This is a genomic window from Gammaproteobacteria bacterium, from assembly GCA_014075255.1.
Taxonomy (GTDB): Bacteria; Pseudomonadota; Gammaproteobacteria; order UBA4575; family UBA4575; genus JABDMD01.
The window spans coordinates 1,857,820-1,973,162 of sequence record CP046178.1 but is presented as its reverse complement, the minus strand read 5'-3'; the positions used below and the strand labels follow the sequence as shown (position 1 = coordinate 1,973,162).

The following is a 115,343-nucleotide window of genomic DNA, read 5'->3' as shown; positions in this document are numbered from 1 at the left end:
GGCGAATTTAGTTTAAGAGCATTTTTAAATAACAAAATTGATTTAGCTCAAGCAGAAGCAATTGCGGATTTAATTAACAGCACTACGGAACAAGCTGCTCGTACTGCAACCCGATCTATGCAAGGCGCATTTTCTCAGCGCGTACAAGATGTACTCACGCAATTAACACAGATGCGCATGCATATTGAAGCGGACCTAGACTTTCCAGACGAAGAAATTGATCGACAACAAAACGAACAACTTGTGCCGCAATTGACGAAGTTAAAATACTTTTTGAATGAATTACTGCAACAAGCAAAATTGGGCGAGCGTTTACAAACCGGAGCTACCATTGCAATTGCTGGCAAGCCTAATGCGGGAAAATCGAGCTTGCTAAATGTGTTGGCTCAAAGTGAGGCGGCCATCGTAACTGAGATTCCAGGAACCACACGCGACCCACTTAGCGCGGATATCGAAATTCAAGGCATTGCAGTACGCTTAATTGATACTGCGGGTCTGCGTGAAACGCAAGATATAGTCGAAGCAAAAGGTATTGAACGCACACAACAAGCACTCGCACAAGCCGATATTGTTTTGTGGCTCACTGATGTGAGTAATGAAGATTCTCAATCCGTACCAAGCGACATGGATACTGCAAAGATTTTCTATGTGCACAATAAAGTTGATTTGAGTACAGAGAAAAAATACAACGATAATGAAAATATATATATTTCAGCAAAAACACAGACGGGAATTGATGAATTACTACAACAACTAGGCGAACACTTGATTGGCGACAACAATATTCAAGAACAGGGCGATACCCCTTTTTTAGCAAGAGGTCGACATGTGGTTGCCTTGCAGCAAGCACAAGGGAATATACATTCTGCTCAACAGCGCTTATCCAACAGCCAAGAGCTTGAACTAGCCGCAGAAGATTTACGTTTAGCCCAACAGAATTTAGGGGAAATAACCGGAGAATTCACACCTGATGATTTGCTCGGCAAGATTTTTAGCGAGTTCTGTATAGGGAAATGACCCTAATAGGCAGTCGTGTAATCGTCTCTCATTCAGTACAATAATTAACCATGACAGTTAAACATCAACAATATGACGTAATTGTAATTGGCGGCGGACACGCGGGCACCGAAGCTGCCTTAGCGGCTGCGCGTATGGGTGCGAAAACTTTGTTGATAACACATAACATAGAAACCATAGGCCAAATGAGTTGTAACCCTGCCATTGGCGGCATTGGTAAAAGTCATTTAGTGAAAGAAATAGATGCGATGGGGGGCGCTATGGCTTTAGCGGCCGATCACGGCGGTATTCAGTTTCGTGTGCTTAATTCTCGTAAGGGGCCTGCGGTGCGCGCAACACGTGCGCAAGCCGATCGCGCGCTTTATAAAGCTGCCATTCGCCAGCTAGTTGAGAATCAAGCTAACTTGCAAATATTTCAACAAGCAGTGGATGATTTAATTATTCAACAAGACTGTATTCGTGGTGTTGTTACACAAAGTGACCTGACCTTTTTAGCAAAGTCAGTGGTATTAACCACGGGCACTTTTTTGGGTGGTAAGATCCATATTGGTAATGATAATTATGCTGCCGGGCGCGCCGGTGATCCGCCTGCAACCACCTTAGCCAATCGATTGCGAGAACTTCCTTTACGCGTTGGCCGCTTAAAAACGGGCACGCCTCCACGTATTGATGGACGCAGCATTGACTACACACAACTCGAAGCACAGCCAGGCGATGTCCCAACACCCGTATTTTCATTTATGGGATCGCGTGCGCTACATCCCAAGCAGGTGAACTGTTTTATAACCTACACGAATCCCTCTACCCACGAAATTATCAGCAATGATCTAGAGTTATCGCCAATGTACAACGGCAACATTGATAGCACTGGGCCACGCTACTGTCCTTCTATTGAAGACAAAGTCACGCGATTTGCAGATCGCAATCAACACCAAATTTTTATTGAGCCAGAAGGGTTGCAAACTCACGAAGTGTATCCGAATGGCATTTCAACTAGCTTGCCATTTGAAACACAACAAAAATTTGTGCACTCCATTAAAGGATTTGAAAATGCACATATCACGCGACCGGGCTATGCGATTGAATATGATTATTTTGATCCCAGAGATTTGCAGCCAAGCTTAGAAACCAAGGCTATCGAGGGATTATTTTTTGCAGGGCAAATTAATGGCACTACCGGCTACGAAGAGGCTGCTGCACAAGGCTTGGTGGCAGGTGTCAACGCAGTGCGGCGCGCGCAAGAACAAGACGCTTGGGCACCACGCCGCGACCAAGCGTATATAGGTGTAATGATCGATGACTTGGTCACTAGTGGCACCATTGAACCCTACCGGATGTTTACCAGCCGTGCGGAGTTTCGTTTATTGCTGCGCCAAGATAATGCGGACCTGCGCTTAAGCGAAACCGCACATGAACTTGGTTGCTTGCCTGCAGTACAGTGGCAAGCGTTTAGCGAAAAACGTGAACAGCTTGAAACTCAGCAGCAGCGCTTAAAAAGCAGTTATGTTCAACCGGGCGAAGTGGATGTCGAAACGGAAGAAGAAATTCTGGGTAAAAAACTTAAGCATGAATACAGCATGTATGAATTATTACGCAGACCTGAAGTTAATTTCGAAAATTTAAAAAAACTTAGTACACAAGATTTAAGTGATATCCCTGCTGAAGTGAGTGAGCAACTAGAGATACAAGCAAAATATGCTGGTTACATTGAGCGTCAAAATGTAGAGGTCGAAAAACTTACACAGCAAGAAGAGGTTAAATTACCTCAAGATACAAACTATAGAGCGATAACCGGTTTATCGAATGAGGCTAAACAAAAACTCATGGATATTAAGCCACATACAATTGGTCAAGCTGCGAGAATATCTGGTATCACTCCCTCAACCATTTCATTGCTATTGGTGCACTTAAAGTCTAAGCCTGCGCGTAAAAGTGCATAATAAAAAGCGCTTAAGAAAAGCACCAGAGCAATTTCAAGACTAGCAAACCCTAATCTATTTTCATGAATTCTTCACAACTACTAGCCAGTGGTGTGCAGCAATTAAAACTTCAAGCCAACAAAGAGCAACAAAGCTTGTTAATGCGGTATGTACAGCTATTACAAAAATGAAATCAGACCTATAACCTCACGGCTATAGAAGACACTGATGAAATTATTAGCAAACACATACTTGATAGTTTATCGGTAGCAGAACACCTGAAAGGAAAATATATTATCGATGTGGGCAGCGGCGCTGGATTACCAGGGATACCACTAGCAATAGTTTGCCCTGATAAACAATTTAAGTTGCTAGATAGCAACGTTAAGAAGACGCGGTTCATCCAGCAAGCGACGATTGATCTTGGGCTAAAAAATATACATGTTATGCACACACGCGTTGAAGACTATCAAGCAAGTGGTGGATTCGCAGAAGAAATTAACACCTTAATAAGTAGGGCTTTTACTCATAGCGACAAGCTTTTCGCTTGTTGTGAGCAGCTGCTAGAAAACTTGAGTGATAAGGGGCGAATAATTTTTATGTTGGCTAAACAAAAGCAACTCGAAGTGCTGCCAAATAGATATAATGTGCTCAAAATTCATAGCATTAAAATTCCTCATCTTGGGGCACAACGACATATCGCTATAGTCGAAAAAAATGGCCCAGAATAAATGGACTATTAGAATTAACAGCAAATGACAAAAACCATTTCAGTAACCAATCAAAAAGGCGGAGTAGGCAAGACCACGACCTCGGTAAACTTGGCAGCCTCAATGGCAGCGACCAATCGCCGCGTGTTATTAATTGACCTGGATCCTCAAGGCAATGCCACCATGGGTTCTGGTGTGGATAAACGCACCATCGAAAGGACTGCTGCAGAAGTCATGCTTGATGAAGCCTTGGTAAGCGAATGTATTGTGAAAGGTAGTAAAGGCGGTTATGACTTATTGCCAGGAAATGAGCAGCTAACCGTCGCGGAAGTTAAGTTATTAGATGTAAAAGGCAGAGAATTTAAATTACGCAAAGCATTACAAGAAGTGGTTGATGACTATGACTATATATTTATCGATTGCCCGCCTTCATTAAACATGCTTACTGTGAATGGCTTGGTGGCTGCGAACAGCGTAATAATTCCAACTCAGTGTGAATACTATGCCTTAGAAGGCCTATCCGCGCTCACGCAAACCATTGAACGTATACGCATGTCGGCCAATCCTGAATTAAAAATCGAAGGCCTGTTGCGCACCATGTATGACCCACGCAATAACTTAGCCAATGACGTATCGGCACAATTAACCTCACACTTTGGCGAAAGCGTGTATCGCACCATTATCCCTCGCAATGTCACATTGGCAGAAGCACCCAGTCATGGTTTGCCAGTATTACTCTATGACAAGCGCTCGCGTGGCGCATTGGCCTATTTAGCGTTAGCGGGTGAAATGCTACGTCGCGACGAAAGCCGTACCGCAGGCGACATACCGTCGGCTTTAGCGAGTTAATTTAGCTTGATAAAAGTTTTAGAAATAAGTGATTCAATATGATTAAGAAAAAACGCGGATTAGGATCCTTAGGTGTCGATGTATTACTGAGTGCGGCGAAAACTGAAAATGCAATTAGCAACAGTGATGCCAGTTACACCAGCACAGATAAGTCATTACAGAGTTTACCTATCGACATGATTCATCAAAGTCCGTATCAGCCACGGCAAGTTATGGAACCGGAAGCACTTGAAGCACTCGCGAGTTCCATTCGCCAACAAGGTGTGGTGCAGCCCATTGTTGTTCGCAAGTTGGGTGATGGTTATGAGCTAATTGCTGGCGAACGTCGTTGGCGTGCTTCACAACAAGCAGGTCTGCAAGATATTCCTGCAGTGATTAAAGACGTTAATGATCAAGAAGCTGCCGCTATAGCGATTATTGAAAATCTTCAGCGCGAAGATTTAAATCCTCTAGAAGAAGCTCAGGCATTTGCTAATTTAATCGAAAAATTTGGTCTTACTCATCAAGAGGTAGGCGAAGTGGTGAGTCGCTCGCGCGCTGCAGTGAGCAACAGCCTACGCTTATTGGCACTAGCACAGCCGGTCAAAGATATGCTCAACCAAGGTGACTTGGAGATGGGACATGCGCGTGCTTTATTAGCGCTTGCTGAACAGCAGCAAAGTAAATGCGCACAAACCATTATTCAGCGTCAGCTCTCAGTGCGTGGCGCAGAAGCTATGGTTAAGCAGTTGCTTGAGGGCAAGGGCAAAAAGAAAACCACTGCAGCTAACCATCAAGATCCAGATGTTTCGCGCATGGAAAACAACATAGCAGATCGACTAGGAGCTCGAGTATCCATTCAGCATAGTCAAAATGGTAGTGGACGACTGCAAATTAGATATACCAACCTTGATGAATTTGAGGGAATCGTTGATAAGCTACTAGGCAAATCAAATTAGCTTAAAGTTTGTTCAACTTCAGCGGGTAATACACCCTCGGACCTATTGAGATTTGGCGGGCTAAAATTTATACTTCGCGCCTCTATTGAAGCTGATATCAGCCTCGAATTATGAATGGCTGTTGGATAAAGAACCTTTAAATAATAAAGCTAATAAACTTGGTTCGAAAATTAACAATTCCTACGCAAATACATCGAATATTGGTGTGGCAATGGCTGGTTACATTTTTTATTGCGGCTAGCTTGTTTTTGGTTAATCGTGAATTTGCTCTATCAGCATTTTTAGGTGGTTTTGTTTGTGCAGTGCCCAATATGTATTTTGCACAACAGTTGTATAAACGCAGAATTGCAGTTGCACCTGCCTTGTTGCGATCTGCATTTGTAGCAGAATTTGTAAAAATGGGTTTAGCTGTCGCATTGTTAGCGATAGTTTTAATAAAATATAAGGAAGTTCATCCGATAGCATTATTTGTAACGTACTTCATTACACATTCGTGTATGTGGGCCGTACCTTTAATTTCGCAATTTTCAAGCAAACCAACTCTAAAACAAATACCTTAAATAATGGCCGGCGATACAATTACTTCTTCTGAATATATTCAGCACCACCTGACCAATTGGACCTATGGTCAGCACCCCGACGGTCATTGGGGATTTGCACATAATGCACAAGAAGCTACTGAAATGGGATTTTGGGCGATTCATGTGGATAGCATGATTTGGTCAATATTTTTAGGCGCAGTTTTCATCTATATTTTTCGTCGCGCAGGCAAATCTATGACGGCGGGGGTGCCAAGCGGCTTACAAAATTTTGTTGAATGGGTGGTCGATTTTGTAAATGAAAATGTCCGCGGTTCGTTTAATGCTAAAAACGACATGGTTGCACCGCTAGCGTTAACGATTTTCTTTTGGGTGTTGTTAATGAATTTGATGGATTTAGTTCCCGTGGATTGGATTCCACACTTGGCTGGCATGATTGGCCATTCTGTATTTGGAGTAGATCCACATCATGTGTATTTCAAAGTTGTGCCAACGACCGATCCGAACATCACCTTTGGCATGGCATTGGCTATCTTTGCTTTGATGCTTTACTACAGTGTAAAGATGAAAGGGCTCGGGGGATTTTTAGGCGAGCTTACATTACAGCCATTTGGTAAATGGGGTATGCCTGCAAATTTATTGCTTGAAGGCATCTCGTTAATTTCTAAGCCTGTGTCTTTAGCGCTGCGTTTATTTGGAAATTTATACGCTGGCGAAATGATTTTTATTCTGATCGCGCTGCTGTACAGCGGCGGCATTGTGTGGGGAACTATGGGCGGTTTGCTGCAGCTAGGCTGGGCAATTTTTCATATTTTGATCATCGTTCTACAGGCATTTATATTTATGGTGTTGACCATTGTTTATCTAGATATGGCACATCAAGAACATCATTAATCGTTTAATTAAGTAATTTGTAATAGGAGAAGAAAATGGAACTATCAATAGCAATACTTTATGTAGCTGGCGCGCTTATGCTAGGTATTGGTGCAGCAGGTGCCGCAGTAGGTATCGGCGTTTTAGGCGGTCGATTCTTAGAAGGTGCCGCACGCCAACCGGAACTTATCCCAATGCTAAGAACTCAGTTCTTTATCGTAATGGGTCTGGTGGATGCGTTACCAGTAATCGCAATCGCTATTGGTCTATATGTACTATTTGCAGTAGTTGGCGGCGCAGGCTAAGTATTCGTCAAACAGTAATAGTTTAAATTAAGGTTTAGGTATGAATATTAATCTCACCCTGTTTGGGCAAACGATCGCATTTATTGTGTTTGTTTTCTTTTGCATGAAATTTGTATGGCCACCCATTATGGCAGCGTTAGATGAGCGCAAAAAGAAAATTGCAGATGGATTAGCTGAAGCTGAGCGTGGCATGCAGCAACAAGAAATTGCGGAGCAAAATGCAGCTAAGCAATTATCTGAAGCTAAACAACAAGCCTCCGAAATTCTTGGCCAAGCACAAAAGCGTGCTAATGAAATGGTTGAAGACGCAAAGTCAGTAGCCGTTGATGAAGGCAACCGTATTAAAGAAGCGGCCCATGCTGAAGTTGAAAAAGAAGTGAATCGCGCTAAAGAAACATTGCGCACTCAAGTATCAACCATTGCAGTGGCTGGTGCTGAGCGCATTTTGAAGAAAGAGATCAATGCTAGTTCACACCAAGATATCTTGGATGATCTTGCATCTCAGATTTAATAATCTACGGTAAGGCAACACTAAAAAATTAATGTCTGAACTCACTACAGCTGCAAGACCATATGCTAGAGCCGCATTTGATATCGCTAATACACATGGCGAACAACAACAGTGGACGGATATGTTGTCATTCATAGCTGCAATAGCCTATGACCCGACCATGACGGCGTTGTTAGATAGCCCAGGTTTGTCTCAAGAACAATCGGCAGAAATGTTCATATCGGTTTGTGAAGATAAAATTGATCAACGTGCTAAAAATTTCATCAAATTATTAACTGAAAACGACCGCCTTAAATTGCTGCCAGAAATTGCAGCATTGTACGAACATTATCGTGCAGAAGCGGAAGGAAGTATTGATGCAGAAATAATATCTGCAAGTGAAACGAGCGATGCGCAACTTGCAAAAATTGCTGCAGCACTTAAGACACGACTAGGTAAAGAAGTGCGTATCACTTCTAAGATAGATCCAACATTAATTGGCGGCGCAATTATTCGTGCTGGCGATATGGTAATTGATGGTTCGCTTAGTGGGCGACTTAATAAACTGTCTACTACGTTAACAAATTAAGAATTAAATACATTTATTAGTACTGGGTACACCTGGGTATATTAACGAGGATTTGAAACATGCAACTTAACCCAACAGAAATAAGCGAACTCATTAAAAGCCGCATCGAGAATTTTGATGCTGTTGCTGAGGCGCGCACAGAGGGCACTGTAGTAGGTGTAACCGACGGAATTGTGCGTGTTCATGGTCTGGCCGATGTAATGGCCGGTGAAATGTTGGAGTTTCCAAAAAATACATTCGGTATGGCGCTTAACTTAGAGCGTGATTCAGTTGGTGCGGTAGTACTAGGCGATTACAAACATATCACTGAAGGCGACAAGGTTTCATGTACTGGCCGTATTCTTGAAGTACCGATTGGTACAGAACTATTAGGTCGCGTGGTAAATTCTCTAGGTGAGCCTATCGACGGCAAAGGTCCAATTAAGACCACACTAACGGCTCCAGTAGAAAAAATTGCGCCAGGTGTAATTGAGCGTAAGTCAGTAGACCAACCCGTTCAAACAGGATTGAAATCAATTGATGCCATGGTGCCAATTGGCCGTGGCCAACGTGAGTTAATTATTGGCGATCGCCAAACGGGTAAAACGGCAGTAGCGATTGACGCTATCATCAATCAAAAAGGTACTGGCGTTAAATGTATATATGTTGCGATCGGTCAAAAGAATTCTTCTGTTGCTAACGTAGTACGTAAATTAGAAGAGCACGATGCAATGGGCCACACCATTATCGTTAATGCAGCGGCAGCAGAATCCGCCGCGATGCAATACATTGCACCCTATTCTGGTTGTTCAATGGGTGAATATTTCCGTGACCGTGGTGAAGATGCTTTAATTATTTATGATGATTTAACCAAACAGGCTTGGGCTTATAGACAAGTATCCTTGTTGTTGCGTCGTCCACCAGGTCGCGAAGCGTATCCAGGTGATGTGTTCTATTTACACTCGCGTTTGTTAGAGCGGGCATCACGCGTAAATGCTGAATATGTAGAAGATTTTACAAAAGGCGAAGTAAAAGGTAAGACCGGCTCACTAACTGCATTACCTATTATTGAAACACAAGCGGGCGACGTATCTGCATTCGTACCTACCAACGTAATTTCAATTACCGACGGACAGATTTTCTTAGAAAGTGATTTGTTTAACTCTGGTTTTCGTCCTGCGATTAACGCGGGTCTTTCGGTATCTCGTGTAGGCGGTGCAGCACAAACTAAGATCATTAAAAAGCTTGGTGGTGGTGTACGATTAGCACTGGCTCAATATCGTGAGCTTGCAGCGTTCTCACAGTTTGCATCAGATCTTGATGAGCAAACGAGGAAACAATTAGAGCGTGGCGAGCGGGTAATGGAATTGATGAAGCAAAACCAGTACGCACCATTAAACGTTGCCGAGATGGCTGTGTCGCTATATGCCGTAGACAAAGGTTACATTGATGATGTTGATGTAAATAAAGTGGTTGATTTTGAAAAAGCGATGCATGATTTTATGCATTCACAACATAAAGATTTACTCGACAATATAAATGACACTGGCGATTACAACGATGATATTGAAGCTTCACTAGCGAAAGCGATTGAAGACTTTAAAGCAAAAGGCACTTGGTAGATTTCAGGGTAACTACTGGGTAAGGTTTATCTAAAAGTTTATAACTAATGGCAAACGAAAAAGAAATAAGATCGCAGATTGCGAGTATTAAAAATACTCAAAAAATCACCAAAGCGATGGAAATGGTTGCCGCGAGTAAAATGCGCAAAGCAAAAGACCGCATGAATGCAACGCGACCTTATGCATCAAAAATGCGTAATGTAATTGGCCACCTTGCTAATGCTAACACTGAATACAACCATCCTTTCTTGCTTGATCGAGAAGAAGTTAAGCGCGTTGGTTATATTATTATCTCAAGCGATCGAGGGTTATGTGGTGGTTTAAACGTAAACCTATTTAAAGCTGCACTAAATGATATGCAGCAGTGGCAAGATAAGAATGTTGAAATTGATTTTTGCTTAATCGGCGCTAAAGCCACGCAATTCTTCAAAAAGTTTTCTGCAAATATAGTCTCGCAAGTTTCACAATTAGGAGATGAAGTTCATTTAGAAGAACTAATTGGAACCGTTAAAGCCATGTTAGATGCCTACACCGATGGCAAGATCGATCGTTTGTACTTGGTTGAAAATGAATTTGTTAATTCCATGACACAAGAACCAAAAGTGTCTCCCTTACTGCCACTTGCCGCAGAAGATAATGATGAAATGAAACATCATTGGGACTACATTTATGAGCCTGATGCCAAGACTGTGTTAGATGGTCTACTTACGCGTTACGCAGAATCCATTGTTTATCAAGGCGTTGTTGAAAACGTAGCTTGCGAAATGTCTGCAAGAATGGTGGCGATGAAAAGCGCATCGGATAATGCCGGTGACCTTATCTCTGATTTGGAGCTGGCTTACAACAAAGCGCGACAAGCAGCGATTACACAAGAAATATCAGAAATTTGTGGTGGCGCAGCAGCGGTGTAAACAAACACTCTGTTATCGCAATTGAACACAAGAATTTAAATAGATTAAATAAATTTAGAGCTAAAGAGGATTTATCATGAGTGCAGGTCAAATTGCTCAAATTATTGGTGCCGTCGTAGACGTCGAGTTTGCACGTGACAATGTGCCAAATGTTTATGATGCGTTAATCGTAGATGAACAAAAAATTACGCTAGAAGTACAGCAACAATTAGGTGACGGTATCGTTAGAACCATCGCAATGGGTGCTTCGGATGGTTTACAGCGTGGTCTAAAAGTTTCTAATACTGAAGCGCCGATTACTGTACCCGTAGGACCTAAAACATTAGGCCGTGTTATGAATGTACTCGGTGAACCGATAGATAATGTAGGCGAAATTGGTGCTGAATCAGGTATGCCAATTCACCGCGCGCCACCAACATTCGAAGAACAAGCCGGTGGTAATGAGTTATTAGAAACAGGTATTAAAGTAATCGATTTACTATGCCCATTCGCTAAGGGTGGCAAAATTGGTTTATTTGGTGGCGCAGGTGTAGGCAAGACCGTAACCATGATGGAACTGATTAATAACATCGCAAAGAAACACTCTGGTCTTTCTGTGTTTGCGGGTGTAGGTGAACGTACTCGTGAAGGCAATGATTTCTATTATGAAATGAAAGAAGCCAATGTTCTGGATAAAGTGGCGATGGTGTACGGACAGATGAATGAGCCTCCAGGTAACCGCCTTCGTGTTGCACTAACGGGTTTGACTATGGCAGAACACTTTCGTGATGAAGGTAAAGACATGTTGTTATTCATCGATAACATCTATCGTTACACACTTGCAGGAACAGAAGTATCTGCACTATTAGGACGTATGCCGTCTGCGGTGGGTTATCAGCCAACACTGGCTGAAGAAATGGGCGCGCTACAAGAACGTATTACATCAACTAGTGACGGATCTATTACTTCTATTCAAGCGGTATACGTACCTGCGGATGACTTAACCGATCCATCACCTGCAACCACTTTTGCTCACTTGGACGCAACCGTTGTACTTTCAAGACAAGTAGCCGAGCTAGGCATTTACCCTGCGGTGGATCCTTTAGATTCCACTAGTCGCCAACTCGATCCATTAGTTATTGGTAATGAGCATTACGATACGGCTCGCGCGGTTCAAAACACCTTGCAACGTTATAAAGAACTAAAAGACATTATTGCAATTCTGGGTATGGACGAATTATCTGAAGAAGATAAACAAGTCGTATTTCGTGCACGAAAGATTCAACGTTTCTTATCTCAACCGTTTGCAGTTGCTGAAGTATTTACTGGAACTCCAGGTGCATTAGTTTCTCTACAAGATACCATCTCTAGCTTTAAAGCGATTGTAGATGGTGAGTATGACCACTTGCCTGAGCAAGCTTTTTATATGCAAGGTGGAATTGAAGACGTAATTAAAAAGGCTGAGGAATTAAAGTAAATGGCCGAAAATACCACCATGCATCTTGATGTAGTAAGTGCCGAGAAAGAATTATTCTCTGGCACTATCAGCGCTGTGTTTGCGCCTGCACAAATGGGTGATGTTGGTATTTACCCACGCCATACTCCGTTGGTAACTGGTTTACGCCCAGGTGAATTAAAGATAGAAATTGAGGGCGAAGAAGATCAGTATCTTTATGTATCTGGCGGTATTCTTGAAGTGCAACCCGGTGTAGTTACTGTTCTTTCTGATACGGCTATACGCGCTGAAGATTTAGACGAAGCAAAAGCCCTAGAAGCTAAACAAAATGCTGAAGAAGCGCTTAAAGATCAACAAAGCGATTTTGATGCAGCTAAAGCCCAGGCTGAACTGGTTCGAGCTGCCGAACAACTGCGCATGATTGAAAGAATGCGTAAGATTCGCAAATAATTTACATAGTTAAATTTACATGTAAAACAAGCGTTTATACTCTTTAAAGCAGTCTTCCTAGTGGCTTTGTCAGGCCATTTCCCCATCCGTTCTAAATTAGCTTTTCTTTTATCCCACAGCTTGGCATAAACTGTTGTAAAAGCAGGCGCGCATACACGTATTATTAATGTGTTGCTGATAACCTTCATCGTTTATAAACATAAAAATTAATATGGGTTTAGAAATCATCATCCTGGCTGCGGGGAAAGGTACTCGCATGCAAAGCGAACTACCAAAAGTGCTGCATAAAGTAGCAGGCCAAGCCATGCTGGCCCATGTAATTGAAACTGCACAACAACTATCCCCAGATGCAATCTATGTAGTGATTGGACATGGTGCGGATCAAGTAAAAGAAACATTTCAAAATGACGCAATAACATGGTGTGTGCAAGAACAACAATTAGGTACTGGGCATGCGGTTCAACAAGCTCTACCAAATATAAAAAATGATCAACAAAATGTTTTAATTTTATATGGCGATGTGCCCTTGCTTAAAACAGAAACCTTGAATCAATTAGTTAATGAGTTATCAAATAAACAGTTAGTACTATTATCTGCAGTTCTAGAAGATCCTACTGGTTATGGGCGCATTGTGCGTAATAATTCAAATAACGTTCAAGCGATCGTTGAGCAAAAAGATGCAGACCAAACAACATTAAATATAAAAGAAATTAATTCTGGCATTCTTGCAGCTCAAGCAGGTAACTTAAAAAACTGGCTGGTTAATGTTAGTAATAACAATACGCAGCAAGAGTATTATTTAACAGATTGCATCGCTTTAGCGGTTCAACAAAAGCAAAAAGTAGAAGCTATTATTTGTAATGACGAGAATGAAGTCCTTGGTATAAATAATAAATTGCATCTAGCTCAAGTAGAGCGTCTCTTGCAATTGCGAATTGCTGAACAGCTAATGACTAGTGGCGTAACCCTGATTGACCCAGCTCGCATTGATGTTCGAGGTAAATTACAGACAGGAAAAGATGTTGAGATTGATATCAATAGCGTATTTATCGGCGACAATATTTTAAGCGATGGGGTAAGTATTGGTGCTAATGCAGTGGTCATAAATTCTCGTATTGAAGCAGGCACCACTATTCTTGCAAACTGCCATATTGAGAACGCCAATATAGGTAAAAATTGTGAGTTAGGACCCTTTGCTCGCATTCGCCCAGATACGGTGTTGGCTGAGAATGTGAAAGTGGGTAACTTTGTTGAAATTAAGAAAGCCAATGTCAAAACAGGCAGTAAAATTAACCACTTAAGCTATATCGGTGATAGCGATCTAGGCGAAAACGTTAATATCGGGGCAGGAACGATCACCTGTAATTATGACGGGGCTAACAAACACCGTACTACTATTGGTGATAATGTATTCGTAGGTTCAGATACCCAATTTATAGCACCGGTGACTATAGGCGATGGCGCAACTATCGGAGCAGGCTCAACCATAACTAAAGATTCACCTGAACAAAAACTAACTTTGGCACGCAGCAAGCAAGTATCAATAGATGGTTGGCAGCGTCCCGAAAAGAAACCAAAATAAATTTTTAAACAAATTAGATTAAAAATATATGTGTGGAATTGTTGGAGCTATTGCTAACCGAGATGTATCCCCAGTATTACTAGAGGGCTTGCGTCGTTTAGAGTACCGCGGTTATGACTCTGCAGGTATGGCCGTTCTTACCAATGGATCGATCGATCGTGTTCGGAGAACTGGGAAGGTAAGTGAGCTAAGCGCAGCACTAGATCAGACAGCTTTAATTGGTCAGTTAGGTATTGCGCATACACGCTGGGCTACTCACGGTATTCCTGCAGAAAATAATGCACACCCGCATATCTGTAATGACAGAGTGGCTATTGTGCACAACGGTATTATTGAAAATTTTGAAGAGTTAAGAGCCCAACAAGTTAAGCAGGGGTTTAGTTTTACCTCTGAGACCGATACAGAAGTTATTGCCCACCAAATAGTTCATTACCTAGATCAAGATATTTCACTCTATGAAGCGGTCAGTAAAACTATCAAAGATCTTAAAGGAGCTTATGCACTAGGCGTTATTGATAAAAATGATCCTGATAAATTAATTGCTGCGCGTAATGGCAGCCCATTGGTTTTAGGCATAGGAAAAAAAGGTAATTTTATTGCTTCTGATGTACAAGCCTTGCTCAAAGAAACACAAGAATTTATCTTTTTAGAAAATGGTGATATTGCCGAAATTACTCGTGATGCAATAAAGATTCTTGACCATACGGGTGTATCAGTACAACGAGAATCGAAAGTAAGTAAGTTATCAGCTGATGCGGTAGAAAAAGGTGGTTATCCGCACTACATGCTCAAAGAAATATTTGAGCAACCACAAGCAATTTCAGACACTCTTGAAGGTAGACTAATTAATGGACGTGTTGCGGAACAAATTTTAGGTCCGAAAGCCAAAGAGATTTTAGATCAAACTAAAATTATTCAAATTATTGCATGTGGAACAAGTTACCACTCCGGTTTAATAGCCAAGTTTTGGTTTGAAGAATTAGCAGGGATTCCTTGTTTTATTGATGTGGCGAGTGAATTTCGATACCGCAAACATGTTGTTCAACCGGGCACACTGTTTGTAACCATTTCTCAATCAGGCGAAACAGCAGATACCTTAGCGGCATTACAACAATCTAAAGAAGAAGAATATGCAGGTTCTTTAGTAATTTGTAATGTTCCTGAGAGTTCATTAGTGCGCGAATCTGATCTTGCATTGATGACGCATGCTGGCCCAGAAATTGGTGTTGCCTCTACCAAAGCATTTACTACTCAGCTCATTGCATTACTACTGTTAGTTATTACTACTGGCCGTCGTCATGGTATGCATGATGAAATGGAAAAAATATTAGTTGAACAATTAACTAATTTACCAACGCGCATTAATAAAGTTTTAGAGTTAGACGGTAAAATCAAAAAATTAGCCAAACACTACGGCGACAAACAGAATGCTTTATTCCTAGGGCGCGGTTCACACCATCCAGTAGCTATGGAGGGTGCATTAAAGCTAAAAGAAATATCTTATATTCATGCAGAGGCTTATCCCGCAGGTGAGCTTAAGCATGGCCCAATTGCTTTGGTAGATGACAAGATGCCCATAATTGCAGTAGCGCCAAATGATGAGCTACTTGAAAAATTAAAATCTAATCTTGAAGAAGTACGTGCTAGAGGTGGGGTATTACACGTATTTGCAGATGCCAGCTCGGGCTTTGTATCTGAGCCAGACACTATCGTAATAGAAGTAGATGCACCCGATAATGCGGTAGCACCTATATTGTTTACTATTCCACTTCAACTACTTGCTTATCATGTTGCTATTCTGAAGGGCACTGATGTTGACCAACCAAGAAATCTAGCTAAATCTGTTACAGTAGAATAATTAATACTTGTTCTGTAGTAACTATTTAAACCTCAGTATTAGATCAGTGAGTAATGACATGAAAAATCTTTTATTCATATTTATTAGTTTTGTATTATTTTGCTGTGTGGGACTGATACATGCAGGAGAAGTGCAAGTTGGCCCTAAAGAGGGCAGCAAGTTGGAAGATTTTTCGGGCACTACTATGCATGGAGACTCATTCCAATTTTCAAAATTAGTGGATAAAGGCTCAGTAGTAATAGTTATGCTACGCGGATTTCCAGGCTATCAATGTCCTGTGTGTTCAACGCAAGTTGCAGGATACGTAGCAAAGGCAGACGAGTTTAAAAAACAAAGAAACACACCGGTAGTATTTATATATCCGGGTAAAGTAAGTAATCTGGAAAAGCGTGCTCAAGAGTTTACAGCTCCATTGGAAAAAGAAGTAGATCTACCTAATAACATAATATTTGTTATTGACCATGATTATAAGATTACAAATCACCTTGGGCTTAGATGGGATGCACCAAAAGAAACTGCTTACCCAGCTGCCTTTGTAATTGACCATAGTGGCTACGTTCAATATGCAAAAGTTAGCGATAATCATCAAGATCGTGCTACAGCGGACGAAGTCTTAGAATTTTTGGATATTATCCACTAAATAGCATTATCCCAGTAAATGTAAGGATGTATCATTCTATGTCTTAGTGAATTACTAATAATCATACATACTTAATTTTTTAAGGGAGTAAACATGGAAGCAACTAATCCTTACGAAAGTCCTAAATCAAATCCTGCTACATCTTCAGATCAAACTTATCAACCAAAATTTCTAGCCTTAAATGGAAGAATTGGTAGGCTGAGATATCTAGCTTATGGAATGATTGCTACTGTTTTAACAATTGTAGTTCTAGGCATTTTATCAGCAATTATGATTCCTATGCTTGCTAGTAGCGGCATGTCAGAAGCCATAATGGTTGTGATATTAGTAGTTCTATATTTGCCTTTAATAGTGTTTTCGATCATATTTATGAAACGAAGATTAAATGACTTAGATAAAAGTGGTTGGTGGCAATTACTAGTATACATTCCAATAGTTGGAATTATCTTCGCGCTGTATATTCTTTTCTGGCCCGGCACTAAGGGCTCAAATTCTTATGGTATGCAGCCTTCTAGTAATTCAGGATTACTAATTATTGCGGGCCTCATTTTACCGATAGTGCTTGTAGGAATACTTGCTGCAATTGCAATTCCTGCGTATCAAGATTATGTAGAGCGTGCTCAACAGGTTATTGAATCTCAAAACTAGTATTAAATAATTCCTAAAAAAGCATTGCCCTGGCAGGGAGTTAAGAGGGAGGAGTATCTTCTGAGAAGAGCGCCAGGGCAATGAATATCTATATAGGTGGCCATACTAGGCTTTTCCTGCTATAAGTAAATTTCATTATTTACATGATAGTAATCGCTTTTATATATGATAAATCTGCCCACCGTTAAGCAGCTCCGCTATCTGGTAGCACTAGAAAAACAATTGCATTTCGGCCGTGCAGCAGAAACTTGCTTTGTTACTCAATCTGCATTTAGTGTTGCTATTAAAGATCTCGAAACGCTTCTCAATGTCTCATTAGTAGACCGGACCAATCGAAGTGTAGTGTTTACCTCTGCTGGTAAGTTAGTCGCGCAACAAGCACGCCTCGCGATATTTGATATGGAAGGCATTGTCGATATCGCCAAGTCAGTGCAAGAACCCTTAAGCGGAGTATTGAAAATGGGTGTAATCCCCACCATTGCTCCTTTCTTGCTGCCAAAAATTCTACCTAAGATTCGAAAAAAGTTCTCAAGTCTTGAGCTTTATTTGGTTGAAGAACAAACTAAGAAAATACATGAACTATTATTGCTAGGTGAACTAGACATTTTACTGTTAGCACTTCCCGTTGAATTAAAGAATACGGAAACGATTTCAATATTCAATGACCCTTTTAAGCTTGCCTATAAAAAAGACACTACTCTAATCGACCCAGATAATTTTTCACCAAATAAGCATAACAATGATGCAATTATGTTATTAGCGGATGGACACTGTTTGCGAGATCATGCATTGAGTGCCTGTAGTCTTGGCCGTAAAACGAATATAAGTAAATTTTCTGCAAGTGGTTTATACAGTTTAATTCAAATGGTCGACAGTGATCTTGGCATAACCTTCATACCACAAATGGCAATTGATAGCGGCTTATTAAAAAATACTAAAGTACAAACTAAAGACTTATAAAGACAAATCTTATCGAGAAATAGGCTTGGCTTGGAGAAAGTCTAGTGTTAGGAAACAAGAATTTAAATTACTGGCTGATGTAATTCAGGAAGTTGTCGGTAAGTAACCACTTGTATATTGCCAGGTTTAGAGAGCAAGTAAGCTATTAAGCAAAGTAAACCAACACCTACCCCACACAATACGTAAATATTCTCAACAAACAGTAATGTAAGTGAATAAGACGCTACGATAGATGAGGTTGCAATCCACTTTACTTTTGTTGGAATAACTCGGTGCTCTTGCCATTCCTGTATTGACCGTGCAAAAGGTGATTTGTAATATAGCCAAGCGTGAATTGAGGGTGATGATTTAGCAAACGCCCAGGTTGCTAATAAAACAAAGCATGTAGTAGGTAATAATGGAAGAAATGCTCCTACAATACCTAAGCTAAGCGAGGCTGCACCGATTGTATTGTAGATAATTTTCTTCATGTATATATTTCTAAATATTTCTAAAATATGAACGAGTACAATTAGTAAGTGATGTGCCGGGCTGCGTGTTTAAGCTAATACAACCCGACACAGTTTTAGTTTAGATTACTTTATTTAGCTGGCTTTACGTATTCCCGTAATTGCAGCAATAGAATCTCTCACCATGACTCCGTACTGTGAGTCTGCTTGATCAAAGTGAGGCAACATACGATCTTGTACATCACTTGAGCATTGACTTAATCCACCCGCAATATTGTCAACTAACTGTAGTTGTTGATCACTAGACATTAAGCGAAATAAATCACCCGCTTGAGTGTAATCATCATTGCCCTCATTGCGGTCATAGCGATCTACGTCACCCGAGATGCGTAAAGCTGGTTCAGGTGTTGCTTCTTTCATTTCTTGGCCATCTATTGGACCACCCTTAGTATTTGGATAATAGTTCGCACCCGCTTGATCAATTACATTTGCATCTGATCCAGGCTGTACTACTCCCGCCATCGCACCTGATCGCTGATAGTTTTGTGCACGTGTTGCATGTGGGCAGTTAACGTGAACTTGATTATAGTTTGCGCCTACTCGATAACGCTGTGCATCGGCATAGGCAAACAATCTTGCCTGAAGCATCTTATCTGGTGATGCACCTATACCTGGCACCATGTTGCTAGGTGCAAAAGCAGCCTGTTCTGTTTCAGCAAAATAGTTCTCAACATTACGATTAAGTTCTAAAGTGCCGATCTCAATTAATGGATAATCGCTGTGGCTCCAAACCTTGGTAACATCAAAAGGATTCACCTTATAGGTTTCTGCATCGGCTTCAGGCATGATTTGAACTTTAACTGTCCATTGAGGAAAGTCTCCGTTCTCAATTGCATTTACTAAATCACGTTGAGCATGATCGGGATCTTGTCCTATGGTTTCTCGTGAGGTAGGTTCGGTTAAACACTCAATACCTTGTTTTGTTTTAAAGTGGAATTTCACCCAATAACGCTCGCCGTTCTTGTTCCACATTCCAAAGGTATGTGAACCATAACCATTCATGTGACGGTAATCTGCAGGTACACCACGGTCTGACATTAAGATGGTAATTTGATGCATCGCTTCTGGGTTCAATGACCAGTAATCCCAAACCGCTTCTGGTGATTTAAGATTTGTTTGCGGGTCTCGTTTCTGGGTATGAATGAAATCTGGAAATTTATGTCCATCTCGAATGAAAAACACTGGTGTATTGTTTCCAACAATGTCGTGATTACCTTCCTTAGTATAAAACTTCACTGCAAAGCCACGAGGATCACGCTCAGCATCACCCGAGCCCATTTCACCACCTACTGTTGAGAAACGAAGAAAGACTTCTGTCTGTTTGTCGTTTCCATTTAGAAAGTCAGCAATTGTGTAATTAGAAAGATCTTTTTTTAAGGTAAATGTACCGTATGCACCTGTTCCTTTGGCATGCACAATACGCTCTGGGATTCTTTCACGATTAAAATGTGCAAGTTTTTCCATTAATGCCACATCTTGCATTAAGACTGGACCACGTTCACCTGCGGTTACTGCGTTTTGGTCATCTGCTATAGGGATGCCAGTAGAAGTTGTTAGTTTATTTTGCGCCATCATTAAGCCCCTTATCGTTAAATTAAGATCAGTGCAGGCTCTGCACTGTATGAGTTCTGATGGCAGTAATAATCCACTCCTATTGTTAATTAGTAAATTAGATTGTTTTCATGGTAATAATCGTTTTTATAGATGGTTAATTATATACATATAACACTTATCTGGAATTCAGTACCTTTTAACCCGACTTGCTAATAACAGACTGATTTTAAGTAAATTAATTGAAGCAAGAATGGGCGGTATACAGGGAAAAGTGTGATTGATTACTAGTTATTACTGAGTGGTTATTACTAAACTATATTTGTTTGTTGATAACTGAGGATTAATATAACTTCTGAAAATGGCAAACCTATTGAAAGATAGGGGCGCAAAATCACCGGTCTAAGGAAGCAAGGATTCTATGACAGCGGAATTACCAGATAGTGAACCTCTCTCTCCAACAACTCTCTCATTCTCTACGTCTGAACGCTGTTTACCTTGCTTCCTAATTCCTTTTAACTAGGCGCTTCGCCTAGTCATGAATCTTCGTAATTATTTATGCTATGTAATAGCTATTCCGCTACACCTTTCTTGAATTGCTCCAAATAACAAAGACCGCAATAGCAGCTAAAACTAAATAAATAAAATAAGTTGAGTTTATAATATTTCTCTAAGACAAATATAAGCTAAACCACTGAGGGGTATCGGGTTGGATTCAATAAATAACACATTCAAAATGACCGCTAACGACCCAAAGTGGACATTAGTATGTTTTACTACAACGACGAATGAAGTTCTCGCCATCCACTACGAAGTACACGAATAGCCGAGCGTAAAAATAGAATTAATAGAACGACTGCAATCACCAAATCAGGCCAACCAGATTGAAAGACCCATACTCCAAGTGCCGCAGCAATAACGGCTATACCTTCGTTTACATCATTGCGTGAGCATTCCCATGCAGACGACATGTTCACATCACCATATCGATACGACATTAACAACCAAAGACATATTAAATTAACTCCTAAATTTAAAAATGCAGCAATCCCCATTGATTCAAATGCAGGGGTTGCCGGATGAAATAAGCTCCAAGCAATCTGTATAGCAACGACAAGTGCTGCACCTAGGATCAACACGCCTTTAAACAAAGCTACACGTGCTTTGGCGACCAAGCTTGCACTTATCACCATCAAACTTAGTGCGTAGGTTAATGCATCACCGAAATTATCTAGTGCGCCAGATAACAGAGATGATGAGCCGCTGATGATTGAACCGAAGACCATCATTAGAAACGTTGCTGAATTTAGCACTAGGATAATAATCAGCACTCGACGTTGCTTAGCATGTAATGCCGCAACGTCTATCTGGTTCTGGCAACAACTTTTACTCACAAATGATGTATCCATATTCGGTGGTGGTCTATATTATCTAATAAAATCTATCGAATGACTGCTATTGGTCGAACGTAGGCATAGAATTTATTAAATTCAAACAAAGAACTAATTATGAAAAAACTGCATATCTCCATTTCTACGGATAAGTTAGATGAAAGCATAAAAGACTACAGTGAGCGTTTGGGACAGCAGCCATGCTCGCTTGTAAATAATGAATATGCATTATGGAGAACAGAAGCACTTAATGTTTCAATTCGTCGAGATAAAGATTCTTCACCGGGATTGCTTCGTCATTTAGGGTGGGAAGATGACAGCGCATTGGAATTCAGTAGTGAGATAGACGTGAATGGAATCATATGGGAAAGGTTTAATGCCAAACATCAGGCAGATGAAATTAATGAACTCTGGCCCCAAGCAAATTATCGGATTAAATAAGTAAAGCTCAGAATGACCGCATTAGAGCAATTGCGGTCATTAGTATTGTATGAATAGGCTTTGTTTAATTAAAGCGTTTGGCTGTTCTTGCTAACAATAGAATTGCCGTTAGCCAATAAAAGGCACCGCCACCTCCGCCGCCGCCATCTTCTGATGCAGCAGGGCTGCTAGAGGTTACGGTACGTTCTAATGCTGTTGCGGTAGATGTATTCGATGGTGCATTTCCAATAGCATTCAAGGCAATGACTTGATAGGTATAGGCTGTTCCTACGGTTAGGTTAGTATAGTTATCCGTATAAGAAGTAGTATTGGCTGGTAAATTAGCGATCGTAGCCAATCCCCCACCGTTACTTGCTCTTTGCACCATAAAGTTTTGCTCATTGTTACTATTATCTGTCCAAGCTAATGCGATATCACCTGTGTTTTGCGCGCTTGCACTTAATCCTGAAGCTGCAATAGGCGCAGCGGCAGCTTGGTTTACGGTACGATTGTCAGTGATAAGTTGGTTACCAGTAATAATATCAATTCTTTGTGTGACATTTGAGCTATCAAATGATGAAGTGAATGTGAAAGTCCCTAATCCTGCGGTTTGGATTTTTTCAGTAATAATTTGTTGTGCAGCTGCAGCAATAGAAGCAATAGTGCATTGATATGATTTACCAGCAGCGAGTAATGCACAGGCTTGCCCATTTACTGTAACTTCGCTAAAACTAGCGAATGCAACATTATCGATATCACCATCAATTTGTACGTTGCTCACTGCAACCGTACCGTTATTTGTGACAGAGACTTGACGAATAATTTCTTGTTGTTGCGCAAGATTATTTGCTGGTGCGGCGCCGAATCGAGCGAGAGCGATATCAATTGGCTCTTTGTAGCAATTCCCAAGTGCTATATGTGCATTTATTTCATCTCTTGAGCATTGTGAAAATGCATTTAACCCATTCGCTACAACTGGAGACATAATAAAGGTACTTGCTGGGCACGCAGCATTGTTAGGTGGACCATCATGTTCGGCGCCAAAGTTATGCCCCATTTCGTGCGCTAGGATGACTGAAGCCACCCCTTCCGAAGCCCGATCTTCGTTTACACTTATTGCGATGTTTAAACCATTTTGTGTAACACAGGTTGCACTTAGTGGCGCGATCCCGGCAACACCGTTACCTATTAACGGTACTTGTATATCTCTAGCGGTGATTAAAGCGCCTAACGTGAGTTGATTATTTCCAAATACATTAGCTTGATTAATAATAGACTGATTTAACAAAACCTCTGCATCGGTTACACCCACAAACAGTGGATTGTTATTGTCGAAACTTTGTATAGCCGTGTTGTTAATAGCAATGCCAAGACTGTTGCGATAGATAGCATCAACATTATTTATAATGCGCATCGCACGCTGTATTGAGTCAGCATATTGAGCGGTATGAAACTGATCTAGTGCCAGCACTACATTGACTGCTTGAGTGATACCACCTACAGCAAAGGCAACATTGTTTTGCCCTAATACTCCACCGTTCACCGCATTCGCATTTGGAACGATAGAGGCTAAAGCTGACTTTGTTACTTCATTATATGCATGCGGCATCGCGCACATGTTTGACAGATCAAATTCACCACTTAGGTTCAGTTCGTTGGCTTCCATAGAAACGGAAATATCATTACCAACAACACTTAGCGCTACTCCAGAAAGACCTGCACCTTTAAGTTCATATAATTTATCGTGAATAGACGCAAGACCCTGCCATTCGCCATCGTGATAAGAAGCTGCTACCCAGCTTCCAGGTACTTCAGGTGCGGCACCTTGATAGAGTTCTAAATCGTTATTTTCTTCTGCATTGACATCTATGTTGACTTGAATGCGTTCTGCTAAGCTACTTTTTTCTAGTTCAACTGCGTAATCAATTCCATCTACGGTAATAAATAAGTCATCAAGGTCTGTAGATGCATGCGCAGCGCATGTGATTAAGCTGCATATAAATAGTATGTGTAATCCAACTCGTAATCTCATAAGTAGCCATTTTTATGTTAACCAGTTTTACCTGGGCCTCATATTAGAGGCAATGATTGAAATCTCATCGTCTGCAATATTTTCTTTAAAATCGACACTCAATTCTTTTATGTAGCCATATTCTTCATCGTAAGCAATGATTAAATCCGCTGGATTTTTTTCTAATGCTTGCTCAACAAATAAGAACATGCCTTCAATAGTGTTAAAGTCACCGTAATGCTGCGGATCGACATCATCTCCAGTATCCGCGTAGCGTACGGTCTCAACTTTGTTATCACCAACTTCAAACACCATCATTCGAACTACTTCAGGAACGCAGTAGCAGATTTTCTGCATTTCAATTTCGTAGTTGCTAATTTCATGAGCCATCCATTTCTCTCGGTTACTTTGAACCTCTGAGGAGATATCGTTTGAAGTGGCTTTAGTACTTTCTGGTGTTACCGTTTCAGTGGTTTCATTCTCAGCAGTTTCTGTTGGTGCCTCATCTTTATCTCCACCACATGCGCTAATGCTTAAAATAATGCTGCATGTAATTAAAATAACGGTGTACTTAATTAAACCTTTCAAAAAATACGACTTGGATATTTCATGTAAATTATAGAGTGACATTTTGAGCTCCTTTTAGAAGTAGGCCTATGTCGAAGCAATAAACGGTGGTTTTTTCACGACAAAGTGTGGCATGAATAATTTTGTGGTGTAGTTAATATTATGGTTAAAAGTTTATTTGATTCAGACAGTTAACCACAGTATGCGATAACACATCATTTAGTGCTAGGTAATGGGTATGAATCAGCCCATCAAGCGGACAATATCAGTATAGATGTCAGCGAAAATGCGAGTTTAGGCCAACGAAGGTGCCACCATTTTGTTCACATAAAACACGCATTAAGGTGGCAAAACGTATCCCTGTCCCTTGTTCGCTATCGGGCCGACTAAATTGAATTGGAAAACCCACCGCATGAATGCGCACACGACGGTTACCTTTTTTGTTTTTAGGGTTTAATCTACTTACTTCACGCAATACAGATTGTATAGAAGGTCCGGTAAATTCATCTCCAAATACGTATAAACTGATTTTTTTATTTTTTGAGTAAAAAGTATTGATTGCTGCTGTAATGCCTTCAACCGGACTACTGTTGCTAAATGCTTGCCATTTACTTAAGCGTTTTATAATTGCATTTCTACGAGCAGGAGTGTCAGGAATCCACTTTCCTGTGTATTGAGTAAACATATATTCACCCATATCATTCATTACCTGTATACCTTTTACCTTAGGATAAATATCTAATACTTCTGATAATTTTTGAACAACAGAACCCCAGCCATGGTTGAACATACTTCCTGATGTATCGATTATAAAAATTATATACTCGCTATCGACAGGTATTCCGCCAACCGTATCATCTAGTGTACTAGGAATTCGCTCTTGCTCTTGAAGACGGCGCATCTCTTCACTTAAATCTTGTTTAGCGGACGCCAATTGTTGTTCAATTTTGTTTTGTACCGATGAACTATCTTTTGAAGCTGAAAACTTTCCTAGGATAGAAGATAAGTCACCCTGAAGAAGTGCTATCTTTTCTAGATCTTTAGACACTTGTTGTTTCTTGCTAACTAATTCTCGATTTAATATATGCGCCTCGCCTCTTATAACAAATAATTCCTCTTGCAATTTTGATACAACGCTTTCTAGATTTTCAGTATATTCTTCAAAGATGACCGGTTCAGCTGTTTTCGAGAGTACTAGTAATAATATCAGTGCACCAAAACCACAACATACGCAGTCTAAAAACGACAAACTAAATACTTCTATATTTCTGCGGTGTTTCACTTTAGTAATTAATATTAAATTAGATTACGGCCAATCTTTAGAAGGACTAAAAAATGCACCATTGGTACGTTGTGCTAATTTCCAGTATTCACTAGAGGCTTCTGGATCTCCTTCCATATGAAATAAAATAATATTTACGGGTACACCACCAGGCAATTGCTCTAATGCTTTGCGATAATGCTTTTTGCGTTGTTTCGCACTCACAGTATTGCCAAAACTTGTTGAAGCACCTTTTGTAGGCAACCCATCTGTTAGTAAATAAATATTATCAGGTGGTGGGGATAAATTATTAATGCGCTCAAAAGCAGTATAAAGATTTGTGCCTTTTTCTGGTGCGGTGTTAAATAAATTTTGTACGGCTGTATTTAAATGTTTTCCATTACTACCATCTAACCACTGATTTCCCACAATTTCATAAGTGGGGTTAGCGGTCTCATTAAAGCTATAGAGTTGAAAATTGCTTGAGGTGGGAATACGTGTAGTAATCCAGTCTACGGTATAAAGTACTTGTTGCCATTTCGCTGCACGCACTCTTTCTTTTGGTGGTAGATTACGAAAGCGCAGAACATTGATAATTCTATCGGCCAACATGCTAGCTGAGCTATCTACTAGTATTAGGATTCTTTCGCCGCCCATTTTTAAGCCCGTAAGGTATTGTCGTTGGCCTTGTCCTGCGAACTGTTTTAAACGGTCTCCTTCTAGTTGTTTTTCCGCCCCCCCTTCTAAACGCAGATTTTCTTCTTCTATTGATTTCAAGTCTGCTTTAAGAGCTTCTATATTTTTTAGTTTTGCAAGTGTGTCTTCATCTAATCTTGCCAGCTGAGTCCTGTTTTGTTTAATATTTTCAACTACTTCATGTGCTAGTCCTTGAGTTTGTACTAATTCATCATTTACTGTCTGCAGTGAGTTTTTGAGTTCAACTAAATATTTTTGCGCCTCTAGAACTTCGATATCAAGCTTAGTTGCCTCTCCTGTCACCCGGTAATTAATTTTTTCTCTTCGATCATAGGTATTTGCATTTATTATCATAAAAAATAAAATTACTGCTCCAAATCCGCAAAACATTACATCTAAAAAAGCTAGACTAAAAACGTTGACTGATTTACGTTTCATTATCCAGTACTTTTATAAACAAGCAGCTTATTGCGAAATTTTTAATGGTCAATACATCGTCTATATTCGCTGAAGATTTTATTTCGATTTTATGTTGGTTTAGGGTAACAGACTGATCACCTATAATATGTATTTCAACGCTTAAATTATTAGCGACGATTTTACAAATACTGTTGTGATTTTCTTCTAGCATTATTCTTGGTTCAGCTGTGACATCGCTACTGGCAATGAATATAGTTGTTTGCAGCGAATAAGCATGACCTTTAATTAAGACATGAGTCGGAATACTGGCAAGATTTGATAATTTCCCCGAATTAAAACTCAATTTGGTACTTGAAGAATTAGCACACCACTTTAAGGAGTTCACATAATGAACCTGATCTCTAGATATGATTTCATCGCTACAACGAAATGCGTGCTCAGTAAGACTGGCTTCATCTAGTTGAGCTATTGCACAACCTGGCAGGCTGGATAAAAATTCTTTCAAGCCGAATACTTGCCGGCAAGTTGACGAACAAAATATAGCAATATTGTTGTGGTTGTGAAAAAGCACATTTAAGTGAGCAGCTATTTCATCAAACTGTTTTCTATTCGCTAGTTGAAGAGTTTCATTTTGTATTTGTATAGAAAATATTTTACCACCGGTATTTAATCTGCATTCAATAGAGTTTCTTTCACTTAAGTCAGCTAACCACAGTGGCAATTTGTCAAAAAATTGTTGTTCATCATTTGCAGAATACAATGGGTCAAAGCGTGTTTCTGCTATAAATTTCTTGGCAATATGGTTTGCACTATTTCCAATTAAATTATGTAAACCATAGTTAAGTATATGGCTAGGCTGCTTGAGAGTGAGCCCAGCTTCATCCTGTGTGATCTCTGTTACTGCTAATTGCTTTTGTAACAAATCTAAAAATACTGCTTTGCAATCTTCTACAGGTTGTTGCATTGCAAGAGTTGCATTGCACACAATTCCTGTAACGTTTATAGATAATTTTTTACAAATACCAAGCAACAAGCCTAAATCATGCTTTTCAAGGTTTACTGGCGTGATTAAAATTGCATTTTGATCAGTACGATTTGCTAAATTCCATAGTTGCTCGAGATGACGCAATGCTATTTCAGCATTACTGATAACACGTTTAGTGTCGCTATTTTCCGAAAGTTGGCTCCAAAAAAGTGTGCTACTTTCACGTGGTCGAAGATGTGCTTGTTGTGCGGCCTGTTCGCCTACAAGAATGGTTTTGTCTGCTTCAATTAGTGCACAACTAACACTATTGGCAAGAGTATTTTTGCCATCACTAATTCGCACACCACTGTCATAAAATTCGATAATTACAAGTGGCATGGCAATACACCTTAGGTGACTTGCAAGTGGCGAATTAGATTATTGTTGCAGTAATTTTGTGTATCTAAAATAAAGCGTTCCTGCAGGAGCTGTAATTGGTGCACGATAAACATCAATACTATACTGATGCATAAAGCAATCAATGTTGAGTTAAAAGCAACGCCTAGACTTTCCGTCACCCCAGAGATGTCACCCTCCACTGCTTTATGTGCTTGACCTAAAGCATCGCCAATGCCTCTCACTGTGCCTAAAAAGCCAATCGATGGAATTGCCCAAGTGATATAACGGATAATTGATAGTTCAGAATCCAAACGCTCTGATTCAGACTCGCACACATTGATTGCGGCTGAAGATACATCTTGAATATTTTCAGTTGAGCTAAAACGATGTAAGGCAATTGTTAAAGCTCTTGGCAATAAGTATGTTTGCTCTTCTTCAGGTAGAATTTGAATCTGTCTAGCCAGTTCGCGACTATCCTGAGGTAAAAATTTTATCCCATCTTTAGCATGTAGGATGTCTATGTCTAATAAACTACGTTCACGAAATAAACTAGAACCTTTGAATGCCATTATGAATAAGGACCAAAACATTAATATGAAACAGGCCTCCTGTTCATAGTCACGCACTAAAACAAATATTGATCGTTTTGGAACATAATCAGTATCAACTTTCAGTTGTGTAGCTTGTTGTTCTAGTTCTGCTTCTGCATTGGGGCGAATGATCGCAACATAAGCTGCATGAACCACGATAATGATGACTAATAGACTAAATACCTGATATACGAATTCAAATGGGAAATGTTTTTTCATTGTTTACAACTAAAAATTAAATTTAACTAGTTTAAATATCATTTGGGAAGGCAACTGGTTTATCAGCTGAAACTTCTTCGGATGGGATAAATTCTTCTAAGGTTTTTACTTGCTTACGTTTGCTGACACTCACTTTTGGGTGTTTTGTTTTTTGTTCTTTCGAAGCCACATCTTTTTTTTCATTTTCTTCAGCCGCCATAATCGCAAATGAAAAACATAGCATTATTAATATAACAAATAGATTGCGTATATTCATAATGACTTAGTCTAAGTATTTAGCTATACGAAAGCCAACATCAATACGTTTGCTATTATCTCGATCACGATAACTAAGGCGCGTACTGCTTAAGTCTCCTCGCATCCAAGATGCGCCACGTATCACATGTTTATTGTCTATCGCTTGTCCCAAAACAGGGCCTGTAGGATCAGTAAATACTTCATCACTTAAGCTAGGGTAGAAACTATGATAGTCATGACACCATTCAGCTACATTGCCACCCATGTCATAAATACCGAAATAATTGGCTTTAAAACTACCTACTGGCGATGTCGTAATATAACCATCATTGTAATCAGAGATAACAGGGTCTAATAAATCTACTGCAGATTGGTCTGCGTAATTACCAGTTACCTGAGTAGGTGGGAAGTTAACACCCCATTCATAACGATTCATACTAGTGCTGCTTTGTATGCGAGCTGCCCATTCCCATTCGCTTTCAGTAAGTAGACGGTAACCAGTTGGAAGGGGATTTTTTGCTACCAAGGCGCCATTTTCTTCACGATAAACTTTAGTAAGGCCATCTTTTTCACTTAGCCAATTACAGTACATAGCCGCATCTTCCCACGATATGTTTGTAACGGGTAGATCAGCAGTAGATAAGCTATGGCCTTTATAGGAACCTGAGTTATGGGTATTTTTAAATGCTAAGAATTGTTGATTTGTGATTTCGTATACGCTTACATAAAATGGTCTGACTAACTCAACAGAATGCAATGCTTCATTTGATCGCCGTCCTTGTTCACGGCGTGATGATCCCATAGAAAATTTCCCGCCAAAAATTAACTTCAACTCATGTCCTTCTGAAGTGCGAAAGGTATTAGGTTTGCTTACATTAGCAGTGCTAGTGATGCGAGATAAGCTGATATCATAAATTTGTGGCGCATTAGGTTTTGGCGATATCATTTTTTCATATACTTCATAACCTGACTTTCTAATTTCTAGTCGTTGACTTGCACTAGGTAGAGATAATTTTACATTGCCGTTACCAACAAACTTTCCATTGATGAAAACTTCTGAATCGGTGGGTTCAACGTTTAATATAACTGTACCCAAGATAGCCTCTAGTGTTGCTGTTATATTTTGTTGTTCTCCGGGTTTTAGTGTAACGGTTTGTTGGTTTGATCTAAATCCAGGTTTTGAAAGAGAAATGCTGTGTTCCGTATTAGGATTCAAGCGCACGGTAAAAGGAGTAACCCCTTGCTGTTGCCCCGCTATAGAAACAGTAGCTTTTGTTGGCGTGCTTGTGATAACTAAGTGACTTGGGCTTGTAAATAGTTCTGCAATTGGAAGATCAAACGGTTGACTGGCATCAACAAAAAATCTTTTATATAGGGCATATAGTTCTGATGACGTAAGTCGAGACTATACTGTCCTGAATTGAGTTCTAATGTTTGTGGCGTTAAGCCCCTGCTCTCGCCGTTTAACCAAATTTCTGCGCCAACAGGTATGGAGTCGATTACTACATTTACCCAATCAGGTAGCAACTTGATATTCAATTGTTGTTGAACTTCTTTACCTTCAATTACAAGTTGAGTCGTATAAGGTTGGTAGCGTTTTGCATTCGCTTCTAAAGTATAGGTTCCTGCTTCAAGTTCTAAACCTTCAATAGGAGTATTGCCGTATATTTCACCATTAATTATGACTTCTACTTGCTCAGTATTTGGGCTAGAAATATTTAGATAACCAGGTTTCTTTTCTAAGGTAAATGACAGGGTTTGTGATTGATGTTTACTAACTTCAATCTCAGACTTCAATGCGCGGTAGCCCGATTTTTCAATTTGTAAAGAGTAAGTACCAGGCTGTACTAAATAACGGTCTTGTACTTTGATAGGCCAAATGTTCCCATGTAATGCAACACGGTCTGGCGTCGGTTCAATCTCAATTAATAAACTTTTAGCTGTAAAAATATATCCAAGTACAATTGCTAATAAACCAAATAGTAATAAGCCGATAAAAGAAAACATACGGGTAAAGCGCCTACTGGGTTTTATTTGTGTACCAGGCTCAGATGGAATAATGGGTTCGATAAGTTCGCCATCAGACGCGATCGCTTCGTTTCTTGAAACTAAGTGAGAGTCATCTTCATATAAAGAAATAGAAAGGGTGTTTCCAATAAGCTCACAGTGAAATGTAGTATCTTCTATTTCTAATATATCATCATGTTGTATTTCTTTTTGACCACTAACTACTTCATTATTTAACAGAATTTTAAATTTGGAATTTTCAGTATCTATGTAAGTACGGTTAACAATGATTATTAGAAATGCTGCTTCCTGAGTGACTTTGTAATCTGCTTGCCCACTTTTGATTTCTATATCTGCATTTGGGTGTGAGCCAATGGACAAAGGAAAGTCGACATGGGTATAAAACCTTGGGCCTTTGCGATCACTTATGCAAACTTGCTCTATCACTGTTGTTTATATTTTTAAATTAGTTTGTAAAATCAAATTGGTTCGTCACACTGTACGGATATTATTTTACTAGACATGTCCGAACTTACGGTAAGCACTTTTCTTACATCTCGAAAACCAGCACGGGATCCCACTATGGTGTATTTTCCGGTTTTAAGCTCAATACTACGCTGATTAAATTTTCCATATTTACCAACCTTAAAAATAACAATGTCAGTTTGATTATCAGATTGTAACGTAATCGAAACAGGTTGATCGGCGAGCTTAATCAATTCACTAAGTGTCGCAGCACTTTGTTCAATTTTGCTTCCAGGATTATTGATCGATGAGATTTCTTCTAATAATCGTTTAGCTTTATTAGCTATTTGGTCAGAACCCAGGCGTAATTTATTATTGATGTGCTCATCAAGTCTTGCAAGTATCGTTTCGCGTTGGCGACTTCGTTCTAATCCTTGAAGTGCAGATGGCAAGTTTGATGAAAGCGTAAGCATTTGCTGGTAGCTTTCTATGGCATTGCTCCAATCTTGAATATTTTCAAAATGTTGGGCTTCAGCCGCTAAAGCTGAAAGTCTTTCATTACGTATTGCTTGTTCAATGGCAACGATGCCTTGTTTAGGTTTTTCTGAATTTGGCGCTAGTTTTTGTGCAGTTGTGAACGCGGTACGTGCATCACTATACTGGTGTTTTTTTAGTAATGTATAGCCCTGGTTGATGAGTCGGTTAAATTCATTTTGTGCCAGTCTATTTGAAACTCTATCTAATGCAGTTTTTGCTTCAGGTGAAAGAGGATCTAAATCGGTTGCTTGCTGGTATATAGTTTTGGCATCGACAAATCGATTTGCGGCTTCATATTTTCCACCTTGCACAAGCAAGGCATACAATTCTTTAATAGTTTCAGCACGTCTTAAACCATTTATTGCTTGAGTATTACTTGTATCAATTGATTTCGCTAATTCAAAATGGATAATTGCAGTATCTTTTTCAGCTTGTGTTAAAGCTAGCCCACCTTTTGCTAAATGTTCTGTAAGTGTAGGTTCTACCTGCCTTTCTAAGTCCATCAATATCGCTGCTGCATCTTCATAAGCTGCAATTGATTGTTGGTATGCCTGTTTACGAAAGTGTTCATCACCTCTGGAACCTTGCTCTAGTGCAATTTTAAATTCCTCGTTAGCCCATTTTTTAACGGCTTTATTTTCTAAAAATTTTTGTTTCCCTATAATTTCTAGTAACAGTTCTTCAGCCTGTTGTTTAAAAGCGCTACTCTCTTCAGGAGATAAGGATATAAGTGGTTCTGGCTCTTCTTCAACAGCTTGCGAGGGTTCTTCTAAAGAGAGTGTTTCAACTTGTGTCTGATTTTCCGGCGTAATTTTATTGCGATTTTCAGCAACATACTTAGGCAAGAAAAAGAAAACAATTAATGCGCAAAGTAATAGTGAAACAAAAACAAACCATAGAATAGATTTTTTGCTTAAGCCTGGAGTTGATTCCTTGTTTTTCTCTGCAGACTCTTGCAGAGTTTCAAAATCAATGGCTTCAATTGGAGTTGCATCTTTGTCATGCATTGCGCTTCTATAGCTCTAATAAATGTTGTTTTTAAGCGATTGGCATCCATGAAACAATATCATGCTATGCGAAGGTGGACTTAAGTGTCGCAGTATTATAGCTGTGCGCTATTTGTGTCTACAGCATTGCCATCAAAGGCAAATCCAGTCTCGTTAATATAAATTTCGTGTAGTAGCTCACGCCATTTTTGATATTGCTCTTCTATAGAGCCGGTTAGTTCTACTGTACGCCCTTCAATTTCAACAACCAATGGACTTACTTCTGCTTGTAGAGAGTCACCTAGCTCACGTATGGCTTCATTATGTATTTCAGCTTCCTCACTAATATTTTTAACGGTTTTGTGTACTAATATAGCTGATACAGCACCAGGGATAGCGCCACCATTAAGTATATTTTGTAAGATAAATAACGCACCCATCAATCTTGTCTGGTTGGCACGTCGTTCAACTGCACGTCGTTGTTCAGCTTCAATCAGGTAATATTTGCGCCAGTTTTCATATGGTTCCCACATTTCTCCATAAAAATTAGAATAATGCTCGTTTATGGTGTCTATAAATAAAAATTCTCGATCACGCACTTTACGTACGCGATCTAACATAGGGTCATCATTTGCTGGCAAGCGAGTAATGGTGCTTTGCCCATTAGGTCCAGAAGCAATGTAATTTGCAAAAGGATCTGGTGATAGGCCTGCAGCATAGCGAATCTCAGAGGTGTTACGAATCGCGGTCAGGTCTTCATCGGTTAATTTTTTACGATGTTTTCGCACATCATTTGCAATACGATTATACACATACTGATAAACATCTTTACCTGGCTTTGTAAGGAGATACGATTCGTCATCTGCATAGGTTTTATAGGACTTTTCAAACCACGCTTGTCCTGTGCTATCTATAACATTTATTTTTATCATCATCTCTTCGCCGTTTGACGTTAAGATGATCCCAGTTACTACAATATCTGCAATATACGATTTTTCTGGCAACACACGGATGGCGCCCCAGCCATTTGAGCGTTGCATTGTTTCTTTTAAATGGTAAGCCATATAACGTGATTCGGCTTGTCGTATATCTTCGTGTGCCCCTTCTTCCTTTTTTTGCTTGTCTGTAATTTCACCTTTTTCAAATAGTAAAATTCCTACATCAAGCAAATTGCTCTCTTGTAGCTGTGTTGTTTCAGTCTCAATTTCTTCTGCTTCAGTAACTTTAACGCCCGTAGTAGAGCAGCTACTGCTAACAAGAATTATAAATAAAGTTAATAAGAGTGAATAAATATTATTATTTTTATATATTGTCATGATCGTTTTGTTATTGACTAGAAGCATTCGGTGGAGGTGCGCTAGCGCTGGTTTGTTGTTTTTTGTATTTTCGATATTCTTCCCAAAGTTTTTCACGTAATTCAGGATCTTGTTCTTTCTCTGCTGCTTCACGCAATTGTCTAGCCACTACATCATCGTCCGAGCCACTAGGAATATTTTTTGGTGCAGTGCCTTTATTGCCTTGGCCATTGTTACTATTGTTAGATTCTTTTTTGCCCTCTGTTTCACTACCCTCTGTTGATTGTTGTGAACCTGCATTGGCTATCTGTTCATCTTCAGAACCACCTTGCTCGGTAACCTCGCTGTCCTCGCCGCTTTCTTCAAATTCATCTTCTGCATCAATACCATTTTCTGCTGCTTCTAACGCTTCACGTTCTTTGGCACGAGTTTGTTTTTGTTCTTCTGCCTTTTCAAGCTCTCCATGCAGTTGTTTATCGTATTCGCTTAATTCTTTATCAAGCTGTTTATCTAACATAGCTACTTTTTCTTCGTCAGTTTGTGCTTCTCCAGCTTGGGGCTCCTCAGATTCTTTCTTAGCTGCATCTTGTTCAGAGGCTTCGCCGTTTTTGTCAGCTTGCTTCTGTTCGCTGGATGAATCTTTCTCTTTACTAGCAGATTCTGATTTGGATTCTTCTTCTGAAGAAGAGGCACTGGATTCAGATTCTGAACTTGGTGTCGGGATAGATGGCTTACTATTCGACGATGAAGTGCTACTGCATGCACCTACAAAAGTGCAAAGCACAAATACCAATAATAGATAAGTTGCTGTCTTCATATCGACACGCGCATTACGCTAAGCCCCTGAATAATCATGGAAATTTCCTAAAAACACAGCAATTACTATACTGTACACAGGTCACTAAGGCTAAAAGGATTATAACTCTATGACACGAATCGACTTTGTTTAGTTCCAGCGGTACTTACAACACTAGATAAGCTTAACAAAAGCTTAAAACCTCATATTTAGTAGCGCTTTTTTATGTTTTTAATTCCACTCATTACTGCTTGGTTTGTAAAGACATGTAAACAAGTGCGTGCCTATTTAGGAGCTAAATAAGATGTGCATTTTTATCTTCAGGATTGTGACGTAGTTTTACACGTTACATGTGAAATATTCGAACTAAGCTTGAGCAAGAGAGTCTTACTAACATAAGGAAGTCCCCAAGCCATGGATGGCACCCTTACTCTTATATTTGCGGTTACAAATTCTTCAGCCCATAAATAATACTGAATAGCATTCTTATTGGTTTCTACTAAAGTAACTGATATATGGAGCGAAGGCGTGTTTGATTTATTGCTAGATGGAGATGTTGCTGTACGCCTGAGTATTTTTATAGCCGTATTTGCCGTGTTTGGAGTGTGGGAACTAATTGCGCCTCGTCGCAAAGTAACCAGTCCGAAAAGTGTGCGTTGGCTGAATCATTTATCGATTAGTGCAATCAATGTTCTCGTTACAAGGTTACTTATCCCAAGTACATTGATAGCCGTCGCTTTTGGCGCTGAATGGAATAGCATTGGGTTACTAAATGTAATTGAGCTACCAGTAGTTGTGTCGATTATCATCGCGCTATTACTGCTCGATCTTGCTATCTATATCCAACATATATTATTTCATAAAGTGCATTTATTATGGCGTTTACATCGAATGCACCATGCTGATTTAGATTTTGATGTGACTACGGGCATCCGTTTTCACCCAGTGGAAATTGTTTTTTCCCTGGGAATAAAAATGTTTGTTGTGTTGGCTATTGGCGCACCATTTATTGCAGTTTTTATTTTTGAAGTGCTACTTAATGCCACTTCGTTGTTTAATCATGCAAATATTCGTATTCCAAAAAATATTGATAAAGTATTACGGGTTTTTATCGTAACACCCGATATGCATCGTGTGCACCATTCCATTATTCGTGAGGAAACGGATAGCAACTTTGGTTTTAATGTACCGTGGTGGGATTACATTTTTAAAACTTACTGTGCGCAGCCTAAGGCCGGACATATCGGAATGACGATAGGCATTGATAGCTTTCGTAAGCAGCGCGAGCTTTGGTTAGATCGCTTGCTGTTGCAACCATTCAGAAAAACAGATTAAGCTTGTTGCTCTGCATGACGGACTATTTTGTTAGTTAACAGCATGATTAAAATAGCTGCTCCTGCATAGGCATACAAACCAATATGCTTTTCAACGCTTCCTATTGCGCCCAATTTAATTACTACTACTAATATTGCTACTACAAAAACATCTAACATCGACCATTTGCCGAATCGGTGCATTAGCTCTAGCACTTTTTTCGTGCTTCCACTGACCAATGATTTACTCAATACAAGTTTGGTTAACAAGAATAGTTTAAAGATTGGCATAATAATGCTAAATAAAGCAATTACAGCAAATAAAAAAACCTGGCCTTGCTTAAGTAGGTTCCAACAAGCTGTTAAAATCGAAAATGTATTTTGAATTAATATGAATTTTTTAAAGGTAATAATCGGTGCAACTAAGCCAATAGCAAGTAACAGTCCTGCAACTGCAAGCAATAGTAATAAAACAGTTTTGTTTGCAGTAAGTTGCACGTTTAAAATAAGCCAATATGGTATTAAAGTGGCTATTAAAACATGAAATTGATACAAGAACTTAATGCAGATCACAGTCAACGCGTGGTGATCGAAACGGCTAAAATGGACTGGGAAACATCAGAAGCGGGTGGCGTACTACGAAAACGTTTAGAAAGAGTTGATGCAAAGCCTGAGCCAGTCACCACAATTGTGCGTTACCAAGCTGATAGCGCCTTTCCAGCACATCAGCATATTAAAGGCGAAGAAATATTAGTATTAGAAGGTACTTTTTCTGATAATCGTGGTAACTATGAGGCGGGGAGCTATCTACGCAATCCTGCGGGCACCAAACATTCGCCCTTCAGCAAAGCCGGTTGCACCATCTTTGTAAAATTACAGCAATTTCAAGAGAGTGATTCCAAGCCGTTGCAAATCCAAACTAAGCAACAAACATGGCTGCCCGGATTAGTGCCGGGTTTAAATGTTATGCCATTGCATGAACACATTCATGAGCACGTTGCATTAGTAAAGTGGGAAGCGAATACAATTTTTCGGTCGCATCGCCATATAGGCGGCGAAGAAATATTTGTTTTAGAGGGTACGTTTGAAGATGAATTTGGATATTATCCAAAAGGAACCTGGTTGAGGAATCCACCGGATAGTTTTCATACCCCTTTTACTAAACAGGGTTGTGTGATCTATGTGAAGACCGGACACTTAGGGGACGGATATCGTAATACTTAAGTGGAAACTACACTTTAAAACAAATGCGGTATTTCATATAATTGTAAAGCTAAATTACGTACTGTAGTGACTGAATGTGAACGGATCGTGGCGTCAAAATATTGACTATGTTAGCGTAGCTGCAATACCTTATCTAAATCTACACAACTACATAAATTTATCTTTGGTTGAAGGAAAGTAGAGTATGAGTGAAGAGTTAGAAAAATTGGATGGTGAAGATAGTGCCATTCTGAATAAACGTGGCTGGTTTTTAGTGACGTATTTTCAAACAAGAGAGGGTGATACTAACTCTAATGCTTATGACTTAGCTGTAGAAAAAGCTAATTCTATTGATCGTCAAACTGGAATTCGAACACGAAAGAAAGGTAATCACACCTTATTTGAGATTTGGGAGAAGTGGTAGTTGTATTCTAGTTTCGATGTACGCGAATAATTACATCCACGTCTTCGATTTTTAGATCACTAGGAAGTTCTGGAAGTTTTGAGATTTCTACACTTTCGTTCGCTACGTCTTCTAGTTCGCCAGTATCAGAATAATATAAGTGATGATGTTTACTTAGGTTGGAATCATAGAACACTTTTGAGGGGTCTACGATCACTTCACGAATTAACCCATGTTGAGCAAATACACCAAGCGTGTTGTATACAGTGGCTTTAGAAACTTCATCGTCATCTTGGTTAACAGCGACTAATACTTGCTCTGCAGACAAATGTTGTTTGCAAGAAAATAAAACCTCGCCTATTTTTATACGTTGATGAGTTGGTGTAATGCCTGAATCACGCAACATAGCGACTACATCAGAACGCGACTTTGGGAATTTCTTGAGGCCTTGCATGCTTAGAATTATAGACATAATTTAGACAAAGTCTATTTACAGTTCTAACACCTTGTATATGTAAGTGAATATGTAATTATCCACTAAGAATATGTTGCTATATGTGACGTATTAAGCGAATTGGATATTAGCGCTGTCATGATCCTGGCAGAGGCAATGCTCATAATAATTCCATGGCGATAATGCCCGCTGTTTATATATAAGCCGCTAATCTGAGGGTGCTTACATATATATGGTACATCGCGCTGTGTACCAGGACGAAGTCCGGACCATTGTTTTATCGGTTTAATTTTTGCAATCGATGGTACTAATTCATGCGCAATGTTTTGCAAAGTTAGGCGCGCAGCCTGTGTAATTGTATTTTCAAATCCCACATGCTCTACGGTGCTGCCACATAATATATGGCCATCTTGTCTGGGGATCAAATATGACTTATCTTTCAGTATAATATGAGAAAGAATTTTATTAGGTAATTTGTACAACAACATTTGTCCTCGTACTGGTGCAATATCAATATCACTGTTTTCTTGAAATAAATTCTTTGTCCACGCCCCACCGCATACAATTACTTTTTCAGCATAAAGATTTCCATTTTGTGTGGCTGTTCCCGTAACTTTATTAGTTTCGATTAGAAGTTCATTAACCGTAGTGTTCTCAAAAACATCAATTTTATTATTTTGTAAGGATTGCTGAAGTGCATCAATAAGTTTGGACGGCCGGATTTGTGCAATATTTGGCAAATAAAGTGCTTCTTTAAAAATGGGTGAAATATTTACCTCATGCTCCAGTAATGATTGCCGAGCAAGAATTTCTACTACCTCATTGTTTTGCCTGGCCCATTCTTGTGCAGCTTGCTTTTCATCAACATCTAGTACCAACATTCCCGATTGAATGAACTCTGAGTTAATATTGGTTTCTTGTTTTAAATCTTCTACAAGCGAAAAAAAGTTTTGCCTACCTTCATCTATTAAATATTGTGCTGCTGCACTTTGTTTCCAGGGGTTAAGAGCTGATAATATTCCACCCGCAGCCAATGTTGCTTCGCCCCCTAGATTGCTTTTCTCAATTATCGCAACTCTATAGCCTTCACTGTGCAAGTGGCGGGCCGTTAGCATACCTATTATGCCACCACCTACGATGAGTACATCAAAGACATTAACTAGTTTATTTGGCACTTAATTTAGTGTACTGATTATTTGAAGTCTATATAAAAGTAAGCTCGACACATATACTGGCTATCTTAACAAGAGATCTAAGTAAGATATTTGGCTATGCAGATTATTATTAACGGCGAATCAAAGACAGTTGGTGAGAAGCTGACAGCTCAGCAGTTATTGCAACAATTGGGTATCGCTGAGCACAAGCTGGCGTTAGAGATTAATCAGGTGATTGTGCCAAGGAGCACTTTGTCTCAGCATGTCATTCAGCCAGGTGACGCAGTAGAAATCATCCATGCAATTGGTGGAGGCTAGCTTGTGTCATGTGTGGTGGGCACTTTCGTGCTTATTTAGACTAGGGATACATTGAAGCACGCTTAAAAATAAATACATTGCGGCCCAACATTCGCAACATTCTTCGATAATTCTACCGATATGTGTATGGTTAAGATCAGATCTGTCACATAGTTGAGATATTACTAAAACGATAAACCAGAAAAACAGTGCTAGAACCCAGGGCTCTAGCTTACGGAACTTCCTCCATAGACTGCGAATATATTTAACTAATAAAAATACTATGCATACAACTAGTAATGAAAATACCAACACTGCAAATATTTTTTGCCAAATGGGAACTTCTGGCATTAAATAAAATTTCGGCCGCGTAACATGCTCTAGGGTAAATAAACGATGTACATCTGCTTCGCGCAAAAAGTATATTAATAAGATATAAGCTGAAGTAGTAGCGGTAAGTTTTGAAATATCTAATTCAGTATTAAAAATGAGGATTAGAAGTGACAGAAACGCACATGTCACAAAGGTCAGTGTTATGATAGAAATATACCCAGCATCCGCTATCGCAGCGCCGCTAATGGCTTCAGGTAGTAAATATGCATGTACGATTATGAAGATTGGCAGTAACGCCAGTATCAAAATATTAATGAAGTTTGAAGACCAGCATTTATTCATTGGCTGTATGGTAATAACGCGTAAATACGATGATTTTGAATGTAACATAGAAGCATCATCATGACAGTAAATCCCGCTATCCCTTCTGTATCAAATATTTGTAAAGATTTTCTAAACCTTGCAGAAATTAATTATGAGTCACGTCTGTTAGTAGGTACGGGCAAGTATAAAGATCTGCAAGAAACACGCGCAGCTATCGTAGCCAGTGGTGCGCAAATTGTTACTGTTGCCATTCGTAGAACAAATATTGGCCAAGATAAAGATACGCCTAATTTACTTGAAGTGATTCCACCAAGTGAATTTACCATCCTTCCCAACACTGCAGGGTGTTACACAGCTAAAGATGCGGTACGTACTTGCCGGCTGGCGCGTGAATTACTAGATGGACATTCACTAGTGAAGCTTGAAGTGCTAGGCGATGAAAAAACGTTATACCCAAATGTTATTGACACTATAGAAGCTGCAAAGGTACTTATTGCAGAAGATTTTCAAGTTATGGTGTACACCAATGATGACCCTATTATTGCAAAGCAGCTTGAAGAGTTGGGTTGTGTGGCGGTAATGCCGCTTGCAGCGCCGATAGGTTCGGGCTTGGGTGTGCGCAACCCACATAATATTATTACTATCGTTGAAAATGCTTCGGTACCTATCATTGTTGATGCAGGTGTGGGTACGGCATCGGATGCGGCCATTGCAATGGAATTGGGTTGTGATGGTGTGTTGATGAATACTGCAATTGCCGAAGCAAAAAAACCTGTATTAATGGCTTCAGCGATGAATAAAGGCGTTGCCGCAGGCCGCGAAGCGTTTCTTGCAGGACGAATGCCGCGACGTCGTTATGCGTCAGCCTCTTCACCTATCGATGGTAGCTTTTTCTAGCGGTATATTTGGCCATCCATTAGGAACCTTTATGTCGGTAAAATTTCTTGCAGCAATCTTCTTCATTTATCCGTAGTTTTGTCCGTCGTGAAGGGCGTTTTACCAAAGCGCAGCGTGAGGCATGGCAACAACATTGGCCACACTATGGAATAGAGATTGGACAAGAAAAATTAAATTTTGATGCCTTATTTGTAAAGAAACAGCCCGTAGTACTCGATATTGGGTTTGGTAATGGAGAGTCTTTAGTTACGCTTGCAGAACAGCATCCTAAATTAAACTTTTTAGGCGTCGAAGTATATCGACCAGGTATTGGTAGTTTATTAAGAAATGCATTTAATTCAAAACTAGAAAATATTCGTGTTATCGATGCTGATGTAGTTGAGATACTGCAAAATAATATTACTGCAAACAGTTTTGCAGCAGTTTTTATTTGGTTTGCGGATCCGTGGCCAAAGAAACGTCACCATAAGCGTCGTTTAATTCAAGTGCCTTTTTTAAAGTTACTTGCTGAAAAAATTTCTTATGAGGGTGAGCTAAATATCGCTACAGATTGGCAGCCCTATGCCGAACATATTCAAGAAACAATAAAGCTAAGCGGTTTGTTTGCAGCGATGCCCACATCTACTTTGATACAGCAACGCCCACAAACAAAGTTCGAGCGGCGCGGTGAAAAGCTGGGTCACCAAGTATCAGACCTAGTTTATATTAAGAAAACTGGCTAGTTTTAGAAGGATCTAGTTTTATTGGTGTTAAACGTTGCGCCGGGCATTCGTGATCTTTTGCAAGTGGACAAACATCTTGCTCACAATTGCTAATGTTTTGCCAAGCAAATTCAATTGCGCTTTCATCATGCCGGTAAAAATGATCGGACCAATCAGGCCCTGCAAAACCGGTGCGCACAAACACATCCATTACTTGTCGTTTAGTGCGTGCGAAAACAAATTCTATGTGTAAAGCAGCTAGACGCAGCGAAAGTTGGTGTAACATATCCTCACCAGTTGCATCAATTTCTGTAATCGCCTCAGCGTCTACAATAATAAATTTCAAATCAGGTTTGGCAGCAACGCGTTCTAAAACTTTTTCTTCAAAATACATCGCACTGGCAAAGAAAAGAGGCCCTTCAAAGCGCATAAGGGTTATATTTGGACAGGTTTTTAATATATTGGAGCCGGCATCTCGTAGCTCTCCGTCGGCTGCTCTCGATAGAATAGTGATATGGGGATGCATGGTGCGATACATGAACAAACCTAGTGAAAGCACAACGCCTACAAAAATACTTTGTTCTAAGTGAGGGGCTAATATTAGTGTTAATGCAAACGTAAGTACGGCTATGAATCCATCGTGCGTATGTACTCGAAACGCGTATTTAATTTGTTTGATTCGAATAAGGTTGATAACAGCTGAAATAATAACCGCCGCTAGAGTTGCTTGTGGAAGGTGATAAAGGTATTGGCTGAAATATAACAATACTAAGGATGCTGCAACTAACACACCGGTAAATACTGCAGCAAAGCCTGTTTTCGCTCCAGCGGCTATATTCACTGCAGAGCGAGAGAATGATCCAGCAACGGGATATGCGCCAGATAACCCTGAAGCAATATTACCTAAGCCTTGCCCTACTAATCCTTGGTTTGCATCAATACGTTGTCTAGTTTGTACTGCAATTGCTTTGGCAATAGAGATCGCTTCCATATAACCGATAACTGCTATTACGATACCTTTTGATACTAAATCCAAAGCTACTGACATATCAAAATTTGGTATACCAAGGCTTGGTAACCCGGCTGGTACGACACCCACTACTTTACCGCCAAGCGTTTCAAATCCTATTACCCAAGAAACTATGCTTGTGATAACTACAGCAGTAAGAACCCCAGGGACTTTGGGAGCATATTTTTTTAAAGTAAAAATGATTACTAGTGCTGCAATACCCATCGCTAGAGTTGGAAAGTGAGTATGTTTACTCGCTTCTACAAGAACATTCCAGATAGTTTCATAAAAATGATTGCCAGATTCAGCGGTAACACCAAAAAGTTTTGCTAACTGTGAAGTACCAATGATGATAGCGGCAGCATTGGTGAAACCGATGACTACGGAATGAGATAAAAATTCAACTAATACTCCTAGGCGCAGCAAGCCCAGCGATATTTGAAATATGCCCACAATGAAGGCGAGCACAGCAGCATAAACTAAATAGCCTTCAGGGTTTGCAGTGGCTAAAGGCTCCAATGCTGCTGCAGTCATGAGTGAAACCACAGCTACAGGGCCAGTTTGAAGTTGTCGAGAAGAACCAAAAAGAGCAGAAATGATTACCGGTAAAAAAGAGGCATAAAGACCATAATATGCGGGAAGATTAGCTAACTGTGCGTAGGCCATGGATTGCGGGATTAATACCAGCGCAACCGTTAAGCCAGCAAGACAATCTTTTACTATGGTTTGGGGATTTTTTAATTCGCCAAGCCAATTCAAATAGGGAATAAATCGACTGATGAATTCACGTGTGTATTGTCGTGCTGTGATCAACTGATACTCCTATTCACGCTATTTACTCTTTCGAAATAGCGGCGGATATTCTATAAATATTAGTTTTATTGGCAAATAGTCAGATTCTATACTGGAGATACCGCAGAGAATTTTATGCAGTTATCTAACTATTCTGATATGCGCTATTAAGCCATAAATGTAATCGTAGCTAATATATAGAGTTATAGATATTTTTGCTTTGAGCTAGTACACAGATTTCGTTTTGCTTCAGGAAACCGGTAGAGTGAACCACTATTCGTCGCGAACTATCTCCCCTGCTAGGGTTAAAGCAGTTGGCATAGTAAGACACAGCTATCAGTTGAGGATGAGTATATGTCGATCGAACATCCCATCATTGCAGTAACCGGCTCCTCAGGCGCTGGTACTTCTACTGTTCGCGAAGCTTTCGAATATATTTTCTCCAATATTGGCGTAAGACCTGCTGTTATCGAAGGCGACAGCTTCCATAAATTTACCCGTGCAGAAATGCATGAGCGCATCAAAGTACCAGATTTATTCGGTCGCCGCATGACACACTTTTCTCCAGAAGGTAATTATATCGATCGACTAGAAAGACTGTTTCGCGAGTATTCAGAGACAGGTGTAGGCGAGAGGCGTATTTATTTGCACACTGAAGAAGAAGCAGCGCCTTATCCGGGACTGGGTAGAGGCGAGTTTACGAAATGGCAGGCAATACCTGTTGGCAGTGATCTATTATTTTACGAAGGCTTGCATGGTGGATACGTTACAGAAGACATAAACGTTGCACAGCACGTTGACTTGCTTATCGGTGTCGCACCCAATGTAAATTTGGAATGGATACAAAAAATTCATCGCGATAGTGCAGAAAGAGGTTATTCACACAGAGACATCGTTAATACTATCGTGCGACGAATGCCAGATTATGCGACTTTTATTGCTCCCCAGTTCTCTCGTTCTGATGTTAATTTTCAGCGAGTTCCAATAGTAGACACTTCTAATCCATTTGATTATCAAGAAATACCAAATTCGCATGAGAGTGTAGTGATTGTGCACATGCGTAGACCAGAAAAATTTACCTTAAGCATTGATGAATTACGTGGGAAAATTGAAAATTCTTTTAACATCAAATCGAATCAACTCGTAATGCCGGCAGATAAATTGGCGTTTGCGATGGAAATTTTACTTACACCGGCTATAAAAATGCTGGTAGATAAATATTCATTACTTAAATCTCAAGCAAGTTGAATTATTATAATGATTAATAAGTTAACGCCATGAATGCGCCATTTCTACTTGGTGTAGCAACTGGGCCTGAGCCTCGCAAATTGGTTAACGATTGCTTACAACAGCTAGGCAATGTGCGTGGTATGTATCAGCTTGGTTTTGTCTATGCAAATGACACATTAGGAGATGATTTAGAGAATATTATTGGCCGATTAAAACAAGAAACCGGTATACAAAACTGGTTGGGCACTCTTGGAATGGGAGTGTGTAGTACAGGAACTGAATATTATGACGCACCTACATTGGTAGTCATGCTAACCGATATTGACGCGAAAAAATTTTCAATAATTGGTAGTAATGATGCAGATGAAGAAAAACTTCTTGAAGAAGTCTCTAGTTACTGCAAAGAAGAGTTGCCGCATGTGGGTATTATCCATGGCGACCCCAGCAACCCTGCTACACCGAACATTATAGACAAAATTTCTGAAATGGTCCCTTCTGCATATTTAGTGGGAGGATTAACTTCATCTAATTTTGAAAACTACCAAGTTGCAAATGAAATTATTCAAGGTAGCGTGTCAGGTATATTTTTCTCGCCCGAAATCAAAACTGTAATTGGCCATACCCAAGGATGTACGCCGTTAGACAAGCAGCATGTAATTACCAGAGCGGAACGTAATTTACTAATTGAGCTGGATGGCCGCCCTGCTCTGGATGTTTTGCGTGAAGATGTAGGCGAGGTGTTGGCGAAAGATTTAAATAAAATTGCGGGTTATATTTTTGCGGGGATGCCGATCGAGTTTTCTGATACGGGCGATTATCTGGTACGAAATATTATTGGTTTTGATGAAGAAGAAAAAGTAATTGCAGTGGGCGACTATTTATATGAGGGCAGCAAATTTATGTTCTGCCGACGTGATGGTAATAGCGCAAGTGAAGATATGTTAAGAATGTTGGCCACGATGAAATCACGTCTACAGGGAATCCCGCGCGGTGGTTTGTATTATACTTGTCTTGGTCGTGGTCGTTATCAATTTGGAGATAACTCAGAAGAACTAATAATGATTCAAGACGAGCTGGGTGAATTTCCGTTAGTTGGATTTTTCGCAAATGGCGAAATTTTCCATAATCGCTTGTATGGCTATACGGGCGTGCTCGTATTGTTTAGCTAATATATATTTAACCTATGCAATTTAATGAACTAGGCAAAACAGGTATCCGTGTTAGTAAGATTTGTTTAGGCACTATGACTTATGGCGAACAAAATACGGAGATTGAAGCGCATGAGCAAATGGATTACGCGGTCACGCAGGGAGTAAATTTTTTTGATACTGCAGAAATGTATCCGGTGCCGCCGTTGGAACATACGCAAGGTAAAACCGAAGAATATATAGGCACATGGCTCAAAAAAACTGGAAAGCGTAAAGAAATTATTCTTGCCACGAAAGTTGCTGGGCCTGGGATGATGCCGTATTTGCGCGGTGGCGTGCAATTAATACCTGAACAAATTAATGCTGCATTAGACGCAAGTCTACAACGTCTGCAAACAGACTATATCGATCTGTATCAAATACATTGGCCGGCAAGAAATACTAACTATTTTGGCCCTTTGGGCTATGAATTCAATGGTGAAGAAACAGAGATAACAACTACTAACGTTATGGAAGATGCGTATGCATGTTTAATTAAAGCAGTTGAACAAGGTAAAGTGCGTCATCTAGGTATCAGCAATGAAACGCCATGGGGTGCAATGCAGTATCAATTGCTAGCAAAAAAAAACGGTTGGCCTGCAATGGTAAGTATTCAAAATCCATATAGCCTGTTGAATCGTACTTACGAAATTGGTTTGGCAGAAGTTTCCCATCGTGAACACATGGGCTTATTAGCGTATTCGCCTTTAGGTTTTGGTATGCTTAGTGGAAAATACATGCATAGTTCGCCTACTAATGCTCGTCTGACCTTATTTGATCGTTTTACTCGCTATAGTAATCATCAAGGTATAAGTGCGACTGCAGCTTACGTAAACATAGCTGGCGAGTATGGGTATACTGCTGCACAAATGGCATTGGCTTTCGTAAACACACGTCCTTTTGTTACTGCAAATATCATTGGAGCTACAAGTATGCAGCAACTCAAAGAAAACATTGACAGTATTGATGTAAAGCTACCGGTTGAAGTCGTAGAAAAAATTGAATGCGTTCATCTGAAAAACCCTAACCCCTGCCCATGAATACAAATAGCATTAATGTTGGCGTTTGGTTAGTTGCAATATTCTGTGCATTGGAAGGATTATTTACAATCTATTATGGTTTTATAACCATCTACGCATACAGTGGGTTTACATCAATTTTTATTGGTGTGGCTACAATTTTGATTGCAGTAGGTTTAATAAAAAAACATCATATTGCAAGGGTCGGCGCCTATGTCGTTTTTGTAATTTCAGGCCTCACCATTGCATTAATATTATATGTTGGACTTAGACCAAACGAAGATGGGGAAGTTAATGGTTTTGGTTTGCTAGAGTATTTGTGTGTGATTTACATTTTCTTAGCATTTATTGCAGTTATCTTTTTATCGCTACCATCAGCCAGAAAATATTTTTCTTTAAGTAACAACTAACTGACATAGGTATCGTTATTCGATTTCCATTGCGTCGCGCTGCGCGCTAATCCATTCGTACACTTCTTGATTGATTTGCTCGGCTGTTTTCCCTTGAGTAATTATTTCCTGACCAATAATCATATTTATCGTACCGGATTTTTTGGTGAGTTGTTTGCGCGCCCAAAAAGTGCCTGAGTTATGCGCAACAGGAATGATTGGTGCCCCTGATTTTTCCGCTAACATTGCGCCGCCAATTTTAAATTTACGTTTGGTACCAGGTGGGGTGCGCGTGCCTTCGGGGAAAATAAGTATCCAGCGGCCTTTTCTTATTTTTTTTACACCCTGCTCAACTAGTTGATCGACCGCTCTTCTTCCAGCACTTCTGTTTAAAGCAATGGGTTGGGTGAGCGCTAAGCCCCAGCCGAAAATGGGCACAAAAAACAGCTCCCTTTTAACCACCCAAGTTAATGGCGGGAAGATAGGCCCTATTGCCATGGTTTCCCAAGTAGATTGATGATTAGACATGACTATACAGGGATGATCAGGAATGTTTTCTTTACCGATTACCTGAAAATTTAATCCACAAGTAATTCGTAGCCACCATAAGTTGCTAGCGCTCCAATAAGTAATGAATCGATATCGCACTCTATAAGGCAGAACAACTGTGAGCAGGGATGTAAAGCCAAAAAAGAAAGTAAGCACCGCCATGCCTACTAAGAACAGCCACGATCGTAAAGTTTGCAACATCAGTCAGTAAACAATCTTCTGAAAATATTTATACGGAAAGTAAGGTATCGACTGCTTGAGCAAGATCATCGTAAATAGGAATGTTACGAGGCAACTGCTCGCTTTGCGCGGTTACCGAACCATTACCTGTGCGTACCAATATAGGTTGTGAGCCATGAGTGATAGCTGCCTGGACATCACGTAAAGAGTCCCCTATAAAAGGAGCTTTCTCCAGTGAAAGATGCGCGCGTTTTTCAATTTCAACCAACATGCCAGTTTTAGGTTTTCGACATTCACTTTCAAGATCTGGGCAGATAAAAATTCCATCGAGGTGGCCACCATGTTGTGCGAGCTCTGCTAGCATTTTTTGATGAATCTGGTTGAGCGCATTGTAATTAAATAACTCACGTGCAATACCAGATTGATTGGATGCTATAAATACTTTTATTTTTGCATGATTGAGTTTTGCGATGGCTTTCAGGCTGCCCTCAATTGCAATCCATTCCTCGGGCGTTTTTACAAACTCATCTGACTCTTCGTTTATTACTCCATCACGATCTAGAACAACAGCTTTTAATTCACTCATGAGGGTGACTCCTAAACTAATTATGACTGCAACCTGGAAAAATCTGCAACATGCATAAATAATGAATCGATTCTTGATAATAAAGCTATACGATTTGCTTTTAATTTCTCATCTTTATCCATAACCATTACGTCATCAAAAAAACTATCTACCGGTTGCCGCAATTCAGCTAATTTACTTAATGCTTGCTCATATTTGTTTTCTTTAAATAGTTTTTCAACATCATTGGATAAATTTTCTAAGGCACTATGCAAGATGTTTTCGGCATTTTCCTTGAATAAACTCGAATCTACTTGACCTATATTTTCACGATCAATCTTTTTCAGAATATTACGAATACGTTTATTGGCAGCTGCGAGACTCTCTGCGTTGGGCAGCTTGCGGAAACTTACTAGCGCATCAATCTTCGCAGCTACATCGCTAGGATGCGTGGGGTGGTTGGCTAACACAGAATCGATTACATCTACTGGAATATCACGATCAGAAAAATAGGCGCGATAGCGTTCATTTATATACTCATTTACTTCCTCAACAGCTTTATCAGCTTGTAACGCTGACGGGAAAAAAGACGCTGCTTTTTCTAAGCATTTACTAAGATTAATATTCAAAGGTGTTTCAATTATGATACGCAGTACAGCAAGAGCCGCTCGACGTAATCCATAAGGGTCTTTTAGCCCAGTAGGTTTTTTGCCAATCGCAAAAATGCCAATGAGTGTATCAATACGATCTGCTAAGCCAAGTGTTATTCCTACTGGCGATATAGGTAGTGTGCCACCAGAGTGCTTAGGCAGGTATTGCTCTTCAATTGCTACGCATACTTGTTCAGATTCATTATTAATAAAGGCTAAATTTCGCCCAATGATTCCTTGCAACTTCGGGAACTCAGCAACAGTTTCACTGACTAAATCGCACTTGCTTAGTTCTACTGCACGTTCGCAATCCTTTTTAGTAGCATTAGTATCATTTGATAAATAAACTGCTAGTTGGCTGACGCGCTCAATTTTATCTTTTAGTGTTCCTAGTTGTTTTTCATAAATAACATTTTCTAGCTTTACTAAATTTTCTTCTATATTTATATTTTTATCTCGCTGCCAGAAAAACATCGCATCTTCAAAGCGTGGCACAATAACTTTTTCATTGCCGCGTTTAACGGTAGCTGGGTCTTTGCTATCTATATTGCTGACAATAATAAATTGTGGCAATAACTCGCCATGTTCATCGAGCAATGGTATGTATTTCTGATTATCCTGCATCGTGCTGATAAGTAGCTCTTTATGCACTTCTAAAAATTGCGCATTAAATTCTCCTAATAGAGCACATGGCCACTCCACTAAGCCCGTGATTTCATCTAGTAATGCTTGTGTGTAAGAAGCCGTACCACCAACTTGCTTCGCAAGTTTCTCAACTTGTTGCAAGATGGTTTCTTGACGTTCTTTGAAGTCTGCAAGCACGTGACCTTTGATTTGCAGCAGTTCTTTATAAGCGGAGGGATGCTTTACTGTAATTTCTTTTGCGGTGTGGAAACGATGTCCATGTGTCACATTTCCAGCTTTTACTCCAAACAAGGTGGTATTAATGGTTTCTGAACCTAGTATTACCAATAACCAACGAATGGGGCGAATAAATTCTGAGTCAGAATTATTCCAGCGCATACGTTTAGGAACACTTATTTTCTTTATAGATGATTCAATTATCTGGGGTATCAACTCACTAGTGTTTTGACCCATACGTTTTTCACTGAAAGTGAGTCTGGGGTTGTCAGGGTCGTCATCCACTTCTAATTGTGTCGCATCAACTCCACAGGACTTTGCAAAACCAATGGCTGCTTGAGTAGGTTTTCCTTCTTTGTCAAAGGCAACCAACGCTTTTGGGCCTTTGCGTTCAATGACTTGATCTTTTTGTTTTATATCTAAGTCACATACTACGATCGCTAGACGGCGAGGCGTGCAATATATTTCATGACTTGAATAGGAAAGCTCAGCATCGCCAATCTGTTTGCAGATTAATTCGCCAAATTCATTAGACATATTTAATAGTAATCTAGCAGGTAAGTCTTCTGTTCCTATTTCAATTAATAAATCTTTTTTATTGTTCATTTTTGTTACTCGCCGCAGGCCATTACTTTTCTAATGGGAAACCTAGTTCTTCACGGCTTTCTAAATAGCAGTTAGCAACATTCTGAGCGAGTTTTCGTATTCGTAATATATATTGCTGACGTTCAGTAACCGAGATGACTTGGCGTGCGTCTAATAAATTAAATGCATGTGAGCACTTCAATACATGGTCATATGCAGCAACTGATATTTTTTTTTCAACTAAGTGTAAGCATTCATTTTCGCTTGCATCGAATGCTTTAAACAATGCTTCGGTATTTGCATGCTCAAAATTATAAGTAGATTGCTCAACTTCGTTTTGGTGATAAATATCTCGGTAGTAGATTTTATCGTCATTATGTTGAGACCAAACTAGATCATAAACGCTGTCAACATTTTGCAAATACATAGCGATGCGTTCTAAGCCGTATGTAATTTCACCGGTAACGGGTTTGCAGTCTAAGCCACCAATCTGTTGAAAATAGGTGAACTGTGAAATTTCCATGCCATCGAGCCAAACTTCCCAGCCTAAGCCCCAAGCGCCTAAAGTAGGTGACTCCCAATTATCTTCAACAAATCGAATATCATGAATGAGAGGGTCAACGTTCAGTGAAGTGAGCGACTCTATGTATAAGTCTTGAATATTGTCTGGAGAAGGTTTTAGCACTACTTGAAATTGAAAATAACGCTGCAAGCGATTGGGGTTATCTCCATAACGTCCATCTGTTGGCCGACGGCACGGTTGTGGATAGCAAGCTCTCCATGCTTCAGGTCCAATAGCCCGCAAGAAAGTACTCGGGTGAAATGTGCCTGCGCCCATTTCCACATCATAGGATTGCTCAATCACACAGCCTTGTGCAGCCCAAAACTGCTCGAGTCGTTGGATAAGTTGTTGAAAGCTTATAATTTTTGGATCGGACATAGTTATAGTGCTATACGCAGCGAGAGTATAACGATGCACTGCGTTAGCTACCAGTTTTGGAATACAGTAAATAACTAAATCTATGCAAAAATAGCTCAGAAATAAAAAAGGCAAGCTATGTGCTTGCCTTTAATATTAATGCTGCAAAATGACATCCTTGTCTCGCAGCCCTCTTCCCTAAGTCGATTTAGATAACACCCTTCCGATGATGAGCTATCTAGTTTGCATCCATGCAAGCTGTAACTGTCCTTAGTTACAAGCTGGTTCCTAATTAAATTGTAGAGGCGACAATCCTTGTCTGAGGTGTTCCCTACGGTGCGAGTTGCTAGGCTCGTCGCACCACTCTACATTTCATTACACACATTTCCGTATGTGTTGATAAAGCATCCTTGCTTTAAAATGAATCCTTTCAGTATTTAACCGCGCTTCTTACTGCCACAAAATTTATCCTTAACTGTGTGACGATAAGCCCAAGCTAACGCGGACATACTTGCGGCGATCCACACGATATATACGGTTGTGAATACATCAGTTGTTACGCCCATAATGACCTCCATGCCATGTTTAACTATGCTCGTCCTGAGCAATAAAAATGTTACTGATATCTATAGAGCAAGGCTTATGCCAGAAACGTGTCCACATTAAGCAATATTAGTAACCTATTGAAAGGCTGTTGTTTACAAGATAAATAGCAGGAATATGTTGCGTAATTCAGCCATCCGATGGACAAAATTTGTCTACATAATGTGGCTCATGGTGACCAATCTGGGCAGATGCTAAGGAAGCTCACTCAGAGCAAATGTCATTACATTTTATAATGATATTTTGAGAATATAGATTGATCACAGCCTGATTAATGTAACTATCGAAAGTATTACTTTGTTATTAATCTGGATCACTTGAGGAAAGAATTAAATACACGGTGCTTGTCAAAGCTATGGCACCATCTTAGTGCGTAGAGGCACTGTTGTGGGGCATACATATACATTTGTCGCTCTATATCTTGGTAAAAAGCTGCGTATAATGCTGCGATTGCGTAAGTACTAGCCTCAATAGAGTGCAGTGGCACAAATTGTGCTTTAGTACTTCTAGAATATGAATGTGCCTAGCAACTAGTCACAACCATACATAAGAATAACACCGTAATAATAACACTATAAAATATATAAGAGTCGAAGCTAAGGAGTACCTAATGTCCGCGAGTGATGTGATCAAACAATTAAGTGACGAAGATATTCAATTCGTTGATTTCCGATTTACGGATACTAAAGGCAAGGAGCAACATGTTTCAGTACCTGCTTCCACTGTAGAAGAAAGTGTTTTTGAGTCTGGCAAAATGTTTGATGGCTCATCCATTGCCGGTTGGAAGGGTATTAATGAATCTGACATGATTTTAATGCCGGATGCTAGCACTGCAGTGGTTGATCCTTTCTTTAGCGATTCCACCATGATTCTTCGCTGCGATATTCTTGAGCCTGCAACGATGGAAGGCTATGGGCGTGATCCACGTTCGGTGGGCAAGCGTGCAGAGGCATATTTAAACTCTACAGGTATCGCAGATACTGCTTACTTCGGACCTGAACCTGAATTTTTTGTCTTTGACGATATTAAATGGGGCAATGAAATGTCAGGAGCATTTTACAAAGTCGACTCTGACGAATCTGCATGGAACTCTGGGAAAAACTTTGAAGATGGCAACATAGGCCACCGTCCTGGTGTTAAAGGTGGCTACTTCCCGGTTCCTCCTGTCGATTCTTTGCAAGATCTTCGCTCAGCCATGTGCCAAGTGCTAGAAGAAATGGGTGTTCCTGTAGAAGTTCATCACCATGAAGTGGGTACTGCAGGGCAATGTGAAATTGGTACACGATTCAGCACGTTAACAGAACGTGCAGATTGGAACCAGATTATGAAATATGTAGTGCACAATGTTGCACATAACTACGGTAAAACTGCGACATTTATGCCTAAGCCTATTGTTGGAGATAATGGTAGTGGTATGCATGTACACATGTCTTTAGTTAAAGAAGGCAATAACTTATTCCAAGGCGACCTTTACGGTAATCTTTCGCAAACAGCTTTGTATTACATCGGTGGCATCATTAAACATGCGCGAGCAATTAATGCATTCTCTAATGCGAGTACTAATAGTTACAAACGACTAGTACCAGGATTTGAAGCACCCGTGATGTTGGCCTACTCAGCACGTAATCGTTCTGCATCTATTCGTATCCCGTATGAATCAAATCCTAAAGGTAGAAGAATAGAAGTACGTTTTGGCGATCCTACTGGCAATCCATATCTTACATTTGCAGCGATGATGATGGCTGGTTTGGATGGAATACAAAATCAGATCGATCCAGGTCCTGCTAACGATAAAGATTTATACGATCTACCTCCTGAAGAAGAAGCGAACATTCCAACTGTTTGTTCTTCATTAGACCAAGCATTGGAAGCATTAGACAATGATCGTGACTTCCTTAAAGCTGGCGGAGTATTCTCTGATGACTGTATCGACGGTTACATTGCATTGAAAATGGAAGAAGTTACCGCACTACGCATGTCAACTCACCCAATTGAGTTTGATATGTATTACAGCTGTTAAACTACTGATTTAGTACTTTAGTTAAAAACGCCCCTCCATTAGGGGCGTTTTTTTTGCAACTGAGACGCTTTTCCTGGGTCTTATAAATATCTAAGAGTACTATTCTAGTAGATCAAATAAGGAACCGATTGGATGCGTATTAGCCTTACCATTTTCATTGTTATGTTAATCACGACCTGCTTACACAATGTGCAAGCGGAGATTTATACCTGTAAAGATGCAAAAGGCAATACTGTGTATACAGATTCCCCAAGTGCATGCGCTAATGCTGAAGAAGTAAAAGTCGATGCATTACCTACGTTAATTCCAACAAAGTCGCTAGTGACTTCTAATAGCAATCGTGCTGTTAAAGAAGACGATAAAAATGCTTATTCCGAGCTTGTTATTACATCTCCAAGTAATGATGCTACGTTTAGAGATAACCAAGGCAACCTTACGATTAACTTTCGTGTGAACCCTGCCTTACAAACACGTAAAGGCCATAAGTTTGTGGTTACCGTTGGTGGCGCAGAGGTATACACTGGAACCAGTACCATTACCGCACTAAATAATGTTGATCGTGGGACGCATGTCATCACAGTAAAAGTAGTAGATGCAGATGGTAGTGCTAAGATCACTGCAACCCCAGTGAGCGTTACCTTACAGCGGTATTCTGCTTTACAAAATACTGAAAATTCATCGAACGATGGAAGTGATGATCCTGGCATTACTCGGAATGGTAATTTACCTAGCAACACAAAATTTAATAGACAAGCTACTCCCCCGCCGCCTCCGCCAGCACCGGCACCACCATCTCCAGGCATAAACAACTAATAGTCAATCGAATCTACTGCGAACCATCTACCGCCACCAAGCAGTGGTGTTAACTCCTCACGCAGATCAGTAAATAACGCACCTTAGCTTCAAATTGGTGCATATTGCACAATTTTGATTCTACAAATGCACTATAATAGTGCACTAATTGGTATAGAATCGTCTTAAGTTATTGATACAGCATACAGATTCAGCGCAAATCAGTTGGATCGATTATTGCAATTACTTAGTTAAGAGCAAGCTATGTCAAATGCCTACAAACATTTTTGGTGAAAACTGAATAATTATGCAATCAATGGCAGATATAAATCATCATAAGAACATATTAGACAACCTTGCATTGGCTGTGTTTTTGGTTGATGAAAAGCTATTCATAAAATATCTAAATCCTGCTGCTGAAGAAATTGTAGGTACGGGCGTGCGACATGCATTGAATCGATCTCTAACCGATTTTATTCAAGATACGGATGGTGAACTCATAAAGCGAATTCAAGACTCTATTCAAAGTGTCCATCCCATTACCCAGCGTGAAGTGTGTATGAAGTGTTTAGGTGGAAGTGAATTAATCATCGATTGTTCTACTACCCCCATGATTAGTAAAAAAAAAGGTTCAGTATGTTTGCTTGAAATTTCTAAAGTCGATCGCATGGTCAGAATAAGTCGTGAAGAACATATATTGTCAGAAACACAAGCCACACAAAGTATGTTGCGAGGTTTAGCGCATGAAATAAAAAATCCATTAGGCGGTTTGCGCGGTGCAGCACAATTATTAGCAGGAGAACTTACTGAGACTTCATTGCACGAATATACAGACGTTATTATCAGTGAAGCAGATCGTTTAAGAAAATTAGTAGATCGTATGTTTGGCCCGAACATTATGCCTGCAAAAAAATTAGTCAACGTGCACCACGTATTAGAACATATTCGCCATTTGGCCCTTGCGGAAACTCCCACTGGAGTTGAATTTAAGATTGATTATGACCCAAGTATTCCGGAGATTATTGCCGACCGTGATTTACTGGTGCAAGCCGTTCTAAATATTGTCCGCAATGCAGTGCGTGCTGCAGATAGATATACGAATGAAGTAAAACCTGAAATAACTCAAAAAACTCGCATATTGAGACAATATACTTTAGGCGATGTTATGCATCGTTTGGTTGTCGAGATCAGCGTGACTGATAATGGTCCGGGAATAAAAGAAGAACTTAAATCACAAATTTTTTTCCCCATGGTGTCTGGAAGCGCAGACGACAAAGGTCTTGGCTTATCAATATCTCAAAATTTAATTAATTTGCACGGTGGATTAATTGAATTTGATTCTATGCCGGGGCATACACAGTTTCGTGTATTGCTACCATTAAGTGCTGAAGACCAGCTTAGCTTAAAAAAATAAATGCAAGGTTAGCAAGAAAAATAATGAAAACATCAAAAGTTTGGGTGATAGACGATGATCAGGCTATACGCTGGGTATTAGAACGGGCATTTCAAAAAGCACAGATCCCTGTGATGACTTTTGAATCAGCCATTACTGCAATTCACGAACTTGAAAGTGATACCCCTAGTGCCATTCTTGCCGATGTGCGCATGCCGGGTATGGATGGCTTTGAGTTTTTAGAGCAAATAAAGTCTGTCCATCCAGATTTGCCGATCATAATTATGACTGCACACTCTGATTTACAAAGTGCGGTGGGAGCATATCAAAAAGGTGCGTTTGAATACTTGCCTAAACCATTTGATGTGGATGATGCAGTAGAGCTAACTAAAAGAGCATGCATGGCTGCAAACGAAGAAATAGTCACTCATAAGCAAGAAGAATCGGTTGATGAATTGCCAGAGATCATTGGTGAATCACCTGCTATGCAAGAAGTGTTTCGCGTGATTGGCAGATTATCCAATTCAAATGTAACGGTATTAATTAATGGTGCATCTGGAACGGGTAAAGAGCTTGTCTCACATGCATTGCATGAAAATAGTCCCCGTGCACAAAGCCCATTTATTGCACTAAATATGGCTGCAATACCACGCGAGTTATTAGAGTCTGAATTATTTGGCCATGAAAAGGGGTCATTTACGGGTGCGCATTCCCAACGTAAAGGACGTTTTGAACAAGCGAATGGAGGAACATTATTTTTAGATGAAATTGGCGACATGCCCGCTGACTTGCAGACCCGTTTATTGCGTGTGTTATCAGATGGAAATTTTTATCGGGTTGGCGGACATCAACCCATAAAAGCCGATGTGCGAATTATTGCAGCAACGCATCAAAACCTCGAGGCAAGAGTGCTTAATGGCGACTTTCGTGAAGATTTATTTCATCGCCTAAATGTTATTCGTGTCGTGTTACCTACTTTGCGAGAGCGTAAAGAAGATATACCTGCATTATTACAACACTTTATGAAAGCATCTGCTAAAGAGTTAGAAACCAATGTTAAAAACGTATCAGATGAGGTGATTGAATACTTGAGTGCTTTAACTTGGCCAGGGAACATTAGGCAGTTAGAAAACGTTTGTAGATGGTTAACAGTTATGGCATCAAGTAATGAAATTCGAATGCAAGACTTACCTGCCGAAATGCTTAAAGATGAAATGTCGGTTACAGATATTGCAAGTTGGCAAGCATTACTAAGAGAGTGGGCAGATCAAGAATTATCAAAAGGAAATGAATCCATACTCGATCGTGCAATGCCTGAATTTGAGTCCATTATGATAAAAGCTGCAATGCGTAAAACCAATGGTAAAAGACAAGAGGCCGCAAAACTATTGGGTTGGGGTAGGAATACGTTAACTAGGAAGATCCAAGAGCTGGATTTGTTTCAATCATAAGAACATTTAAGATATATCTCTCATATTATTCTACTTCTTTTTTTCAGTTATATGAAAATTTTGTTTCTCTAAATATTCATATAAAAAATCACTAAATATATTAATACGCGTAGATCGTTGTAAGTCTGGGTGAATCAATATCCAAAGCTGCTCATTGAAATTTGGCGTCACTTTAAATAATTTTACTAGTTTGTGGTTTTTAAAATTAGATGGCAAAATTATCACGCCTATTCCTTGTGAGCATAGTGCAGAAATCGTTAATAAGTCACTAGCTTTGCACACGTAGTTATCAATTGGGCACATTTCATTAAAATATTTATATGCAGGCACACTAAGAAATTGTCCATTTGTTCCGATAAGTTTATGGTTTCCTAAATCTTTCATAGATTGAGGCTTCCCATATTTATTTAAGTATTGTTGGCTTGCATAGAGATCCCAACTGATATTGCAAACTTTACGGCCAATTAAAGATTGGGGTGGATTCTGGATGACACGTAATGCTATATCAGCATCTCGTCTAGATAGATCTTGTAGCTCATCACTTACTATTACATCTATTTTTATACCGGGATGCTCCTTGCGGAATAGTGAAATACAGGGCGCTAAATAATCTGATGCGAGTGACGAAGAGGGAGCAGTTATAAGTATTCTTCCTGATAACCGGTAGTCTTCGCCGTCAGCAGTACGTTCAAAACTGTGAATAGAGATTTCTGCATTTAATGCATATTCTAAAACAGATGAGCCAGTTTCGGTTAAAGAATATCCATCTTGAACCCTATCAAAAAGATGTGTTCCAAGTTTTTTTTCTAGAGTGTTTATACGACGATAAACAGTGGAGTGATTAACTGAAAGTTTGTTAGCTGCATCATTAAGAGTGCCGCATTCTGCGACAGCTATAAAAAAGGGTATATCATTCCAATCTATCATGTTTGCATATATGCAAAATAAGTTTATATATTTTACAATTAATTTGCATCCATGCAAGGTCTGTATTATTTAGAATAAAGATATGACATCTGTAATTATCGATTCAGCACAGAAATATTTTTAAAATTGAGTTTTAAACATAGGATTAATTTCTGTATGTACGTGTGCATCATTTGTAATTATTCTGTGAATTAGAATAGAACCACAAATGGTTTGATGAGCCAATTACCAATGGGACGCTTGCAGTCGTGGAAACGCTTTTTTATTAAATAGTCACGCGTTTCGTGTGTAGTGCTAAAGAAACGAAGAATTTGTGATTCTTTTAATAAACTCTCATTTTCAGGTAGTAGTAATGCGCCAGTTTCATCTTCTCTCATAATTCCATTTACAATAGGAGAGCATTCGCCATTTTGATCAACTAATGCGAATTTGTGTTTAAATTTTTCGTTAATGGTTAAATTTCTATGCATTTTGCAAACGAAAACCTTCGTTTTTCACATGAACTATAACCAGGAGAATTCTTATTAAGGAGAAAATCTGTAAAAAATAATATTTAATAAAATTAAATAATTTCTTACAATCAAAACTGAGTTTGGATATAAAATTTAATACCGTCTTAAGGATAATGATAGAGGTAGCGCTAGTTTATACAGAATTAAAAGCATCTAAATATTAATAAAGAAGAGGTTTAATCTCTTGTATTTAGAGTTTGTATTTCGTAATGTACAAGAATGTATCAATTATTAATTAATTCAAATATATTTTTATTTAAACAATATTAGATGTAAAATAAAGTCTATTTTGCATTGCTGCATATAGGTTTTGCAATTACGCATAAAAAATTCTGAAGAAATTTAAGGGACAATAAATGAAGGATGCGCCAATTCCAATAACCGAATTAAATCGTATAAGAGCGTTACATTCACTAAATTTACTCGATACAAGTCCTGAAAGTATATATGACAGGGCTACACTTATTGCTAAGCAAGCAATGAAAGTACCTATGGCGTGCGTTTGTTTCGTAGATACAAATCGAGTTTGGTTTAAATCTGCTCAAGGGGTAGAAATTCCTGAAATAGACCGAGATATTTCCATTTGCGGCCACGCGATAAACCAGACTGTTACCGATGATCATGCTTCACGATTATTTGAGATTGCCGATACTAAAACTGATTCCCGCTTTACAGATAATCCACTAGTAATAAATGCGCCAATGGTAAGGTATTACATGGGCTATGTTTTACAGTCTATCGAAAAAGAAAATCTTGGTACGCTCTGTATCATGGATACAAGCCCACGCACTGCGAATGAAAATGATAAAAACCTTCTAGTTGAGCTGGGTAAAATGGTTGATGAACGCCTAAAAGAAGTTCAATTAGCAAATAGTCTAGATTTTGATGATGTAGCCGTTGCATCTAGCGTTGTTTATAGAGTTTTTGAAGAGATGGAAGCTCTGTTAAGAAAGAAAGGTATAAGTTTAGCCGAATGGAGAATATTGGATAAAGTAGCTCAATCGAATTTTGCTACCCCTACAAAAATTAGCAAACAACTAAATATCGCAGCTTCACAAATATCAAAAGCACTGGAGCTCCTTGAGGCAAAAGGATTTATTACACGCATACGTAGTGTAGATAATGGTGACCGAAGACTCGTAAAGCTAGAATGTAATCAGGAGGGCCGAGAACTTTGGTCTTATGGGAAACGTTTAGGTAATCAAGTGGTGGGTAAACTAGGAGTACATTGAGTATAATCTCTGTGGCTCATTCTAATATATAAGATTTAGAATTTACTCTAAGTAAATTGTCGTTGTCTAAAAATCAGAAATTAATTCGAGTGAACTTGCAAGCATCCGATTATTTCATTTACATGTTGATGGTTGTTTTGTTCCAGATATTCAATAATGCCTTTGTTAATTTTAGTACAACATAAAGGGTCGTAGAAAAGACCTGTACCTACACCTACCGTTGTAGCACCTGCTAATAAAAACTCGATAGCATCCGTTGCATTTACTACCCCACCTTGACCAATGATGGGAATATTGTGAGGTTTGCATACTCGATGCACCTCATGCACTTTTAATAATGCAATCGGTTTAATGGCAGGTCCAGATAAGCCGCCTTGGTTGTTGTGAATGATGGGCTGCTTCTTGTGAATATCAATCGCCATACCCATCACGGTGTTGATAACTGCAAAGGCATCACTTCCCGCCTCAATGCAAAGTTTGGCATTGAGCTGTATATTTGTTTGGTTAGGCGATAGCTTGGTGATAATTGGTTTTTTGGTTACTGATCTACAAGCAGCAACTACGCGTGCAGACATATCTGGGTCATTACCAAAGGCGACACCGCCCTCTTTTACGTTTGGGCATGAAATATTTATTTCAATGGCATCAATCGGTGAGTCATCAAATTTTTGTGTGACTTCAATATATTCTTCAATGGTTGAGCCAGATACATTGGCAATGAAGCGTGTTTCGGAAAAATCGAGTTTAGGTAATATGTCGTTAACGACATAATCCACCCCAGGGTTTTGTAAGCCAATGGCGTTGAGCATACCTTCAGGAGTTTCGGTAATGCGGTGTGGTGCATTGCCAAAACGCTGCTCACCTGTAGTGCCCTTTAAACAGACTGCACCTACATCGGTGTTGGAGAATCCTTCAATACGTGTATATTCTTCACCAAATCCCACACATCCAGACAGTAAAACTAAAGGTGAGTTTAGCTTTAATCCGCAAAACTCCAGATATAATTTTTTATTAGTCATTTATAAATGTTTAACGTCGTTCTCTTTGAGCCTGAAATTCCACCGAACACGGGGAATATTATACGGTTATGCGCCAATATGGGCTGTGATCTGCATTTAATTCATCCTTTAGGCTTCCAGCTTGATGAAAAAAAGCTGCGTCGAGCAGGATTGGATTACCATGAATTTGCCAGCGTAACGGAGCATCAAAGTTACCAAACCATGTTGGATGCGCTTAAACCGAAGCGGATTTTCGCATGTTCTACTAAAGGGTGCACAAACTATGATGTCCCAAGCTTTCAAGCCAGCGATACATTTATTTTTGGGCCGGAAACACGAGGTTTGCCCGATCAGGTGCTAGACCAATATGAGCCAAGTAACGTGTTGCGTATACCCATGCATGTATCATCTCGCAGTATTAATTTAGCAAACTCTGTAGGAATTATTCTTTACGAGGCTTGGCGCCAAAATAACTTTGAATAATGACTTTAAAACAATAAGGCCTAGCTAGATTCCTGCTTCATCTCGCGACCCAGTAACTGTGCAATGGCTGTTTTAAGATCTACTTTTTCACTTAAAACATTCCACACTTGATTACAAATTGGCATTTCTACATTATTATCTTTGGCAACTTCATATACAACTTGTGCAGCATGAAAACCTTCTACTGCCTGCCCTAGATCGTCCATATATTGCTTAGCGGTTTTCCCTTGTGCTAACGCGATGCCTAATCTGCGATTACGAGATTGATTGTCAGTACAGGTCAGCACTAAGTCTCCCATCCCAGCCAAACCCATAAGCGTTTGTGGTTTTGCTTTTAATGCAACGCCTAAACGCATCATCTCTGCCATCCCTCGGGTTACTAAAGCCGCACGTGCATTCGCGCCAAATCCTAGGCCATCAACAATGCCAGATGCAATTGCCAGCACATTCTTTACTGTGCCACCTAGTTCTACGCCGATAACATCGTCACTTGCATAGACTCGGAAGTTATCGCTATGAAAATATGCCGCTAACTCTTTTGCATATTCAATATCACTCGAAGCTAGAGAAACCGCTGTAGGTAAACTGCTTGCTACTTCTTTAGCAAATGACGGGCCAGATAACACGGCTGATTGAATTTTATTTCCTAATACATCTTCTACTACTTGATGCATCATCATTTTGGATTTTTTTTCAAAACCTTTGCTTGCCCATACGAACTTATTGGCAAACTTACTGGTTTCTGCCAGTGGCTTTAATTTCTCACAGGTTTCGCGCATAGCATAACTAGGGACAACAGATAGAATAAAATCGCTGTCTTGAATAGCATTAGCGAGCGATGCTTCAGCAGATAAGGTATCAGGAAAAGTTTTCTCGGCAAGATAGCGTTTGTTTTCTTGATCACTCTGTAAGGCTTTAACATGCTCTGCGTCATGGCCCCAAAGTTTTACTGCATGACCATTGTTAGCTAACTGAATGGCTAGCGCAGTTCCCCAGGATCCTGCACCTAATACTGCAGCGGTAGTCATATATTAATGCTTGATCTGTTCAGGGTTGTCTTTTTGTTCTTTAACTGCAGATAAATGCTGTTGGTACAGCGCATCAAAGTTAACTGGGTTTAATAACAATTGTGGGAAGCCGCCTTTGGCGACCAATTCGGCAACGGCTTCACGCGCGAATGGGAAAAGTATATTAGGGCAATAACTACCTAATAATTGTTTATGCTGATCTTCAGGAAAGTTTTCTAAAAAAAATATTCCTGCTTGCTTAATTTCAACTAGAAATGCCGTAGTCTCTTCGTGAATAGCGGTTACTGTCACGGTGATGACGACCTCAAATATATTTTCGTCTATTTTGTCATTCTCAGTTTGAATATGGACATCCGTTTTAGGATTCCATTTTTCAGTAAAGATCTTAGGTGAATTTGGTGTCTCGAAGGAAAGGTCTTTTACGTATAATTTTTGGATTTCAAATTTTTGAGCAGGTTTATCAGCCATTTTCTTATGTGTTTAATTTCTTTAATGACTAATTATGACTGAATTACTTAAGGCTTTCCCTAAAATATTCTTTTGGATAATTCTTTTGGTATTCCTTGCTCTAACCTTTCGCATTTAGCATGTCATCAAGCTTGCCTTCGCTATTTAACTCAGCCATATCATCGAAACCACCAATATGTGTATCGCCAATAAATATTTGAGGAACCGTTTGACGCTTAGTGAGTTCTACCATTTCCTCAGCCTTGGCTGAATCTTCATGGATGTTAATTTCGTTATACCCAACACCTTTGCTATCCAGCATTTTTTTTGCCGCATTGCAGTATGCACAACGGTGGCCAGTATAAATGGTAACTTCAGGAGCACTCATATTTTTTACTCATTTTTTAGTAATGGGGAGCTGGTCATTCACCCAGGCGGTAATACCGCCCTTTAAACCGAATACATTGGTATAGCTATTTTTTAATAATAATTTACAGGCTTGTGCTGAGCGATTGCCCATTTTACAAAAAACCAAAATAGGTTGGTCTTTATTGTTTGCAAGGTTATCTAATTTTTCAGGCAGTACACTGAGAGCGACATGCTTAGCATCTATAATACTACCCTGGCCTAGCTCATTAGCTTCTCGTACATCCAATACCAAGGCATCTTCTTTATTGATCAATCTTACCGCCTCAGAAGGCGGTACTTCTTTGAAGCCTTTTGTGGCGCGCTTTAGTTCGCTCATAATAATTAAAGCAACTACTGCAGCAAGCGCTATAAATAGCATGGTATGCCGCCCGGCGAATTCAATATATTCTTGCATATAGAAGTAACTTAGAAATCATGTAAAGAAAAAACGAGATAGAACTAATGCGCTGAGCAGAATACTTGTTGCATCATATTAATTAAACTGAGTGTGCGTTCATCACCAACACGATAAAATACACGATTAGCATCTTTGCGAGAGGCTAAAATACCTTTATCACGTAGAATGGCGAGATGCTGAGAGATATTACTTTGAGAGGTGCCGACATTATAGACAATATCTTGTACGCTGACTTCTCGGTCACCCAACACACAAAGAATTTTTAAACGTAAAGGATGCGACATGGCTTTTAGAGATCGTGACGCCTGTTCTATGTCTTCTTCTCTAGAGATGAGTTCTTCTGCGCCTATGCTCATAATGGATCCTATTTGTTGTAGGTTTGCGTTTCCATGCAAACGTATCTTTTTATAGTATAGGCTAATATTATAAATGTCTAATACATTAATAAACTATATAAATCAATAAGTTAAAACTACTTATGACTAGTTTAGTGGGTGTAATTTTATCTATATATGTTGCAAACACGAGCTTTCCAAATGATTAGAGCAATATCCTTCGTGCTGATTTTCTTAGTGTGTATGGCTTCGATGGGAGCTGCATTTGCAGAACTTACTAAACAAGAGACAGAAAAAAAGCTCGTCAAGGTTCAGGAGAAAATTCGCAATTCACAACAAAAACTAGAACAGAAACGTGGCGAACTTGGTGGGTTAGAAAAACAGCTGCGTGAATCTGAGCAAAATATCGGAAAGTTAAACCAGCAACTTACGGTAACCGAAACAAACCTTAAACAGAGTCAAGAAAAAATAGCAAAGTTGCAAGCAGAGGAAAAACAATTGCAAAAGCAATTGTCCAAACATCACAACATCTTATATGCGCAGATTCGTTCAGAGTATCAATACGGTGGCCAACAAAAACTTAAATTGTTATTGAATCAACAGAATCCTGAAAAGCTGGGGCGCAATCTTATTTATTACGACTATCTGCATCGCGCGCGTCTGAGTGAAATTGATAAAGCTACAAAGGTATTGCAGTCTGTTAACGAAGTTCAGGCCAAGATTCTACAAGTAGAAGAAGTTGCTAAACAAGCCAAGCTGAGTTTATTGAATGAGAAACAATCGCTGGAACAGGCGCAAAAACAGCGTAAAACAGCAATTAGTTCGTTAAATAGTAATGTTTCATCAGAAAAGGGAAAGCTCGAAAATCTAGAAAGTAATGAAAAACAACTTAAAGGATTAATTGAAAGTCTTCGTTCCGCTCTGGCGGATATTCCGGTTTTTGAAAAAGGTAAAAACTTTAGTAAATCACAAGGTAAGTTGTACTGGCCAGCAGTGGGCAAACCCAGTAATAAATTTGGACAGAAACGTAATTCAGCACGTAGCAAATTATATTGGCAGGGTGTATTTATCCCAAGCACAGAAGGCAATAATGTGCGCAGTATTTATCATGGTAGAGTTGCTTTTGCAGAATGGATGCGCGGGCTAGGGTTGCTCATTATTGTGGATCATGGCGATGGTTATATGAGTCTTTATGGCCACAATCAGAGTTTATTTAAGCAAGTTGGTGAATGGGTTGAAGCAGGAGAAAAAGTGGCTGCCGTAGGTAATAGCGGTGGGAACAATAAGCCAGGCCTTTATTTCGAAATTCGTAAGCAGGGAAGCCCAATCAATCCGGCAAAATGGTGTGTCAAATCAGCTGCATCCAGAAGTCCAGCATCGGGTTGAGCGTATTTTTCTCGAATTCAATCAGGCATTGACTGGCATATTTATGGCCGATGGTCGGGGAGTACAATCTTATAAACCCCTATATAATGTATATATGAGTAGATGCGACTTATTTAAGTACTTATTTATAGAGTAATTTCGTGAACGTTTGATCACACTTAGCAATCTAATATGTTGCGAATCTATTTTTTCCTTTCATAATGGACAGTATCCACGTGACAAAAGAACATTCTAGGAGAGCGGTAATGAAATTTAAGCACCCCCTAAACATCGGAATTATCTGGGGAGTGGTAATCGGGCTTACTTTAGCGATGGCGCACAATGTGTGGGCCGATAAAGAAATGGCCTCGGCTTTACCGCTAGAAGACTTGCGTACTTTTACAGATGTCTACGCGCGTATTAAACAGGATTACGTAACCGACGTTGATGATAGCGATTTATTAAAAAATGCAATTCGCGGTATGTTAGCTGGCTTGGATCCGCATTCATCCTACTTGGATGAAGAACAATTTCGTGAACTTCAAATTGGAACCTCTGGAGAATTTGGTGGGCTTGGTATTGAAGTAGGAATGGAAAATGGTTTTGTAAAAGTTATTGCACCTATTGACGATACTCCTGCTGATCGCGCAGGGGTTAAAGCCGGTGATCTAATAATTAAATTAGATGATAAATCTGTAAAAGGTTTGACTCTAGAAGAAGCCGTTAAACTAATGCGCGGCAAAAAGGGCTCGGATATCGTACTTACTATTGTACGTGAAGGTGAAGACGCACCATTAGACCTAACCTTAACGCGAGATGTAATTCGCGTACGTAGCGTCAGAAACCGTGTACTTGAGCCAGGTTATGGTTATGTGCGTATATCCAATTTTCAATCTAAAACCACACGAGGGTTGTTAGATGCACTAGCGAGTTTGAAAAAGAAAAATGAAGGCAATTTAAAAGGTTTGGTTTTAGATTTACGCAATAATCCTGGTGGTGTATTAACCGGTGCGGTTGGTGTTTCAGATGTTTTTCTTAAAGATAATCAATTGATTGTTTACACAGAAGGGCGTGTTGAAGATTCAGAATTAAAATATTCAGCAAGTACAGGTGATTCGTTAAAGGGAGCGCCTTTAGTTGTGTTGATAAATCAGGGTTCGGCTTCGGCATCAGAAATTGTTGCGGGCGCTATGCAAGACCATGAACGTGCAACTATTTTAGGAACCACTTCATTTGGCAAGGGTTCGGTGCAAACAATTTTGCCATTGAATGACAGCACGGCGTTGAAGCTAACTACTGCCAGGTACTACACACCTTTAGGCAGATCGATTCAGAGCGAAGGAATTGTTCCAGATATTTTGTTAAAAATAGAAGGTGCCTCTGATGAAGAAAACTCTGCACTCAGTATTATTTCTGAGTCTGATTTAGAAGGCCATTTGGAAAATGAACACCAAGAGGCTAATAAAAAAGCAAGAGAACCAAAATCGGTAGTGACAATCCCCAAGCAAACCAAGGATGATGCGACGGACTATGCTTTAGAAGAAGCACTAAAAGTTTTAAGAACCATGTCGGGCACACAACAAGCAAATCTCTAACGCTTACGTGCTCAAGACTAATATTAAGAAACTAACAATTGTTTTTATGGGGCTGCTTAGTTTGGCCCCATTGCATGGCTTTGCAGCTGAACCTGCGGTTATTGCTATTATCATTGATGATATCGGGCATAATATTGAAGCAGGCAAACGAGTTATCAATTCTAGCCTACCCGTTACGTGTTCTATTCTTCCAGCTAGACCTCACTCGATTAAATTAGCGCGCTTAGCACATCAAAACGGTAAAGAAGTCATGTTGCATTTGCCAATGCAAGCCTCTAAGTCAGAAAAACTTGGTCATGGGGGCTTAGGTCGGACATGTCTAAGCAAGAATTCACTCGCATAGTAGATATTAGTATTGATGCTGTACCGCATGCACAAGGTATAAATAACCACATGGGAAGCTTGCTAACTAGTAATTCTAGTCATATGGAATGGTTGATGCAGGCCATTGCGAATCGCGACGAACATCTATTTTTTGTTGATAGTAAAACAACAGCTAAAACCGTTGCTGGAGATGCGGCACTGAGCTATCACATCCCGAGTGTGCGGCGCGATGTATTTTTAGATTCTGTTGCAAACGATAAAGATTTCGTTAAGCAGCAAATACAGCAGCTCATTAAAATTGCAAAACAACAAGGTTACGCTCTAGCAATTGGACATCCTCATCAAACGACCTTGTCGGTACTTGAGCAGGAGCTTTCTAAACTAAGTGCACAAGAGGTAGAATTAGTTACAGTAAGCGGACTTATTAACACCGCGATTTCTAAAAAATTAGCTAATAAAGCGACAACACCATGGCAAAAGTACTCGTCCCTCTCGCCCAAGGCTGTGAAGAACTAGAAGCCGTCACCATTATAGATCTGTTACGTCGTGCAGATGTGCAGGTAACCACGGCCAGCTTAGATGGAAAACCTATTGTTGCTTCGCGCGGCACAAAACTTCTTGCAGATACTATGCTAGATCAAGTTATCGATGAGGAATTCGATATGGTAGTGCTACCGGGTGGTTTGCCGGGCGCAGATAACTTAAATAAAGATGAACGCATTCATAAAATTTTAAAAAATGCTGTTGATAAAGATCACTACATTGCTGCAATTTGCGCAGCCCCAATTGTTTTAGCTAGTGCAGGCTTGTTGAATAATAGAAAAGCTACTGCATATCCAGGTGTATTAGAAGCACTAGAAAATGATGCTATTGAAATTACAGCCTCAGCAGTACAAATAGATGGTAAGATTTTAACTTCTCGTGGACCTGGCACTGCAATGGATTTTACGCTGGAAATTATCACTTGTTTGTTAGGCGATGAAAAACGCAATCAAGTTGAACTTGCATTACAGCGAGTCGCGTAAAAATCTTCAGTAATTACCATTAAAGCCATATTTTGACAGTCGGTATAATTGCTTGGATATGAGGCACCTGACAGTTTAAATAGCGTGAAGCCGGTCACTAATTAGTCACATAGCCCTCAGTAAAATATCTATGCATTAGCCTACAGGGAAGCAGGCTTTCTAAACCCACGGTCTCAAAACCGTGGGTTTTTTTAATTGTTAGAACAAAATCTAGGCACTCCCGCCTAAAGCCTTATGCCTCATAAGGATAAAAACTCTCCGCACAGCAATGACATAGAAGCTGGTGAAATTCTTTCCTGCTGGAACAAGAATTTACCTATAGAACCTAATACAATAGATATACTCTAAGTGGTAAGCACTGGATGTGCTTAATTACATTAGTAAATATATATAGATCGCGAAATATCGCGGCGGGTAAGTCAGGAAGGAACGAGCGTTGGCACTCTATCCAACGTCACTGAGATATTTAACATGGAATAAGCCTGCTTGGAGAGTTGGCTTGTATCTTCTCGTCGTGTGTTCGCAACTTTGAAAAAAGATGCAAAAACACGAATCTGCTTTTACATTAATTGAACTCATGATCACGATAACCGTGGCGGCTGTTGTATTGACGCTGGGCGTGCCTGGCTTTGGGCGTGTCATCGAACGCAATCAACTCAGTGCATATACCAATCAGTTAGTCTCATCTCTGCATTTTGCTAGAAGTGAAGCAGTACGTAGAAATCAATCAATAAAAGTTTGTCATAGCGACAATTCTACTGATTGTAATGGATCAGGATATGAAAATAGTTGGATCATATTTATAGACGACGATGGTGATGATGTTGTTGATGCAGGAGAAGAACTGATACGTGTAAATGAAAATTTACCATCTAACTATACATTTAATGTTAATGGTGGGATGGACTCATTTAGTTTTAATGCAAAAGGCAGGTCTGATAATCAAGGTACTTTTGTGCTTTGTAAAAACAGTGATTTAACAAAAGCACGCGCCATTATTATTGGGCCTGGGGGGCGCACAAGACTGGCGCCATTAAATTCTAGTGGGGTGCCTGAACAAAGTCTCGGCACCCCGGTAGCGAGTTGTTAAATTTTATGAATAAAAAAGCTCAGGGGTTTACGTTAATGGAAGTGTTAGTTGCACTTGCAGTACTATCTATTGGCTTGCTTGGTATGGCGGGCATGCAATTGTTCAGTATGAAAAGTAGCCATAACGCTTATCTCCAATCACAAGCCAGTTATTTTGCATATGATTTGATAGATAAAATGCGTGCTAATCCTATCGGATTTGGTAATGGTAATTACGATAGCGCTTATACAAGTATTCCCGGTAGTCCTCCAAATTGCCAGTCTACAACTGCGACGTGTTCGCCTACACAGCTTGCTTCATTTGAACTTGCTCAATGGAAGTGTGCACTAGGGAATTATGAAAACGATTCGTCCTGTACCGGTACGTTGGACATGACATCGGTGCTTCCAAACGGCGATGGTAAAATTGAGAGAAACGGTGACGATGTAACGGTTACAGTTCAATGGCAGGCAGGCGCAAACCCTGAAGAAATTATGATTATGGCTGAGTTATGAAAATTAAGTGTAATGAAAAAGGATTTTCTATTGTTGAGCTAATGGTTGCACTATTGCTTGGTTTGTTTTTAGTAAGTGGTGTTACGGGGATGTACATAAGCAGTAAGCAGACATATCGCATGACAGATAACTTGTCACGTTTACAAGAAAGCTTACGTTTTAGTCTTGATTTTATGTCTCATGACATTCGTATGGCTAGTTATTTGCCATGTCGCACTACAACAAATAATACAAATGCAGTTGTAGGCGGAGCTGCAACTTGGTTTCTTGATTATTTTGCGCGCGGTATTCATGGCTATGAAGGTGGTGTAGATGTAATACCAGTGGCATCAGCTGTTGCTGATACAGATGCAATTGTTATTCTAAAAGCATCTACATATACCTCGAGTTTAATATTCCATAATACCGCTGGAAATACGTTTGAGCTTAATAGTAGTTTTTCGGATCAAGATTTTGAAAGAGGAAGAATTGGCGTTGTCTGTGACCCAAGACAGGCTTCCATTTTTCAAATATCGGATGCTGATTATGGTTTAAATACCGTCAGCTACGGTGACAACACTAATATTGTCCCTGGGAATACTACAACAACCATCGGCACTTACGGAGAAGATGCTCTAATTGCATCATATAAGCCTGAAATTTATTACATAAGAGCTAGTACACAAAACCCTAGTGTAAATTCTTTATGGCGCAGTAACTTAATAGCATTCGGTCCTCCTACAGGTACAAATACAGCCCAGATGAATGCTGAGGAATTACTAGAAGGTGTTGAATCTATGCAAATTCTTTATGGCGTAGATATAACTGCGCCAAATGACCAAGTTGTTGATCGTTATGTAACAGCAAATAATGTTGCTGATTGGCAAAGTGTTATAGCGGTGCGTTTGGGGTTGTTGATGGTAACGGGTGAAGATGTCACCGCGCAGTTGGACACGAATTCTTATAATGTTGCGGGCACGATAATTTCTGATGCCACCCCAATTTCTCATCCTGCTGATCGCAAGTTACGTTACGTAGCTAATACTACAATCAACCTTCGCAATCGAGTGCAATAACACAATGCATATAAATATCATGTTTCAACAATCTGGTGCTGTGCTGTTTGTGGGTTTAATAATGTTACTCGTTATGTCGCTTATCGCGGTAACAAGCATGCAAGGTTCAACTTTAGAGCTGCGAATGGCAGGTAACACTCGAGATAGTTTGGTTGCATTGCAAACTGCTGAAGCTGCTTTAAAGGCGGGAGAAGGCTTATTGGATGCAGGTGGGCTTAGTCTCGTAAACTTTGATAACAATGGTATTGATGCACTGTATGACAATACTGATGACGAACTTTGGAAAAGCATAAGCTGGCAAGATGTTAATTCTAGGAGGTATATGGCGTTCAATCCAAGTAATGTAACTACAGAGCCTAGATTTATTATTCAACATATTTCTGAAACACAAGTTGCACCGAAATTATTAGTTGAAGGATATGGTCAAGGTCAAGCAGGCCAAACAATTCAGTTATTTCGGGTGACGGCTCGGGGGACTGGTGGAAGTGATAATACAGAAGTATTTTTGCAATCTCTGTACGGTGTTGACTGGTAACAAATAAGACATATGTTTCAATCTCTAAATACAAAGTTTTTATTTGCTAAACAGCTTGTACTGTTCGCAAGCTTATTAAGCGTAAGCACTGTAAATGCCGCGTCATTAAATATCTCAGATGTTCCGTTAGAGCTTTCACCTTCATTACCGCCAAATGTTTTGATCCTTATGGATGACTCTGGGAGTATGGATTGGGAAGTGCTAACACAACAAGAAAATAGCGGCGCGCTTTGTTCACCCATGGTTTCGGGTGTTTGTGATTTTGTAAACATTATCCATCGTGTACCGGAAGGTGGAATTCCAGCGTCATGTGAACCATATGTAAATCCACCAGAACCTGTTCCAACTCAGGATTTTGTAAGTGGCTATTTGTACGGTGTCCGGTTTCCTGGAGACCCGGTGCCACTAGATGCTGCATTTGGCAGTGCAATAGAAAATTGTTATGTCGCAGCAGATGATGATTTTCGATTTAGAAGTTCTACTTTTAACCCACTTTATTTTGACCGCAGTAAAACCTACCGACCATGGGCGGGTTATCCGAATGCAGATATTACCAACGCACCTAACGATCCGTACTTTGATGATCCAAATACTTCTGCCGATAATATTGATTTAACAACCGATCTTCCGGGATTAGATATTTCCGGTAATCGTTTGACCGGGCTTGGGTTTAAATACTATGACTGGAATGATACTAATAGTAATGGAATATTTGAACTTGGTGAGCAAGTTGAGTTTTTAATCAGCGCAGCTGATGCTGCAACACAACAAAAGTTTGCCAACTGGTTCACCTATTATAGAAAGCGTGAATATGTAGCAAAAGCGATAGCGAGTCATACCGTCACCGGTCGTAACTCAGCATACTTTGATTACGCAACAGTAAACCAAAATACAACAAGCGAACTACGCATTGATCGAACCGACACAACTTATTTTGATGATCTCGATGCAAATCAAACAGCACTGTTAGATGCAATAACACAATCGATTAGTTCTACAAATCGAACACCTTTGCGAACGGGACTGGATAAGGTAGGTAAATATTTTCAGTGTGCGGCTGACGATATATTCAATAGCGCGGGTAGCACCAGTGCAGGAAATTCTAACTGCCCACTCCTGGCTGCTCCAAGCGGTGAGTGTCAGCAAAATTCAACGTTCGTTTTTACCGATGGTTTTAACAACGAAGCTGGTGTAGTTGGAAATGAAGATACTGGATCAAGCAGTGACTTTGACGGTTTCGCGTTTGAAGATATACATACCAACACATTGGCTGATGTTGCGATGCTCTATTATGAAAGTGACTTAAGTAGTTTGACTGATAGCGTGCCTGTCACCAGTGTTGACTTCAGTCGTGATCCAAACCCAAGAGCATTGGCACCTGGAGATTTATTACACCAACATATGAATACTCATACTGTTGGAATTTTTAATAATCAAAATTCAGCAGTTGATGTTTCTTTTCCACCAGATCCTAGTATTTCAAATCCAAGTTTCTGGCTAGATCCTGATGCAAGCTTTGAAGGCCAAATGCAAGATTTAGTACATGCCTCTTACAATGGACGTGGAAATTTTGTTTCTGTTTTAGACAGCGGTGATTTTTCTACAGTAATAAACGAAGTAGAGTCTTCTTTTTCACGCGCTGCATCAAATTTTGGTTCCACTACTGCAGTAGCATTTAATTCATCCAGCATAACTCAAGACACATTAGTATTCAGAACGTTTTCAAACCTTGCAACCAATGCTGGCGAATTAGTTGCGCAGCGTGTAAATCCAAATGGCACCTTTAACGTAAATAGTGGTGGCGATCCAGTTTTTGAATGGAGTGCAGCTGAAGAGCTTGATGCGATTACTCCCAACTCAAGAAATATTTTGACCTATGAGCCCACTGTGCAACAAGGACGTACTTTTGAAATTACAACACCTACAACTACGGGTCTTTCTAGTCCCCAACAAATGGATCTTGCAATGCCGAGTCCAACTACACCTCCCGCAACATTTGTAGAAGATCGAGTGGAATATTTACGCGGTGACAGATCCAATGAAGGTACAGATTTCATGGCTGGTGAAATGCGTATACGTGAGGATACAACTGTTAATGGTATAAGAACGGGTGCCGTGCTCGGAGATATCGTTCATTCATCGCCAGTTTTTGTTGGCGAACCGCCATTTGCTAATCGTTTTGGCGGGGCTTTTCCGAGTGCAGTTGGTGAAACCTATTTTGAGTTTCGTGTAGCGAACCAGACACGTGATCAGTTAGTTTATGTTGGTGCTAATGACGGCATGCTTCATGCATTTCAAGTATCCGATGGCGTAGAAAAATTTGCATACGTTCCAAATGTTTTGCTGAATAGTATTGGCGAATATACCAACCCAATGTACGACCATCTATTTTATGTAGACGCAACACCTAGTGTGAATGATGTATATATAGATCCACGCGACAGTTCAGCAACTACACCTTCGTGGCGAACTGTTTTAGTTAATGGTTTAGGTGCAGGCGGGCAAGGTTACTTTGCCTTGGATATAACTGAGCCAGGAAATATTGATACAGATTCTGTAATGTGGGAGTTCTCCGATAGCGATGACGCTGATTTAGGTTTCTCTTACAGCGTACCCATCATTGCAATGAGTAATGCACCTAGTACCGGTAATAAACAGTGGGTAGCCATTTTTGGAAATGGTTATAACAATACAGAGGTGGATGGTCCATTTTTTAGCACAACAGGCAACGCTGTAATTTACATTGCATTTTTAGAAGAAGGTTATAACGGTTGGAGCATCGGAAGTGATGTTATAAAACTCGATACGGGTAATGGTGATCCTTTAACTCCAAATGGAATTGGTGGGATTACGGGTATTGACACAGATGGGAATGGAACGGTTGATAGATTGTATGCAGGCGATCTACTAGGCAACGTATACATCATCGATATGAGTAGTACGAATGACTCAAGTTGGAGTATACGCTCGAATCTATTATTCACAGCAACATATGAGTCAGGTACACCCGCTATTTCTACACCTCAGCCGATTACAACAAAACCTACTGTTATAGAGAACCCAGAAGGTGGATATATTGTATTAGTTGGAACAGGAAGCTACTTCACTTCAGATGATGCACTTAATACAGAAATTCAATCGATTTATGGATTATGGGATGACCCTAGTGATCTATCTACTATAAGCAAGTATTCGCCATCAGATTTAGTTGAACAGGAGTTCACTACACAAGTCGATAATAATGGTTTCGTTGTTCGTACAGTTTCTTTAAACCCCGTTACTTATATTCCTGGGTCTTCACCGCGTGGTTGGTTTATCGATTTTGATATTCCACCACCAGGTAGCAGTAACGGTGTACAGTTTCCGGGAGAACGCCCGGTACGAAATTTACAACTCCGTAATAATCAATTATTTTTTAGTACTGTCATTCCACAGGATGGTATGAGTTGTTCCGCAACATCTGGTGGATTTGGTCTAAGTGTTGATCCATTTACAGGTAGTGTGGGAACGGATGTAATTTTCGATATCAACATAGATGGATTATTCGATGAAAAAGATAATCTTAATGGTTTCAGAGGTCCAGCTAATGTTGTTGTTGGCACACAATTTGAAAGTTCGCCTGGCGATTCCACATTTATTGGTGATTATAGAGTTACACAGTTGTCGAACACCAATATTGATCAAATTCTGGTAAACCCAGATCTCAACAGTGGCGGCTCAATAGGTTCGTTACTGGGTAGGCATTCGTGGAAAGAGATTAGTAAGTAATTCAAATTGCCTATTGGCTTAAACCTGTATACAAAATTGTTTAAAAAAAATACTGGTATTACCATGATCGAATTGATGATCGTAATGATTGTGGTATCTATACTTATTGCGGTTTCTTATCCTGGTTATCAAAACCAAATGAGACAGAATCGAAGATCTGACGGGCAGAAACTTCTTCTAGAAATCATGCATGAGCAACAAAATTTTTACTCTAAAAACAGTACTTATACTACAAATCTTGTGGCTGGCGGTATTTTAGGGCTTAGTTATCCGGATCCAAATGGAGATGGAAGTGTTCTATCAGATAAGGAATTTTATTTAGTAACAGCAACGGTATGTGATGTGCCCACACCGATTGCTGACTGTGTTTTACTAGCTGCCGCACCGCAACGTGGACAAGCAAGTGATGGTGATCTTACTTACAATTCACGTAACGTAAAAACTCCTGCAACACATTGGTAATGTGCACAGTCTAAAAAATTCTGCGTTTTTTACACTCGATCGGAATTTAAACTCCGCTCATTTATCGGCAATTTAGACCGCTTTTCAGTAACCCATGTCAGAGTAATAGATGTAGCCAGATAGTAATTTTGCACGGCATTATTTTTAAAACGATACACAATAATTTTACAAGCAATTTGTAATTAATTTCTTATAATTACCATTCATCGGCGAAAGATGTTGCGCTATTTTATGCACAATAAACCTCGTTCACGTTTTTAAATCAAGCACTTCCGCTCATCAGAGAATCCAAGCGAGTTACAACGCACTCGCGAAAAATACTTGAATATCAATGTAGAGTAATTTGCATTGTTGGATGAGTGAGGGTCTACCTCTCTCTACAGAGGATTAAATTTTAGATAAATGAAAAATTTCGCACAACGTGGCTTCACAATTCTTGAATTGATGATTACCGTTCTAATGCTGGGTGTTATGTTGACACTTGCAGTGCCATCATTTAGTGCAGTATTCAAACAAAATCGACTTGCTGCGCAGACAAACTCTCTATTGTCTTCATTAAATTATGCAAGAGGACAAACAATAAATCAGAATCAAATTGTAATTGTTCAGCCAATTACAGCTGGTACAGATTGGTCAGCTGGTTGGAAGGTTAGAGTTAATGGTGTCGACATTCAATTTTTTGAAGGCGTTGAGAATGCATCGTTAATTAGTACTGCTGCAACTATAACTTACCAATCTGATGGAACCTTAACAACAGGAGCTAACGTTACTCTAACTCTAACTCTAACTCCTAATGATTGCCCAACAGGAAGTAGTGACGTACGAGTTATTACTATTACACTTTCTGGTCAATCTAGCTCAACTACTGCTGTTTGCACATGAGTTTATTTGATATGAAAATTTTAAAATTTCAATCCAAGAGACAGCAGTCATGTGGATTTTCACTGCTTGAAGTGCTGATTGCTGTGTTTATTTTATCTATAGGGTTGCTTGGATTAGCGGCGTTGCATGCAACATCCTTAAAAGCGAATCACGGTGCATATCATAAATCTCAAGCGACATTTCTTGCGTATGACATGGTGGATCGGTTGCGAGCAAATAGGCCTCAAGCGATTAATGGTTCGTATAACCAACTTATAACTGAAGGCGATAAAACTGGAACAACATTGGCAGATGCAGATGTAAACAGTTGGTTGGTAAATACTTTAGCCTTGTTACCCAGTGGTGATGGATCTATAAACTGTACTGCTGCTGGCGCATGCACGGTTGTCGTGCAATGGAATATTACACGTGAAGGCGGCCAAGCTAGTGGCGGCAGCGCAACACTGCAAACTTTCACATTTAGGACAGATGTATAACTCATGTATCAAAATAAAAAACAAATTGGATTTTCATTGGTTGAATTATTAGTTGCACTAGTGCTTGGCTTGGTAGTGTCAGCGGCTGCAATCCAAATATTCGCAAGCAATAAAGGTACCTATCGACTTGAAAATGCTCTATCACGACTGCAAGAAAATGGTCGGTTTGTGGTGGATCAGATGATAAACGATTTACGTATGGCGGGTTATAACGGATGTTTAAGTCGCGGTGCAGGTGTGCCTGTTAACGATATCACGCCGGGCGCAATAGCAACGTCAAATGCTTTTGTCCTATTCCCATACGCAATTGATGGAACAGACAGCATTCGCGGTTTTAATTACGGCACTAGCGATTGGGTTCCCTCTTTAGACGCAAGTTTGAATTTAAGCGGTGTAGTTGCTAACACAGATGTAATTAATATTCAGCGCGCTTCAAGTTGCGGTGCACAGTTAACCTCTGCTCCTACATCCACTGGCGATACTGCTATTGATGTTGTAGATCCAAATGGTTGTGATTTTACAGCAAACGAAGTTGTGATGATTACCGATTGTAGTGTGGCTGATGTATTCCAAATTGGCAGTCTTACTACAGGTACAGATACTGTAGCTTTAAATCGTGCAGGCGGCACATTAAGCGCAATTTACTCACAAGCATCACAAGTTTTTCGTTGGCAGTCGACTGCGTACTTTGTTGGTACCGATGCGAATGGTCAACCAGCATTGTTTCGATCTTCCTGGACGCCTGATGGTGATAACGATATTCAGGCAGATGACTTCACAACGCTTGCATTGGCAAGTGGAATAGAAGATATGCAACTTTTATACGGTATTGATACCGGCATGGACGAGTACGCGGATGCTTATGTAACCGCAAATAACGTTACAAATTGGGATGCAGTAAGAAGTATAAGGATTGGTTTATTACTCAGAAGTGATAACAATATAACTCAAGAACCACGTTCAATACAATTTAATGGGGCAACAGTAAATCCTGTTGCAACTGGCGATAGACGTTTACGCACAGTGTATACCACCACAGTGTCTTTACGAAATAACACACCCTAATTTTATTGATAGCGAATTACTATGATGAAGAACTTAACCAAACAAAATCATACACAAACAGGCTCAGCCATAATTGTGGTTTTAATGTTATTAACCGTTGCGACACTCATTGCAATTAATGCAGTTAGTTCCACAGTTTTAGAAGAAAAGATGGCAGGTAATATTAGAAATAAACACATGTCATTCCAAGGCGCTGAAGCCGGACTGCGTGTTGCAGAAATTGCAGCATCGGGACTATCAGATGTAACTCTATTTGATGGCTCTAATGGTTTGTATCCTGGCTCAAACCCTGGTGATGTAAAAAATGTTGCAGGTGCACTAGTAGATTTTCCAGCTTGGGAAAATTTATTAGATAGTGATTGGGTAGATGCCACCGACATAGGGTTATCAGATGTTCCTCAATACATTATTGAGGACTTTAGTGAGTCTCCTAGAGATAGAGATTGTCAATACGAAAGACCTAGACCAGCAGGCTGTATGTTGCCTGTATATAGGATTACAGCAAGATCTGCCGGGTTAAATGCTAATTCGGTATCTGTTATTCAATCAACCTACAAACGTTTATAAATTATTTGGACAGTAGTGATGCAAAGGAAATGCAATATGAACAGCTTATTATCAAGCACTAACTCATCAAAAGAAAGTTTCAATTTGATGCGAGAAATATTTATGAAATCAAAAAGTTTCATATTAATTTTTATAATTACCATGCTGTTTGCAAGTGGCACAGCGTACTCAGCAATTGATTTAACGGATGACCCTCTGTTTCTTAAAACAGGTGCTGGTGCAAACGTATTGTTAAATATGTCTGTGGAAACACCTATGGGCGGCGGCGCATACAATGATGCTCCAGGATCTATACCGGGTTGTACAGGTAGAAAAAGTGCGACAGGCCAAAGTAATATTGGAACATGCTATTTCCCAACCTTTGAATACATTGGCTATTTTGATGCCAATAAATGTTATTCCTATGGCAGCAATCGATATACACCTACAGATAACACAAGTTCTGATCATTCCTGTGACGGTGGCCAAACAGGTAGATGGAGCGGAAACTTTTTAAACTGGGCAGCGATGACTGCCATTGATACCTACATGCTTACGATGACTGGTGGCAGACGGGTTGTTGATACTGCATCTCAAACTGTAATCGAACGTTCACTGTCTTTTGTTGCGGGGTATGCTTTCCATACCAAGGCAATTGGTATTGATGTTAATAATAGCATTAGCGCGGTCGCACTAGCTACGGTTACACCTTATAACGATGATTGGGGTCGAATTGTTCAAAATCAAAACTCAACACAATTTACGTTAACACGCAAAGGCGGCAGCAGTAACTCATTTAACGTTGCAGTAGAGGTATGTAAAGAAAATTCCTCACTAACCAATAATGGGTTAGAAGAATTTTGTGTGGCACGTACGGATGGTACGAATAATTATTACAAGCCAGAAGGTTTAATTCAAAACAATGATAAAAAATTACGTTTTGGTGTGATGGCGTATACCACTGACAATTCGCATACACGTCAAGGTGGCGTACTGCGCAGCAACATGAAGTCTGTGGGCCCAGAATTGGGCACTGGTGAAACCAATACCAAAAAAGAATATAGCGATGATGGTTTAATGATTATAGATCCCGATGGAAGTTCTCCTAGCGTGGGTGTGGACACAGCACCATATGGTTTTAATAGTGGCGTAATTAATTATGTAAATAACTTTGCTGTAGTTGCCGGGCAATATAAAAGTTATGACCCGGTAAGTGAATTGTTTTATGAGGCGGTTCGGTATTTTAAGAATATAGGGCCAACACCAGAAACTTATTCAGGCTTATCTACAAGTAATAATGGTGGGTTTGAAATTTTAACATCGTCAGATTGGGAAGACCCGATTCAATATGAATGCCAAAAGAACTTTATGGTAGCAATGAATGATGCATTTCCATGGAATGATAAATCTCTACCAGGCACACATTTTAAAAATAGCCCCACAACGGATGCACTAGGTCGTTCTATTTCATTTACACGTGATTCTGGTGAGCCTACAGGATCTTCTGATTTTGAAACTGATTTTGTAACGAAATGGACTGATCATATTGGTTCTTTGGAAGACGCTGAAAGTGGTGGAGAGTTAACAACAAAATTAGGTACAAATGAGTTAGGTAAGATGATTGCACCTAGTACAGGAGCTAACTTAACGCCAACCAGTGGTGATGGTAGAGGTAATAGTTATTATCTAGCAGGTATAGGTTATTACGCAAACACAAAAGATTTACGTACAGAATCCAATATGCCTGGGGGACAAACCGTTTCTACATTCATGATTGATTCTCAAGAATATAATAACAATCCATTAATAGGGAACGTGAACCAGCTTTGGTTAGCAGGAAAATATGGTGGTTTCGTTGATGCAAACAATGATGATATTCCACAAGCTTCAGAGTGGGATGCGGATGGCGATGGTGTTCCAGATAATTATGTGTTGGCAACAGAACCATCAAAGATGGTGGATAAACTGCAAGATTCATTTGATGCCATTACTAAAATTGCAGAAGCATCTGGTTCTGCTGTGGCCATTAACAGCACGGTACTCAATACTAACTCAAGGATTTACCAAGCTACTTTTGCTAGTACAGATTGGAGTGGCAATCTAAATGCACTTTCTTTAAATTTAGATGGTTCTGTAAACACCCAAGTATGGGATGCTAATTCTGAGCCCCCTGCTCATGCCGCACGAAAAATATTTACTACTGTAGATGTGAGCGGCACCCCAACTGCTAAGACATTTACTGACGCCAATGTAACTTTAGGCGGTTCGGGCAGTTCAACCACTACGGTAGTGGTACCAGTAACAGGTGCTACTGCAAGTGCAATAAGTGAATGTAATTATGAAACTACAGGGCCAGCATCTAAGGTGGTTGACGGTGATACCAATGGTAACTTTACAGTCGCTCCAGGCTCAGTTAACCATACTTGCGGATTAACAGCTAATGATTGGGTGGATGTTGATTTGCAATCAGTTAAAGATGTCAGCCATATCAATATTTATAACCGTTCTGATTCAACGCATGAAAAACGCTTGAGTAATACGATTCTCATGGTTGCCGATACACCTTTTTCTGGTAATGATCTAGCAACTGCATTGTCGAACGCTGATCATGTAAGCCAGCTTACTGGTGAGCCTATTCGCATTAATGCAGGTTCAAGCGTTGATTTTACAGATGCTCAAGGTAGAGAATGGGAAGCAGATACTGCATATCTTCAAAGTGGTAGCGCCAATACGAATAGCGCTAGCATAACGAATACAAATAGTGGACCGCTATTAGGTGATACGAGTGATGAATCACTATATAAAACAGATATCGATAGAAATGGTGAAGTTAGATTTAATATTCCTATACCAGATACGACAGTTGCTTATTATGTAATATTGCACTTCTCTGATAGTTCAGGTGGGACTGATCTAGTTCTAGATGTTGAGTTTGATAACAATCAAATAGCTTTAGATGATTATGATATCGGAGCAGTTGGCCAAGACACAGCTCAGACAGTAGTGCTTAGATATGGAGATGACGAAACAGTAGAAGGCATATTAGATCTTGATTTTAGAGAGGAATCAGGGGGCGATCCACTAATTAATGCAATTGAAATCATCCCAGAAATCTCTTCAAATCTTATTACTCAGAATGTGGGTATTCCTGGACGTTATATACGTTTACAAAAACCAGGAGCTACTTTTAACAACACGCCATTTATACATATTGCAGAAGTTGAAGCGCATGAGACTGCAACCGTTACGATTGGTGGAGCTTCGAATGCTGAAATTGTTAACTACATTCGTGGCGATCAATCTAGAGAAGAAAGTCAGTCTGCAACTGGTATATTTAGAGATCGAACTTACTTAATTGGAGATTTGGTTAACTCAACTCCTGTAACTTCTAGTACAGAAAACTTTTTCTACGAAGATTTGCCAGGCAGTGAAGGTAGTAGCTATGCGAGTTATTTGGCGAGCAAAATTACAAAATTCAAAGGTGGGAATAACGAGTTTTTCAATATTGTCTACGTAGGTTCTAATGATGGCATGTTGCATGCATTTCAAGATACTTATGACACATCTCCTTCTAGCGCTGGTAAAGAAATTTTTGCTTATATACCAAGCCATATACACGGTAAATTGGAGAACTTAACCAAGCCAAATTACAACCATGAGTACTTTGTAAATGCAACGGTGGGTATTGCAGATGCATATCTAGGCAGTGCATGGAAAACGATGCTGATGGGTGCATTTGGTGCAGGAGCAAAAGGACTGTATGCACTAGACATTACTGACCCTACAAGTTTTGGTACATCTGATGTTATGTGGGAATTTAAAACCGATACTGATGTTTCCAACGGTAGTGATGAGGTCGGTTATGTGCTTACTACACCTCAAGTTGTGAGAATGAAAAATGGCAAATGGGGGGTAGTGTTTGGTAACGGTTATAACAGTACCAGTCAACAAGCACGATTATTTATTTTAGATGCCGACGATGGATCTATTATCAAGGTTATTAATACAGGTGCAGGTAGTTTTGCGAATCCTAATGGACTATCTGAACCAACTTTAGTAGATGTAGATTTAGATGGCATAGTGGATAGAGCATATGCGGGAGATTTACTCGGTAATATGTGGAAGTTTGATCTATCAGACACTAACGCTTCCAATTGGGATGTTGCATATCAGTCATCTGGCACTCCAGTTCCTTTGTTTTCAGCAACGGATGCAAATGGTGTTGAGCAACCCATTACAAGTAGACCTTCTATAGCATACAACCCTGATGGAGGTTTTAATGTAATTTTTGGTACGGGAAAATATCTTGAGATTGGTGATAATGTTATCCCAACTAGTCCTGCACAAAATAGTGTTTATAGCGTTAATGATATCGGTGCTGCAATTACTACTGGTCGAAGCGCTCTCGTACAGCAAGAAATTCTATCAGAGCAAGATGAGTATGATGACAACGGTACTCCATCTGACCCAAGTGATGATGTATTGACTAATCGTGTGCGAGTTACTTCAGGCTATACTATTAATTACGCGAGTAAGCGAGGCTGGTTTATGGACCTATTGGCGCCGGATGGACCGGACGCTGGATCAGATCCAGATGCTTTTGGCGAAAGAATAATTGCAAGATCATTAACTCGATTTGGAAGAGCAATATTTACAACTTATACACCTTCAGCCAGTCCATGCGATGGGGGTGGAGTATCACTGTTAATGGATCTCGATGCACTTAGCGGTGCGAGACTTGGAGAATCTGTATTTGATGTTAACGGTGATGGTTTCATTGATGCCAATGACTTGGTGATCTACAACTCAACAGGCACAGTTGCTTCAGGTATATTTATAAAAGGAACGCTTGGGCCACCTGCAATTATTTCTGCATCCAGTGGTACGTCTGAATACAGAATTATTTCTGGAATTGATGGCTCAATTCAAAATGTTCAAACTAGTGTTGATCCAAGGGCGATTGGGCGACAATCTTGGCGACAGTTACAATAGGTATTTTAGATATGAATAGTAATAGAAAAAGTTCTGGTATAACGTTGATTGAATTGATGATTGTGATAGCTATCATTGGCATACTCGCTTCGATAGGCTATCCTTCTTACCAAGCTCACATAACTAAGACAAATCGAGCAGTGTCTACTGCGGACTTATTGGAGTTATCACAATTTATGGAGCGGTTATTTTCTGAGACAGGTGTATATAATCCTGCTCCTGCAGTTGCGCTACCCATTACACAATCGCCCAATGATGGTTCTACTGCAAAATATACTATAGCGGCAACTACAAGAACCGCAACAACATACACATTACGAGCAACGCCTACTGCGAGTCAAGATGATGCAACATGCGGGTCTCTTACTATTGATCAAACAGGTGTAAAATGCACTATTGTGGGCGGTACAACTAAGTGTTCGGATACTGCAGCGCAAAGTGCTGATGTAGCAGCGTGTTGGTGATTCATTTTGTATGAGAGCAATATCTCATTCCATCTGTCTTGTATACATTGCCTTTGGTATCGAGTGATCGTGCCCATTGAGATTGTCAATTTATAGTTAGATAGTAACCCTATATTATGATTAGTATGAAAACACGTGGATTTACCCTAATTGAGTTAATGATTACAGTCGCTGTGGTAGCAGTCATCGCATCTATTGCCTACCCAAGTTATCAAGAGCAAATTAGAAAAACTCGTCGTTCGGATGCAAAGGCTGCACTAATGGATGCTGCAGCAATAATGGAACGTCACTACACGCAGTTTGGTCAATATGGCGGAGGCGCAGTTGTTCCTGCGACAAGTCCGGAGCAGTTTTATACAATTGCGGTTACCGGTACGATAGTAGGTGCTCAAGTATTTACAATTACTGCAACTCGAGCCGGTCAACAGACTAATGATAAATGCGGTAATTTTACAATTGATCAAACACAAGCTAAAGCCGTAGCGAGTGGCAGCTTGACTGCTGCAGAGTGTGGATGGGATTAATTTAAGCTTTCTCTAAATATTTTCGGTAGTGGAAACACTACATTTTCTGTTTTGCCTAGATCCTCAGTAACTATTGCTTTTTCTTTTTCTTTTAAGTGTTGGATTACACGTTGCACTAATACTTCTGGTGCGGATGCGCCGGCTGTAACCCCAATTCTTGTTTTATTCTCTAGCCATGAATCTTGGATATATTCAGGACCATCTATTAGATGAGCTTGAATTCCGTTTTTGTCTGCAATTTCTCGCAAGCGGTTTGAGTTGGAGCTGGCTTTAGAGCCTATTACTAATAAAAGATCGCAAGATGCTACCAATTTTTTTACTGCATCTTGCCTGTTTTGTGTGGCGTAGCAGATATCATCTTTTTTGGGGCCAATGATACTTGGAAATCGGTTTCTTAAAGCATCAATAACATCGCTAGTGTCGTCGACAGACAAAGTGGTTTGTGTAACAAACGCCGTTTTGTTGGTGTTGCCAACGCTTAGGTTTGCAACATCATCAGCATTTTCAACTAAGTGTATCTGTCCACCATATGAGTCATCGTACTGCCCCATGGTGCCTTCTACTTCTGGATGACCTTTGTGTCCTATTAAAATAGTGTCTAGTCCATCTTTGCTATAGCGCACAACTTCTAAATGAACTTTGGTAACAAGAGGGCAAGTCGCATCAAATACTTTTACATCACGATTTTTAGCTTCATTTTGAACGGCTTTAGACACACCGTGTGCACTAAAAATTACCGTAGAGCCATCTGGCACTTCGTGTAGCTCATCTACAAAGATCGCACCTTTTTCTTTTAGATTGTTTACTACAAATTTGTTATGTACAACCTCATGACGAACATAGATTGGTGCTCCAAACATTTTAAGGGCACGTTCTACAATTTCAATCGCACGATCTACTCCGGCACAAAAACCGCGTGGATTGGCTAGCAATACATCCATTATTCTGTTTCTTCCTTGGAAAATACGGCTTGAATAATCATAAGTGCTGCACCTAGAAAAATCGCTGAATCCGCAAGATTAAATGTGGGCCAATGGCAAGTTATTTGATTAATAGAAAAGAAGAAGGGTAGGCATCCATCACCGGAAGGATAAAACCAGTCAATGAAATCTATTACATGCCCATAAATACTGCGATCAATTACATTGCCAATTGCACCGCCTAGTATCAATGCTAAACTCGTAGCTAGTAATTTTTCTTTATTGTTAAGTTTTTTAAGCCAAAGAAAAATAAAAATACTAACACCTACTGCTAATACCGTAAAAAACCAACGCTGCCAACCACCTGCGTTGCTTAAGAAACTAAACGCAGCACCTTTATTGAAAGTTAAGGTGAAATTAAAGAATGGCAAAAAAGCTTGTGGATCATGAGGCGTTAAAAAATGTACAGCAGCTTGTTTGCTGACTTGATCCAGTATTACGACTAATGCAGTTAACCAAAGCCACTTAAGCATATTTACGAGCCTCTCCAGTGCCATCTGGTAAATTACTAATACATCGGGAACATAGTTCTGAGTGTTGACTGTCTGCGCCTACATCTTCTCGATGATGCCAACAGCGCACACATTTTTGATGCTTAGATTTTTTTACTTCTGCATAATATTCTGCGCCATCCGCATTAGTGAATTTATGAGCAGTGCTAGGCGCAGCTCCATCCTCTAAATCGGCATATGAAGTTATAAATACGAATCGTAATTCATCGTTTGTGACTTTCTTTATATATTCTGGTGCATTCCAAATTTTTACTTCGGCATCTAAGGAAGAACCAATCTCTTTATTGTTTCTTAATTCTTCTAATTCCTTGCTGATTTTTTCCTTAGTTTCAAGAATTCCATCCCACTTTGTATCTGTAATCTCTCCAAACGATTCAAACTGTTCTAAGCCGTACCATTCTTGTATAAACACTGATTGAGTACGATCACCGGGGAGATGTTGCCAAGCTTCATGTGCAGTAAAACTCAATATTGGTGTAATCCAGCGGATTAAAGCTTCCGCAATATGAAACATAGCGGTTTGCGCTGATTTTCTTGCATGACTGTTTGACCTGGTTGTGTACTGCCGGTCTTTAATAATATCCAAGTAACTACTGCCCAACTCTAAAATACAAAAGTTATGTAGTAAATGGTAAATAGAGTGAAATTGGTATTTCTCATAATGTTGCTTGATTTGTTTTTGCACCGAATTTGTTTTGCAGACAATCCAATGATCTAGCGACACCATTTCTTCAGCAGTAACTTCGTCAGTATCGGGGTTAAAACCATCAAGGTTAGATAATAAGTAGCGCAAAGTATTGCGTATGCGTCGGTAGGCATCCGAAGCTCTGGTTAAAATTTCATCCGAAACATTTTGTTCGTTACCATAATCTGTTGATGAGATCCAAAGTCGAAGAACATCGGCACCTAAGGAGTTACAAATTTTTTGCGGTGCGATGACATTGCCTATGGATTTAGACATTTTTTTGCCTTCCGCGTCCATCGTAAATCCATGGGTGACAACTTGCTTGTAAGGCGCAACTCCATTCATGGCTACAGATGTTATTAATGAAGATTGAAACCAGCCACGGTGTTGATCGGAACCTTCAAGGTATAGGTTTGCACGTTCATTGTTGTTGAAGTCTATATCTAATCGTTTACGCACTACTGCAAAATGCGAGACTCCTGCTTCAAACCAAACATCAAGAGTATCAGTAACCTTTTTATATTGATTGGCTTCATCACCTAAGACTTCATTTATATCTAGCTCATACCAAGCATCCATTCCATCTTGTTCAATTTTCTGTGCAATCTGTTCAATCAACTCTGCTGTATTCGGGTGTGGTTGCTCAGTATTTTTGTCGATGAAAAAGGTAATTGGAACGCCCCAGGTTCTTTGCCTGGAAATACACCAATCCGGGCGGCTGGCCAACATGCCTTCAATTCGAGTTTTACCCCAATCAGGAATCCATTCAACGCCCCCAACTTGTTGATTTACTTCAGTCAGCAAGTTGTTAGCATTCATACTGATAAACCACTGTGGGGTAGCACGATATATAAGAGGAGTCTTAGTGCGCCAGCAGTGCGGGAAGCTATGCTGGAATTTAGTTTGATAAATTAAGCTGTTATTAGTAATTAAGGTTTCAATTACTTTTTCATCCACTTTATATACATGCTCACCAGCAAATAATTCAGTTTCTTCTTTAAACACGCCATGGTCATCAACTAGGTTCAATGTACCGATGGAGTACTTCTTGCCGACATTGAAATCGTCTACGCCATGATCGGGTGCAGTATGTACAGCACCGGTTCCTGTTTCGGTGGTTACGTGGTCACCGAGGATGATCGGAACCGTCTTATTATAGAAAGGATGTTGAAGTTGTAAATTTTCTAAATCTTTGCCTTTGCATTTACCTACTATTTTATAGTCGTCGATTTCATATTTTTTTAAACACGTTTCATGAAGTGCGTCTGCAAATAACAAACGTTGTTGAGTATTATTGTGTTCGCATTCAACCAAAACGTAGTCTAATTCAGGATGTAGCGATACTGCTTGGTTTGAAGGTAGTGTCCAGGGTGTAGTGGTCCAGATAACTATAGATACAGGTCCTTCACTAGAGATGTTTTGACACTTATTTAAAAATTCATTTTCATCTACAACTTTAAATTGCACATCAATTGCAAAAGATGTTTTGTCTTGATATTCAACTTCGGCTTCTGCTAATGCAGATCCACCGACAACACTCCAGTACACCGGTTTAAAACCACGAATGATATGGCCTTTGGAGAAAATTCTGCCTATAGTGCGTACGATGTCTGCTTCAAAACCAAAATCCATAGTGCGATAGGGTTCATTCCATTCGCCAAAGATGCCTAAGCGTTTAAAATCAACTCGTTGTTTGTCTATTTGTTTTCCAGCATATAAGCGACATGCATCACGAAATTCTTTATGGGTTTTTTTAGTCCCCGCCTTACCAATTTTTTTTTCTACTTGATGTTCAATGGGTAGACCATGACAGTCCCAACCAGGAACATATGGAACATCAAAGCCAGATAAAGTTTTGCTTTTGATAATGATGTCTTTAAGAATTTTATTAACCGCGTGACCGATATGAATGTCGCCATTTGCATAGGGTGGGCCATCATGAAGAATAAAACGTTTCGCACCTTTGCGAGCATTACGTATTTGCTGATAAACATCTTGCTTCTCCCATGCCTTAAGTATCTCTGGCTCACGCTGAGCAAGATTGCCTTTCATAGGGAAGGAAGTTTTAGGTAGATTTAGAGTGTCTTTATAATTGTTAATTTTCTGAGTCATTGTTTTATTGTTATAGCGCTCTAGGTGGTGGTACTAAAATAATTTTGTGCAGACTTAGAGTCTTGTTCAATTTGATTTTTCAAATCTTCAAATGATTCAAACTTTTTTTCGTCTCGAAGTTTTTTACAAAAAGTTACTAGAAGAAACTTTCCATATATCTCTTGTGAGAAATTGAATATATGTACTTCTAATTGTGTACGAGTGCCCCCCACTGTGGGTCGATGGCCAATGTTTGCAACACCGCAATATTCAGAACCATCCTCCATGGATACATTTACTGCAAACACACCGCTAACTGCACAATTTCTGCGTTTAATAGGGATATTTGCTGTGGGGAAGCCAATGGTACGACCTTTTTCATCGCCATGTATTACATGTCCTGACATGGAGTATTTACGACCGAGCAATTTTTCTGCTTTATCTAATTCTCCTGTTTTTAAGAAGCCACGAATTAAGCTGCTGCTTACGCGTTTGCCATCATTAATAAAGCTGGCAGTATCTTCTACTTGGTAGTCGAGTGTATTTGCAAAATTTTTCAGTAATTCAAAGTCGCCTTTCCGATCCTTGCCAAAGCGGAAGTTATCGCCAACAGCAAGATACTTTATATGCAATGTATCTACTAATATTTTATTTATGAATGTTTCAGCTGGCATGCTGGCCAATTCGTGATTAAAATTTAAACAGACAAACTGATCGATTCCAAACTTATCAATTAGTGAAAATTTTTCTCTAAAATTAGTCAAACGAGCAGGTGAGTTTTGACCCAGAAAGAATTCATTTGCTGAAGGTTCAAATGCAATAACCATGGAAGGCAATTTTAATGCTTCGCCTTGTTGGATAATTTTATTGATCACCACTTGATGGCCAAGATGCACACCATCAAAATTACCAATTGTAGCAACGACTCCAGATGAGTCACTTTTGTGGCTATGTATAGTGCGTATGAGTTGCATAGGATTGGGATTCGTAAAGTAAACTTATTGCAGTACAAAATCTTTTTTTCGAACGCCCAGTACTGCCAGCGCGCCAATATACAGCACTACCCCCAGCAGCATAAAGCCTAAAAGTGCAGTAATACGATTAAAGCTATCCCATTCCAACCATTGTGACGTAAGTGGTAATACTTGTGTCAGTGCTAGTGTCATCAGGATTGATGCGATGATGATCTGAGTTAAGTATTTTGACCATCCGGCTTGCATCGATATAGATGCTGATTTTTTCAACATGATGTATAGCAGTATGGCATTTAAGTAAGCCGATATAGAAGTTGCTAAAGCAAGCGCAGCATGCGGGCCTGGTAATTTGTATTTTGTCCATAACCATAAAAAAACTAGATTTAAGCTAATGCTGCAAAGCATTGCGATCACGCCAATCTTGACGGGTGTCTTAGTGTCTTGGCGCGAATAAAATCCTGGCGCTAACACTTTTATTAATATGAATGCAGGCAAACCCAGCGCATAGGTCATCAAGCTAAGTGAGGCCATGTTGGTATCGAATACAGTGAACTCACGATATTGGATCAGTGATATTAAAATGGGTTTGGCAAATAAAATTAAGCCTATTGCACTAGGTAGTGCAATAAAGATTGAGAGCTTTAAAGCCCATTCAAGTGTTTGATTGAAACCTGAGGTGGATTGATTAACGTATTGTTTTGATAGTCTCGGCAGAATGATAGTAGCGGTAGCGACACCAAATATTGCCAACGGCAGTTCGACAAAACGATCAGATATATATAACCAGCTAATGCTACCTACTGCTAAGAAAGAGGCGATTAGCGTATTAATTAACAGGTTAATTTGTACGATTGATGAGCCAAAAATTGCCGGCAGCATAAGACGGCCAATTTTTTTAACTCCGTCAGATGCACCATGCAAAGAAAATTTTGGTAATAAACCCAGGCGGCTTAAAAAAGGGATTTGAAATAATAGCTGAGCTACCCCAGCGATAAATACACCCCAAGCCAGAGCAACCACGGGTTGTTCAAACTGTGGCGCCAACCACAGGGTTGCTGCAATGAGTGAAAGATTTAAAAATGTTGGTGTGAAGGCGGGAACCGCAAACTGGTTAAAAGTATTTAGAATTCCAGCGGATAGGGCGGTTAGCGAAATAAACAATATATAAGGGAAGGTTATACGCAACATTTGCCCCGTGAGCTCAAATTGCTGTGGGTCATTAGTAAAACCTGGAGCAAATACATATATTAGTAGCGGTGCGATGAGTACGCCGACGATCGTTATCAGCAACAAAATTAAGCCCAACACTCCTGATGCATGATTGACCAAGTTCTTCATCTCTTGTTCTGTATGCTTCTCTTTATACTCGGATAACACCGGCACAAAGGCTTGAGAGAAAGCTCCCTCAGCGAAGAGTCGACGTAGGAAGTTGGGGATGCGAAAGGCTACAAAAAAGGCATCCGTGCTACCTGTGGCGCCCAAAAAGATGAATATCACCGCATCTCGGATGTAGCCGAAGATCCTGGAGATAAAGGTCATAGCGCTGATGACAGCCGTAGACTTGAATAGGGCGCGGTGTTCAGCCATTTGTGGATAATTATAAGGTGTTTATGGGGTTAGTTGGCAGAAATGAACGGGCTTGAGGTTGACATTTTTTTATCTTACTACCATAGTACGCGACCCGAACAGAAGAACTATAGCCCAGAATTTAAGCAATATATTTGAGCTATAAATAACAAGTAATAGGATCAATTTTGGCTAATATACAATCAGCAAAAAAACGTGCTCGCCAAGCGATTAAAAACCGCTTACATAATGCTGGACAGCGTTCTCACTTACGCACCAAGATCAAAGCGGTAGTCAAATTGATTGATTCAGGTGATAAGAGTGCTGCAGCTGAAGCCTATAAAAATGCTGTGCCAGTGATTGATGCATCCGTTAGCAAAAAGCTGATTCATGCCAACAAAGCGGCACGTCATAAGAGTCGTCTGAACGCTCGAATCAAATCTATGTAGCAAGCCGCTGTAGAAACTTTTTCTCTTTACAGCACGACAAGATTATCCCGGTGGATCAACTCAGGTTCTTCAACATAACCTAGCGTAGATTCAATTTCAGTACTCGCTTTACCCTTCAGCTGGCTCGCTTCCTTTGCATTGTAATTTACGAGTCCACGCGCTATTTCTTTACCTTTGCTATTAAAGCAGCTAACGACTTCGCCTCTTTCAAAGCTACCTTTTACGTTTTGAACGCCAATGGATAATAAACTTTTCCCATCTTTGCAAATTACTTGGCAGGCGCCATCATCTAATATGAGTTCGCCATTTGTATAAAGTTGGTTAGCAATCCATTGTTTACGAGCAACTAGAGGTTCGTTATCTGGGTATAGCAATGTTCCGTGTTGTTTACCATCAGCAATTTCTAATAAAACATTACTGACTTTTCCTGGTGCAATCACTGTCGCTGCACCTGCACGGGCAGCAAGCCGAGCTGCAGATACCTTGGTTAGCATGCCTCCGCGCCCTAGTGCTCCAGCACTTGGACCGGCTACTTTATCTAGCAATGTATTATTTGCAGAAATTTCATCAATGAGCTTATTTTCTAAATTGTCTTGGGGGGGTGTCTCAAACACTCCTTGTTGATCGGTCAATATAATTAATGCATCGGCTTCAACAAGGTTACTCACTAATGCTGCTAGGGTATCGTTATCACCAAATTTTATTTCATCGGTTGCAACCGTATCATTTTCATTTACTACAGGAATCACTTTTAATGACAATAATTTTCGTAACGTTGTGCGTGCATTTAGATAACGTTTTCGATCCTGCAAGTCTTCATGGGTAAGTAATACTTGTGCACTATGTAATTCGTGTTTCTGTAAACATGATTCATAGGCTTGAATTAAACCCATTTGGCCTACTGCGGCGGCGGCTTGTAATTCATACACTGCATGCGGCCTTTTATCCCAAGCTAGGCGATTCATGCCCTCAGCTATGGCACCAGAAGAAACCAGGATAACTTCCTTGCCTGAGTTAACTAAGCTGGCAAGTTGTGAAGCAAGATTGGCAATAGCCCCCATGTTTAAGCCGCGGCCATTATTGGTTACCGAAGAACTTCCGACCTTAACTACCCAGCGTTGACCCTGGCTAACTTTATGTCGGTAATTATCAATTTTCTTGCTCATTTAGGGCTCACTGTCTGGCTCATTTAAATAGCGATAAATGTTATTGCATAATTCTTCAGTTCCGGATTTATTGATAGAGGATACTGAAAACACAGGGCCTTCCCAGTTTAATTCGTTTATGCATTTATCAATAGTGGCTTTACAAACGTCTTCAGGAAGCAGATCAGTTTTAGTAAAAACTAACCATCGATCTTTGCTGCCTAGTTCATTGCCGTGTTCATCGCTGTATTTTTTTATTTCATTCAATATAGAGAAATAATCTTTGCTTACATCTTTTTCATATTCAGCGGGTGCTAATTCGATCATATGCAATAGTAATCTTGTACGTGCTAAGTGTTTAAGAAATTGTATACCTAAACCTGCGCCTTCTGCAGCGCCTTCAATTAAGCCTGGAATGTCTGCAATTACAAAACTCTTGTGCGGCGCGATATACACCACGCCTAAACTCGGATACAAAGTGGTAAAATGGTATTCTGCCACCTTAGGCGTAGCCGAAGATAAAGTTCGTATTAAAGAAGACTTCCCAACACTCGGCAACCCTAGCAAACCAACGTCGGCAAGTAGCTTAAGCTCCATGTGTAAGTCACGCACATCTCCTTGTTCGCCTGGAGTGGTTTTGCGCGGCGCACGATTGGTAGAAGTTTTAAACCGCGCATTACCTAAGCCATGCAGGCCACCCTTGGCAACTAATAATTGCTGATCATGTTTGGTTAGATCGCCAATAATTTCTTTGGTTTGCGCGTCTTTTACAATCGTCCCTAATGGAATTTTAATAAATTTATCTTCGCCTTTTTTCCCAGTGCGATCTTTGCCCAAACCATCTTGGCCGCGTTGTGCTTTAAAAGAACGTGAATTACGAAAATCCGCTAGCGTATTTTGATTCTCATCGGCTACTAAATAGATGCTTCCACCATCTCCACCGTCACCACCATCTGGGCCACCCAGTGGAATATATTTCTCGCGCCGGAAGCTAAGGCCACCATTACCACCATTGCCGGCTTGGACGTGGATTATTGTTTCATCTACAAATTTCATGGTCTTGAAAGCCCTGATTTATTTTATGCTTTGTTAAATATATTTTCCAAAATACTCATTTGCTAACAAGCAAACTCCGCTTTTGAAAAATATATTTGCCTCGCCTAAATCACTCATAGTAAATAAATTCTGTGTTAATAAATCAGGGCTTTCAATTATTTTCTTTAAAGCAAAAAAAAGCCCCGACGCTGCGGGGCTTTGCAAACTTATAAAAATAAGTATTTAGTGCACCGCTTCTATGCGTACATATTTTCTGTTCTTCGGGCCTTTAGTTTCAAATACTACACGACCACTTTCTTTAGCAAACAATGTATGATCTTTACCGCAACCCACGTTTACGCCTGGGTGAAATTGAGTGCCACGTTGACGAACGATAATATTGCCTGCTAACACTTCTTCACCACCAAAGCGTTTTATACCGAGTCGTTTAGACTCTGAATCGCGACCGTTACGAGTACTACCACCTGCTTTTTTATGTGCCATTGTTAAATCCTACTTGCTAAATTCTATTTTGAGATACCGGTAATCTTTACTTCTGTAAAAGACTGACGATGACCCATGCGTTTCATATGGTGTTTGCGACGTTTAAATTTAATCACTTCAATTTTCTTAGCACGCGCTTGGTCTTGTACCTCGCCCATTACTTTTCCGCCATCTACATAGGGTGCGCCAATTGTTACATCTTCACCATCGGCAAGCAAAAGCACTTGATTAAACTCCACTTTCTCGCCAGGATCACCAGCAAGTTTTTCGACCTTGATTTGGTCGCCTTCCTGGACACGATATTGTTTGCCGCCTGTGGCGATAATTGCGTACACCTTAGAGTTCTCCGTTATGAGGGGTCTGAAAAGAGGCGCAATTTTAGCGATACGGTCCTGGTGGGTCAATCAAATATGCCCTGAATTGGCATGTATAGTTATGATATACCTAAAAAAACAGCCTAAGTAGCTATTCTAGGCACATATAGAAGAGTAAGAACCTAACCAATATGGATTTTAAAAGTGTACAAAGCCTCGTTGCAGAGGATATGGAGGGTGTAAACAAAGCTATTCGCCAGTACCTGCATTCTGATGTTGCGCTGATTAGCCAAATGGCTAATTACATTATAAATAGTGGTGGAAAACGTCTAAGACCTATTCTGGCAATTTTATGCGCCCGGGCCTGTGGCTATTCAGGAGAAAAGCATTGCCTGGTGGCCGCTATAATCGAATTTATACATACCGCAACCCTGTTGCATGATGACGTGGTAGATGAATCCAGCCTACGTCGCGGGCATGAAACTGCGAATGCTATTTGGGGGAATGAATCCAGTGTGTTGGTGGGCGACTTCGTATTTTCTCGTTCGTTTGAAATGATGGTGGATGTGGGTGAAATGCGCGTTATGGAAATTTTAGCGCGGGCATCGAATACGATTGCAGAAGGTGAAGTAATGCAGTTATTAAACTGCAATGACCCCGACACCACTGAAGAGCGTTACATGACGGTCATCCAATCAAAAACCGCAAAGCTATTTGAAGCGGCATGCCAGCTGGGTGCAATCTTGGCGGGCCAAAGCAACGAGATTGAACAAGCTTGTGCTGCGTATGGCACCCATATTGGCACTGCATTTCAACTCAAAGATGATCTACTAGATTATCAAGCTTCGCCTGATGAGATGGGAAAAAACATTGGCGATGACTTAGCTGAAGGTAAGCCCACGCTGCCATTAATTTATGCTTTAAAAAATAGTTATGGTTCTAACGCAAAGATGATTCGAGCTGCGATCATCAATGGTGGTAAGCATCACATGCAAGACATCATGCAGGTTATAGAATCAACCAATGCCATTGCATACACTGAAGAGTGCGCGAACCAACAAGCACAAATGGCTAGGCAGCAAATCGAAATGTTACCGAACAACCCATATCGAGATGCGTTAGTTGAGTTAACAAATTTTGCTATTGCGCGCAATGCGTAAATAAATTGATGAATAACAGAATTTAAATAAGGTTTATTTGAGAAGGCATTATTAGAATTGTATTCAAATTTTCTTGAGTAAATGCTCAATGAAATAAATGGGAAAAGAGAAATTTAAATTAATTAATAAATACAGTTAGCTACAGTATAAGCTAAAGGTTAATTTTAATCCCACAATAATTCAGTTATTGAAACATTGCATGAAATATACAAAAATGTGGATATATAGATTCCATGAATTTAAAAAGGGACAGACATATGAAAATCAGGGGCTCAAAATTCATCTTTAGTTTTTTTACTGCAGGTACCTTGTTGCTATGTAGTTTAAATACATCAGTATTTGCGGTAGAGATTGTTGTAGAAAATCCACTTAATCCGTCATTTGACTCGGTATTATTTTACCGTGATCGGGTTGCACCAGGCTTAGGCAGTAATGGTGGTGATTTCTTAGTATGGGATCTGTTTGTGAGTCCAAACCCAGGCGGGTCACTAGATGGTGTGCCGTTCGGAGGCGGTGTTGGTGGGGATCAAACACAAATACAATTTCAAGGACTAATTGATATAAATGAAACTGTATTTGGGCCAAATGGCCCTTTCCCGCAAAACACTTTTTTTTCGCCTTTACCGCCTTTTAATACTGTTAATGATGGGGTAATTCCTTACATTGGCTCCCCAGTATTTCCAAACGAATATGCGATTAATGCAGCTTACAATACACAATTGTTAGGGACTTGGAATGCTACGATTACTAATGATAATCCAGCGATCACGAATTCACCCTTAGATATTGTTTTTCCCAGCTTGGGAAGAGACGGAATTCCTGAACCCATAGAAGTACCCTTTGTGCAATCTGTGGCTCTCTCAGGTTCAGGGTCACAACCCACATTAGATTTTCAGCTGCCAGCAGGTATTGATTTTATTGAGATCGATATCATCGACCGCACTGACCCTGATGCAGGGTTTGGTTTTGTGTCTACTGATTTTTTACCGCCTACCGCGACAAGTTATACAGTTCCTGATTCGGCACAGTTAGTAGATGGTAGAGGCTACACAATAAGGCTGGTACTAAATGATACCGATCCAACTACTGGGCAACTCACAAGTCGATCAATCTCATATTTTGATTTCAATTTATTAGGTGATACTGATCCTCCGAATGTGGTGCTTCCTACTGTTGTAACGAGTGGTGCAGGCACGCCTATCTATACATTTAATACACAAGTTGTTGCTGGCCAAACTGTTTTTATTGATCCAGAAGTAGCCGTAGGCTATGACTATGAGGTGGGCGCAGGTGACCCTCTATTTGCCTCTGTGCTATTGCCATCGATAGGAGATGATCTTTTTGATTTGTTCCTATTTGATGAGATGGAAAATCCATTTGATACCGGGCTTGATCTCATGTCAGGTGTAGTATTTGATTTTTTAGCCGGACTATCAGGGTTTGCCTCAATGCTAGGTTTTGATCCAAGTAATGGTATTGATAAGTTTAGTGTAAGAGGTATTGAGGAGTCTGCTGGTGCAGATCCTAATGATGTGACTGCATTTATTACTGGGCTTACTTTTGCAGACAGTGGTACCTTCACTGGAACACAGACGCCAATAGTAGTAGAAGTGGTAGACGTACCTGAACCTTCTACTTACATGCTACTTGGACTGGGTATGATAGGTCTACTTGGTTTTTCGCGTAAGAAACAGAACTCTCGTACTTCTTAAACCTAGTCTTACCATTATTTAAAAGCCGGCCGATAAGCCGGCTTTTTTATGCGTGGAATATTTAGATAAGCTTAAACTAAAAATGATATAGATTTGTTAGAACTACGCTAACGTTAAGTTAGATGCTCACGTACATGCATCGAGTCACGTAATGAAAGGAAAAGAAAAGGGTAACAGTCTGTTACCCTTTTTTAGAACTATAGTGCGATTACCCTAAATGCTGTAATACTGCATCCATACTGTCTTTTGCATCACCAAATAGCATGTCAGTGTTGTCCTTTAAGAATAAAGGATTGTCTACACCGGCGTATCCTGAGGCCATACTTCTCTTAAGCACGATACATGAACTGGCTTTCCAAACTTCTAGTACAGGCATACCTGCAATCGGGCTGTTCGGATCAGTCTGTGCACTTGGATTCACAATGTCGTTCGCACCGATGACTAATGAAACATCCGTATCAGGGAAGTCATCATTAAGCTCATCCATTTCAAGCACAATATCATAAGGCACCTTGGCTTCCGCAAGTAATACGTTCATGTGTCCGGGTAAGCGGCCCGCAACCGGGTGAATACCAAAGCGGACATTCTTACCTTTCGCTCGTAGCTTTTTAGTAATTTCACTTACCGTGGTTTGTGCTTGCGCAACCGCCATTCCATAGCCTGGAACGATAATTACATTACTCGCATCTTTTAGGAGTCCGGCAACTTCTTCAGCGGTAGTAGAAGTTACTTCACCATCTTCTTCACCTACTGTTGCTGCTGCGCCGCCTCCGGTGCCAAAGCCACCCAAAATCACACTGATGAAACTACGATTCATCGCACGGCACATAATGTAACTCAAGATGGCACCACTAGAACCAACCAATGCACCGACTACAATCAGTGCGGTGTTACCTAACATGAAACCAGTCGCTGCAGCGGCCCAGCCGGAATAACTATTCAGCATAGAAACTACAACTGGCATATCTGCACCACCAATCGCCATCACAAGATGAATACCAATGATGCCAGCAATGATCGACATAATGATTAACGGAGTTAATCCTGCATCATGCGAGCCAGATTGTAAGAACATGTAACCAAAGTAAATGCATGCGATTAACATTCCTAGATTAAGCCAATGTCGCATTGGAAGTGTTAGAGGTTTACCGCCAATGATGCCCTTGAGTTTTCCAAAGGCGATGATCGAGCCGGTAAACGTAATCGCACCGATAAAGATACCCAAATACACTTCGACTTCATGAATGACTTTTTCAGTACCTTCCAAATGCATGGTTGGATCCATATAACTGGAATAGCCCACCAACACAGCAGCGAGACCGACTAAGCTGTGAAAGCCTGCTACCAGTTCTGGCATGGAGGTCATTTCGACTTTCATAGCAACGATGGCGCCTATGATTCCGCCTAAGATCATCGCTGGAAATAGGATTTCAAAATTTCCTACTCTGCCACTGAGAATTGTTGCTATAACGGCAATGGTCATGCCGATGATGCCAAACAGGTTGCCGCGACGTGCTGTTTCCTGATTGCTCAAGCCGTTCAAGCTGAGAATAAAGAGAGCACCAGCAGCTAAATACGCTGCCCCTAACATTTGTGGATTCATTGTCATTTTTATTCTCCCTTAATCGTCTTTGCGGAACATTTGTAACATCCGCTGTGTGACAGCAAAGCCGCCACCAATATTTATGGATGCTATGAAGACTGAAAATGCAGCCAGTCCAACAATCAATCCAACACTACTGCCGATCTGCAACAAGGCACCCACTATAATTACGCTACTAATTGCGTTGGTTACACTCATGAGTGGGGTATGCAGTGCAGGGCTTACATTCCACACTACCCAGTAACCAATAAAGCATGACAGTACAAATACTGTGAAATGTTGCATGAATTCTGCCGGTGCGGAGTTTCCGATCCACCATAACAATCCTGCGGCTAAGATAAGCGCGATAGGAGCACCCATGCCGCTCGACTTTTTTTCTTCCTGTATAACCGGTGCAGCCGCTGCTGATTTTGCAGGTGCAGCTGATACCGCAAGTGGTGGTGGCCAGGTGATTTCACCTTCTTTAATAACAGTCGTACCACGGATTACATCGTCTTCCATGTTTACATTAATGTTGCCGTCTTTCTCTGGTGTAAGGTCTGTAAGCATGTGGCACAAGTTTGAACCATATAACTGACTGGATTGAGTCGGTAGACGACTTGGTAAATCCATGTAACCTATCAGCGTTACACCGTGTTTAACCGCAACTTCTCCAGGAACCGTTAGTTCGCAGTTACCGCCTTGTTCTGCAGCCAGGTCAACAATGACGCTGCCTTCTTTCATCATTTCAACCATGTCGGCCAAAATGAGTTTCGGTGCAGGTTTGCCTGGTATAAGTGCGGTAGTAATAATGATGTCGACTTCTTTAGCTTGCTCTCGGAACAACGCCATTTCTGCATCAATAAATTCTTTGCTCATGGTTTTGGCGTAACCACCTGCGGTGCCGCCTTCTTCGTCTTGTTCAAATTCTAGTTCTAAGAACTGTGCACCCATACTTTCCACTTGTTCCTTAACTTCTGGGCGAGTGTCAAAAGCACGAACGATTGCGCCAAGACTGTTGGCTGTACCTACTGCAGCAAGTCCTGCAACACCGGCACCAATGACCATCACTTTTGCAGGTGGAACTTTACCTGCAGCGGTGATTTGACCTGTGAAGAAGCGTCCAAAATGGTTAGCGGCTTCTACGACTGCACGATAGCCAGCAATATTGGCCATCGAAGAGAGGGCATCAAATTTTTGCGCACGAGATATGCGTGGCACGGAATCCATTGCCAAGATGGTGGCTTTACGGCTTTTAAGTTTTTCTAATAAGTCTTCATTTTGTGCAGGCCAGATAAAGCTTATTAAGTTGCTGCCTTCATCTAATAAATCGGCCTCGTGCATTCCCAAAGCATTGTTTTGCTCCGGTGCACGCACTTTTAAGATAATGTCTGATTCAGACCAAAGTTGTTTGGTATCCGAAATAACTTCGACACCGGCATCTTTATAAGCCTGGTCTGTAAAATTTGCACTGGCACCGGCACCTGCTTCAATTGCGCACTCATAACCAAGTTTTTGTAGGCGCGCAGCCGTATCGGGTGTCATGGCAACGCGACATTCATTCTCATGAATTTCGTTTGGTACACCAATCTTCATAGCGGATAGTTCCTCTGTAGACATGCTTAATTAACTACTCAATCATTCATCTTTATGATCTTTGCAACAAATAGATTCCAAGCCAAAATACGCATGGCAGATTCACTTGGGGTTATTTGAAAGCGTTGAGAAAGATTGCAGTTACTTAATTAAGGTTTTTTAATTATGCTTTTTTATTATAGAGGTCATAATATATAACTAAGATGCTATTGGCTATTAGAAGCTCTTTCCCCTATGAGAAAATAAGTTATCCAATAAGGGTTGAAGAGAGAAAATTTGGTTATTTTCTGAGCATTTTCCTCTTTGATTTCTTTAACTGTTGCTTCTCTATTTCTGCCACGCGTTTTTCCCAGCGCGCCAAGGCTTTGGCGTAATAGTCATGCACACACGGGTCACAGCCACGTTCGCAGCACTCATAAGGCTCAGGAGACGTAGGCTTAGGAGGTAGCTTGAGAGTATTATCTTTTGGCTTGTTATTGCTGTAGCTCATCACTCTATATTGAATCACCAAAGGTAAAAATATAAAACCATTAGTTTATTTATGGTATTTGCTCGTAATAAGACTCGTTAGACCAAAATGCTGCCATTAGTCGATACATGGTTAAAATTAAAAGTATGAATAAACGAATAACATGTAAATTAGTGCGGCCAAGGGTTTATTTTTTTGGCAAAATACCTACTCACAACATCTAGTTAGCTTCGACATTTAAAAGCTTGATTAAATAAGGCTATAACCGCATGTATTTAGAATTCTTTGGAATTTCTGATAAGCCATTTCAAATCACCCCTGATACGCGTTTTTTATATTTAACGCCACGTCATCGTGATGGTCTTGCGCATCTTTTATATGGTGCAGATGAGGCGGGCGGTTTCATATTGCTCACTGGTGAAGTGGGTACCGGCAAAACCATGTTATGTCGAAGTGTGTTGGAGCAAATGCCGGATCATGTGAATGTCGCGTTAATCTTAAATCCTCGCCAAAGTTCAAAAGAATTAATCGCTTCAATCTGTGACGAATTAAATATTCCTTACCGTAGATCAACTACCAGTCTTAAATACTTAGTTGATCGATTAAACTTATATTTATTAAAACAGCATGCACAAGGAAAACGCACGGTATTAGTTGTTGATGAAGCGCAGAACTTACGTGCTGAGGTGTTAGAACAAATTCGTTTGTTAACGAATCTTGAAGTGGCGACACAAAAACTTTTACAAATTATTTTAATTGGCCAGCCAGAATTACAAGCTATTTTAGCACGGCCTGAGTTGCGTCAACTTACACAAAGAATCACGGCGCGTTTTCATTTAACACCTTTGTCAAAAGAAGAAACGGCTGCGTATATTCGTCATCGATTACAAATTGTCGGTTTTAAAGGCGAGCTATTTTCCAAAGGGGCAGTTCAGATTGTGCATCAGCTTTCTGATGGTGTGCCACGCCTAGTCAATAATATTTGCGAACGCTCAATGATGGGCGCTTATGGTGAAAACGTTCATCGCATTGATAAAAATCTGGTTCGCAAAGCTGCTGGTGAAGTATTGCAACCTACCGAGCGTTTTCAACCGATGCAGTGGGTAGCTGGCGGCGCGATTGCTGCAGGCACCGCGGCGTTACTATTATCGATTTGGGGTCTGTTACCCAGTGCATCGCAAGAAAGTTATGCTAATGCAGGGCCGGCTACCACAAATGTCGAGACTTTAGCTTCGCAAGCGACCATTGAAGACAAGTCAGTCACCCAAAAAAATGAAGAAGTGGGTGCGCCTGCAATAAACATATCTAGTACTAATAATACTGAGACTGTAGCTTCACAACAGCGACCCCTTGCTGAAGAGCTGAGCAGTGTTAAGCAAGGCAATAAGGGTTTTTTAAATCTAATTAATGATTCGAGTTTACGCACGGGCAACAATAAGGCATTTACTACCTTATTTAGCTACTGGGGCCTTACGTACCCAGAACTAAATGGTGAAACGGCATGTGAACGCGCAACTGCTGCTGAATTGCGCTGCATCTTTGGTAAAGCGGGCTGGGATGAAATTCGCCGACATAACCGACCCGCAGTATTAGAAATTATCAATTCCGCCGGGGAAAGAAAACAAATTGTTGTACTGGCTTTACGAGGTAATCAGGTGAGCTTAAACATTGGCGGTAAAGTCGTTACGACCGCTACAAAATCGGTTGATCCATTCTGGTATGGCAACTATTTATTACTGTGGAGATCGCCACCAGCCGGATCTAATGTTTTAAAAGAAGGTGTTATTGGTAAAGATGTGGGGTGGTTGCGTGATCAACTGGATCGTATTGAAGGCAAGGCCGTTTCTACTGGCATAAAGAAAAAACTTTCCTTTGATCCAACACTAAAGTGGCGAGTAATGGAATTTCAACGCATACGTGGTCTGAATGTAGATGGTGTTGCGGGTCGCGAAACCATGATGGAAATTAATTCTGCGGTCAATGATCGATCCACGCCTTTGTTGTGGCGTCAATCAAGTTAAACGAAATAGGTAGTAGATACTCATGTCGATGATACTTGACGCCTTGACGCGCGCTGAACACGAACGCCAGCTTGAAAAACAACCGGATTTAAAGTTTGTTACACCCGTAAAGCCGCAGAAAAATAATCCGAATAAAATATGGTTATGGGTTGGGCTAGTCGCGCTCGCGAATGCCTTAATTTTATTTTTTGTAATTCGTGCTTTGTCCGGTGATGCAGAAAATGAAATGGAGGTAGCTGCAGTTAATTCGGAAATTCAACAACCTATTGTTGTAGAAACGCCTGCAATGTCACCGCAAACTTCTCAACGTATTCCGTCAGCTAAAATAGAAGTGCAGCAAAAAGAAACAAAACCTTTGGTACAAGAACCTGTTCAATTGGCGGGCGCCGAAAATTCTGTGCAACAACAGCATAGTCAAAATGACGAGCCTTCCGATGCGAGGCCGTTAGCGATGGAAGCAAATAGTGCGCAGACTCCTGCTGTAGATAGACCTTTAATTTACGAATCAAAACAACCCAATACCAAGCCCAAAGCAGCTATTGAAAATTCGTCGGTTAATGTAGCCAATGCACCGGCAGCCGCTAAAGGGAATGTTTCTTTTTCATCTACCGAGTTAAGTTCGGATGATGCGCTTCCAGTTATTAATAAGCCCAAATTACTTATTGATCAAGGACAAGAACAAAGTATAAGCAATGTGGTGAAAGTTAGAGATCTTCCTGAAAGTGCTCGTAGCAACTTGAATCAGTATGAAGTAAATGTGCATGTTTTTGACGATGATCCTATACGCAGATTTGTGTTAATTAACATGGATAAATATAAAGAAGGCGATCGTATTGCTAATAATGGGCCCTTAGTAGAAGAAATTACGCCCGCTGGCGTGGTTGTCGATTACGGCAATGGCCGCGCATTACTCCCCCCTAAATAAGTAAATTAAAGCTTAAATAATTGTTACCTTGTAAAATCATTTGCTACGCTAGATGCGTATATGGAAGTCCCTTCTCCAATCTCAAATCCAGGTGAATTATCATCAGATCCTTCTTCAGTAATCGCTGCAGTTGATCTTGGCTCAAACAGCTTTCATATGGTGGTTGCGCAAGACCAGCATGGGCAACTTAAAGTTATTGATCGTATCCGAGAAATGGTGCGGCTGGGCGCAGGCTTAAATTCTTCTGGAAAATTATCTAAAGAATCTAAAGAAAGAGCTATTGAGTGTTTGCAACGATTTGGTCAACGCTTACAAGAGATGCACGCAGATTCTGTTCGAGTGGTTGGAACCAATACGCTCCGGGTCGCTAAAAAAAGTGCTGAATTTATACAGCGTGCGGAAGAGGCGTTAGGGCATCCAATTCAAATTATTTCCGGTGTTGAAGAAGCGCGTTTAATTTATCAAGGAACTATTCATTCGTTAACTGGGCCAGAAGGCAAATGGCTTGTAGTAGATATTGGTGGCGGTAGTACGGAGGTAATTATTGGTATGCAAGGCAATCCACTGTTAATGGAAAGTGTGGAAATGGGTTGTGTAATGCTGAGCGAAAAATATTTTTCCAATGGTGAATTAGATAAGAAGAGGTTTAAAAAGGCTTTGGTAGAAGCAAAGCTACAATTACAGCCCATCGTTTCAACAGTAAAAGAACTTGGTTGGAAACATGTAGTGGGCACTGCCGGGACAATACGCACCATATCTGAGCTAATGCGCGAGTTTGAACTCAGTGAGCGCGGCATAACTTATAAAGGGATTAATGCACTGATTGTAAAACTACAAGAAGCTGAGCATATAGATAAAGTAAATTTTGAATCTTTATCAAAAGAACGCAAACCGGTATTCGCTGGTGGTCTTGTGGCATTGAAAGCAATTTTTGAAGCGTTAGATATTAAACAAATGGTGATATCTGATGGCGGCTTGCGAGAAGGATTGCTATTTGATCTGGCTGGAAGAATTCATCATCAAGATACACGTGATCGCACAGTTTATTCTTTGATGCGTCGTTATCATGTAGATTTTAAGCATGCAGCGAATATTAAAACCACTGCACTACACTTGCTGGATAAAATTTCAAAAGTATGGAAAATAAATAATGATATTGCCTACCAGTTTTTAATTTGGGCGGCTGATTTGCATGAGATTGGTTTAGATATTGCACATTCTAAATATCATCGCCATGGTGCATATTTATTAGACAATAGTGATCTAATGGGTTTTTCCTGGAATGAACAACGTCTACTTGCCTGCTTGGTTAGAAGTCATCGACGTAAAATTGATATTGAGTCAATCGAACAATTACCAGCGCGTTGGCAGGAGCTAGCAATGTTTATGATTGTAATTTTGCGGGTTGCAGTACTAATCAATCGTGATCGTGTACCTAAGAAGTTACCAGATATGAAGATTGAGGGTAATGATGGGAGTCTGATAATTCAGTTTGATAAAAAATGGCTAGAAGCACACCCTCTTACAGAGGCTGAATTAGAGCAGGAGCAAGGTTATTTGAAAATCTTAAAAGTTAAGGTGAGTATCTAAAAGCTATTAATATTTAACTTTTGCGTGCTCATTCAGTAAAGTTTGTTGTGCGCTAACGGCACTTTGCCCAAAGGATATGGGTGCGGAGTAGTTTCCATCAGCCTGTAATATCCAAGCCTGTCGATTATCTTTAAGATATGTTTTTAGCTCATTAATAATTCGTTTCCGAAGTATCATATCCTTAATTGGCCAACAGACTTCGACACGCCGGAAAAAATTACGATCCATCCAATCCGCACTGGAGCAAAACACTTTAGGGTCGCCATCATTATGGAAATAACTGACACGAGTGTGTTCCAGAAAACGCCCAACAATTGAACGCACTTCGATATTTTCAGAGATTCCGGGTAAGCCAGGACGCAAACAACAAATGCCGCGCACAATAAGTTGTATCTTAACGCCTTCTGCTGATGCTCTATATAAGGCCTCAATTATTTGTGGTTCTACTAAGGCATTCACTTTTGCAATGATGCGGGCTTTGCGGCCCTTACGAGCAAATTCGATTTCTTTCTCAATCAGTTCGATCAGTGTCTTATATAAAGTAAAAGGCGCCTGTAATATATTTTTCAGTACAGGGATTTTTGTAAAGCTTGTAAGCGCCAAGAACAGTTCATGTGCATCGGAAGTGAGCTCTGCATCCGAGGTAAACATTCCATAATCTGTGTATAGGCGTGCGGTTTTTTCATGGTAGTTACCGGTGCCAAAATGAGCATAACGACGCAAACTATCGCCTTCTCGCCGTACTACTAGGATCATCTTGCCGTGAGTTTTCTTACCTACAATTCCATAAACCACATGTGCACCGGCTTTTTGTAAACGGTTCGCTAGAGAAATGTTTTCTGCTTCATCAAAACGTGCCATTAGCTCAATCACTACGGTAACTTCTTTACCTGTTTTGGCAGCTCCCACTAAACAGTCAACAATCGGAGACTTTGCACCCGTTCGATATAGCGTTTGTTTAATGGCTAAAACTTTTGGGTCTTTAGCAGCTTGGCGGACAAAATCAATTACCGGTGCAAAGGACTGATATGGATGATGCAGTAAGATGTCATCTTGCCGAATCAGGCTAAAAATATCTGCACCATGACTTAAACGATCCGGTATACCAGCACTAAAAGGCGGGTACTTTAAATCAGCACGATCAACCAAATCATAGGTCTGACTGAGGCGGTTTAAGTTTACAGGGCCATTAACTCGATATAGGTCTACGGCAGAAAGTCCGAATTGCTGCAATAAATATGAGACTAATTCTTCGGGGCAATTATTTGCAACTTCTAAACGTACTGAGTCACCGTAACGACGTGAAGCCAGCTCGCCTTCAAGTGCACGCATTAAATCATCAATTTCTTCATCATCTAAAAATAGATCGCTATTACGTGTAACTCTAAATTGATAGCAACCTAAAACTTCCAGGCCTTCAAATAACTCATCTACAAAAGCATGCATTACGGATGATAGGAATACATAACTATCACCTGGTTGCTTGTTTAATTCTTCGGGCAAATGAATTAAACGTGTTAATGAGCGTGGCGCTTGAACCACCGCAAATTCGCCTTCACGGCCAAACGCATCTGCACCATCTAATTGAACAATAAAGTTAAGCGATTTATTTATGATACGAGGGAAAGGATGCGCGGGGTCTAAACCAAGCGGGCTTAATACAGGTTCTACTTCGTCATGAAAATACTGGCGCAACCACGCACTTTGCTCATCTGTTCATTGCTCACGTGCGATGAAGTGAATATTTTGTGCTTCTAATTCAGGTTGAATTTCTTCGTTAAATACACGGTACTGTTCAGTAACAAGAGCAGTGGCATCATTAAGAATGCGATTAAGTAATTCTCTTGGCCCAACTTGATCAGCTGTAATATGTGCAATATCAAGTTCTATATGTTGTTTTACACCGCCAACTCGAATTTCAAAAAATTCATCTAAGTTAGTACAAGAAATACATAGAAATTTTAATCTTTCTAAAAGAGGTGTGGATGAATCTCGAGCTTGTTCAAGCACGCGCGCATTGAACTTAAGCAAGCTTAATTCACGGTTAATGTAGTTTTCAGCTAGGCTGAAATTATGCTCATCCATTTTAAATATATCTGCGATGTAGGCACAAATATTATATTTGAAATAGAAGACTTAAGTATTGCACTTAGTCAGGTGATAGTGGTTATTTATAATGTTTATGAAGAATAAAATCGTTCGAAAATCACTAAGCACCATATTGTTGCGAATAGAACTAGGCTTAGAAATACTGCAGCTGAAGCGATGTCTTTAGATTGTTTTGATAGGGCATGATGTTCCTCACTAATTCTATCGATGGCTGCCTCTATTGCTGAATTTAGTAATTCCACGATTAGTACAATAAAGATAGACAGTATTAATAATCCTATTTGACTGGTACTTTGAGCAAGCCAAAAAGCTATCGGAATTAGCACAATAGCCATGAGAGATTCTTGCCGGAATGCAGCTTCATTTTTCCACGCAGAAGAAAGTCCAGCCATGGAATAAAAAAACGCATTATAGATACGTTTGAATCCAGTATTTTGTTTAGATGCCATTTTTAGTGTTTAACAATTGTGTAATGTTATTGTAATAAAATAGTATCAATACATGAAAGTATCACAAGATTATATATTCAAAACAAAGAAGATATGAAGAAAATGAAACGATTAAATTACGCATTTCTACTTATGTTGCTATTTGCTCAGTGTGGTTATGCGGATGAGAAAAAAACGATCTATAATTTTGATTATGGAGTTTTCCCGCATGGTGCTAAAAATTATGAAGAAGGGGATAAAACTGTATCCAGTACTGGCGATTTAGAAAATACAACTGTCATAAAAGCTAAGCTGGGCACAAAATTTGGTGTGCGTTATTGGTTATCACGTGCGGGGTTTGTTGGTGAGCCGACTTTGCATTTGATTTATCACCTTCCAACAATGATTGATCCTAGTACTGGCGAGCACGTTGATAAAATTGAAATATTGCAAGAACAGTCAAAATTAGACTATCAACATACCATGGCGTTTGAGTTTGAAAATCAATACGAACTCGTGCCGGGCGAATATCGTTTTTACATTTTTTTTAAAAATCAAAAGTTATTGGAAAAAGTATTTGAAGTTGAACTTTTGTAATCAATGCTTTAATGGATATCAAGAAGCTGCTCATTGAGTATAAAGAAGAGTGCGGCATTTTTAGTGGCAATCTAGAGAGTAGTCAAAACACATATTGCGTACGAAATGAAATGACATCTCCATCATCTTCGCCCAAAGACTCAAGTGTTGGGTTTCCGAGTCCACTACCACTACCGCCAAACTGAAAGTTGTCAGCATTAGTCATTAAGTAGTTAAGTGAAAAGCGTACATTGGTGTTTGGATACCAGTTAACACCAAGCGTAAGAATGTCATACTCCGCATCACCGTTTGGATTGTTGTCTATATCTACTTCACCATCTTCATATTTAGCAACTAACTCCCAGGCGCCAAGATTGTTTTTTGGTTTAATCTTGTCAAATTTGTTAGTGCTAGATTTATAACCACGAGATTCGCCAGTAAGCGTATAGGTTGCAGCTACATAAAAACCATCCACATCTACATCCGACCCTGCAGCTGAACTGGATTCACCATCAAAATCCGCCATTAGATATTCGCTTTGCAATGACAGCGGACCATTGGCATATGCAGCTTCTATTCCAAATTGATCTGCATGTTCAACAACTACATCGTTACCGGCGGTAGCACGATCACCAATTACATGCACTGCAAGACGACTACGAAAATCCATAGTGCTACCCGCATTGCCGAAATCTCTTACTGCATAGGATGCACCTAAGTGAGCGAAGTGTGGCTTGTTTTCTTGACTGCCAAACACAAAGCGGTTGGCTATGCGTGCTGCAATACTGAATGAATCACTCGAATCATCATCTTCTTCGCCTTCATCAATTAAATGTACCTGTCCTGAAAAGTTACTCCAACTACCTTGCGCAGCAAATGCGAAATCTGGTTTACCGCTTAAAAAATTACCTACTTCATAAATTGCAGAACGCTCAATAGTAGAAATGTATTTATCACTTATGAGTTCTTCGAGCCCAAAAGGTACTTTTAGTCGACCAATAATTAAATCGATATTATTTAAGCCGGCATATTTCACCCAAGCTTCGTCAACGCTTGCTTCTTCAGCATCATCGTCGATATCAACTGTAAGTTTATAGCCCCAATTCTCACCCTTTGTGCCTTTTGCAGTAAGACGGGTTCTACGCCACTCGGATTCATTTGCGGAGTCGCCAATATCAGCAGGGTCTGTAGTGCCGGCGTTATATAGGCCATCATAGTTATCAAAATCGTATTGAATTACCCCTCCAAATTGGAAGCTGTTGCCATTATCGGATTTAATTTTGATGCCACCACCAGTAGTACTGACTGCGATCTCTTCTTTCGAAGTGACTGCACCTGCAAAAGCGGTAGAGCTTATGCTGGCAATTGCGATTGCGCACGTTGCGCCAATCAAAATCTGTTTAAGTCTCACGAAGAGCCTCCCTGTTTAAATAATTTGTTTGAATTCAAGGTATGGATTTTGCGCAAAGACTATGAAATCTATATGAATTAAATGTTACATTTTTGTTACATATAATTAAGATTTGTCGAGAGTGGAAGTTAAATGAAGCAGTAAGTCGTTGATCTATGAGTGCTTAATAGTTCTGTAACAAATATAGAAAATAATGCGGGATCTTTTCATTGCAGGTTACAATCATGCAGAATCAATCTGTTGCAGAAACACGTCAATTTTTAGATCAGCCTTAGGACCAAATAAGAGCTCAAAGTATGAGCAGCAAAAGAATTCTATTAGTTGAAGATGAACACTCCATCCGTGAGATGGTGTCTTTTTCCTTGGGGCAAGAAGGTTATGTGATTGATGAGGCGGAGGATGGGCGTTCGGCTGAAATGAAAATTGCCGATAATCTACCTGATTTAATTCTCCTGGATTGGATGTTACCTGATACATCAGGCTTGGAATTACTTCGCCGCTGGAAACGCAAGGATGCTTTGCAGGAAACTCCTATCATCATGCTGACTGCCCGTGTGGAAGAGCGAGATAAAATTGATGGATTAGATTCTGGTGCGGACGACTATATTACTAAGCCATTTTCAGTAAAAGAACTCACTGCGCGTATTCGTGCGGTAATGAGGAGAGGTTCAGGTAGTTTAGAGAGCGAGGTAAATGTTGGCCCAATTAAGCTGGATGTAGATGCACATCGTGCCTATGTGAATGAAGAGTCTATTAATATGGGCCCAACAGAATTCCGCCTGCTTGAGTTTTTTATGACTCATGTGGACCGGGTTTATTCACGCAGTCAGTTGTTAGATTATGTCTGGGGTCGTAACATGTATGTAGAAGAGCGTACGGTAGATGTACATATTGTGCGTTTAAGAAAATTACTTAAACCTCTTAACTGTGATCAAATGATTCAAACTGTTCGCGGTTATGGTTATCGATTCTCTGCAAAAACGTAATGTCATTTAATGCATGGTTATCTGAATTAAATCGAATTTTACTCGTATTTATTCCATGCGTTCTAATCGGTTTAGTAACAGGCCATCTACAATTCTTTTTTATTCTCGGCTTAATTATCTATGGTTTATGGACGGCTAGACAATTAGTCACACTTAAACAATGGCTGGATGGCGGCGCGTTGGTTGACGAAGCGCCTGAATATTTAGGTATTGCCGATCAGCACATTTCGAGTATCGTTGATTTGCAGAAAGATTACCAAGCAAATAAATCAAAGTTAGAAGATTTAATTACGCATTACAAAGAGATGATCTCTGCGCTACCCGATGCTGTCGTGATTATGGCATCAAGTGGGGAAATAAAATCTGCCAATCAAGCGGCACACGATTTATTACAGATTGATCCATCGCGGGATATTAATACTAGGATTACGCAACTGGTGCGCAGACCTGCTTTTACAGATTATTTCTCGGCAGGAAATTTTCAACAGCCGTTAGAAATTCGAGGCTCATCAGACCATGAGCCAGAGCTAAGTTTACGAATCATTCCTTTTGGGGAAAGTAAATTGGTATTGATTGCACAAGACATGTCGCAATCTGCACGAATTTATGAAATGCGCCGTAGTTTTATTTCCAATGCTTCTCATGAATTGCGTACTCCGCTAACGGTTATTCTAGGCTATTTAGAATCACTCTCAATGAATCAAGAGTTGCCTGATGAATGTAATGCAGCAATCAATTCTGCAGAAATTCAAGCAAAGCGCATGAAACAGTTGGTTGAAGACTTGCTGACATTGTCTCGTCTGGAGTCTACTACATCAGTTGTAAAAGACTCTGAAGTCATCCCAGTTGCCTCACTCATTGTTGATATTGTAGAAGAAAGTAAACTTTCTACTTGGTTTACCAATCACGAAATCTCAACACAACTTGAAACGAATGCAATGCTTAAAGGGGATCTGCAAGAAATTCACAGTGTGATTTCTAACTTAATTAATAATGCCGTGAAGCACACCGATGCCGGTTCAATGATAAAAGTTGTTTGGAAGAAGGATGATAACGATGGGTTGCAATTTATCGTTGAAGATAATGGCCAAGGCATTGCGCCTGAACATCTAGAGAGATTAACTGAGAGATTCTATCGAGTGGATGCTGGGCGTTCGCGTGAAAAAGGGGGAACTGGTTTGGGCCTTTCTATTGTGAAGCATATATTGGGACGTCATGAAGGAACGCTAGAGATTGACAGCAAAATTGGCTTAGGTTCGGCATTTATTTGTAGCTTTCCTACTCATCGAGTAGCAAAAAACGAAAGTAATATCTAATAAATCAAACACTTACGGTTTCACAAAACTGTAATATTTGTACCATATGCTTGTAATACATAGATAGTAACTTTGAGTATGAAATTCAAAATATCCCATAACTGAGGAGTTATTTAATGTACGAATTAGTTAAGAAGCTTTATGTAGTTACAGCTTTCTTATTGCTTAGTTCAGTAGTGACCGTTTCAGCGAATTCAAGCGTTGATGCTGAGCTTGGTGAATACGCTGCCACTAGCGGTGTATCCGGAAATTTGTCTAGTGTAGGCTCAGACACACTCGCTAACTTAATGACGTTATGGGCAGAAGAGTACAAGCGTTTTTATCCAAACGTTAATATCCAAATTCAAGCCGCAGGTTCGTCTACAGCACCTCCAGCATTAACGGAAGGGACTGCTAATCTAGGGCCTATGAGCCGCAAGATGAAAGACAAGGAACTTGCATCTTTTGAAAAGAAGTTTGGCTATAAACCTACTGCAATTCCAGTGGCGATTGATGCATTAGCCGTCTACGTTCACAAAGATAACCCAATTCAAGGTATGTCTATTGCACAAGTAGATGCCATTTTCTCAAACACTCGTAAGTGTGGTGGAGATGACGACCTTTCTGCTTGGGGCGACCTTGGTTTGCAAGGAAATTGGGTAAAACGTGACATTCAATTGTTTGGTCGCAATTCAGTATCAGGAACATATGGCTATTTTAAGAAAAAAGGGCTTTGCAAAGGTGACTTTAAGTCCACAGTAAACGAACAGCCAGGTTCAGCTTCGGTTGTACAGTCTGTTTCCTCTTCGTTAAATGGAATTGGTTTCTCGGGTATCGGTTATAAAACTTCTGGCGTTAAGGCTGTGCCGT

108 protein-coding genes, 3 pseudogenes and 1 riboswitch (2 of these 112 only partly in view) are annotated in these 115,343 nt (G+C 40.1%); of the genes and pseudogenes, 65 read left to right on the top strand and 46 right to left on the bottom strand.

Features of this window, described 5'->3' with window-relative positions; all coding sequences use genetic code 11:
- The 19 genes and pseudogenes from mnmE to GKR92_09960 all read left to right on the top strand — a co-directional run.
- On the top strand, positions 1-1,017 hold the 3' portion of the coding sequence (gene mnmE / locus GKR92_10050) for a tRNA uridine-5-carboxymethylaminomethyl(34) synthesis GTPase MnmE (GenBank protein QMU62776.1). Its footprint begins 321 nt before the window's first position; the window shows 1,017 of its 1,338 coding nt (coding positions 322-1,338); the start codon falls outside the window, past its left edge; the stop codon is at positions 1,015-1,017.
- 50 nt (positions 1,018-1,067) lie between these two features.
- Positions 1,068-2,957: a tRNA uridine-5-carboxymethylaminomethyl(34) synthesis enzyme MnmG gene (mnmG, locus tag GKR92_10045; protein QMU62015.1), complete on the top strand. Its 1,890-nt coding sequence runs from the start codon at positions 1,068-1,070 to the stop codon at positions 2,955-2,957.
- 62 nt (positions 2,958-3,019) lie between these two features.
- A pseudogene (gene rsmG / locus GKR92_10040) lies at positions 3,020-3,667 on the top strand (16S rRNA (guanine(527)-N(7))-methyltransferase RsmG).
- Positions 3,668-3,691: 24 nt separating this feature from the next.
- Positions 3,692-4,495, top strand: a complete 804-nt coding sequence (locus GKR92_10035) for an AAA family ATPase (GenBank protein QMU62014.1) — start codon at positions 3,692-3,694, stop codon at positions 4,493-4,495.
- Positions 4,496-4,533: 38 nt separating this feature from the next.
- Positions 4,534-5,433: a ParB/RepB/Spo0J family partition protein gene (locus tag GKR92_10030; GenBank protein QMU62013.1), complete on the top strand. Its 900-nt coding sequence runs from the start codon at positions 4,534-4,536 to the stop codon at positions 5,431-5,433.
- A 140-nt stretch (positions 5,434-5,573) separates the two neighbouring features.
- Positions 5,574-5,993, top strand: a complete 420-nt coding sequence (locus GKR92_10025) for a hypothetical protein (GenBank protein ID QMU62012.1) — start codon at positions 5,574-5,576, stop codon at positions 5,991-5,993.
- 3 nt (positions 5,994-5,996) lie between these two features.
- Positions 5,997-6,866, top strand: coding sequence for a F0F1 ATP synthase subunit A (gene atpB / locus GKR92_10020; protein ID QMU62011.1), 870 nt, complete (start codon positions 5,997-5,999; stop codon positions 6,864-6,866).
- Positions 6,867-6,901: 35 nt separating this feature from the next.
- Positions 6,902-7,150: a F0F1 ATP synthase subunit C gene (atpE, locus tag GKR92_10015; protein ID QMU62010.1), complete on the top strand. Its 249-nt coding sequence runs from the start codon at positions 6,902-6,904 to the stop codon at positions 7,148-7,150.
- A gap of 40 nt (positions 7,151-7,190) precedes the next feature.
- The gene (locus tag GKR92_10010; GenBank protein QMU62009.1) at positions 7,191-7,661 is read left to right on the top strand and encodes a F0F1 ATP synthase subunit B; all 471 of its coding nucleotides are present in this window, start codon (positions 7,191-7,193) and stop codon (positions 7,659-7,661) included.
- A 31-nt stretch (positions 7,662-7,692) separates the two neighbouring features.
- Complete coding sequence (locus tag GKR92_10005; protein QMU62008.1) at positions 7,693-8,229, top strand: F0F1 ATP synthase subunit delta; 537 nt, start codon at positions 7,693-7,695, stop codon at positions 8,227-8,229.
- 59 nt (positions 8,230-8,288) lie between these two features.
- Complete coding sequence (locus tag GKR92_10000) at positions 8,289-9,830, top strand: F0F1 ATP synthase subunit alpha (protein ID QMU62007.1); 1,542 nt, start codon at positions 8,289-8,291, stop codon at positions 9,828-9,830.
- Between the two features lie 47 nt (positions 9,831-9,877).
- Entirely contained in the window at positions 9,878-10,741 is an 864-nt protein-coding gene (atpG, locus tag GKR92_09995; protein ID QMU62006.1) for a F0F1 ATP synthase subunit gamma, read from the top strand.
- Positions 10,742-10,817: 76 nt separating this feature from the next.
- The gene (atpD, locus tag GKR92_09990) at positions 10,818-12,197 is read left to right on the top strand and encodes a F0F1 ATP synthase subunit beta (protein ID QMU62005.1); all 1,380 of its coding nucleotides are present in this window, start codon (positions 10,818-10,820) and stop codon (positions 12,195-12,197) included.
- Positions 12,198-12,626 carry a F0F1 ATP synthase subunit epsilon gene (locus tag GKR92_09985; GenBank protein ID QMU62004.1) on the top strand — a complete coding sequence of 143 codons (429 nt, stop codon included), beginning with the start codon at positions 12,198-12,200 and terminating at the stop codon, positions 12,624-12,626.
- Between the two features lie 211 nt (positions 12,627-12,837).
- Positions 12,838-14,208 carry a UDP-N-acetylglucosamine diphosphorylase/glucosamine-1-phosphate N-acetyltransferase gene (glmU, locus tag GKR92_09980; protein QMU62003.1) on the top strand — a complete coding sequence of 457 codons (1,371 nt, stop codon included), beginning with the start codon at positions 12,838-12,840 and terminating at the stop codon, positions 14,206-14,208.
- A 28-nt stretch (positions 14,209-14,236) separates the two neighbouring features.
- Positions 14,237-16,066, top strand: a complete 1,830-nt coding sequence (glmS, locus tag GKR92_09975) for a glutamine--fructose-6-phosphate transaminase (isomerizing) (protein QMU62002.1) — start codon at positions 14,237-14,239, stop codon at positions 16,064-16,066.
- Between the two features lie 58 nt (positions 16,067-16,124).
- Complete coding sequence (locus tag GKR92_09970) at positions 16,125-16,706, top strand: redoxin family protein (protein QMU62001.1); 582 nt, start codon at positions 16,125-16,127, stop codon at positions 16,704-16,706.
- A 93-nt stretch (positions 16,707-16,799) separates the two neighbouring features.
- Positions 16,800-17,354, top strand: coding sequence for a DUF805 domain-containing protein (locus tag GKR92_09965; protein ID QMU62000.1), 555 nt, complete (start codon positions 16,800-16,802; stop codon positions 17,352-17,354).
- A 168-nt stretch (positions 17,355-17,522) separates the two neighbouring features.
- Positions 17,523-18,420: pseudogene (locus GKR92_09960) on the top strand (LysR family transcriptional regulator).
- Here the strand turns inward: GKR92_09960 and GKR92_09955 are convergent.
- The 3 genes from GKR92_09955 to GKR92_09945 all read right to left on the bottom strand — a co-directional run bounded on the left by GKR92_09955 (position 18,377) and on the right by GKR92_09945 (position 21,783).
- Entirely contained in the window at positions 18,377-18,784 is a 408-nt protein-coding gene (locus GKR92_09955; GenBank protein ID QMU61999.1) for a DUF454 family protein, read from the bottom strand. The pseudogene GKR92_09960 and the gene GKR92_09955 overlap by 44 nt on opposite strands.
- Before the next feature lie 114 nt (positions 18,785-18,898).
- The gene (locus tag GKR92_09950; GenBank protein ID QMU61998.1) at positions 18,899-20,398 is read right to left on the bottom strand and encodes a catalase; all 1,500 of its coding nucleotides are present in this window, start codon (positions 20,396-20,398) and stop codon (positions 18,899-18,901) included.
- Positions 20,399-20,727: 329 nt separating this feature from the next.
- Positions 20,728-20,815: riboswitch (cyclic di-GMP riboswitch) on the top strand.
- A gap of 335 nt (positions 20,816-21,150) precedes the next feature.
- Positions 21,151-21,783, bottom strand: a complete 633-nt coding sequence (locus tag GKR92_09945; protein ID QMU61997.1) for a cation transporter — start codon at positions 21,781-21,783, stop codon at positions 21,151-21,153.
- Between the two features lie 99 nt (positions 21,784-21,882).
- Here GKR92_09945 and GKR92_09940 point away from each other — a divergent pair, with 99 nt between their 5' ends.
- On the top strand, positions 21,883-22,206 hold the full coding sequence (locus GKR92_09940; protein ID QMU61996.1) for a hypothetical protein: 324 nt from the start codon (positions 21,883-21,885) through the stop codon (positions 22,204-22,206).
- A gap of 64 nt (positions 22,207-22,270) precedes the next feature.
- Here the strand turns inward: GKR92_09940 and GKR92_09935 are convergent, their stop codons facing one another.
- The 12 genes from GKR92_09935 to GKR92_09880 form a co-directional block, all read right to left on the bottom strand.
- Positions 22,271-24,217 carry a hypothetical protein gene (locus tag GKR92_09935; protein ID QMU61995.1) on the bottom strand — a complete coding sequence of 649 codons (1,947 nt, stop codon included), beginning with the start codon at positions 24,215-24,217 and terminating at the stop codon, positions 22,271-22,273.
- Positions 24,218-24,244: 27 nt separating this feature from the next.
- Positions 24,245-24,826: a hypothetical protein gene (locus tag GKR92_09930; protein ID QMU61994.1), complete on the bottom strand. Its 582-nt coding sequence runs from the start codon at positions 24,824-24,826 to the stop codon at positions 24,245-24,247.
- A 214-nt stretch (positions 24,827-25,040) separates the two neighbouring features.
- Positions 25,041-26,045 (bottom strand): VWA domain-containing protein, encoded by a 1,005-nt coding sequence (locus GKR92_09925; protein QMU61993.1) that lies wholly within the window; start codon positions 26,043-26,045, stop codon positions 25,041-25,043.
- A 24-nt stretch (positions 26,046-26,069) separates the two neighbouring features.
- Positions 26,070-27,158 (bottom strand): VWA domain-containing protein, encoded by a 1,089-nt coding sequence (locus GKR92_09920; GenBank protein QMU61992.1) that lies wholly within the window; start codon positions 27,156-27,158, stop codon positions 26,070-26,072.
- Entirely contained in the window at positions 27,148-28,503 is a 1,356-nt protein-coding gene (locus GKR92_09915) for a hypothetical protein (GenBank protein ID QMU61991.1), read from the bottom strand. Before GKR92_09915 ends, GKR92_09920 begins: the two co-directional genes overlap by 11 nt.
- 11 nt (positions 28,504-28,514) lie before the next feature.
- Positions 28,515-29,312, bottom strand: a complete 798-nt coding sequence (locus GKR92_09910; GenBank protein QMU61990.1) for a MotA/TolQ/ExbB proton channel family protein — start codon at positions 29,310-29,312, stop codon at positions 28,515-28,517.
- Between the two features lie 31 nt (positions 29,313-29,343).
- Complete coding sequence (locus tag GKR92_09905; protein QMU61989.1) at positions 29,344-29,511, bottom strand: hypothetical protein; 168 nt, start codon at positions 29,509-29,511, stop codon at positions 29,344-29,346.
- Positions 29,512-29,574: 63 nt separating this feature from the next.
- Complete coding sequence (locus GKR92_09900) at positions 29,575-30,771, bottom strand: SUMF1/EgtB/PvdO family nonheme iron enzyme (protein QMU61988.1); 1,197 nt, start codon at positions 30,769-30,771, stop codon at positions 29,575-29,577.
- Between the two features lie 71 nt (positions 30,772-30,842).
- Positions 30,843-32,003 carry a PEGA domain-containing protein gene (locus tag GKR92_09895; GenBank protein QMU61987.1) on the bottom strand — a complete coding sequence of 387 codons (1,161 nt, stop codon included), beginning with the start codon at positions 32,001-32,003 and terminating at the stop codon, positions 30,843-30,845.
- Between the two features lie 32 nt (positions 32,004-32,035).
- The gene (locus tag GKR92_09890) at positions 32,036-33,565 is read right to left on the bottom strand and encodes a hypothetical protein (protein QMU61986.1); all 1,530 of its coding nucleotides are present in this window, start codon (positions 33,563-33,565) and stop codon (positions 32,036-32,038) included.
- A 95-nt stretch (positions 33,566-33,660) separates the two neighbouring features.
- On the bottom strand, positions 33,661-34,860 hold the full coding sequence (locus tag GKR92_09885) for a hypothetical protein (GenBank protein QMU61985.1): 1,200 nt from the start codon (positions 34,858-34,860) through the stop codon (positions 33,661-33,663).
- A gap of 10 nt (positions 34,861-34,870) precedes the next feature.
- Positions 34,871-35,656: a hypothetical protein gene (locus GKR92_09880; protein ID QMU61984.1), complete on the bottom strand. Its 786-nt coding sequence runs from the start codon at positions 35,654-35,656 to the stop codon at positions 34,871-34,873.
- Between the two features lie 507 nt (positions 35,657-36,163).
- Between GKR92_09880 and GKR92_09875 the strand changes: the two genes are divergently transcribed.
- Positions 36,164-36,970 carry a sterol desaturase family protein gene (locus GKR92_09875; GenBank protein ID QMU62775.1) on the top strand — a complete coding sequence of 269 codons (807 nt, stop codon included), beginning with the start codon at positions 36,164-36,166 and terminating at the stop codon, positions 36,968-36,970.
- On the opposite strand, the gene GKR92_09870 is transcribed toward GKR92_09875, so the two are convergent.
- A complete protein-coding gene (locus tag GKR92_09870; GenBank protein QMU61983.1) occupies positions 36,967-37,527 on the bottom strand; it encodes a paraquat-inducible protein A in 561 nt (186 codons plus the stop codon). The genes GKR92_09875 and GKR92_09870 overlap by 4 nt on opposite strands.
- Here GKR92_09870 and GKR92_09865 point away from each other — a divergent pair.
- Positions 37,489-38,172: a cupin gene (locus GKR92_09865; GenBank protein QMU61982.1), complete on the top strand. Its 684-nt coding sequence runs from the start codon at positions 37,489-37,491 to the stop codon at positions 38,170-38,172. The genes GKR92_09870 and GKR92_09865 overlap by 39 nt on opposite strands.
- Before the next feature lie 184 nt (positions 38,173-38,356).
- Positions 38,357-38,575, top strand: coding sequence for a hypothetical protein (locus GKR92_09860; protein QMU61981.1), 219 nt, complete (start codon positions 38,357-38,359; stop codon positions 38,573-38,575).
- Positions 38,576-38,582: 7 nt separating this feature from the next.
- On the opposite strand, the gene GKR92_09855 is transcribed toward GKR92_09860, so the two are convergent.
- Positions 38,583-38,960 (bottom strand): transcriptional repressor, encoded by a 378-nt coding sequence (locus GKR92_09855; GenBank protein ID QMU62774.1) that lies wholly within the window; start codon positions 38,958-38,960, stop codon positions 38,583-38,585.
- A 131-nt stretch (positions 38,961-39,091) separates the two neighbouring features.
- Positions 39,092-40,183 (bottom strand): glycine oxidase ThiO, encoded by a 1,092-nt coding sequence (gene thiO / locus GKR92_09850; protein QMU61980.1) that lies wholly within the window; start codon positions 40,181-40,183, stop codon positions 39,092-39,094.
- 96 nt (positions 40,184-40,279) lie between these two features.
- On the opposite strand from thiO, the gene thiS reads away from it, so the two are divergent.
- From thiS to trmB, 4 genes are all read left to right on the top strand, one after another.
- Complete coding sequence (gene thiS / locus GKR92_09845) at positions 40,280-40,480, top strand: sulfur carrier protein ThiS (GenBank protein QMU62773.1); 201 nt, start codon at positions 40,280-40,282, stop codon at positions 40,478-40,480.
- A 514-nt stretch (positions 40,481-40,994) separates the two neighbouring features.
- Positions 40,995-41,198 carry a hypothetical protein gene (locus GKR92_09840; GenBank protein ID QMU61979.1) on the top strand — a complete coding sequence of 68 codons (204 nt, stop codon included), beginning with the start codon at positions 40,995-40,997 and terminating at the stop codon, positions 41,196-41,198.
- On the top strand, positions 41,195-42,013 hold the full coding sequence (locus GKR92_09835; GenBank protein ID QMU61978.1) for a thiazole synthase: 819 nt from the start codon (positions 41,195-41,197) through the stop codon (positions 42,011-42,013). The genes GKR92_09840 and GKR92_09835 overlap by 4 nt, the downstream gene beginning before the upstream one ends.
- A gap of 47 nt (positions 42,014-42,060) precedes the next feature.
- Positions 42,061-42,735, top strand: a complete 675-nt coding sequence (gene trmB / locus GKR92_09830) for a tRNA (guanosine(46)-N7)-methyltransferase TrmB (protein ID QMU61977.1) — start codon at positions 42,061-42,063, stop codon at positions 42,733-42,735.
- Here the strand turns inward: trmB and sulP are convergent.
- Entirely contained in the window at positions 42,719-44,503 is a 1,785-nt protein-coding gene (gene sulP / locus GKR92_09825; GenBank protein QMU62772.1) for a sulfate permease, read from the bottom strand. The two genes, trmB and sulP, sit on opposite strands and share 17 nt — an antisense overlap.
- A gap of 366 nt (positions 44,504-44,869) precedes the next feature.
- Here sulP and GKR92_09820 point away from each other — a divergent pair, with 366 nt between their 5' ends.
- From GKR92_09820 to GKR92_09805, 4 genes are read left to right on the top strand one after another with little or no spacing between them, the layout of a single operon-like run.
- Complete coding sequence (locus GKR92_09820) at positions 44,870-45,763, top strand: phosphoribulokinase (GenBank protein ID QMU61976.1); 894 nt, start codon at positions 44,870-44,872, stop codon at positions 45,761-45,763.
- Between the two features lie 29 nt (positions 45,764-45,792).
- Positions 45,793-46,914 (top strand): histidine kinase, encoded by a 1,122-nt coding sequence (locus GKR92_09815; GenBank protein ID QMU61975.1) that lies wholly within the window; start codon positions 45,793-45,795, stop codon positions 46,912-46,914.
- Positions 46,915-46,928: 14 nt separating this feature from the next.
- On the top strand, positions 46,929-47,972 hold the full coding sequence (locus GKR92_09810; GenBank protein QMU61974.1) for an NADP(H)-dependent aldo-keto reductase: 1,044 nt from the start codon (positions 46,929-46,931) through the stop codon (positions 47,970-47,972).
- Positions 47,969-48,361: a hypothetical protein gene (locus tag GKR92_09805; GenBank protein QMU61973.1), complete on the top strand. Its 393-nt coding sequence runs from the start codon at positions 47,969-47,971 to the stop codon at positions 48,359-48,361. Before GKR92_09810 ends, GKR92_09805 begins: the two co-directional genes overlap by 4 nt.
- Before the next feature lie 15 nt (positions 48,362-48,376).
- Here GKR92_09805 and GKR92_09800 read toward each other — a convergent pair whose 3' ends face one another.
- Genes GKR92_09800 through glyQ form a run of 4 tightly spaced genes read right to left on the bottom strand, consistent with a single transcriptional unit; the run spans position 48,377 to position 52,670 of the window.
- Entirely contained in the window at positions 48,377-49,087 is a 711-nt protein-coding gene (locus tag GKR92_09800; protein ID QMU62771.1) for a 1-acyl-sn-glycerol-3-phosphate acyltransferase, read from the bottom strand.
- Between the two features lie 31 nt (positions 49,088-49,118).
- Entirely contained in the window at positions 49,119-49,655 is a 537-nt protein-coding gene (gmhB, locus tag GKR92_09795; protein QMU61972.1) for a D-glycero-beta-D-manno-heptose 1,7-bisphosphate 7-phosphatase, read from the bottom strand.
- Between the two features lie 20 nt (positions 49,656-49,675).
- Entirely contained in the window at positions 49,676-51,751 is a 2,076-nt protein-coding gene (locus GKR92_09790) for a glycine--tRNA ligase subunit beta (protein ID QMU61971.1), read from the bottom strand.
- A 22-nt stretch (positions 51,752-51,773) separates the two neighbouring features.
- Positions 51,774-52,670 carry a glycine--tRNA ligase subunit alpha gene (gene glyQ, locus GKR92_09785; GenBank protein QMU61970.1) on the bottom strand — a complete coding sequence of 299 codons (897 nt, stop codon included), beginning with the start codon at positions 52,668-52,670 and terminating at the stop codon, positions 51,774-51,776.
- A gap of 1,192 nt (positions 52,671-53,862) precedes the next feature.
- Here glyQ and GKR92_09780 point away from each other — a divergent pair.
- From GKR92_09780 to ntrC, 4 genes are all read left to right on the top strand, one after another.
- Complete coding sequence (locus tag GKR92_09780; protein QMU61969.1) at positions 53,863-55,272, top strand: glutamate--ammonia ligase; 1,410 nt, start codon at positions 53,863-53,865, stop codon at positions 55,270-55,272.
- A gap of 132 nt (positions 55,273-55,404) precedes the next feature.
- Positions 55,405-56,085 (top strand): DUF4124 domain-containing protein, encoded by a 681-nt coding sequence (locus GKR92_09775; protein ID QMU61968.1) that lies wholly within the window; start codon positions 55,405-55,407, stop codon positions 56,083-56,085.
- Between the two features lie 295 nt (positions 56,086-56,380).
- Positions 56,381-57,478 (top strand): PAS domain-containing protein, encoded by a 1,098-nt coding sequence (locus tag GKR92_09770; protein ID QMU62770.1) that lies wholly within the window; start codon positions 56,381-56,383, stop codon positions 57,476-57,478.
- A gap of 20 nt (positions 57,479-57,498) precedes the next feature.
- On the top strand, positions 57,499-58,908 hold the full coding sequence (gene ntrC, locus GKR92_09765) for a nitrogen regulation protein NR(I) (protein QMU61967.1): 1,410 nt from the start codon (positions 57,499-57,501) through the stop codon (positions 58,906-58,908).
- A gap of 30 nt (positions 58,909-58,938) precedes the next feature.
- On the opposite strand, the gene GKR92_09760 is transcribed toward ntrC, so the two are convergent.
- Entirely contained in the window at positions 58,939-59,835 is an 897-nt protein-coding gene (locus tag GKR92_09760; GenBank protein ID QMU61966.1) for a LysR family transcriptional regulator, read from the bottom strand.
- Positions 59,836-60,026: 191 nt separating this feature from the next.
- The gene (locus tag GKR92_09755; GenBank protein QMU61965.1) at positions 60,027-60,305 is read right to left on the bottom strand and encodes a hypothetical protein; all 279 of its coding nucleotides are present in this window, start codon (positions 60,303-60,305) and stop codon (positions 60,027-60,029) included.
- 398 nt (positions 60,306-60,703) lie between these two features.
- Here GKR92_09755 and GKR92_09750 point away from each other — a divergent pair, with 398 nt between their 5' ends.
- Positions 60,704-61,579 (top strand): MarR family transcriptional regulator, encoded by an 876-nt coding sequence (locus GKR92_09750; GenBank protein QMU61964.1) that lies wholly within the window; start codon positions 60,704-60,706, stop codon positions 61,577-61,579.
- An 80-nt stretch (positions 61,580-61,659) separates the two neighbouring features.
- Here the strand turns inward: GKR92_09750 and GKR92_09745 are convergent, their stop codons facing one another.
- Positions 61,660-62,598 carry a dihydroorotate dehydrogenase gene (locus GKR92_09745; protein ID QMU61963.1) on the bottom strand — a complete coding sequence of 313 codons (939 nt, stop codon included), beginning with the start codon at positions 62,596-62,598 and terminating at the stop codon, positions 61,660-61,662.
- A gap of 6 nt (positions 62,599-62,604) precedes the next feature.
- Here GKR92_09745 and trmL point away from each other — a divergent pair, with 6 nt between their 5' ends.
- Positions 62,605-63,060, top strand: coding sequence for a tRNA (uridine(34)/cytosine(34)/5-carboxymethylaminomethyluridine(34)-2'-O)-methyltransferase TrmL (gene trmL / locus GKR92_09740; GenBank protein QMU61962.1), 456 nt, complete (start codon positions 62,605-62,607; stop codon positions 63,058-63,060).
- A gap of 20 nt (positions 63,061-63,080) precedes the next feature.
- Here trmL and GKR92_09735 read toward each other — a convergent pair whose 3' ends face one another.
- The 5 genes from GKR92_09735 to GKR92_09715 all read right to left on the bottom strand — a co-directional run bounded on the left by GKR92_09735 (position 63,081) and on the right by GKR92_09715 (position 65,717).
- Complete coding sequence (locus GKR92_09735; GenBank protein ID QMU61961.1) at positions 63,081-64,088, bottom strand: NAD(P)H-dependent glycerol-3-phosphate dehydrogenase; 1,008 nt, start codon at positions 64,086-64,088, stop codon at positions 63,081-63,083.
- A 3-nt stretch (positions 64,089-64,091) separates the two neighbouring features.
- A complete protein-coding gene (gene secB / locus GKR92_09730) occupies positions 64,092-64,556 on the bottom strand; it encodes a protein-export chaperone SecB (protein QMU61960.1) in 465 nt (154 codons plus the stop codon).
- Positions 64,557-64,656: 100 nt separating this feature from the next.
- Positions 64,657-64,923, bottom strand: a complete 267-nt coding sequence (grxC, locus tag GKR92_09725) for a glutaredoxin 3 (GenBank protein QMU61959.1) — start codon at positions 64,921-64,923, stop codon at positions 64,657-64,659.
- Positions 64,924-64,932: 9 nt separating this feature from the next.
- Positions 64,933-65,358, bottom strand: coding sequence for a rhodanese-like domain-containing protein (locus GKR92_09720; protein QMU61958.1), 426 nt, complete (start codon positions 65,356-65,358; stop codon positions 64,933-64,935).
- Positions 65,359-65,402: 44 nt separating this feature from the next.
- Entirely contained in the window at positions 65,403-65,717 is a 315-nt protein-coding gene (locus tag GKR92_09715; GenBank protein QMU61957.1) for a metalloregulator ArsR/SmtB family transcription factor, read from the bottom strand.
- A 156-nt stretch (positions 65,718-65,873) separates the two neighbouring features.
- Between GKR92_09715 and GKR92_09710 the strand changes: the two genes are divergently transcribed.
- The 18 genes from GKR92_09710 (at position 65,874) to GKR92_09625 (ending at position 86,358) form a co-directional block, all read left to right on the top strand.
- On the top strand, positions 65,874-67,082 hold the full coding sequence (locus GKR92_09710; GenBank protein QMU61956.1) for a peptidoglycan DD-metalloendopeptidase family protein: 1,209 nt from the start codon (positions 65,874-65,876) through the stop codon (positions 67,080-67,082).
- A gap of 245 nt (positions 67,083-67,327) precedes the next feature.
- The gene (locus GKR92_09705; protein QMU61955.1) at positions 67,328-68,656 is read left to right on the top strand and encodes a PDZ domain-containing protein; all 1,329 of its coding nucleotides are present in this window, start codon (positions 67,328-67,330) and stop codon (positions 68,654-68,656) included.
- 46 nt (positions 68,657-68,702) lie between these two features.
- Complete coding sequence (locus tag GKR92_09700; GenBank protein QMU61954.1) at positions 68,703-68,999, top strand: hypothetical protein; 297 nt, start codon at positions 68,703-68,705, stop codon at positions 68,997-68,999.
- Complete coding sequence (locus GKR92_09695) at positions 68,972-69,496, top strand: hypothetical protein (GenBank protein QMU61953.1); 525 nt, start codon at positions 68,972-68,974, stop codon at positions 69,494-69,496. The genes GKR92_09700 and GKR92_09695 overlap by 28 nt, the downstream gene beginning before the upstream one ends.
- Positions 69,451-70,005 carry a DJ-1 family protein gene (locus GKR92_09690; protein QMU61952.1) on the top strand — a complete coding sequence of 185 codons (555 nt, stop codon included), beginning with the start codon at positions 69,451-69,453 and terminating at the stop codon, positions 70,003-70,005. Before GKR92_09695 ends, GKR92_09690 begins: the two co-directional genes overlap by 46 nt.
- Positions 70,006-70,543: 538 nt before the next feature.
- Positions 70,544-71,095, top strand: a complete 552-nt coding sequence (locus tag GKR92_09685; protein ID QMU61951.1) for a prepilin-type N-terminal cleavage/methylation domain-containing protein — start codon at positions 70,544-70,546, stop codon at positions 71,093-71,095.
- Between the two features lie 5 nt (positions 71,096-71,100).
- Positions 71,101-71,589, top strand: a complete 489-nt coding sequence (pilV, locus tag GKR92_09680) for a type IV pilus modification protein PilV (protein ID QMU61950.1) — start codon at positions 71,101-71,103, stop codon at positions 71,587-71,589.
- Entirely contained in the window at positions 71,586-72,644 is a 1,059-nt protein-coding gene (locus GKR92_09675; GenBank protein ID QMU61949.1) for a hypothetical protein, read from the top strand. The genes pilV (GKR92_09680) and GKR92_09675 overlap by 4 nt, the downstream gene beginning before the upstream one ends.
- Before the next feature lie 4 nt (positions 72,645-72,648).
- Positions 72,649-73,179 (top strand): hypothetical protein, encoded by a 531-nt coding sequence (locus tag GKR92_09670; protein QMU61948.1) that lies wholly within the window; start codon positions 72,649-72,651, stop codon positions 73,177-73,179.
- Between the two features lie 12 nt (positions 73,180-73,191).
- Positions 73,192-76,947 carry a hypothetical protein gene (locus tag GKR92_09665; GenBank protein ID QMU61947.1) on the top strand — a complete coding sequence of 1,252 codons (3,756 nt, stop codon included), beginning with the start codon at positions 73,192-73,194 and terminating at the stop codon, positions 76,945-76,947.
- A gap of 63 nt (positions 76,948-77,010) precedes the next feature.
- Positions 77,011-77,409: a type IV pilin protein gene (locus GKR92_09660; protein QMU62769.1), complete on the top strand. Its 399-nt coding sequence runs from the start codon at positions 77,011-77,013 to the stop codon at positions 77,407-77,409.
- 402 nt (positions 77,410-77,811) lie between these two features.
- Positions 77,812-78,291: a prepilin-type N-terminal cleavage/methylation domain-containing protein gene (locus GKR92_09655; protein ID QMU61946.1), complete on the top strand. Its 480-nt coding sequence runs from the start codon at positions 77,812-77,814 to the stop codon at positions 78,289-78,291.
- A gap of 11 nt (positions 78,292-78,302) precedes the next feature.
- On the top strand, positions 78,303-78,767 hold the full coding sequence (pilV, locus tag GKR92_09650; protein QMU61945.1) for a type IV pilus modification protein PilV: 465 nt from the start codon (positions 78,303-78,305) through the stop codon (positions 78,765-78,767).
- A gap of 3 nt (positions 78,768-78,770) precedes the next feature.
- Positions 78,771-79,832 carry a prepilin-type N-terminal cleavage/methylation domain-containing protein gene (locus tag GKR92_09645; protein QMU61944.1) on the top strand — a complete coding sequence of 354 codons (1,062 nt, stop codon included), beginning with the start codon at positions 78,771-78,773 and terminating at the stop codon, positions 79,830-79,832.
- Between the two features lie 21 nt (positions 79,833-79,853).
- The gene (locus tag GKR92_09640; GenBank protein ID QMU61943.1) at positions 79,854-80,399 is read left to right on the top strand and encodes a hypothetical protein; all 546 of its coding nucleotides are present in this window, start codon (positions 79,854-79,856) and stop codon (positions 80,397-80,399) included.
- A gap of 18 nt (positions 80,400-80,417) precedes the next feature.
- Positions 80,418-85,370 (top strand): hypothetical protein, encoded by a 4,953-nt coding sequence (locus tag GKR92_09635; protein ID QMU61942.1) that lies wholly within the window; start codon positions 80,418-80,420, stop codon positions 85,368-85,370.
- Positions 85,371-85,381: 11 nt separating this feature from the next.
- Positions 85,382-85,834: a prepilin-type N-terminal cleavage/methylation domain-containing protein gene (locus GKR92_09630; protein QMU61941.1), complete on the top strand. Its 453-nt coding sequence runs from the start codon at positions 85,382-85,384 to the stop codon at positions 85,832-85,834.
- 125 nt (positions 85,835-85,959) lie between these two features.
- Positions 85,960-86,358 (top strand): prepilin-type N-terminal cleavage/methylation domain-containing protein, encoded by a 399-nt coding sequence (locus GKR92_09625; protein ID QMU62768.1) that lies wholly within the window; start codon positions 85,960-85,962, stop codon positions 86,356-86,358.
- Here the strand turns inward: GKR92_09625 and ispH are convergent.
- Genes ispH through murJ form a run of 5 tightly spaced genes read right to left on the bottom strand, consistent with a single transcriptional unit; the run spans position 86,355 to position 93,187 of the window.
- On the bottom strand, positions 86,355-87,299 hold the full coding sequence (gene ispH / locus GKR92_09620) for a 4-hydroxy-3-methylbut-2-enyl diphosphate reductase (protein ID QMU61940.1): 945 nt from the start codon (positions 87,297-87,299) through the stop codon (positions 86,355-86,357). The genes GKR92_09625 and ispH overlap by 4 nt on opposite strands.
- The gene (locus GKR92_09615) at positions 87,299-87,811 is read right to left on the bottom strand and encodes a lipoprotein signal peptidase (protein QMU61939.1); all 513 of its coding nucleotides are present in this window, start codon (positions 87,809-87,811) and stop codon (positions 87,299-87,301) included. The genes ispH and GKR92_09615 overlap by 1 nt, the downstream gene beginning before the upstream one ends.
- The gene (gene ileS / locus GKR92_09610) at positions 87,804-90,635 is read right to left on the bottom strand and encodes an isoleucine--tRNA ligase (GenBank protein QMU62767.1); all 2,832 of its coding nucleotides are present in this window, start codon (positions 90,633-90,635) and stop codon (positions 87,804-87,806) included. Before ileS ends, GKR92_09615 begins: the two co-directional genes overlap by 8 nt.
- A 32-nt stretch (positions 90,636-90,667) precedes the next feature.
- Positions 90,668-91,600, bottom strand: coding sequence for a bifunctional riboflavin kinase/FAD synthetase (gene ribF / locus GKR92_09605; GenBank protein ID QMU61938.1), 933 nt, complete (start codon positions 91,598-91,600; stop codon positions 90,668-90,670).
- Between the two features lie 24 nt (positions 91,601-91,624).
- Positions 91,625-93,187 (bottom strand): murein biosynthesis integral membrane protein MurJ, encoded by a 1,563-nt coding sequence (gene murJ, locus GKR92_09600; GenBank protein QMU61937.1) that lies wholly within the window; start codon positions 93,185-93,187, stop codon positions 91,625-91,627.
- A gap of 167 nt (positions 93,188-93,354) precedes the next feature.
- On the opposite strand from murJ, the gene rpsT reads away from it, so the two are divergent.
- Positions 93,355-93,615: a 30S ribosomal protein S20 gene (rpsT, locus tag GKR92_09595; GenBank protein QMU61936.1), complete on the top strand. Its 261-nt coding sequence runs from the start codon at positions 93,355-93,357 to the stop codon at positions 93,613-93,615.
- A 26-nt stretch (positions 93,616-93,641) separates the two neighbouring features.
- Here rpsT and GKR92_09590 read toward each other — a convergent pair whose 3' ends face one another.
- From GKR92_09590 to rplU, 4 genes are all read right to left on the bottom strand, one after another.
- Complete coding sequence (locus tag GKR92_09590) at positions 93,642-94,781, bottom strand: glutamate 5-kinase (protein ID QMU61935.1); 1,140 nt, start codon at positions 94,779-94,781, stop codon at positions 93,642-93,644.
- Positions 94,782-95,816, bottom strand: a complete 1,035-nt coding sequence (cgtA, locus tag GKR92_09585) for an Obg family GTPase CgtA (protein ID QMU61934.1) — start codon at positions 95,814-95,816, stop codon at positions 94,782-94,784.
- A gap of 222 nt (positions 95,817-96,038) precedes the next feature.
- On the bottom strand, positions 96,039-96,299 hold the full coding sequence (rpmA, locus tag GKR92_09580) for a 50S ribosomal protein L27 (GenBank protein QMU61933.1): 261 nt from the start codon (positions 96,297-96,299) through the stop codon (positions 96,039-96,041).
- Between the two features lie 23 nt (positions 96,300-96,322).
- The gene (gene rplU, locus GKR92_09575; protein QMU61932.1) at positions 96,323-96,634 is read right to left on the bottom strand and encodes a 50S ribosomal protein L21; all 312 of its coding nucleotides are present in this window, start codon (positions 96,632-96,634) and stop codon (positions 96,323-96,325) included.
- A 170-nt stretch (positions 96,635-96,804) separates the two neighbouring features.
- On the opposite strand from rplU, the gene ispB reads away from it, so the two are divergent.
- Both ispB and GKR92_09565 read left to right on the top strand, forming a co-directional pair.
- On the top strand, positions 96,805-97,773 hold the full coding sequence (ispB, locus tag GKR92_09570) for an octaprenyl diphosphate synthase (GenBank protein ID QMU61931.1): 969 nt from the start codon (positions 96,805-96,807) through the stop codon (positions 97,771-97,773).
- 257 nt (positions 97,774-98,030) lie between these two features.
- Entirely contained in the window at positions 98,031-99,485 is a 1,455-nt protein-coding gene (locus tag GKR92_09565; GenBank protein QMU61930.1) for a PEP-CTERM sorting domain-containing protein, read from the top strand.
- Between the two features lie 208 nt (positions 99,486-99,693).
- On the opposite strand, the gene pntB is transcribed toward GKR92_09565, so the two are convergent.
- The 3 genes from pntB to GKR92_09550 all read right to left on the bottom strand — a co-directional run bounded on the left by pntB (position 99,694) and on the right by GKR92_09550 (position 103,153).
- Positions 99,694-101,088: a Re/Si-specific NAD(P)(+) transhydrogenase subunit beta gene (pntB, locus tag GKR92_09560; GenBank protein ID QMU62766.1), complete on the bottom strand. Its 1,395-nt coding sequence runs from the start codon at positions 101,086-101,088 to the stop codon at positions 99,694-99,696.
- Positions 101,089-101,106: 18 nt separating this feature from the next.
- On the bottom strand, positions 101,107-102,663 hold the full coding sequence (locus GKR92_09555) for a Re/Si-specific NAD(P)(+) transhydrogenase subunit alpha (protein QMU62765.1): 1,557 nt from the start codon (positions 102,661-102,663) through the stop codon (positions 101,107-101,109).
- 280 nt (positions 102,664-102,943) lie between these two features.
- A complete protein-coding gene (locus GKR92_09550) occupies positions 102,944-103,153 on the bottom strand; it encodes a hypothetical protein (GenBank protein ID QMU61929.1) in 210 nt (69 codons plus the stop codon).
- A gap of 248 nt (positions 103,154-103,401) precedes the next feature.
- Between GKR92_09550 and GKR92_09545 the strand changes: the two genes are divergently transcribed.
- The 3 genes from GKR92_09545 to ppx are packed head-to-tail and all read left to right on the top strand — an operon-like array spanning position 103,402 to position 107,668.
- Positions 103,402-105,153 (top strand): AAA family ATPase, encoded by a 1,752-nt coding sequence (locus GKR92_09545; GenBank protein QMU61928.1) that lies wholly within the window; start codon positions 103,402-103,404, stop codon positions 105,151-105,153.
- Between the two features lie 22 nt (positions 105,154-105,175).
- The gene (locus GKR92_09540; GenBank protein QMU61927.1) at positions 105,176-106,078 is read left to right on the top strand and encodes a hypothetical protein; all 903 of its coding nucleotides are present in this window, start codon (positions 105,176-105,178) and stop codon (positions 106,076-106,078) included.
- Positions 106,079-106,138: 60 nt separating this feature from the next.
- Positions 106,139-107,668: an exopolyphosphatase gene (gene ppx, locus GKR92_09535; protein ID QMU61926.1), complete on the top strand. Its 1,530-nt coding sequence runs from the start codon at positions 106,139-106,141 to the stop codon at positions 107,666-107,668.
- Between the two features lie 6 nt (positions 107,669-107,674).
- On the opposite strand, the pseudogene ppk1 reads toward ppx, so the two are convergent.
- Both ppk1 and GKR92_09525 read right to left on the bottom strand, forming a co-directional pair.
- Positions 107,675-109,753: pseudogene (gene ppk1 / locus GKR92_09530) on the bottom strand (polyphosphate kinase 1).
- A gap of 95 nt (positions 109,754-109,848) precedes the next feature.
- On the bottom strand, positions 109,849-110,226 hold the full coding sequence (locus GKR92_09525) for a diacylglycerol kinase (GenBank protein QMU61925.1): 378 nt from the start codon (positions 110,224-110,226) through the stop codon (positions 109,849-109,851).
- A gap of 93 nt (positions 110,227-110,319) precedes the next feature.
- Here GKR92_09525 and GKR92_09520 point away from each other — a divergent pair, with 93 nt between their 5' ends.
- Positions 110,320-110,802 carry a DUF3859 domain-containing protein gene (locus tag GKR92_09520; GenBank protein ID QMU61924.1) on the top strand — a complete coding sequence of 161 codons (483 nt, stop codon included), beginning with the start codon at positions 110,320-110,322 and terminating at the stop codon, positions 110,800-110,802.
- Positions 110,803-110,884: 82 nt separating this feature from the next.
- On the opposite strand, the gene GKR92_09515 is transcribed toward GKR92_09520, so the two are convergent.
- Entirely contained in the window at positions 110,885-112,192 is a 1,308-nt protein-coding gene (locus tag GKR92_09515) for a hypothetical protein (protein QMU61923.1), read from the bottom strand.
- A gap of 296 nt (positions 112,193-112,488) precedes the next feature.
- Between GKR92_09515 and phoB the strand changes: the two genes are divergently transcribed.
- From phoB to pstS, 3 genes are all read left to right on the top strand, one after another.
- Positions 112,489-113,178: a phosphate regulon transcriptional regulatory protein PhoB gene (gene phoB, locus GKR92_09510; protein QMU61922.1), complete on the top strand. Its 690-nt coding sequence runs from the start codon at positions 112,489-112,491 to the stop codon at positions 113,176-113,178.
- Positions 113,178-114,494 (top strand): phosphate regulon sensor histidine kinase PhoR, encoded by a 1,317-nt coding sequence (gene phoR, locus GKR92_09505; protein QMU61921.1) that lies wholly within the window; start codon positions 113,178-113,180, stop codon positions 114,492-114,494. Before phoB ends, phoR begins: the two co-directional genes overlap by 1 nt.
- 116 nt (positions 114,495-114,610) lie before the next feature.
- Positions 114,611-115,343, top strand: the 5' portion of a protein-coding gene (gene pstS, locus GKR92_09500; GenBank protein QMU61920.1) for a phosphate ABC transporter substrate-binding protein PstS family protein. It continues 293 nt past the right edge of the window; the window shows 733 of its 1,026 coding nt (coding positions 1-733); it begins with the start codon at positions 114,611-114,613; its stop codon lies off the right edge, out of view.

Excerpts from the sequence above, each read along its gene's own strand:
- phoR (QMU61921.1), top strand. The coding sequence starts at position 113,178 with ATGTCATTTAATGCATGGTTATCTGAATTAAATCGAATTTTACTCGTA.
- glyQ (QMU61970.1), bottom strand. The coding sequence starts at position 52,670 with ATGTCCGATCCAAAAATTATAAGCTTTCAACAACTTATCCAACGACTC.
- GKR92_09520 (QMU61924.1), top strand. The coding sequence starts at position 110,320 with ATGAAGAAAATGAAACGATTAAATTACGCATTTCTACTTATGTTGCTA.
- GKR92_09555 (QMU62765.1), bottom strand. The coding sequence starts at position 102,663 with ATGAAGATTGGTGTACCAAACGAAATTCATGAGAATGAATGTCGCGTT.
- GKR92_09525 (QMU61925.1), bottom strand. The coding sequence starts at position 110,226 with ATGGCATCTAAACAAAATACTGGATTCAAACGTATCTATAATGCGTTT.
- GKR92_09955 (QMU61999.1), bottom strand. The coding sequence starts at position 18,784 with ATGAAGAAAATTATCTACAATACAATCGGTGCAGCCTCGCTTAGCTTA.
- GKR92_09685 (QMU61951.1), top strand. The coding sequence starts at position 70,544 with ATGCAAAAACACGAATCTGCTTTTACATTAATTGAACTCATGATCACG.
- GKR92_09715 (QMU61957.1), bottom strand. The coding sequence starts at position 65,717 with ATGAGCATAGGCGCAGAAGAACTCATCTCTAGAGAAGAAGACATAGAA.
- GKR92_09775 (QMU61968.1), top strand. The coding sequence starts at position 55,405 with ATGCGTATTAGCCTTACCATTTTCATTGTTATGTTAATCACGACCTGC.
- GKR92_09885 (QMU61985.1), bottom strand. The coding sequence starts at position 34,860 with ATGACAATATATAAAAATAATAATATTTATTCACTCTTATTAACTTTA.
- GKR92_09880 (QMU61984.1), bottom strand. The coding sequence starts at position 35,656 with ATGAAGACAGCAACTTATCTATTATTGGTATTTGTGCTTTGCACTTTT.
- pilV (QMU61950.1), top strand. The coding sequence starts at position 71,101 with ATGAATAAAAAAGCTCAGGGGTTTACGTTAATGGAAGTGTTAGTTGCA.
- GKR92_09890 (QMU61986.1), bottom strand. The coding sequence starts at position 33,565 with ATGCATGACAAAGATGCAACTCCAATTGAAGCCATTGATTTTGAAACT.
- GKR92_09660 (QMU62769.1), top strand. The coding sequence starts at position 77,011 with ATGATCGAATTGATGATCGTAATGATTGTGGTATCTATACTTATTGCG.
- phoB (QMU61922.1), top strand. The coding sequence starts at position 112,489 with ATGAGCAGCAAAAGAATTCTATTAGTTGAAGATGAACACTCCATCCGT.
- GKR92_09945 (QMU61997.1), bottom strand. The coding sequence starts at position 21,783 with ATGGATACATCATTTGTGAGTAAAAGTTGTTGCCAGAACCAGATAGAC.
- GKR92_09710 (QMU61956.1), top strand. The coding sequence starts at position 65,874 with ATGTTGCAAACACGAGCTTTCCAAATGATTAGAGCAATATCCTTCGTG.
- GKR92_09770 (QMU62770.1), top strand. The coding sequence starts at position 56,381 with ATGGCAGATATAAATCATCATAAGAACATATTAGACAACCTTGCATTG.
- GKR92_09695 (QMU61953.1), top strand. The coding sequence starts at position 68,972 with ATGTCTAAGCAAGAATTCACTCGCATAGTAGATATTAGTATTGATGCT.
- mnmG (QMU62015.1), top strand. The coding sequence starts at position 1,068 with ATGACAGTTAAACATCAACAATATGACGTAATTGTAATTGGCGGCGGA.
- GKR92_09630 (QMU61941.1), top strand. The coding sequence starts at position 85,382 with ATGAATAGTAATAGAAAAAGTTCTGGTATAACGTTGATTGAATTGATG.
- pntB (QMU62766.1), bottom strand. The coding sequence starts at position 101,088 with ATGAATCCACAAATGTTAGGGGCAGCGTATTTAGCTGCTGGTGCTCTC.
- GKR92_09545 (QMU61928.1), top strand. The coding sequence starts at position 103,402 with ATGTATTTAGAATTCTTTGGAATTTCTGATAAGCCATTTCAAATCACC.
- GKR92_09640 (QMU61943.1), top strand. The coding sequence starts at position 79,854 with ATGATGAAGAACTTAACCAAACAAAATCATACACAAACAGGCTCAGCC.
- atpG (QMU62006.1), top strand. The coding sequence starts at position 9,878 with ATGGCAAACGAAAAAGAAATAAGATCGCAGATTGCGAGTATTAAAAAT.
- GKR92_09625 (QMU62768.1), top strand. The coding sequence starts at position 85,960 with ATGAAAACACGTGGATTTACCCTAATTGAGTTAATGATTACAGTCGCT.
- GKR92_09670 (QMU61948.1), top strand. The coding sequence starts at position 72,649 with ATGCATATAAATATCATGTTTCAACAATCTGGTGCTGTGCTGTTTGTG.
- GKR92_09815 (QMU61975.1), top strand. The coding sequence starts at position 45,793 with ATGAATGCGCCATTTCTACTTGGTGTAGCAACTGGGCCTGAGCCTCGC.
- GKR92_09540 (QMU61927.1), top strand. The coding sequence starts at position 105,176 with ATGTCGATGATACTTGACGCCTTGACGCGCGCTGAACACGAACGCCAG.
- GKR92_09930 (QMU61994.1), bottom strand. The coding sequence starts at position 24,826 with ATGTCACTCTATAATTTACATGAAATATCCAAGTCGTATTTTTTGAAA.
- GKR92_09720 (QMU61958.1), bottom strand. The coding sequence starts at position 65,358 with ATGCAAGAATATATTGAATTCGCCGGGCGGCATACCATGCTATTTATA.
- rpmA (QMU61933.1), bottom strand. The coding sequence starts at position 96,299 with ATGGCACATAAAAAAGCAGGTGGTAGTACTCGTAACGGTCGCGATTCA.
- GKR92_09760 (QMU61966.1), bottom strand. The coding sequence starts at position 59,835 with ATGATAGATTGGAATGATATACCCTTTTTTATAGCTGTCGCAGAATGC.
- ispB (QMU61931.1), top strand. The coding sequence starts at position 96,805 with ATGGATTTTAAAAGTGTACAAAGCCTCGTTGCAGAGGATATGGAGGGT.
- ribF (QMU61938.1), bottom strand. The coding sequence starts at position 91,600 with ATGCAACTCATACGCACTATACATAGCCACAAAAGTGACTCATCTGGA.
- GKR92_10010 (QMU62009.1), top strand. The coding sequence starts at position 7,191 with ATGAATATTAATCTCACCCTGTTTGGGCAAACGATCGCATTTATTGTG.
- GKR92_09935 (QMU61995.1), bottom strand. The coding sequence starts at position 24,217 with ATGAGATTACGAGTTGGATTACACATACTATTTATATGCAGCTTAATC.
- atpE (QMU62010.1), top strand. The coding sequence starts at position 6,902 with ATGGAACTATCAATAGCAATACTTTATGTAGCTGGCGCGCTTATGCTA.
- GKR92_09965 (QMU62000.1), top strand. The coding sequence starts at position 16,800 with ATGGAAGCAACTAATCCTTACGAAAGTCCTAAATCAAATCCTGCTACA.
- GKR92_09915 (QMU61991.1), bottom strand. The coding sequence starts at position 28,503 with ATGCCACTTGTAATTATCGAATTTTATGACAGTGGTGTGCGAATTAGT.
- GKR92_09755 (QMU61965.1), bottom strand. The coding sequence starts at position 60,305 with ATGCATAGAAATTTAACCATTAACGAAAAATTTAAACACAAATTCGCA.
- GKR92_09655 (QMU61946.1), top strand. The coding sequence starts at position 77,812 with ATGAAAAATTTCGCACAACGTGGCTTCACAATTCTTGAATTGATGATT.
- GKR92_09985 (QMU62004.1), top strand. The coding sequence starts at position 12,198 with ATGGCCGAAAATACCACCATGCATCTTGATGTAGTAAGTGCCGAGAAA.
- GKR92_09665 (QMU61947.1), top strand. The coding sequence starts at position 73,192 with ATGTTTCAATCTCTAAATACAAAGTTTTTATTTGCTAAACAGCTTGTA.
- pilV (QMU61945.1), top strand. The coding sequence starts at position 78,303 with ATGAAAATTTTAAAATTTCAATCCAAGAGACAGCAGTCATGTGGATTT.
- GKR92_10000 (QMU62007.1), top strand. The coding sequence starts at position 8,289 with ATGCAACTTAACCCAACAGAAATAAGCGAACTCATTAAAAGCCGCATC.
- glmU (QMU62003.1), top strand. The coding sequence starts at position 12,838 with ATGGGTTTAGAAATCATCATCCTGGCTGCGGGGAAAGGTACTCGCATG.
- atpB (QMU62011.1), top strand. The coding sequence starts at position 5,997 with ATGGCCGGCGATACAATTACTTCTTCTGAATATATTCAGCACCACCTG.
- GKR92_09840 (QMU61979.1), top strand. The coding sequence starts at position 40,995 with ATGATAGAAATATACCCAGCATCCGCTATCGCAGCGCCGCTAATGGCT.
- GKR92_09820 (QMU61976.1), top strand. The coding sequence starts at position 44,870 with ATGTCGATCGAACATCCCATCATTGCAGTAACCGGCTCCTCAGGCGCT.
- grxC (QMU61959.1), bottom strand. The coding sequence starts at position 64,923 with ATGAGTGCTCCTGAAGTTACCATTTATACTGGCCACCGTTGTGCATAC.
- GKR92_09950 (QMU61998.1), bottom strand. The coding sequence starts at position 20,398 with ATGATGGCGCAAAATAAACTAACAACTTCTACTGGCATCCCTATAGCA.
- GKR92_10035 (QMU62014.1), top strand. The coding sequence starts at position 3,692 with ATGACAAAAACCATTTCAGTAACCAATCAAAAAGGCGGAGTAGGCAAG.
- GKR92_09905 (QMU61989.1), bottom strand. The coding sequence starts at position 29,511 with ATGGCGGCTGAAGAAAATGAAAAAAAAGATGTGGCTTCGAAAGAACAA.
- GKR92_09705 (QMU61955.1), top strand. The coding sequence starts at position 67,328 with ATGAAATTTAAGCACCCCCTAAACATCGGAATTATCTGGGGAGTGGTA.
- murJ (QMU61937.1), bottom strand. The coding sequence starts at position 93,187 with ATGGCTGAACACCGCGCCCTATTCAAGTCTACGGCTGTCATCAGCGCT.
- GKR92_09835 (QMU61978.1), top strand. The coding sequence starts at position 41,195 with ATGACAGTAAATCCCGCTATCCCTTCTGTATCAAATATTTGTAAAGAT.
- GKR92_09615 (QMU61939.1), bottom strand. The coding sequence starts at position 87,811 with ATGCTTAAGTGGCTTTGGTTAACTGCATTAGTCGTAATACTGGATCAA.
- GKR92_09860 (QMU61981.1), top strand. The coding sequence starts at position 38,357 with ATGAGTGAAGAGTTAGAAAAATTGGATGGTGAAGATAGTGCCATTCTG.
- trmL (QMU61962.1), top strand. The coding sequence starts at position 62,605 with ATGTTTAACGTCGTTCTCTTTGAGCCTGAAATTCCACCGAACACGGGG.
- GKR92_09810 (QMU61974.1), top strand. The coding sequence starts at position 46,929 with ATGCAATTTAATGAACTAGGCAAAACAGGTATCCGTGTTAGTAAGATT.
- GKR92_09645 (QMU61944.1), top strand. The coding sequence starts at position 78,771 with ATGTATCAAAATAAAAAACAAATTGGATTTTCATTGGTTGAATTATTA.
- GKR92_09690 (QMU61952.1), top strand. The coding sequence starts at position 69,451 with ATGGCAAAAGTACTCGTCCCTCTCGCCCAAGGCTGTGAAGAACTAGAA.
- GKR92_09865 (QMU61982.1), top strand. The coding sequence starts at position 37,489 with ATGAAATTGATACAAGAACTTAATGCAGATCACAGTCAACGCGTGGTG.
- GKR92_09735 (QMU61961.1), bottom strand. The coding sequence starts at position 64,088 with ATGACTACCGCTGCAGTATTAGGTGCAGGATCCTGGGGAACTGCGCTA.
- gmhB (QMU61972.1), bottom strand. The coding sequence starts at position 49,655 with ATGAGTGAATTAAAAGCTGTTGTTCTAGATCGTGATGGAGTAATAAAC.
- GKR92_09805 (QMU61973.1), top strand. The coding sequence starts at position 47,969 with ATGAATACAAATAGCATTAATGTTGGCGTTTGGTTAGTTGCAATATTC.
- GKR92_09745 (QMU61963.1), bottom strand. The coding sequence starts at position 62,598 with ATGACTAATAAAAAATTATATCTGGAGTTTTGCGGATTAAAGCTAAAC.
- GKR92_09920 (QMU61992.1), bottom strand. The coding sequence starts at position 27,158 with ATGAAACGTAAATCAGTCAACGTTTTTAGTCTAGCTTTTTTAGATGTA.
- ppx (QMU61926.1), top strand. The coding sequence starts at position 106,139 with ATGGAAGTCCCTTCTCCAATCTCAAATCCAGGTGAATTATCATCAGAT.
- secB (QMU61960.1), bottom strand. The coding sequence starts at position 64,556 with ATGGCTGATAAACCTGCTCAAAAATTTGAAATCCAAAAATTATACGTA.
- GKR92_10030 (QMU62013.1), top strand. The coding sequence starts at position 4,534 with ATGATTAAGAAAAAACGCGGATTAGGATCCTTAGGTGTCGATGTATTA.
- thiS (QMU62773.1), top strand. The coding sequence starts at position 40,280 with ATGCAGATTATTATTAACGGCGAATCAAAGACAGTTGGTGAGAAGCTG.
- GKR92_09790 (QMU61971.1), bottom strand. The coding sequence starts at position 51,751 with ATGAACAATAAAAAAGATTTATTAATTGAAATAGGAACAGAAGACTTA.
- GKR92_09940 (QMU61996.1), top strand. The coding sequence starts at position 21,883 with ATGAAAAAACTGCATATCTCCATTTCTACGGATAAGTTAGATGAAAGC.
- GKR92_09855 (QMU62774.1), bottom strand. The coding sequence starts at position 38,960 with ATGTTGCGTGATTCAGGCATTACACCAACTCATCAACGTATAAAAATA.
- GKR92_10005 (QMU62008.1), top strand. The coding sequence starts at position 7,693 with ATGTCTGAACTCACTACAGCTGCAAGACCATATGCTAGAGCCGCATTT.
- GKR92_09910 (QMU61990.1), bottom strand. The coding sequence starts at position 29,312 with ATGAAAAAACATTTCCCATTTGAATTCGTATATCAGGTATTTAGTCTA.
- cgtA (QMU61934.1), bottom strand. The coding sequence starts at position 95,816 with ATGAAATTTGTAGATGAAACAATAATCCACGTCCAAGCCGGCAATGGT.
- GKR92_09970 (QMU62001.1), top strand. The coding sequence starts at position 16,125 with ATGAAAAATCTTTTATTCATATTTATTAGTTTTGTATTATTTTGCTGT.
- GKR92_09750 (QMU61964.1), top strand. The coding sequence starts at position 60,704 with ATGAAGGATGCGCCAATTCCAATAACCGAATTAAATCGTATAAGAGCG.
- GKR92_09700 (QMU61954.1), top strand. The coding sequence starts at position 68,703 with ATGGGGCTGCTTAGTTTGGCCCCATTGCATGGCTTTGCAGCTGAACCT.
- GKR92_09635 (QMU61942.1), top strand. The coding sequence starts at position 80,418 with ATGCAAAGGAAATGCAATATGAACAGCTTATTATCAAGCACTAACTCA.
- GKR92_09550 (QMU61929.1), bottom strand. The coding sequence starts at position 103,153 with ATGAGCTACAGCAATAACAAGCCAAAAGATAATACTCTCAAGCTACCT.
- GKR92_09780 (QMU61969.1), top strand. The coding sequence starts at position 53,863 with ATGTCCGCGAGTGATGTGATCAAACAATTAAGTGACGAAGATATTCAA.
- glmS (QMU62002.1), top strand. The coding sequence starts at position 14,237 with ATGTGTGGAATTGTTGGAGCTATTGCTAACCGAGATGTATCCCCAGTA.
- atpD (QMU62005.1), top strand. The coding sequence starts at position 10,818 with ATGAGTGCAGGTCAAATTGCTCAAATTATTGGTGCCGTCGTAGACGTC.
- GKR92_09675 (QMU61949.1), top strand. The coding sequence starts at position 71,586 with ATGAAAATTAAGTGTAATGAAAAAGGATTTTCTATTGTTGAGCTAATG.
- GKR92_09565 (QMU61930.1), top strand. The coding sequence starts at position 98,031 with ATGAAAATCAGGGGCTCAAAATTCATCTTTAGTTTTTTTACTGCAGGT.
- GKR92_09590 (QMU61935.1), bottom strand. The coding sequence starts at position 94,781 with ATGAGCAAGAAAATTGATAATTACCGACATAAAGTTAGCCAGGGTCAA.
- ispH (QMU61940.1), bottom strand. The coding sequence starts at position 87,299 with ATGGATGTATTGCTAGCCAATCCACGCGGTTTTTGTGCCGGAGTAGAT.